This is a genomic window from Paenibacillus alba, from assembly GCF_013204855.1.
GTDB lineage: Bacteria > Bacillota > Bacilli > Paenibacillales > NBRC-103111 > Paenibacillus_E > Paenibacillus_E alba.
Map to the genome: position 1 here is coordinate 1 of NZ_JABMKZ010000015.1, position 115,343 is coordinate 115,343.

Here is a 115,343-nt window from a genome sequence, read left to right on the forward strand (position 1 = left end):
CCATCTTGGTTTCCAACTCCTGAAGGCGTTTAGAATCTTCTATACGCTCACTCACAGAAGGAAGGGATTCCTCACCAAATCTTTCTTTGTAGAACTTAACCCAGTTCGTGATCGTGCTAGGCGACACTGAATATTTACGTGCAAGGTAAGATAACTTCGTTCCACTGAGTGCCTCTTGAGCTACCTTGATCCGTTGCTCATCATAAAGGATATTGCTTTTCATACATCTCATTCCCCCTCACCAATATTGTACCTTATTGCATATTGATGACTCCAATCTAATTAGGGGGCTTCAGAGAAAAGCCTCAAAAACCTGCACAAACGCAGGAATTTAATCGTTGAGGCTATTCCAAGAGCAAAAAAGATGCACAATTGCAGGTTTAGAGAAAACAACTGGAGCTAGAGCTCACAAAAAGTAGAAGGCTCATCAAGAGATTATCAAAACCCGTAACAACTATAGTGAAATAGATCCGGACGCTATATTCATACGTTGGAAAGAAGACCACATACAGAACGGCCAGTTTATGTCAGGTTATAATGCACAAATCCGAGCTGCCGGTAATCGAAAAGTAAAAGTAAGTTTGGAATAGGCACGTTTGAGCCTCTCCGAATCCCAATCAAAAAAAGCTGTCCCTCAAGTAGGTTTATCTACTTATGGGACAGCCCCCTTTTTGGCATGCTCAGCTTGCTTTCCCGGCGAGGCTGCCTGCTTTGCGTGTTGAGCCTGCCTTTTCGGCAGGCTCAGCGGGCATTTGCAGCTTTTTCACCTCTGAGACGGCGTTTGGACTGGCTCAGCTCGACTTTGATCGGTTTTGAGCAGCAGTCAGGCGGATGATTAAACTGGAGCCTGTATTCGGTCACATCAAGAAAAACCGTGGATTCAAAAGTTACCTGCTTCGAGGCTTGCCTAAAGTAAGCCTGAACGTCGGGTGGCTTTCGCTTGCCCATAACCTGCCATAGAAAGCAGCAGTAGACGCAAAAAGCACAGGAGTTAAGCAGATGCAAGCCGCTTAACTCCTGTGCTCATTTTATAATTCATTTTCCTTGAATATCATCTGTGTCTCGCGTCTTTCATTTTTGCTTACTGGACAGCCCCTTCCCTTATTAAATTCGCTTAGTTAAAAGGAATGGTCACTATAGATTGCTGGCCATTCGCGCTGCTGGCATTCGTGCGCAGCGTTGTGGCTGTGCTGCCGATCGCATTCCATACGTTAATTCGCACTTTTCCATTCACCAGATTAGCAAAGCTGCCCGCAGATGACTTAAGTCCTTGCCCTTGCGTATAATTCTCCCAATCCACTACCGGATTCGTTGCAAAGTAATTGTACGTTTCGGTCCGGTCCCACGTGCCATCGCCGGTAAAATCATACTGCACCTGCACTTGCAGTCCATCTCCTACATTTGCTCCTGCATCCACAAATAAATTAAACCCTGTTGCCTTCGAAGCATCATACGTTCCGTTCAATCCTGCTATCAAATACGTTGTCGCATTGGTCGGCGTCCCGTCGTGGTTGGTTCCCCCCGCGCTTGCGATCGTATTGGTTGTCGCGCCGGTTCCAGCCGCTGCACTAAGCACTCCGCCTGTATTCACATACAGCTTAGATACCGCTACCCCGCCGCTGCTGGTTACCGAGAAAGCTTGGCTATTGCTAGCTGTTCCATTCACGGTTACTACCACATTATAGCTGCCTGCGGCTAATCCACTTGGCACCGTCGCTTGAATCGAGGTGCTGCTCCAACTTGTCACAGCAGCGGCTATTGCCCCGAATTTCACCGTCGATGCTCCTTGCGTGCTGCCAAAATTCGTTCCTGTAATCGTCACGCTCGACCCTGCTGCGCCTGATACTGGACTTAAGCTGGATACGGAGGGCGTTATCGACGCTGAGGTCACCGTAAATGCTTGTGAATTACTCGCTGCGCCATTCACGTTCGCTACAACCTGATAACTGCCTGCGGCAAGGCCTGACGGTACCACTGCAGTAATCGACGTATTCGACCAGCTGGTAATTGCCGCTGCTGCCGTACCGAACTTCAGGGTAGATGCGCCTTGCGTCGCCCCAAAGCCTGAGCCGCTAATCGTGACTGCACTCCCCACTGGGCCAGATGTTGGGTTTATACTGCCAATGCTTAAACTAGTGCCGGTCAAATATTCAGCTGTAAAAGGATTATACCGGGCTATGGCAATAATTAGCCAGCCTGTGCTCGATACACAGTTCTCCTGCTTCATTTGCCAATAGTTATTGTTCGAGCCCTTTAACGAATAAGGCATTCCACCAAGCAAGGTTCCACTCGTTCCTTGTTTCTTAATCATTTCATTCAGGATGGAATCCGCTTTGCTTGTATTTCCGTTCATGAAATGCGCCAAAGACATGAATGCAGAGCCTTCAAGCCAAATATCCGCACATCGATTGCCATTCGGCTGTCCTGTCTGTGTTTGTGCTGGCGCACAATCATATTGCCAGTCAAAATCATATGCCGTCATCATATGCCCTTGACCATCATAATCCAAGGTCTGCACATATTTGGGATCTGTTAAGGTTCCTGCTCCATTGGCATTGTCAATAAAAGCGAGGGATTGTTTATAATCTCTTACCCCTGACAACCCCAGAGAAAGCACGCCCCAAGGGTTGACATCCATCGGAATTGAAGGATCGAGCAGATTCGTATTATTTTTCCATCCGCCGCTCCAACGTTTAAGTGTATCGTTCTAAACAACGTTATCCAAAAAGCTTTTCACACCAGCAGCCGCATTATTGTAAGCCGTTGTACGATCCGAAAAGACGTTGGCATAATACTTTAGAAGGTTATACATGTCTTCATTATGTTCCGTAGAAGTCCATACTTCATCGGTCAAAGCGGGGGGCGCATCCCATGTTGTCTTACCGCCTGATATGCCGCCATTCCCCTTTTGAAAAGCAATGCACCAATCCAAGGCTTTCTTGACGGTTGGCCGGTACCTCGTATCGCCATATTTTTTCTCATAGGTCATATAAGCCATAGCCATCCATGCAATGACTCCGACATGCTGACGAATTTCTTCACCAGCCCCATTGATCCACCAATAGGAATTAATCCACGAACCATTCGGATCTTGGAAATCCGCCATTTTGCTCAGCAGCTTCTCAGCCCGTACACGATCACCCTTTAACATAAAGGCAATCGCCGCAACACCTTGATCGTAAGTATACGCAACCTGCACGCGATTCGAGGCATCCCACCAATCGTCGAAGCTGTCAACCATGCCATCGCCTGCGGCACCAATCGTTAAATCCTGCTGCGCCTTTAACCATGTATAGGCATCGTCAGAGGCTGCGGATAACGTTGTTGCTGCACTGGCGCCCATGACGGCCGGAAAAACCATGACCAAACACAACAATGCGGATAAAAGCACTTTGATCAATTTTCGCTGACGGTGTTTCATATGCTTTTCACTCACCTTCTATAGGAGATTTCCTCTAGTTAAAAGGAATGGTCACTACCGATTGCTGGCCGTTCGCGCTGCTGGCATTCGTGCGCAGCGTTGTCGCTGTGCTGCCAATTGCATTCCAAACGTTAATTCGAACTTTTCCATTCACCAGATTAGCAAAGCTGCCCGCAGCTGACTTAAGTCCTTGCCCTTGCGTATAATTCTCCCAATCCACTACCGGATTCGTTGCAAAGTAATTGTACGTTTCGGTCCGGTCCCACGTGCCATCGCCGGTAAAATCATACTGCACCTGCACTTGCAGTCCATCTCCTACATTCGCTCCTGCATCCACAAATAAATTAAACCCTGTTGCCTTCGTGGCATCATACGTTCCGTTCAATCCCGCAATCAAATACGTTGTCGCATTGGTTGGTGTCCCGTCGTGGTTCGTTCCCCCCGCGCTTGCGATCGTATTCGTTGTCGCGCCGGTTCCAGCCGCTCCGCTAAGTACTCCGCCAGTATTCACATACAGCTTCGAAGTTGCGCCACCGCCGCCACCGCTCGTGACCGTGAAGGTCTGGCTATTGCTTGCTGTGCCATTCACGGTTGCGACCACATTGTAGCTGCCGACAGCCAAGCCGCTTGGCACGGTCGCCGTGATCGATGTACTCGACCAACTCGTTACGGCCGCTGTTGTTGTACCGAATTTCAAAGTAGATGCGCCTTGCGCTGCACCGAAATTCACCCCGCTGAGCGTAACGCTTGTTCCCACGGTCCCAGAGGCTGGACTTAAGCTGGTAATTGTCGGATTCGTTCCCGTACCGTTGGACGACGCAATTTCTCCCGCAGGCACACTCATCGTTTTCCCATCCGAGAATGTTACCGTAACCGCAGAAGTTCCCGCATTATAAGCAACATAGGTACGTACCGTCCCTTTCTTGAACACCCCGTAGGTCGGAATGTTTGCCGTTACGGTTGTATCCACTTGCCCTAATGCTGCCATATTGTAAAGAAAACTATACGTATGCGCCTTGCTTTCCCCATCCTCCGGCGTGTAATTCGGGTTCGCGTTGTATAGACTTATCGCCCCGGGAGCGTCATACAGCGATTGATATTCCCATAAAATATCTGGCCAGCTGGTCCAATGATCGGAGCCAAATTCGGTTTTGAGCTGATTGATAAATGCGCTTGAATAGGTTGGATTATTGCCTAAATAAGCTGAAGCTGCGGTGACGGGAAGAATATTAATACCGCGAATTTTTTGAGGATCATCTGTAAACCATGTCGCGTAGACCGACTTGCCGCCCCAGATCATCGAAGCATAATTATGATTATAGCCCGCTTTGAAATTCGTATTATTGATATTAAACCAATACTCGTTCACTGCATTGGTTTCTGTCGTATACAGATAAATGCCTAGATCACGTATCGTTGTATTGCCTGTCGCTTGGCCCCAAAGAATCAAACCAGCCCAAGCGTTAATCCCTTCGGAAGAAGATTCATTATTGTTTCCGTCTGCGAATTTGGCATCGCCGGATGCCCAAGAGTGCCCTTCATACGGATCAAAATTCCGCAAATATGGAAAACGAGTATCCGTTCGATCCCAGTTCGCGATATCTTTAATCAATAAATTCACCATCCCACCGAAGTTCGCTTGGGATGCCCAGGTAGGATTGTTTCTCGCCACCTCCGCAGCAGCGCGAATCCAGTACCCGTAATGAAAATGATGATCATTCAGCGATGAGTCTGATCCGTAACTGGCCGGATAACCAATCAGAGTGCCCCAGTTAGCATCATAATAAAAAAGATTATTGCTCTTGCCCGAGGCTACGAAGTTCGCGCTTAGCGTATTTTCTAAATACGACTCAAAGTTACTCGATGCCGCCGTGTTTCCCACTTGCTGAGAAATAGGCAGCAAATTAGCGATACGCCCCAAATACTTGCCTAACCAGTAGGTATCCGTTGCGCCAACGGTATGATTAGGCTCATTTTTTACCGCGTCCACTAAACTTGTTAGCGTTGCTGCTTGATAACCGCCCACGGCTGGCAAAGCAGGCAAAATCCCATTGTACGTTAAGCTTGTCGTAAAGGACGAACCTGTAACCGTTTTCATTAAACCGCGTACACTATCGTACGTATAAGCCGCAAAAGGCTGTGATGTATTTTTCCATTGGGCTGGATACAGCGCCAAGATGGTGCCTGTTTGGCTGCCTTCCATGGCTTGCGTTGTTACTGTGTAGGTTGTGTTTACTTTACTGGCAGAAGCATCGTAAGCAAAGCTGGATTGCGTATTGGTCACGAATGAATAGCCATACGTTTTGTACGCAGCCAATGTTGCCGCTGTATTGTCTGGGAGCAGCGCAACTGAGAAATAATTTTTGCCTGCCAAGCTATTCGTTAAAGTCGTACTTCCAATACCTGTCCACGTCGAACCTGTTGGTCCAAACAACGCATAATGATGACCGTTTACTGTAACACCCAACACGGATGTAGAGGCGCTGCCCGACCAGATCGTCGGCACCGAGCTAAAAGTCAATTTAGGCGTTCCGCCTACATAGGTGCTGTAGATAAAAGGCAATCCATGACCTGAGGTCACACGCATAGTGCCTCCAGCCCCATTATTCCAAAGCATCGAGACCGTCCAGTCGGAAAACCCATCCACCCTCGTATCAGGAAAATTGCTTGTTGCCGTAGAGCCTAATGTAAAATCATTCGAATAAGCGCCAAACATCGCATCCGCCGATGCCGATTGAACCGGATAACTGACGCCTAAACCACTGGCACCGGCCACAATGCCAAAAGGATGCGGAAACATGACATCCGAATACTGATCCCACGCTGCCGAGCTCCACCAATCGTTGGTTGGCATTGCCCCAGTCACATTTGCCGTTTTATAAATGGTTCCTTGGGGAGCGATTGCTCCAGCGGGAAGTGTCGTAGTATAACTGCCTGCACCAACGTTTACTGTCGCGGCAGCTGCATGATCAGGCATGGAAGCAAATAAGGAAATCAGGAGCACGGTAGACAAACAAGCAGATACTAATTTCGTCTTTCGATTGGACATTATTCTACCTCCGATTTTTAATGTAAAACGAAGTTTAGATAAGAATTTGCCATCCTTTTATACAAGCCTTAATTTCACCTCCTCACTTCTATTTGAATGTGTAAGGCTAAAGCTGAAAGGAATTACGAAAGCGCTTTCGAATTCAACGATACTACATTTTTTTCCATAAATCAATGCTTAAAAGAAAACTTTCTCGATTTACGAAACCGCTTTCGAAATCACGGATTTTGTATTATGATAGGCTATAATATAATCATTGTAAAAGTAGATAATCGAGGGGTTATTTTCCTAATGACGACCATATACGAAATTGCCAAACACGCTGGTGTATCCATTTCAACCGTTTCCAAAGCTTTAAATGGCTATGCCGACATTAGTCCCAAAACACGAGCGAAAATACAAGAGATCATCAAAGAACTCAAGTATCAGCCCAATGCCACAGCAAGAGGCTTAGCCACCAAACGCTCCTATATGATCGGTGCTTTTTTTCAGGATGATCTCAATTATGGATTTTTCCATCCATTTCTACATACGCTTTTAGAAAATTTCAAAGATGCTGTTGGGAGAAACGGTTATGATATCGTTTTTTTCACGAACACGGTTGCCCATGGAGGTCCTGACGATTATGAAGCCCGCGCCAAGCACCGGAATGTCGACGGTATCCTGCTTCTAGGGATTCATAAAGATGATCCTAAATTAGTGTCCTTGCAAGCAAGCAGCATCCCGATTATGTCGATAGATATGGATTTATCCGGCCCCAAAGTTGGTTATGTAACCTCGGATAACAGAGGGGGAGCCATCCGTGCAGTTGAACATCTAATTGCTCTAGGGCATCAACGAATCGGGTTCATCGGTGACTGTTTCTCCACACAAGTGGGTCATGAGCGATTCTTGGGGTACCAGCACACGATGCAGAAGCACGGTTTAACTGTTCAAGCGGAATGGATTACGCAAGGAAATTTTAGCGAGGAAAGCGGTTATACCGCTGCCAGAGATATTCTCCAGTTGACTCCGTGTCCAACGGCTATTTTCTGTATCTCGGATTCGATGGCGATCGGGGCCATGAAGGCTGTCCGCGAGCACGGATGGCAAGTGGGTGTTGATATCTCGATTGTTGGTTTTGATGATATTGCCATGGCCAGCCATGTACATCCTCCTCTAACCACGATTCGTCAAAATAAAGAGGAAATGGGCACACGGGCTGCTTTGGTCTTGGTCGATTTAATAGAAAAAGATGAAACCCCCTCCTCCGCTTTCTCCATCCCCACAGAGCTCATCATTCGTGAAAGCACCGGAGCTGCTAGATCGTAGTTTCAGCTGCCGTTTTCGGCTGGCTCGGTTCGGTTTTGATTGGTCTTGGGCCTTCATCGAACCTGAGCCTGCCTTTTTGGCAGGCTCAGTGGGGGTTTGCAGCTTTTCTACCTCTGAGACGGCGTTTTTGGCTGGCTCGGTTCGGTTTTGATTGGTTTTGTGCATTCATCGAGCTTGAGCCTGCCTTTTAGGCAGGCTCAGCGGGGGTTTGCAGTTTTTCCACCTCCGAGACGGCGTTTTCGGCTGGCTCGGTTCGGTTTTGATCGGTTTTGTGCATTCATCGAGCTTGAGCCTGCCTTTTTAGCAGGCTCAGCAGTGGTTTGCAGCTTTTCCACCTCCGAGACGGCGTTTTCGGCTGGCTCGGTTCGGTTTTGATCGGTTTTGATCGGTTTTGGGCCTTCTTCGAGCTTGAGCCTGCCTTTTTGGCAGGCTCAGCGGGGGTTTGCAGTTTTTCACCTCTGAGACGCCGTTTTTGGCTGGCTCGGTTCGGTTTTGATCGGTTTTGGGCACTCATCGAGCTTGAGCCTGCCTTTTTGGCAGGCTCAGCGGGGGTTTGCAGTTTTTCCACCTCCGAGACGCCGTTTTTGGCTGGCTCGGTTCGGTTTTTATCGGTTTTGGGCACTCATCGAGCTTGAGCCTGCCTTTTTGGCAGGCTCAGCGGAGTTTTGCAGCTTTCCACCGCTGATGCCGTAGCGTCTCTGGCGACAAGCGTCCGTCTAGCCGAAATATCGGTTATTCGGCAGCTCCCACAGGTGAACGGCAGCATCCCGTGCCCATTCCCAATTGGTTGTAATGTTGTTTGATGTTCACAATCGTCTGACCTTGCGTGACCTGGGCAATCCGTTGATCGATTGCTTCTACATCGACGGCTCTGCCCTCCAGAAGAGCATCAAAGGTTGTCTTGATTTCTTTAGGAAACACATTTCCGACCATACTGGACAAGCCATTACATCCACCAGATACCATATTGGAGACTAGGTTTCCATCCCCTGCTGCGAACCGAACAAACGATTCAGGAAACACCGTGCCTCTATGGCGGTGAACGTCTCCTGCCTCCTTCAAGCCCAAGATATTTTTATGTCTTTTTATTAAATCGTGCAAAGCCTCCAGACTCAAATCAAAACCTGTTCGCGAAGGATTGTTGTAAAGAATCACCTTCTTGGTTGTGTGTCTGAGCAACTCATCCACATACGAGACAGCTTGCTGCTGGGTCGGTTTAATGTAAGGAGGGAATCCGATCATGACGATATCAAAAACCGATCCTTCAAGGGCTTGGATCAATCTCACTCCGTCTCGAGTTGTCGTAGAGGCAACGCCAAAAATCAATTCAACATCCAGAAAGCGCTTCTGATTAAAATAGTCTATGATATGCAGCCGTTCCTCGATGCTCATTGAATGCTGTTCCCCTGTTGAACCTGAAACAAACATAGAGTCGATCCCGTTTTCTTTCAAATAATTGACGATTGGCTCGAAACCATCCAAGTACAAGCTTTCATCTTCTCGAAACGGAGTAGGTAAGGCAATATGAAAATTGTTCATGTGGATCAATAACCTCCCAGCCGAAAGTTTATAGTTACGTTGCAAACTATTTTGATGCAAATCGCCTTGCGATCGCCACGCTCAGTACAACACCGATATTTACGATAAAGATAGGCCAACCAATTGGCTCGTGCAGAACGAGCGCCGAAAGCAGCAGGCCGAAGAAAGGCTGGAGGAGCTGCAACTGCCCGACCGCCGCTATACCTCCTTGGGCAAGACCCCGATACCAGAACACAAAGCCGATGAGCATGCTGAATAGAGATACATAAGCAAGGCTCCAAAGTGCGGAACCACGGATACCTGTCCACGAAACCGGCATGTAATAAAACGAGAGCAGTAACATCACGGGAAGCGATAGAACGAGCGCCCAAGAGATTACCTGCCAGCCGCCCAGCCTCCGTGAGAGTCGTGCCCCTTCCGCATAACCGTAACCGCACACGATGATAGAAGCCAGCATTAACGCATCGCCGACTGGCGAAGCTGCAGCCCCTTGTGTGAGGGCGAATCCTGCTACAAGAAAGCTGCCTAGTGCTGATAATATCCAAAAGATTGGTCGCGGGCGTTCCCCGCCCCGCAGTACGCCGAAGATCGCCGTCGAAAGCGGCAGAAGCCCAATGTAGATAATGGCATGCGCGGATGTGACATACTGAAGAGCCAAGGCTGTCAGTAATGGGAAACCTACGACCACGCAGAGTGCTACTAACATTAGCGGAACGATGTCGCTTCGGATAGGCCTTTGCTGCCGGAAGATGAGGAGAAGCACTCCCGCTAACACCCCAGCAATTGCAGCACGGCATACGGTGAGGAATAACGGATCAAAATCCATCACAGCCAGCCGTGTTGCGGGCAGCGAGCCGCTGAAGATGAGTACGCCCAAGAGACCATTGATCCAGCCGCTTGTTGTTTTGTTCACAATAATCACCTCAAATTACACTTCTGTATGATTATTGCATTATAATAGATACAAAATACGATGTATATTGGTGTTTTATTTATCTGTATGGGTACAGATATTCGATTAATTCATTTAAATTGGAGGCAAATTTATGACAAATAAAAAGGAATCCATCCAGCAAATCATCCGTTCGGACATCGTGAGTGGCCTCATCCAACCTGGTCAGAAGCTGCCTTCCATCCGTCTGCAAAGCCAAAGATTCGGTTGCAGTCTCAACACAATTATTAGTGTTTACCAGGAACTCGAAAATCAATATCTCATTTATTCACGTCCGAAAAGCGGTTATTTTGTCGTTGCCAAAGAAGCGCTTCTTCCCCTGCTGCAAACCAAACGAATCGATTTCTCATCAGCGGCTCCCGATCCCGCTTCGATCCCGCAAATCGACTTTCGTCAATGCTTGAACAAAGCGATGGAACTATTTGAAACGTCAATATTCACTTATCCTGATCCGCAGGGCTTGCTTTCTCTTCGCCAGGAGATCGTGAAGCTTTTTCAGCAGCAGCAGGTTTTCCCATCGGCACAGCAAGTTTTTATATTTTCAGGCGCTCAGCAAGCTCTTCATCTGCTAGCCGGGATGCCTTTCCCCAACGGAAAAACCAATATCCTGGTTGAGCAGCCAACCTACTGGGGCATGCTGGCTGCGCTTAAGACACAAAGACAAACGGTAATCGGCATCGAAAGAACGCCTGAAGGGATGGATTGGGCAGCTTTGGAGCGCCATTTTCAAAGTAATATGATTAAGTTTTTTTACACAATTCCGCGCTTCCATAATCCGTTAGGCACTTCTTACACAGCGGAAGAGAAACAGCGACTCGCAGAACTCGCCAAAGCCAATGACGTCTACATCGTTGAAGATGATTATCTTGCAGATTTGGAAATAAACAGTAAAGCAGATCCTATTCACGCTTATAACGGAGCCAGTCATGTCATTTATCTCAGAAGCTTTTCCAAAGTAATGATGCCCGGATTAAGGCTTGCCGCGGCCGCAGTGCCCGATTCGTTCATTCCTATACTCCAGTGGCATAAACATTCGGCGGATCTGAGCAGCTCCGTGCTTTCTCAAGGCGTGCTTGAGATTTATATGAAGTCGGGGATGTATGCTCACCACGCGAAGCAAATGAAATCCTTGTACGATGATCGGATTAAACATTTAAGAGAAACTGCACAGCGATTATTGCCCAAAGAGTGCTTATATACGATCCAATTTTGCGGGGGGCTTTTCGCTTCCATACAGCTTCCAGACTCCGTTCATACAGAAGATTTGGTCAAGCGGTTAGAGAGTCGAGGCGTTGATGTATTGGCAACCGATAAGCATTTCCTGTCATCTTTCCCCAAGCTTAATTTGCTGCGCCTTAGCATCATTCGGACCGATGAGCATGAGATTGAAGAGGGAATTCGCATCATTGCCGAAGAACTGGAGCTTGCAAAATATACAAGCAGCTCGCCGAAGCCATTCTTTCGGTTATGAATAAACACAAAATCCCGACTGTCGTAAAGACAGTCAGGACTTTATGTTCCCTATTCCACCTGAAAATAAATCGGATTGGTGAACGCAATCATCGTTCTGCAGTTCGCAATAACGCCGTACAGCTCCGCTCTCAACCAGCTCAGCCCTGCGGTTTGCATAGGAATTGAAACCGATAATTGCGGCGCAGCCACGATCTGTTCGGACATCACGCCCAAGTTGCCAATCAAAATTATCGTGAATTCCTGTTCATCCAACTGCCAGTAAGCTGCACGCTCGGTCATATCCAAAGTCACTTTGGCTTCCCATCCATGCTGACCATGCGTTGAAGGCACCTCGTCCCCCATCCCGTAGACGCTTTCCAAGGATACGGAGGCGAGCGAGATTAACAGCAGCGGTCCCATCGTCACGCTGACGGCGCCTTTACGGATAGCTTCGACTACAGATTTATCCTCATAGGAGGATTCAGCATCGCTAGATTCCAGCTGCAAATACGAAACAGCTACAGGCTCCTGTGTTTTCTTCGAAGAAATATGCCAATCCCTTCCGCAAACGCCTGTAATCCGATAACCCTGATTCAATAAATCCGTCCACATCCGGTAAGCTCTTTGGTTGCTTGTCAAAATCGAAGGCAGCGTATACGACCACACTTCAATATAGTCAATATCATGCCAGTTGGAAACCTCGTATTCCCAGTAGCATCCGGTACAAAGCGGGCTCCCTATTCGAAAAGGATGGGCGATTCCGACGACTCCGCCTTGCTGATGAACTCGTTCAATTCCCTTATGAATATCCTTGATGCCTAGGTCTCTCCAATCCACATAGCGGGTAATGCCGATCATCAGCATATGGCCGAAAAATGTCGTCCATTCCATACCGCGAACAATATGCAGCTGGTTTTCTTGCTGAACAGCTTCACGCTCCAAAAGTGGGGACATGGTATTGTGATCAGTCATTGCAATTCCATACAAGCCGATTTCTTTGGCACTCTGGGCTAATTCAGACAAGGAATGCTCGCCATCGCTGTGATAAGTATGCGTGTGCAGTTCATAAGGCAGCCATTTCTTACTCACAAGCTCCCCTCCTCTTCCCACACCACAAGTTTAAAATCGCATGTTTCCGTAACAATCGCATGGAAGCTAAGCGTAACCGACCACTTGCCAGCAACGAGCGGCCCCGGCATCAAGCCAGGAGAAGCTTCCTCCGCTGTAAGGAACAATTGCTGCGAAATATCCTTGCGATGGCACGCCCCGCGGAATTTGGCAGGATCATCCAGCGAAACGGTCAGCAAATTGCGCAGCGGCAAATATTTTTTCCAACCGTCCTCTACTTGATGTTCGCTGTTTTCCTGATATTTCATTTGACTTGCCTGAATAATCTGCTTCGCTGCTTCCTCGTCTTCAAGGCAAGCTGGCGAATAATCAAATATAAGATGAAGCGTCCTGCAGTTCTCGGATACGGGAAAAAAGTAGGTCTGGTGTGTTTGCGTATCCGTGGAAGCTAAGGTCCCTTCTGTCGCATAGATCAATTTCATGGCTTGTTTTCACCTTCAATTCAAATGGTATCCGATTATGTCTGAAAATAGCTGAGCGATTCCTTGAGCCCTCTGGACATATTCTTTAATTGCTCGGACAAACCCACCAAGCTGCTGCTAATCTGGATTTGACTTGCGGTTTCATCGGCTACTTCCATCGCGGAAGATGACGTCTGCTCGGAAATGCCGCTTACGCGATCCATCGCACTAACGAGCACGACCTGCGAGTGCTCCAATAAATCAATGGAAGCTGCTACACTTTCTAAATGGACACTGAAATCTTTCATCTGATCACTCACATGGCCAAATATAACATCCGTTTGGTTAACCCTTTGAAACTGCTTATGGAAAATGGGCTGCGCCTCAGAGATGACGTTCACTGTCTCTTGCATATCCTCGCGGATTTGCTCCGCAATTTGCCCTACCTGTTCGATAGAGCGATTCGCTTCAACGGAAAGATGACGAATTTCTGAGGCGATAACCATGAAGCCTTTGCCGTGAACCCCGGCCCGCGCTGCTTCAATGGAAGCATTGATGGATAAAATGTTCGTTTGCTTCGTCATGACCTGCAGCATTTGTACGATCTTCGTTACAGCCTGCGTACTTTCCGCCAGCCGTTTGACGCGATCCTGCATCGAAAGCGTCATGGCTTCCACCTGATGATTATTCGAAACCACTTCTTCCATGAAACGTTTTCCTTCTTCGCTGGCATTTCTCACAATTGTGGCAGACTCATCCATTTGACGATTCACCGATACGACTTGTTTCATTTGTTCTAATACGGTTTGCGTCATTCTACTCGCTTGATCCGCCTCTTGGGAAAGCACGTGTGTCGCACCTGCAATCTGGGACGTAGACAGGGCATTATTTTGAGCAGATTCCGTCGTCAGTTGAGCGCCGCCAAGCACTTCATCCGCTAGGTGCAGAACATCTTGAGCCGATTGATTCGCCTCTTCGACGAGCTTCTGAATGTGCTGCATCATGAGATTAAAGCTAGATCCCAGCACACCAATTTCGTCGGTTCTTTGAAAATCAACACGTGTGGACAAGTCTCCCTCGGAGCCTTTCTGCATGCCCGTCTTCAAAATATGCAAAGGCCGCCCAATAAACCTGACCACATATGCCCCCAAACCTCCCGCAGCAATGGCTGCAATAAGCCCAATGATCACAGTTACGTTGAAAATGCGGTTTGCCTCCGATAGCAGCTCGCTTAATGAAATCGTACTTACAACATACCAGCCGAGCCGGTCATCCGTCGCTTGGTCGAATACCATTAGCTGACCTTTGCCTTGACCTGTCCGCGAAATGATCGAGCCGGTTTTCATTTTTTTGTCGGTTGATGGATCACTCGGGATGGCAAGAAGTGAACTTTGATCATCGTTTGCTCCTGCAGCCAGCACCGTTTCCAGCTGAGAATTCACGATTCTGTTAATTCCTGTTTCTCCCAAATGAATCGACTTCAATTGCTGAAGGAGCACATCGGTCTTAATTTCGATCATCAAATAAGCAATCGTCTGTTTCGTCAACGGGTCTTGAAGGATGCGGGCCAAGCCAAAAGCGGAAGCTTCTTTGTTCGTATCTTTGGGCTGGACCCACGTCATGCTCATCTTTTTGTCCTTCAGCTCATGAAACCAGGATTGATCGGCCACCTGCGTATGACCTTGCTGCTGCGATCGGTTATTGGCGCCTACAATCGTTATTTCCTTACCGTCAGGCTCATAAAGACTAACCGCATTCAGCGTCGAATCACGAAAAAGAATATCTTCGAATTGCGTCTTCATTTTGTCCCATTGAAGCTGCCGTTCGGGACTGCCGGGAGCGCCATCTCGATAAGAGCGAATCGCACTTTGAAGATTATTGTCGACAGCAAATTGAAAAGAGAAAGTTTCATAACGTTCATACAGCATATCCAGCTTTTCGCGAGCCTGAATAATCATTTGATGGGAGGCTGCAGCCACCTGATTCTCGATCATTTGCCTGGCCACGCTGTACGTTGCATAGCCAGCTAATGAAACAAATAACGTGATGCATAGGAAGAACATGATAAATAATTTAACCCCAACCGATCTCAAAATCCAACGCTGAAGAACACGATTTGCAATTCGAGTCCACTGTTTTATCAGATTCATCACGAGCATCCTATCTCCCTTTTTTTCCGAAATGATCAGTGAGAATCTGACTCCAAGCTTTCAAACCAATACGCTCTATCCGCAGGAATGCTCACCGTGTAGCGCCCAGGACGATATTGTTCCTGCGCATCCACAAAGAAGATCTGACCTTGAACAGCCGCCATATGGCGATAAGTTGAACCAATAAACAAATGATCCTTCACTTCCGCCTGAAAGGTAAAAAATCCATCTTCATAGCTGACAACCGGATATGAGGAAGACGTTAACGCATCAGGTTGTTCGGGTCCCAAGCGGGCATTTTCGGAACGAAGTACAAGCTTCATCTTCTTGTTATCCCGCATCACCGCAAGGGTGTGGCTTTCACCCATAAATTGCGCCGCAAATAACGTATTCGGGTGATAGTAGACTTCTTGGGGCTTGCCAGCCTGTTCAATCCGCCCGTCTTTCATAATGACAACATAATCGGCCATGGATAAGGCCTCTTCTTGGTCATGTGTCACGTATAAAGCCGTAATGCCAAAGGATTGCTGAATGGCGCGTATCTCCACCCTCAAGCGTGACCTGACTTTTGCATCCAGATTGGACAGCGGTTCGTCCATTAACAGCAGATTGGGTTCAATGACAAGCGCTCGCGCCAAGGCGATGCGCTGCTGCTGTCCTCCCGAATAGTGCTGAGGCTTGCGGCTTTTGATATCGTGCAGTGGAATTTCTACTCGGGTAAGCACCTCATGAACCTTCTGTTCAATGACTTCACGGCTTTTTTTACGCAATTTAAGACCGTATGCTACATTATCGAATACAGACATATGCGGCCATAACGCATAGTTTTGAAAAACCATGGTTGCCCCACGTTCACGGGAAGGCGTTCTTGTGACATCTTTTTCCCCAAAATGCATAGATCCTGAGTCAATGTCGTGAAAGCCAGCCAGCGCTCGCAGCAAAGTCGTTTTGCCGCATCCGCTTGGGCCTACAATGGCCGTAAAACCTCCCTCAGGCAAGGAAAGCGAAATCTCTTCGATCCCCCGGCTACTTCCATATTGCTTTGATACACGATCCAATCGAATCTCCATCGTTATCCCCTCCCAAAAGCGGCCATATATTCTGATTTCATAAAGCGCTGCATCAACAGCAGCAGGACTATACCTGGAAGCATCAGCAGCAATCCCGTCACAGACGCCGTCTGCATTTCATAACCCATAGCTGAGTTGTACATAAACACCGGCATCGTCGTAATGAAAGGCGCGCCAATTAATAAGCTGCCTGTAAATTCATCCAAGGAGTAGAGAAAAACCAACAGGGATGAAGCAATAATCCCCGGAACCGCCATAGGCAGTGTTATCGTGAAGAAGGTACGCAGGCGAGAAGCTCCCAAATTAACTGCAGCCTCTTCCAAAGAAGCTGATATATGTTGAAACACGGAAACCATCGTCCACACAGAAAAGACAAGCGCACCCACCAGATGAATCAGTGTAACACCTGTCAGCGTGCCGACGAGATCCCACTTGTACATAAGCACCATTGCGTTCGTAAACACGGGAAGCTGCGGAAAGGCTTGCGGCAGCAGGAAAATAAGCAGTAGAACGGATTTTGCCGGTAAGCGGTAGCGAGCAATTAAATAAGATAACGGCAAGCACAGCAGGATACTGATCAGAGTGACCAAGAAAGCAATGCCGAAGCTGAGCGTGAGCGAATGCAGCATTTTGCCATCGAATACTTTCGCCCAGTACAAGAACCCCCACTGTTGGGGAAGGGTATGCGGCCAAAACCATTTTTCAGCGAATGACCAGATCACCAAGCTGGAAATCGGCCCCAAGATCAGAAATAACGAAAATGCATAGATGGCTAAGCGAACGGCCATGCGCCCGATGCTGCTTGATCTACCAGCCATGTGTACCTTTGCTTGCTTGCGTTCAATGACGGGATTCATGACTTAGCCACCTTTTTCACATAATAAATTGCTGCTCCCATCGAAGCGATGTAAGAAACAACACCGATGGCATTGGCCGCACCTGAATCATGGCGATAAACAAGCTCATAATACAAATCAATCATCAGCATTTGGCTGCCTCCAGCGTCTCCCAGCATAGCCGGGATGGAGAAGTTGCCAATCATCGACGTAAATGTCAAAACACCTGCAACGCTAATCGTTCCCCATGACATCGGAATCATCATGTCTTTGATCAAGCGAAACCCGCCTGCTCCTGTGTTGCGCGCTGCCTCCAAATAGCTGGAATTAATACCACGGAAGGCGCCCATCACAAGCAGCAGCGTCAAACCGATGTTCTTCCAAACCAGTGCAACGATGAGTCCGGTTGTTGAGAACGCGACACTTGGCATAACATCGGGATTGAACCATCCTGTAGAAGCCAACAGCGAGTTGAGCGTTCCATGCGGCGCCAAAAATACGCGCATCGCATGACCAACTACAACGAAAGGTACAAAAAGCGGAATTTTGAACAAAAACTCAACAAATGGATCGGCCTTAAGCCTCAGCCAGCCCGCCAATAAAGCTGCCAGGGCCAGCACAAGCACAAGGCTGACCAGGCAGATCACCAGCGTAAATAGAAAATCATTGTGGTAGGTCTCAATCACATAGAGGTAATTGTCCAGTGTCCATTGGCTCTTAGCATTCTGAAAGCTGCCTATCAACGAATCCATAAAGGGATAAACGAACAGACCCACAACAATCAGGGTGGCTGGAGCGATCATGCTCACTCCAGCCAGCCAACGGAGCAAGGAAGAGGACGCGCCAATGGTTTTAACGTTTGATTTGGGCACAGTCTTCATCCTCTCAGTGTTAGTTTTTCTCGTATGCGGCTTGCAGATTACCGAAATATTCATTGATCGGCAACGATTGTCCGCGTTTATTCAAATCTTCTGCTGTCACGTATTTGAACAGCTTTTGCTTGCCTTCTTCACTTACTTTAGGCAGCACAAGCTCAGCATTAATGCCTGGGTACCAACTGAATTTATCTACGATCACCTTAGCTTGAATCTCTGGGGAAGTCAGGAAATCTGCATATTTTAAGGCTGCTTCTTTATTTTTTGCATTTTTCGGAATCACGACATACAGCGGTTGTCCTGGCAGTCCCGGATCAGCTACTTTCAACTGAAAGTTCGGATTCAAACGGCCATCGGAAATCCATTGATAGAACATGTCCACCCATACCGGTCCCATATCAATTTCACCACGGTTAAGCATATCCAGCGTACCGTTATTGCCGTTCGTATAAACGACTGGCAGAGATTTCAGCTGCTTCATAATATCCGGCCATTTCTTCTCCAGATCCGCATTGTAAGGGCCTTCTGTCAGTGTTTTGTAATCTCCGCTTTTGGCATATGTATAAGCTGTTGCAAAAGCTACGCCGCTCATTCCGTTTTTGATGCCGTTATAACCAAAACGCTTCGGGTTCGCTTTAATCCATTTTTCAACATCATCAAAGTTTTTAGGAGCTTCCTTCACTTTATCCGGATTGTAGGCCAAAGCGACTTGGCTGTGATACAACGGGATAACATACCCCTCAACATTAGTCCCCAAGCTGTTTTTGCTGTCTCCTGATACGACCGCGCCTTTGTTGGCGGAATTCGGCACCCATTTTTCGACCAAATCATTCTCAATTAAAGACTTCATCATGCTTTGGTGCACGATTGCCACATCGATATCCCATTCTTGTTTTCCAGCGTCTTTTTGAGCTTTTAACTTTTCAAAAATTTTCTGCGAACCTGCATCTCCAGGTCCCGTTCCTACAACATTCACTTGCGCGTCTGCATAGGTTTTCTTCAATTCAGGAATCACGTATTTCTCTTGCAGCTCCGTCATGTTCGTGTCACCGGCTGTCGCGAGATTCAGAGTCATTTTCACTGCTTTAGCCGGCTTGTCTGACGGAGCCGAACTACTGGAAGCAGCTGGGGACGTACTGCTGCCTGGTTTTGCTTCATTTGTTCCACAGCCAGCCAAAAGCGTTGCAACCGAAGTACCTACCAACAATACGTTGAACCATTTTTTTCTCATGTTTTACTTCCTCCTAATTGGTTTAGAATGAGCCGGGAGCATTTCGCCAGAATCTCGCAAGATGTCTAGACTTCAACTATCTTTAGTTTGCATGAGAAGTGTTAGCTTAATATCATTTGTATGTAAATATTTCGTTAATGTTGTCTAGACATGTTAAAATAAAGTGAAAAAGTTTCACTTTAAGCCTCTTTAGCGGTTAAGCTTTCACCGTATATGCGAGAGGATGTCCTTCAGCAGCACGTTGGTCGGGTGCTTGGGCTTCAAGCGAGCTGGCGTTCCGTTTCGTGTCATGTGAAAACCTGCGATTATGCAGGCTTTCTCGGCGAAATCGGGTGAAAAATGAAAATACCTGCGATTATGCAGGCATTTTCGGCCTTTCCATCCAGCAATGCTGAAATAGCCTCAAAAGGATGCATAATCGCAGGTATTTACTGATTTCGGCGGTGCCAAGAGCAAAAAGGATGCACAATCGCAGGCATTTGGCGAAAAAGGCGGGTGACTTATACAGCCCCTTGCCATTATCGGAAACGTTCCATCCAAAAATGGAAAACATCGTTGCGAAAATAATCATTCGCATAGAAAATCGGGAAATTATTCTCATCATAATGCGTTTGCTTCATCAAGAGCACGGTCGTATTCGGATGAAGCATCAGACTCTGCACACGTGGGTCTGTTTGCAAAGGTACCATCAATTCCGTATGGCTTCTCTTGACGAATATGTTCAATTCCTGTTCCAGAAACTTGAATAACGATCCACCAAAAGCCGTCTCCTCAAATTTATTGCCTACGATCGACCGCGGCAAGATATAGAAAGATGACATGACCGGTTCTTCATTTGCCGTTCGAACTCTTTCAAGAATAACAACCGGATCGCCTTGCTGGATGTTTAGAAATGGTGCCCATTCTTCTGTACACGCCGCGTTATGCACCGATTGCTGCTGGTCCCCCTCCTGATGGCCGGCTATCTTCAGCATCTCGCTAGTTGACTGCAAGCGGGCTAAATTGCTGGGAATTTGCTCTAACTGGCGAATGACGAACGTGCCGACGCCATGCTGAACTCGCAGCTTCCCTTCCTCCTCTAGCTTCTTGATTGCGGCACGAAAGGTTTCTCGACTTACGCCAAATTTATTAGCCATCTCTGGCTCTGATGGAAACTTATAGCCAACATGCAACTCGCCTTGTTCGATTTGTTTGTCCAACTCGTCCTTAATTTTCATATATCTAGGATACATAGTCCTTACATCCTCCTTAGAATATCTATACAGGCAGCAACTGCTGAAATCAGCCATTTTAAATCCCATAAATTCTAGCATGTCTAGACTTCTCTTATAAATTATGTTAATCATTTATTAAGTGCGTATCAACTCTATTTTAATAAATTGTAAATAAGCCTCCGCTTTACTACAAATTCCCTAAAAACTGGAGATTCATTCGAGCAATACAAATAGGTGCTGCGATGAAGCAAGCACCTCTTTCTAAATCATTTTTGAGCCTACGATTACCATACAGGCCGGAACAGGAATGCTTGCGCATCCATGGACGAATGTACTAATTTTCGCATATCAGTCAGAAGCGCTTCAATTCTCTCTTCTCCTAGAACCTCATGCCAACGCTGCTGGATCGACGTGAAAATGGCTTCGGTTGCCTGAATGCAATCCCAGCCTCGCTGCGTTAAAACTACAAGCTTGCCTCGTTGATCGGATGGATGCGGCTGCCGAGTGACATAACCACGCTCTTCCAAATAGTCAATTGTAAGACTAGCAGCTTGCTTCGTAATCCCCATATGCTCAGCTAATTCTTTCCCGGTAGCACCGCCATGCGAAATTTTTTGAAAAATAAAGCCATGGGAAGGCCGAACATCATCAAACCCTACTTTCCCCAATTCCTTATGTAATTCATCAACTGCCATGCGAAAGGCAGATGCAAAAAGAATCGTTAGCTCATATCCTCCTGCGCCTTCTTCAGCCAATGAGTTCTCCCCCTGATAAATTCCCTAGTATGTACTTAGATCATTTTATCATGGTTGATCCAAAAAAATAAGGACACCCATTTTAATAGGTGCCTTATTGCTTAGTGTTTCTTAAGTTGGCATGCTGGCTGCTCATGCAGTTCCGCTCCAATTTGCCGGAATAACGTGGCCGTGTCGAAAAGCGCCCAGTGCTCGGAGATTTTGCCATCTGTAAGCCGAAATTCACGATATAGCTTAACATCAATCGGATTATGCGTCGCTTCCGTTCCCCTGAAGCTCCCTTGGTGTGTTCCACGCATTCTCAAGCGTACAACAACACGATCACCTTGGGCAACTGAGCTTTCCTCGAAAGAAACTTGATCAGGAAACGCAGAATGAAGAATACGCGCCATCTGAATAAGTCCATTGCGATCGTTCGGAACATACGCATGATCAACATAGTCTGCCGCAAGAAATTCATCCGTACACGCAAAATCTCCTTCGTTCCAAAAGTTTTTAATAAAATTACGCACAACCACCATATTATTGACATGAGACATGGGCAGCTCCCCCTTCAATTAGTCAATTTAATTGACTTGTTTGTATCATAATGCATTATTTAAATATAGTCAATTAAATTGACTATATTTTTAATAAGAACAACAACAGTCATCGCATCACTCCTTACTTTTTCGGATCTTACTCACGAGCATTTTTTTCATGCTCAGATCGTAACTCTTCGTCGGTTGAGTCTGCCGAAAAGGCAGGTCAGGGGTAGAAAGGCAGCGAATCGCTCCTGAACCGGCCAAAAAGGCAGGCTCGAGCGGTAAAAAGAGCAAAACTGCTCAAAAGCTCAGTTGAGCCTGCCGAAAAGGCTAGCTCAGGGGTAGAAAAGCAGTGAACCGCTCCCGAGCCTGCCAAAAAGGCGGGCTCGAGCGGTAAAAGGAGCAATACTGCTCAAAAGCTCAGCTGAGCCCGCCGAAAAAGGCGGGCTCAGGGGTAGAAAAGCAGCGAACCGCTCCTGAGCCTGCCAAAAAGGCAGGCTCGAGCACTAAAAGGAGCAATACTGCTCAAAAGCTCACCTGAGCCTGCCGAAAATTGGCAGGCTCAACAATTACCGCCTGACCCGCTTCCAATACATGCGCAAAAAGGCCGCAAGCTGCAAGCTCACGACCTTCAAATCGATAGATACTACACTTTCGCTCTGAGCTTCTTCTTAATCCTTGCAGCCATAATTTCGAGCAGGACCGCGAAGAAGAGGATGAAGTACGTAACAACCCCAACTTCTCTAACGTCATAATAAAAGCCGCTGGCCATAAACATGTCAAACCCGATGCCGCCTGCGCCCGCTGCGGCTCCCATCGCAACAGCAACGGCGAAGTTAATCTCGAAACGCATGAATGTCCACGAAATCAGATACGTGATCGATGACGGAATGACGGCCTGAAAGACGATTTGCCACCAATTGGCACCGCTCGCTTTCAGCGCTTCGATGACGCCCTCATCCAGCTCCTCGAACGATTCCGAGAACGCTTTAACCAAATAGCTGACTGAATGAAACGTCATGCCAATGACCGCAGCCACGCTCCCCAAACCAGCGGCAACCGCAAAAATCAGCACCCAAAGTACGGTAGGAACTGCTCTAATAAAAGCAACGCCGCCTTTAATGATCATCGAAACCAGATTGGAGGATAGATTCCGGGCTGCAAACAAAGCCAGAAACAAAGCAAGGATAGCGCCGAATAGCGTGGTCAGGAAGGCCAATCCCAACGTGATGATAACTTGCTTGAGCGCCTCCAGAAACGTAAAATGTTTCAGATGCGGCTCAAAGAACATCGTTTTGATCGTCACAGCTGTTGAACGTATTCCTTCAAAAAGGTTGATTTCCTTGTAGTCGAAAGTAGCAAACCCGTACACGGTCAACGCAGCGAGAAGTCCTAAAGTAAGCTGAATGATTAGTGTTCCTTTGCTAAAAGGCTTTGCCTTTATCCGAAGCTGAGGCTTCCTAAGCGGCTCCTCAGCCCCGTTCGCAGTTCCGGTGAACTCATGGCGTGCCATCTTACAGAATCACCCTCCTGACATAATTGGAAACCACTTCAATCAGCATAATGGCAACCACGATCACGATGACGACCAAGGAGGCGGAGCTGTAATTCAGGCTTTTGTAATACAAGCTGAACAGAAAACCGATTCCCGTTCCCGTCAAGATGCCGATCAATGTCGCTTGGCGGATGTTGGTTTCAACCATAAACAAGATCCAACTGAGCAGCTGCGGCATGCTCGCAGGAATCACAGATTGAAAGATGATCGAGAAATAAGGGGCACCTGTCGCTCTTAATGCCTCCACTGAACTGCCGCTTACCTCATCAATAGATTCAATGAAAGCGCGGGTCATGAATCCGAAGGAGCCGAAGAAGAGGGCGAAGTAGCCTGTCATCACATTTTGTCCAAAAGAAAACAGCAAAATCATCGACCACGCGGCTACGTCAATATTTCGAAACAAGGTTGCGATTGAACGGCTGATCCAACTTGCCACTCCGCCTACCCCCGTCGTATTCGAGCCGAGGATGGCGAATAATAAAGCAAATACAGAAGCTACTGTCGTCGCAGCAATGGAGACCAGCACCGTTTCTATCAGCGATTCGGCAATGGCAGGAAGTTTATTCAGCGCTTTGGCATTGGGATAAAAGTTCTGGAAAGCCCATTCAGCTGCTTTGGGAATAGAGGTAAACCCTTTGACCACGTTATATTCCGTTATCGTAATAGCAACCACGGTGATCAGAATGAGCAGGGCGTAATACATCAGCGAATTCCTTCTTTTTCTGACGAAAAAGTTAGCCTGCATGCCGACCTCCCTGATCTGCTACTAACTCGTGCAGCTCGGGGCCGTAGATTTTGCTGAGCTGAGCTGTGTTGATATGTGTCGGAGAGCCATCATACACAATGGTCCCCTTATTCACGCCAATAATTCGGTCCGAATATTTCAGCGCCACATCGACCTGATGCAAATTAATAATGACCGTAATCCCCATCTTGGAACAAATGCTGCGCAGGTGCTCCATAATGATTTTGGAAGCGTTGGGGTCCAAAGAGGCGATCGGCTCATCGCACAGCAGCATTTTGGGATTCTGAACCAATGCTCTGGCGATCCCAACCCGCTGCTTCTGCCCCCCGCTTAGCTCGTCGCAGCGTTTATAAATCTGCTCCTCCAAACCGAGCATTTGCAGGATGCTGTAAGCCTGCTCTTTCTCCTCCTCGGAGTAGAGTCCAAACATGCCTGCCAGCGTTGACTTATACCCAAGCCTGCCATGCAGGACGTTCTCTATTACACTAAGTCGATTAACCAAATTATAGTGCTGAAAGATCATTCCGATGCGTGTTCTCAGCTTCTTCAGCTCACTTTTCTTGGAACCTACGACATTAGCGCCATCAAAAATGATCTCTCCGCTGCTTGCGTCAATCATTCGGTTAATGCAGCGAAGAAGGGTTGACTTCCCCGCTCCGGAAGGCCCGATGATTGAAACAAATTCTCCTTCTTTCACAGCGAAGTTGACATTAGATAACGCTTTAGTATCCGCGCCATACTGCTTCGATACCTGCTTGAATTCCAATAACGTTGTCATGGTTAACTCCCTTGGCAGATTAGATAGATAGGGCTCATACGATTACTTGGACAACTCTCTGACTGGATTGAACCAGGCATCTTCGACGGTCAGGAATTTCTCCTTGCCTGACTTTTGCTTGAACATACCGGATTCCTTTGAATCCTTAGGCAGAATAATTTTAGGATTGTTGGTCACGGCATCTGATGTAAAAGCATCCTTCAATTTCTTCTGATCCTCTGCGCTTATTGTGCTTGTATTAACGGCAAAGGGCGAGTTGAGAACAGGAGTTACGGAAATGAGCGAAAACTCCTTGCCGATCAGCGTATTGAACGGCTCAGCTGCGCCTTGTTTAATTTTATAAACTGCTCCCGCCTTATTGGCTGTTCCGGATGACAGCTCGACATAATTGGATATGCACGTATCACAGAACGCAGCAATATCGGCTTTGCCAGTCAAAAGGTTGACTGCTGCGCCCTGATGCGAGCCGCCAAACAGCACTTCGCTGAAAAACTTGTCCTTCCCGCCTTGAATCAGGTCATCGGCAGTCAGTTTCTTATATTTATCCTGCTTGCTGAAATAACTTACAATGGCTGCGGATGGCACTTTGAAGCCAGATGTAGATGAGTTGGACACGAAGGAGAACTTCTTGCCGGCAATGTTGTCAATCGCGAAACCACTGCCGCTTTTATAGGCTTCTTCATCGCCTTTTCTCACATTCAGCCAGCTGTAATAGACCGCGTCATCCAGCGTTCCGGACTCGCCGCTTGGCACAACAAGGGGTTGAACCTTTTTATTTTTGGCGTTCGCTTCAATGTAGCCTTGAGGCCCCATGAAAGCTAAATCCGCATTGCCGTTGGCAATGGCTTCGATGGCAATGATATAATCCGTTGTTGTTTTATGCTCGACTTTCTTGCCTGTTGCCGTTTCAATGACCTTGCCAAGCTCTTCGCGGGCATCTTTCAGATCCGCTCCGGACTCATTGGGGTACCAAGCAATCGTGATGGTGTCCTTCGTTTTTACGGGTGCAGCAGCTTTCTCAGCGTCGCCAGCCTTGGATGCGCAGCCTGTAACTACAGCTGCAAGGGTTAATGAAATAGCAAGTACCAAAAGTTTTTTCAAGTTAACTCTCCTCCCGATTTGCAAAGCTTTGTAATGGACAACCTTCATACCCAAGCTATATATCAACGGACGGATTGGACACTTTTAATGTGGTGTAAGGTTGGTTTGTCGATCAGCCATTAAGAATTTGCCGTCCTTTATTTGATATTCCCGGTTGCATAGGTTCTCCATAAATTCAAGGTCGTGGAAAATACCCAGCATCGTCGTGCCTTCCTTCATGAGCTGTTCGATCAGTACTTTTACTTTCACTTTGGAGCTATGGTCCAGACTCGCCGTGGGCTCATCCAGCAGCAGCAGCCTTGGCCGCTTGACCATCGCTCTGGCGATGTTGAGACGCAGCTTTTCACCACCGGAGAAAGTTCCCGGGTAGCTGTCCCATAAGCTTCGATCCAGCTCGAAATGCTCGAGCATTTTTACAGTTTCATTTTCCGCATATTCCGTCTCGTGGCCCATCTCTACGATGGCATGGCGGATAAGCTCTCTGGCCGTCGTGCGCGGCATCACATTCAGAAATTGAGACACATACCCGATCTCGAATTTCCGCAATTCAATCATCATTCGCTCCGAAACAGTGACCAGATCAATCCGGCCAAAACGTTGAGAATGGTACCAGATGTGCCCTGCATGAGGCAGATAAGTGCGGTAAATGCATCTGAGCACGGTCGACTTACCGCTTCCGCTTCTCCCGGTAATGCCTACGAATTCTCCCTCTTTCAGGTAGAGATTTACGTCTTCAACTGCCTTAATATGTTTGTTCAAGTTGTGCAAAGTGAAAGATTTGGACAACTGTTCGATAGACAGAAGGCTATCCATGCCATCACCCCCATTAGATTCTGTAATTCGTTTTCTGAATCAGCTTGCCATCCACCATCACTGCCGTAATAACCGGGAATTCATCGGGCTCCAGCCGCTCAATAATAAGCAGATCGGCCTTTTTGCCTTCACGAATCGAACCTAAAATCTCGTCCATGTTGACGGCTCTTGCAGGATTCAAGGTCACGAGCTTGAACATTTCGACCAAGCTCTTCTCATACTGGCTGGCTAGCTGGAAGACCGCATGAAGCATCGCAGCCGGATAATAATCGCTGCACAGAATATCAATGGAGCCATCATTTACGGCTTCTGCCGCAGATAGGTTGCCGCTGTGCGAGCCTCCGAGAATGACGTTTGGCGCGCCGGCTATCGTGAATAAGCCCTTCTCCTTCGCTTTGCGAGCGATGTCCAGTGTAATCGGGAATTCGCTGATGGTCGTGCCGAAGCTTTGCACTAGGTCGAGCTTTTCCACTGAATCATCGTCGTGAGAAGCGATCGCGATGTTCCTTGCTTTGGCCATCTCCGCGATTTCACGGATGGCGTCGACGGTCATTTTCTGCTTGGACTGATGATTGGCAATGATGAGTTCCACATTTTCATCAGAAACGTTGTCATATCCCCGAATCGTCTTTTTATACAGCTCCAAATCTCTGTACTGTCCTTGCCCTGGAGTGTGATCCATAAAAGAAAGGAGATGGACTTTCTCCTCCATGATGTACGCTTTTAAGCTTTCGATTTCGTCCAGATTGTCAATCTCGAATCGGGCATGAAAGCGGTGACGAACCAAATGCTTGCTGTGGTGGGTTTGATCGATCAAATCGACCAACTTGCGTACATTCTCAGGCTCACGGATAGGCCTGTACTTGTAGTCAACGGATTTGAAGATAGACAAGGAGTGATACATCGTCGTAATGCCGTGAGCGATCAATTCCTTCTCCGTTTCGCGCAGGCTCAGGCGGAAATCAATTAAAGAAGTTGGTCTTGGAGCTGTCATATGCTCGATATAATCGGAGTGGATGTCAATCAATCCTGGGGCAATGTATCCGCCGCAAGCATCAATAATTTCGGTATTCGCATCAGGAGTAAACTCATCTCTGCGCACGATCTTAGCAATTCGGTCTTCGAAGACGAAGAGGTCATAACCTTCTAATAGCGCCTCTTCGGTAATAATAATTCCGTTCGTTATCAGATACATGGGATAAGCTCCTCCTATTTATTCGCTACAGCGCTACAGCATGGAGTGCACTAACTGCTGCGTATACGCGTGCTGGGGATCTTCGAGAATTTGGTCTGTTAAGCCTTGCTCAACCACCTGTCCATCGAGCATTACCATCGTTCGGTCAGCCAGCATACGGATGACGCCAAGATCGTGGGACACGAGCAGGATGCTGATATTCAGTTCCCTTTGCAGATGCTTGATCAAATCCAGCACATTGGCTTGCACAGATAAGTCCAGCCCGGTGGTTACTTCGTCGAGCAGCAGAATCGGCGGATTGTTGGACATCGCTTTGGCAATCTGCACGCGCTGCTGCATACCGCCAGAGAAGTTTTTTGGCGCTTCCTTCATGCGATACACCGGAATATGAACCCGCTCGAGCAGCTCGCTGCCCCGCGATTCCATAGCCGCTACGTTCCGGCTTCCGGCGGCAATCATCTTCTCCGCAATATTCCCGATGGAGGAAAAATCCATCCGCAGCCCCATCACCGGATTCTGATACACCTTGCCCATCAGATGGTTGCGAATAAATCGCTTCTGTTGGGACGATTCTTGAAACAGGTTGCTGCTGCCTTCCTTATAGGGAGTAAGGTACGCCTCCCCCTCGGTTACTTCCTGATCGAAATAGAGACATCTCATCAGCGTCGACTTGCCGCTTCCGCTTTCCCCTACGATGCCTAGGACTTCACCGGGGTATAGGTCAAATGAGATATCTTGGCAAGAATAAACCGTCGCGCAAACCGGGCAGTAATTTTTATCGAGTTGGCGGTGCTTGCCGCTGCAATGGCTGCAGCCTGCGCCAAATTGTTTGTTTAAATTGTTCACTCGCAGGATTGGGGCTGAAAATTCACCCATTTTTCTTCACCTCTTATAAGAAGACTGCTGATTCATTTGACTTAGACAGTAGCTTGTATCGTTGCACTGATAGTAGCTGGCAGCTTGCTCCGTATCGTATAGCTCATCCATAAACACATGCTGGGCGCCGCATTGTCTGCAGCTTTTACCAAGAAAGGACTCCGGTTCAAAGGGAACATCCTCGAAGGCCAAAGAGACAACTTTTGTATACGGAGGAACAGCGTATATTTTCTTCTCCCGGCCCGCGCCAAGTAAAATGAGTGCTTCTGAGCTGTTTAGCTTCGGATTATCGAACTTGGGGATTGGACTTGGCGCCATCACGTAACGATCATGCACCATAACAGGATGATCAGCCCCGGTAGAGACGCTTCGGTACTTCATAATCTGCTCGAACAACATCAGCCATGCCCCGCTGTATTCCTTCTCCCCATGAAGACGCTTGGTCTCCAGTTCACTGGATTCATACATTCGCAGCGGCTCTGGCATCGGAACTTGCAGGACCAGTATTTGACCCGCATGCAAAGGAATTTCCGGCACACGATGCCGGGATTGAATTAGCGTAGCTTTGTCCGTCTCGTCTACCGTGACTACACCGGTCGTTTTGTTAATCAGCTTCTTCATACTGACTGCGTTGACTGACTCATCCGAGCCTTGGTCAATCACTTTGAGCACATCCGACTTCCCGATTAAGGAAAGCGTAAGCTGCAGCCCCCCCGTTCCCCAGCCACGCCCGATGGGCATCTCTCTGGAGGCGAATGGAACTTGATAGCCCGGAATCGCAATCGCTTTGAGCGTTGCCCGCCGGATCTCCCTTTTGGACCCTTCATCAAGAAAAGCGAAGTTGTATTGAATTTGCATAGACTCTACTCCTCTTCCGATTCCACGGACTGGTTCTGCCTTGTTTTGCGCACATCGTTCAGCTTGGATTGGAAGGTAACATAGTGCGGCATTTTCAAGTGTGAAATAAATCCTGTGGATTCCACCGAATCAATATGATAAAGCACGAATTCCTCGTTCTGCGTTGGCACGCTCTTATTGCCGCCTTCCAGACTTTTGTCCAAAATGCTCATGGCAATGGCTTTCGTTTCATTCTGTCCGAAGCAAAGTCCGTAGCCGAAGTCCAGCTTAAGCTCCTTTGCGCCATTCTCCTTCTTAATCGTTGCCGGAACGAGCATTTCTACTTCCGACACTTTAATCTCGCCTATATAGTAAGCTTCATCATCCTCTTCATTGGGATGCAGCGGACTTTCCACATAAATCGGGAGTTGACCAACCCGCAGTTCACCAACCGTCGGATGAATCATGCCGTAACCGCGAATAACCGCGTAGGCCAAGGATGTGACGGCACCTGTCTGGCCTCTTGTCAAAATTTGCAGCTTCTCGCTCCGGCTCGCCGGAAAGGTCAGGCTGGTTCGGGTAACATCGTCCGGTTCCGTATTGTCGAGTGGGCAGTCCGTAATCAGCCCTTCTTTTCTAAGATAATCCAGCACCTTGGGCAGGCGGTCTTCAACGGCTTCAGCTGCTTGAGTATCCTCCGCGCCTATATATACCTGCAACCAACTGCTTACGCGATCTTCTGTTTCTTCCAGGAGGTCGAAGTCCAGCATGCGATGCGAGTAATCTGTCGATGCACCTAAGATTTGCCCGCCGGGAATATCCTTGAAGGAGGCGGAAATTCGCCTTTCTACACGCATTTCCTCTGGGTTTACCAGCTTGGAATAATGCTTTCGGGGCAGTGTTGACCGATAAGCACGCAGCAGGAACACAGCTTCTTCGGGACTGCCTTCCGCTTGCTTGATGGCCAAAGCTGCGAGCTGTTCGCTGTAAAAACTGCTCTCTGACATCACCTGATCGATTAAGCCTCTCATCCCCGCTTCGATCGTATCCACATCAAGGAACTTGCCGTTCTTCAATCTTTCGAATTGAATGCGTTGCAGCGATTCTTCAATCGCTTGTGTGCCGCCTTTGACTGCTACATATCCCATTTCACTTATCCTCCTCCGCCTGAACCTGAGTCGTTCTAGGCAAAGCAAGCAAACGATGGCTCGCATCCACCAAGATGCAATCCAGGCCCAGCGGGTATTCCGCATTCCGCTCTGCACGAGCATCCATCCAATTCCCGCCCAGCAGCATCTCGGCGCTTGAAAAGGATTGAATGCCCGGTCCTGACAATCGCAGCTTCGTTCCTCCGTATAGACTTTCTGTCTCGATAACTAGCGTAGCCGAAAAGTGCGGATCTCTCAGATCGCCGATTTTGGCTGCTTGAAGCGCTTGGAGCAGATCGTCCGGCTGTGCGTCGCGCAAAACAAAAATATAATCTGCCTCACCGACCTCAGCCTCTCTCGCATAGCTCATCTGTTTGAACCATTGCGTCACTTGCGTTTCCCGCTCCGAGAACACTTTGAAGGAGACTTCCGTATCCAGCAGCATCTCGGCCATGATCCATGTAGCTGGCAAGCAGCCATTGCCTGTTTCCAGCTTCCCTGCTTCTTCGGTGAGATCCGACACTATGCCGGGCCTTGACAGGGAGTCAACCAACTTTCTATAAGCTCTTTGTACATCGTGAACCAGATCTAGTTTCATGGTGAGTATCTCCTTTCAATCCGTGTCCATCGTTTCAAAATCAACTTTGGTCTGCAGCACCTTCGCCTGGAAGGCCGCACGTCCGACGGTGATCAAATCGCTTTCTGCTTGCAGAATGCTGGACCATTCCTTCGTTTCTTTCAGGCCAGCCGCATATGCGGCATCGATGACAGCCAGGGCATAGGCTTTTTCCGGATCATCGCCTTTGATAAGACCGACACCGATTGCGCCTTCAATCTGTACTTTGCATTCGGTCACCAGCACTTCTCCCAAGTAAAATAAGCTTTTTTGCGCAGTTTCTCTTACCTTGACCATGACAAGTCCATGATTCGGCTCTTCAATCACAACGATGTTGTAACGGTTCATGATGTCTCGGGATAACGAAATTGCGACTTCGGGAGATCCGTTAATCAAAATCTCTGTTCTTTGCTTTCGTTTCATGCTTGGACCTCCTTGATCTTAGAAGCCTTTCATCACTTCGAAATTCACTTTATCTTGTTGCCAGGCTAGCGGCTGTTAAGATTAAGTAAATTCAAATTTCATAGGAGAAACAGTCTCCACGGTACAAAATTTTGCTGCATTCCAACGTCGTCCCTGACTCCGTATCTATGCACCCGGATTCGAGCACCAGCAAAGGAATAAGGCTGGAGCATGCCAGCAAATTCCTCTCATATTTAGAGGGGAACGTCACACGAAGAATCGTTTGTTTGGATTGAAATTGGTGATAGCCCTTGCTTTGGTAATATTGGAACATGGAAGTTATTTGTTGTCCTTCTTTGCAAATGTGAGGAAACATAGATTCCAGGACGTAGGAAGTATGCAAGGCAATAGACTGCCCATTTACGATCCTCAGACGCCCCACTCTATACACGTTGTCGTCTTCATCAGCTTGAAGGGATTCATAGATTTTATTGTTAAACTCAATAGGCTCGCAAAAAATATTCTTAGATTGATAGTTGTAGCCCAAATCATTCATTTTCTGGCTAAAGCTGATACTGCCGGAAAGATCGAGCGGAATGCGAAGATTTCTGTCCTGCACGAAGCTGCCTTTGCCTTGCTTAGAGTAAATATAGCCCAGCTCCTGCAACCGTTCGTAGGCTTTGCGCGCTGTGATTCTTGGGACTTTGAAGCGGTCCGCAAGCTCATTTTCCGAAGGCAATTTATCATCAGACTCAAATTTGCCGGATTGGATTGCCGTAATGAGGTAATCCATAATATCCATCTCTTCAGACATCCCCGCTACCTCCCCAAATTAGCCGTATTTTTTGATAAAGCTGTTGACATCGTTCAATTCATGAAATCGTTCCTCTAACCAATCACGCGGCCAATCCCACCAAGCAATCTCCAGCAAACGGTCACTGATCTCCTTGGTAAATCGGGATTTGATCGGCTTTGCTGTCACCCCAACCACGATCGTGTACGGCTCAACATCCTTGGTCACGACAGCGCCTGAGCCAACAACGGCTCCGGTTCCGATATGAACGCCTTTCATAACAATAGCCCCGTGCCCAATCCATACATCATGGCCGATGGTCACACGGTTGCCTCTGCGCCAATCGAAAATCTCATCATCATCCGTCCCCGCAAAACCATAAGCAGCACGCCGATACGTCATATGGTGCTGTGTCACCCGATCCATGGGATGGTCGACTGGATTAATACAAACATGCGAAGCAATAGAGGTGAATTTGCCCACCTCTGCATAGTTGATCGTGACATCATCCATCGTATAGGAATAATCCCCGATGCGAGCTTCAATCATCTTGTTGCGCGGACCGATGGAGGTCCAATCTCCTGCAAAGCTGTTCAAGATATGGCTGCTTTCATGAAAGCGGGGCTCAACCGACAGCGGCGAATGGGCATCGACTTGATGAATTGGCTTCATAGGTAAACGACTCCTTTGGCGGATAATGAAATGTATGTTTCACAATTTCGATGTCGATGGTTTGCGTGCCCGAAGAAGCTGCACCGTGTCTATACCGGGACTTTTGCTGCCCAGCTCTACTTCTTTTTCTCCATAAAAGCCGTGAAAATCAGAACCGCCCGTCATCACCAAGTCGTATTCCTCGGCACAACCGCGTGCTCTCTCTTCATCTTCCGGTCCATGCAGCGGATGCCATACTTCAATGCCTTGAAGGCCTGCATCTACAAGCGCAGGCACCGCTTCGAAGCTCCGATACTGTCCAGGATGCGCCAGTACGGGGACTCCGCCAGCTGCTAAAATAGCCCGAATCGCATCTCCTGCATCGACATACTTGGTTGGGATGTAGGCGATACCCGGCTGCTCCCCGTTCAGACCGCGTGAGAACAACTTTTTATATAACTCGCCGTAGATTGAGGCCGTATAGCCCTGATCAATCAACGCATGCATGATGTGCTGTTTGTAAACCCCCGTACCGCCTTCTGCATAATGAAGCACTTGCTCCCATGTGATGGCATAACCAGCTTCAATTAGTCGATCGACAGCTGTCCGGCAGCCTTCATGACGCATTTCTAATAGCGGGCTGCAAAGCGTGTCCAACGCAGCATGTCCAGGCTCTACAAAATAACCAAGAATATGAATTCGGCGATTCCTTATAAAATCATAGGCTGAAATTTCAATGCCTGGAATGATTTCCACTCCTCGTTTCAGCCCTTTGTCGACCATTGAAGCGAGCTCTTGAGTCGTATCATGATTGGTAATAGCCAGATGAGAGACCTCACTTTGAATAGCTAAGTCCAGGATTTCATCAAATGTAAAAGAACCGTCAGACAATCTCGTATGGCAATGCAATTCTGCTTTCATAACAACCTCCGCAAAATGGGTATAAGATAGGCTGGAATTCAAAGGTAAGCCTTTGAATTTCGGATGAGCTTCATGTCTATGGACCTAGTCTAACTTGATGCCAAGTTACAAAGGTTAATGCCATGTAATGCGCACATTAATTTAGTGTAAAATTCATCATTTGGAGTGGGAAGGCGGCCTTCCCGCTGCTACAATCTTCCAGCTAACTTCTACGAAAGCTGATCTACGCAAAAAACCACCTCCTTCCCCACTTGATCAGTGGTTTTGGAGGTGGTAATACCTTAAGCCCCTCTGTTCCGCTTGCTGTTTCGGCATATTCCTGCGATTATGCATCTTTTTGGTGCTGATCTTAACCAAAATGGCTAATTCCTGCAATTATGCATGCTTTTGAAGCATATTCTCGATTCCAAGCTGAAAAAGCGGTAAAAACCTGCACAATGGCAGGCTTTCCCACTTTACACACCCTTTTGGTTGAAAATGCCTACACAATCGCAGGTTTTCACAATTGGCAGTCACTGTGAGCCCACACCTTGCTCGATAGAAACCCTTGTGTGCTGCGCAGTCATCCTATTGCCGCTTATTCTGAATTGCAGCACTAATCTTTATACATGTTAGCAATTTGTTCCCCTCTGTCCCTGATCGTATCCGCCACGAATGCCGGTTCCAACACGCGGACATCCGGCCCAAAGCTAAGAATCATATCATACATCCAGCGGTTATCGGCGTTGCTGGTTCTGACTAGCAGAGAGCCATCCGCTTGAACCTCCACCTTATCCAGACCAAAGGCCTCTTCCACCCTCACTCTTAGCTTAGGTCGGAAATGGAGGACAAGAGGAATAACAGGACCCGTCTCCTGATTTCCCCATCGTGCGTCAAGCTCTTCCATGCGAACGCCTCGATTGTGGAAATGCTCCAAATGAATTCGCAAATCGCTCATCCTGGAAAGACGAAATGTCCGATAGTCACTGCGCAGCCGGCAATACGCATATAAGTACCACGTATAACCTTTCCATGCGATCCCGAGAGGTTCAGCTTCACGCTTTCCTCCGTCACCTTCCGTATTGGTATAAACAAATGAAACGACGGTTCGCCGCTTAGCTGCTTGTCGCAGCGTAGCCAGCATCGACTTATCCTTGATCCCGCTCCCATGCCACAGGTTCGTATCAAAAATAAGCGTTTCCCCCGTCTCTTCCAATTGTTTCTGCTCTGATCTCGCCACTAAGGCTTTGATTTTAATCAATAAGTTGTTCATTTCCTGATCATCCAGTGAAGCTTGTACGCCTTTAAGAGCCACCAGAATCGACTGCAGATCTTCGAAAGTGACGATTTGCCGATCAATTCGGAACTGCTCCATGATCTCATAGCCTCCGTCCATTCCCGTATAAGAAACAATAGGAATGCCTGAGGTATTAATCGTCTCCACATCACGATAAATCGTCCGCAGAGATACCTCGAATTTATCTGCAAGCGTCTGAGCATTGACTCGGCGCTGACTCAATAAAACCATCGTAATCCCCAGCAACCGCTGTATTTTCAAGATATCCCCTCTTTCCTCAATCCTAATTTTACCTTTCTTTGAATAAGAAATCTAATCTTATTCCGCCTGGTCGCGGCGGGCCGATCGGAAAACAGAATAGATCATCAACGCTGGCAACTGCTTCAACGATAGATACTGTGCATCATTTTGATAGAAAAATGGACATTGATGGGCGATATGCTATTTATTATAATTGCTCTACAACAAGCACTAGAGATAATCGTTTATTGGACAACTAGCGATTCAGCTCCAAGACCTCATCGTGATCGTGAGGTTTTTCACATGTATTGTCCTCTTGCTAGTAACAAATAATAACAATCATTACCGACATTTTGGGAAAAGTGTCTAGAAAACAATTTGATCCGAAAGAGGTGAGCACCGTGGAGTTGACAGCAACCAAGCAACAGAATATAGGCAAAATCGGATCCATTCAAAACTTACCGGTGAATTTATTCGCCGCTGTTATGGGAATTTCAGGCCTTTCCTCATCATGGAGACTTTCCCATGAACTCTTCCATACGTCGGCTGTATTAACTGACATCACAAGTGCCATAGCCATTCTCGTATTCATACTACTATTCATAGGGTTCATGGTGAAAGGAATTCGTTTTCCTCAGAAGGTAGCAGCCGAGTTCACACATCCGATTGTCGGAAATTTTTTCGGTACCATTCCGATTGCGATTTTGCTGTTATCATCTATTTTGAGTCCATATCAGAAAGTGCTTAGTGAAGCTGTCTGGATCATAGGTATGATTCTCACATTAGCGTTAAGTTATATTATCATATCCCGCTTGCTTAAAGGGAAAATAGATCCCACCCACGCGGTTCCTGCTTGGTTAATTCCTTGCGTAGGTGTACTGGATATTGCCGTAACCGGAGGAACAATGCCCTTTGCATGGGCGCATGAAGTCAATTTATTGAGTCTTGCAATTGGTGGTTTTGCCGCACTTATATTTTTGCCGCTGATTATCAATCGATTAATCCATCATGAGACGCTAGGCATCGGCTTGACGCCTTCGATGATTATTTTGATCGCACCTTTTGAAGTAGGCTTCTTGGGCTATAGCAATTTCTTGCAGCGGATCGATAACTTTGCAGCCATATTATTTTATTTCGGCCTTTTCCTTTTTATCGTGCTTGCTTTTAAAGTATTTAAAAAAACCATTTATTTTGGAGCATCCTGGTGGGCTGTTAGCTTCCCTATGGCGGCACTTAGCAATGCCGCATTAAAATATGCGATACATGTGAATACTTGGCCTTTAAAAGTTATTGCAGCGTTGATCCTTTTGATTTTAACGATTGTCATCATCGTTTTATTGGTTCGAACGCTCATTAATTTGTTCAACGGAAAGCTGCTACAAGGATGAAACGACATCTTTTGTAGGCGATATAACTTCATTTTACTCAGGCTGTAGAGAAAGGGCTGTCTCGCAAGTCGATAATGACTGCGAGGCAGCCCCTTCTGCTTTAGAGGCTCTCAAACTGGTACCGCCTAACCCTAACGCAACCGCATCTGCAATTGCAACTGCCTAGTCAACTCCCCCCCAACCTTGTTGCCCAATTCCACTGGAATAACTCCAATGTTTCTCGAATTTGGGAAGTGGAATTGCTACTTTGACTGGAATTTATCCAGTGAAAGGCAAAATCCGCCCCCTAGAGACCACAAAAAACCCAATTCCACTGGATAAACTCCAGTGTTTCTCGGATTTGGGAAGTGAAATCTCTACTTTAACTGGAACTTATCCAGTGGAATACCATCCTGGACGTGACCATCAGCTTTCCTCAAATAATTCCAAAGTTGATCTAACAAAGTGCTTTTCTCCCCTCGAACGAAGGCATGCAGGAAAAGCCCCCCTCATATATTTTAAAAACGAGCAACGGGGTGAGCAATATGAGCAAAAAGCCAATTCCTCAGAAACCTAACATTCTTGTTATACTCGTCGATGAGGAACGATATCCGCCTCCATATGAAAGCCATGACACCGAAGTATGGCGCAAAAACAACTTTGTTGCACACGAGCGTTTAAGATCCAAGGGTCTTGAATTTCATCGTCACTACATCGGCAGCGCTGCTTGCTGTCCCAGCCGAGCGACCCTATTTACGGGGCAATATCCGTCCCTGCATGGCGTCAGCCAGACGAATGGCATCGCCAAAGATGCCTTCGACTCGGATATGTTTTGGTTAAACAAAAACACCGTGCCCACGATGGGCGATTATTTTCAGGAAGCAGGCTATCGTACCTTCTATAAAGGGAAATGGCATATTTCGCATGAGGACATCGTCACGCCAGGCACACACCAAAGCTTAACAAGTTATAACCCTGCAAACGGCGTCCCTGATGCGAGGAAATCAGATCTATATATTCAGGCTAATCCTTTGGGCGATTACGGGTTTTCGGATTGGGTCGGACCTGAGCCGCACGGGAAAAATCCTAGAAATTCCGCTTCTTCCGCTTCCAGCGGTGTAAGCGGCCGGGATGTCGTGTATGCAGAAGAAGTGGTTGAACTTATCGAGTCTCTTGATCATAGAAAACAGACCCACGGGGATGAGCAGCCCTGGCTTATCGTTTCATCCTTTTTGAACCCCCACGATATTGTGCTATATGGCGCTTTGACAGCCCACAATCCCCTGTTCAATTTCGCCGTAGAACCTATGCCGCAGGTAAGTCCCCCGCCTACCCAGTCTGAGGACCTGAGTTCAAAACCGCGCTGCCAAGCAAGCTATCGAGATACCTACCCGCGAGCGCTGCAGCCCATTTGGAATCACCCTCACTATCGTCAGTTATACTACCAGCTGCAAAAAAATGCCGATGAGCAGGCGAACAAGGTTCTGGACAGCTTGATGAATTCTTCCTTTTATGAGCAAACGATTGTCATCTTCACCTCAGATCATGGCGATTTGCTTGGTTCTCATGGAGATCTGCATCAAAAATGGTATTGTGCTTACGAAGAGATGCTGCATGTGCCGCTTATCATCCATAACCCCCACTTATTCACACAACATGAAAACATCGATAAATTGACGAGCCATGTTGATCTGCTGCCAACACTGTTGGGACTCGCTCATGCCGATGCGGGAGAGATCCAAAATCGCTTAAAACAACGGTTCAGTGAAGTCCGTCCTTTGGTCGGACGGGATCTTTCCGCATCTATTCTAGGTTTCCCTGATGCGTTTGAGCCTATGGATGAGCCGATCTACTTTATGACGGATGACGATGTGACGCGGGGCCAACATCAGGTTAATCCTTTAGGTATTCCTTATTCATCTGTTATCCAGCCGAATCACATCGAAACTATTCTTGTCTATTTAACTAGGCATCAGAATAAAGAGTTGTGGAAATACACGCGTTATTTTGACAACCCTCAATTCTGGAGCCAGCCGGGGAAGCGTGATGTGATACTTGAAACTGTTGAAGGAACAGACCCGGCTCACTGCAGCATGACAGTGAAAGCCGAGCCTGTTCCCGAGGAATATGAGCTTTACAATGTAACGAACGATCCGCTTGAAGTGAGAAACCTTGCCTATCCAGCTTTTGCAACGGAAGAATCGCGTTCCATCCAACAGTACATGGCAATGCTTCTGAACGAACAGCGGAAACGCAAGCGTTTGGTGCCTACTGGGGTCTAATTAACAATCACATAATCAAGATTGACACTTCCGCTATCACCTGAATCAAATTGATAAGCGATCGTGTTGGTGCCGGCATTGAGCAGCAATACTTCCGTCTTATTGCCCCATGTCTCCCAATTGCCTATATTCGGGAGACTGGTCTGCTTTATTTTAATCCCATTCACATAAATACTAAGCGTTCTTGCCGTTGGGTTGCTATTGGCAAATCGCAAGGTAACCTCATGATTGCCGGATTCATTCGCGTTGACAGTGAACGTGGTTCCCGCTCCTGCGGCACCGTAACCAGCAACAAATCCACTTCCGGAATATCCGGTATGATTGCTCTTCACAACAGCTCCTCCGGAAAGAACTGCGTTCTCTGCTTCATATTTCGTATTCGTTCCCGGTTGTACTGTTGGCCCTGTCTGCAAAGCCGTACTTACGACATTCGTTGTCGTATCCGTTGTACGGAAATAATAAGAATGCGTTCCAGCCGGCAGCTTTGTAGTGAACGTATAGGTCTTTCCATCCGTGTAAGTTGTATCGTTTACATTCAACTCCTGCATATCTTTAATCACACCGTCGATAATAAGCTGCATCCTGAAAGGCTTCTGATTCTCTGCATCAGCATATGTTGCTTGATAGGTAAACAAGGTGGCCTCATCGCCTGCGGCTGCATTCAAGCTAGCTGCGGTAATCGTAGGCGCTGTGCCGCTGACTTGATTGGAGGCATAGATTTCATCGATCAGCAATTCGCCGTAAACGCCGGTTGTCTGCTTGAGAAACAGCTCCAGATGAACCGCTTTTTTATCTAAGTTCGGATTTTTATCCAAATCATAAGGGATTGTTGTCCAGGTGTTCGGAACGGTTATCCAACCAGGACTGAGACCGGTTATATTGACTTGACTGTTCGGGTAGCCAGGGTTTTTCATCACAAAGTTGATATATTTATAGCCGGATAAGTCTACTGTATCTTTCCACGGTTCAAACTTGGCTTGCGATGTAGCTGATGCTGGCGTATGTGCAAATCGCCCAACCGTTCGCCCATCTACTACGATTTCCTTATATTCGGCTGTGCCTCCATTCTGATTGTACCAGTTGACCCAGTCCTGTTTGGATTTCCCCCAGGTTCCATTGCCGCCAAAGTCGTCATACAGGAGCGGATGCGCAGGATCCGGCAGTGGAGCAGCAACGGTGAAATGAGCAGCGCTGTAAGTGAAGTTTCCGAGTGCATCGGTGCCTCTTACATAAATTCGCTTATTGGTATAGGGGGCATCGCCACCTGCGTGATAAATATCCGAATAAATCCCATTCGTGACGGTCATAGGTGCATAGACACTGCCAGCTACATTGGATTCCACCGCGCTCAAAGCCGCAGATGGCTGGGTAAAAATAGTCACATCCCCCGTCACGAAATCTCCGGTTTGCGGGGAAGTAATCGGCAGCTTGATCGGCTCTGTCCCCCCAATTGAAGCTCCATGCGTATCCGAAAGGGCCATAATCGAATAAAATAGTCCAGCTACAATGCTAATGCTGAATTCATTATATCGCCATTGGCTTACATCGTCTGCGTATAGACCTCTGTCCATATACCACGGACTTACACTAGCTGGATTCTTCGTATCCTTCATGTTAGGCCCTGATGCCATCGCTCCCGGGATCACGACCCCTTTATTGTTCAGATCGTAGGATTCCTCATCTAGATGCGTATGCAGGAAATCCACGTAATCCGTTCCGATACCCGAAACCCAGCTCATGTTCCACGGATTATTGCCGAATATCCAGTACAGTCCCTTCAAAGCAGCGCGCATGACGGCCGGATCAGGGAAAAGCTCATTGTACCTGATCGCATCGCCAATATAAGATGCCAACGGTTCATTGACGCCGAAATTGCTGAATTCGTTCAGCACCCCATAGGGTGTATCGTCCATCGAAGATACGAAATATGCCATTTGTTTCTTAAGCAGACTCTGGATTTGCACCTGTGTTGCCGCATCGGCAACTGGATAAAACTCCGCCAAAGTCATCGGGCGCAAATCCCAGTAGTTTGTCGATTTGATATCGTTCTCGGTGAGAGGTGCAATTCGCGATTGCGCGCTATTTTTGTAGGCAGCATCATTCGTCAGCAAGTATAATTCTACTTCCGCCCATAACAACGTATTCGGAATACCGCCAATCGTTTCATAAGATCCCTGTGATTCATACTGATTGGCTACGGTATAATTGTAGAAAGTAACGGCAGCAGTGGCGCATGCAGTGGCAAATGACTGCATTTCCGCTATTTTGGCTGCAGCAATTTTGCCGCCTGCCAAAGCTAGGTTGATGGCACGCGCTGTTGCTGCCAGAGAGCCGGCTGCTTTCCCAGAACCCCCTACCTGGAGAATGGGTACAAAATAGGGATCATCTTGCGTACCGACGATATTATCCGTCACTTTCTCAGGATGCACAAAGCCTGCCGTGTGCTTAATACTATACATAGCTCCGCCGAATTGATTAGCAAATTTGATTAAATTCTCGCTACCATATTTGGCCTCGTCAATCAAATCAGGAATGCCATTGGCATCATTATCATAGTTAACCAAAGCTGAATTCGCATGTCGGGCATAGGACAACGCGATTTCACCTTGTACCCATTGGTTTCCACCGTACTTGCCATAGTCGCCAGCATCAAACCAGCCTCCTGACAGGTCATAATGGACACCTGTATTATAATTGTAGGCATCATCCAGGAATGAATCCGGATGGAATATCTTCGTGGATGGCGCTATATCACTGTAGCCAGCCGGATAAGCTTTGGTTGTATCGTTCGTACGCTGCAGCCTGTAGAAGGCCGTCATTTCATCCTTATAAGCGTTCCACATGTTTGCCTGAATTGGAAAAGCATAAGAGGAAACGCCATTCGTTCTGATCGTAAAATTCGTCCCCGTCTGAGCCAACGATGAAAAATCAATGGCATATACCCGTTTCCCCCACGTCTTTCCCTCATCCTTCATGATTCCGGAAGCAACTACGTTGGCACCGTTCAAGACCTGATAGGTGGTATCACTCAAGGAATCCGTAGCAGTAACCGTTGCATATTTGTAATCCCCTGAGCTGTATCCCCCTTGAGAAACATTGATACTGTCGATCAAGCTCCCAACATAGAGAGTTGCACGCACCCGGTCAACAGAGATGCGGGTTCCTGTCGAGCTTGCTTGCTTCTGTCCGGTGACTCTAACCTTTGCGGTATGAATCCCTTTAGACAGCTGCGGACTCGTATAAAGCAGTACATTGTCTTGTCTGGTCGAAGCATACGTGTCAACATTCAGCTCCGTTCCCCCGTCAATGGAGATCGCTGCAATGCCGCCAGATGGGTCTTTCGCACCGTAAACATTCACCAATGTTCCGATAAAAGGAAACGAGGCCGTATCGTTCGCATTGGAGGAATAATGGTTATCCAACTGATAGCTTCCCGCTGGAGCAGTATCGTATATCCAACCGTTTCCTACATATTGAAATTGGTTGTAAACGCTTCCAATTACATTATCATTTACATCGACGGTTTGCGTTACACTGCCGACTGCTATACTTTGACTAGTCGTTGTCACCTGATCTGATGTACCTTCACCTGTACGGAAATAATACGTATGATTGCCGGCTGCCAGCTTCGTCGAGAAGGAATAGGCTTTACCATCCGTATAGGTAAGATCCCCGCGATCTACTTCGTCCATCTCATAGATGTCCCTATCATCTACAATGACTTGCATCGCTAACGGCTTCTCATTATCCACATCGATATACGTTGCTTTAAAGGTAAACCGCGTATTCTCATCTCCGGAGCTTGTGTTCACACTGGTCCCCGTGATCGTTGGTGCTGTGCCACTTTGAACGGAAGTAGCTCTGATATTGTCGACTAACATTTCTCCATATTGTCCACTCGTTTGGTTCAGCCATATCGCGATATGAACACTTTTTTTGTTAAGTTTCGGGAATTTATTCATGTCAAAACTAAAAGTGGTCCAATCCGTCGGAACCGCTATGAACCCACTGGATAAATCGTAGGTCTTTCCTGTATCATCGGAAATTTCGAATCGTATTCGGCTGTTGGCATAGCCCGGATTTTTCATTTCCAGAGTGACATAGCGATAGCCGACAAAATTACCGTTGTCATGCTGGGGTTCAAACTTGGCCCATGACGAGCTCGAAGCTGGCGTCTGCGTGAATTTCCCGACAGTCCGACTGTCTATCGTCGTCTTCGCAAAGGTGCCCGCACCTCCGCTCTGGTTATACCAATTGGCCCAAACAGACTTGAAGCTGCCGCCTCCAGCAAAATCATCATAGTTCAATGGATTCGACGGTCCAGGAAGTGCGGGTACGGCAGCAAAGGCGGCCATAGGCGACATGCAAACCAGCAGAAGAACTAAATACAAACTAAGGATACGTTTATATAAATTCACGAATTTAAGCATTTTTGACATTATTAATCCCTCCTTATTTGTTTCACCACTACATTAACTTTCATTTCCATTCGTCTGGGACGTGTCCCTCATTTTTTGTCTATATTCGTTCGGCGTAATTCCCTGTATTTTTTTGAACACTCTGCCAAAATAGCTCATACTGGCAAAGCCCGTATCCTTGGATATTTCCGTAATTGTCTTATTCGAAGAGGCTAACAGTTCCATTGATTTCTCGATCCTGACTTCTATGATGTAGTCGTTAATGGTCTTGGATGTGTATTTCTTGATCAACCTGCCCAAATAAACGGAAGACATATTCAAAATATCAGCGATACTATCAATAGTTAAATCATCTTTCATATACTGCAATTCAATGATCCCGCGTATTCTCCGCAGCAGTTCATCATATCTGGTGTTTTTTCGCTCACCCAGCTTCTCTTCAATGCGTTGGAACGACTCCAGAAATTGATTCTGAATATCCGAAAGCCGCTCTAACTCAGATAACTGTGCAAACACTTCACCGAAATTGATAGAGAATCCGTATCCAGACGCTTTTTCGAGCGTATCTACGACCATATTAATGGCAAAAAATAAGCGGAATACCGTCAGTTGAAGATCTTTGTACGCATACCCGTCCGTCGACTCCAGTATTATAGAACAAAGCTTCTTCACCTCTTCCATCCGGCCTGACATCAAAGCATCCGTCAACTGTTCCTCCTGTTGGATCGGGTAGCGGAACGTTCGACAGTTTCTTTCAGCCGTGGACTCAGCATGAATAAGCGAGCCCCACCCGTAAAAGACACGAAACTGAGAAGCCTCAAGAGCATCCGCATAACATTGACGGCAATCCCAAATATCTAATCCAGGTCGACTCACAGCAGCCGTAACCGACATTTTAAGATGCTTATTGATCGCCTGTTGAATGTCCGGAATTAGATTGTCGAGATCTACGCCTCTACTTTCATTCATCATGAAGACCACGTGATCATCTCCGAGATCTACCGCTTCGCAAGACATATGACTGGATAGAATCTCCGAAGCAATATTCATAACTCCAAATCGGAACAAGCCTCTGTCCTTGAAGCTATACTGCATAGAAAATTCCTTGAAGTGATCGATCTTCAAAAGCAGTATCACAATGGGACGAGGGGTATCCAAACTAATCTCGAAATGTTCCAATTGCTTGATCACAATTGGCTTAGACACTTGACCATCCGATAACATCCATTGTCGCAAGAAATCCTGCTTCAGTTTGTATGAATTTTCTCTTAAGGCTTGATCTTGTATCCCTACCTTCTTCAACATAGCAGCCATGGGGCGGTTCAATCTCTTGGAAGATAAATAAGACAACGCAAAACCCACAATGATCAGCAACAGGCAAATTCCCAGCGTTCTTGTTCTCATCGTATTGACATCTTTAACGACAACCTCATAAGGCGTATACCGGACGAATTTCCAATCAAGTGAATCCGATGAGGCGAACGTGATTAAAGACTTGACGCCATCCACTTTCCCGATGAAATGTCCCGACTTTTCCTTGGAATGCAAAATATCCTGTACAAATTCCTGATCCGATAATGCACTAAGCATACTGTCCTTATAGATGCTGCTGAACATAACTCCCTGTGAATCCATCATGATGATGCTGCCATTGCGGTTCTTGTCCATGCCTTCAATGACCTTCTTCATCCAGGAATCAGAGACATTCAAGACGATAGCGCTTCCTTCTTCCGAGCTCGTTGCTTCATAATAAATAAAGGTATACACATTGTATTCGATTCCGACGAAGTTAGATTGTCTTTTGATCGTGCGTGTAATCGGTTTCAAATTCATCTCGGGTTTAAAGCCCTTGATAATATCCACAATTTCCTGATCATCGACATTGGATTTTTTTTGCAAGCCGTAGTTGCTGATATAATAAACATCCAGCTTGCCATTGTACAGATAGACCGAATGAAGGAACGGCATCGAGGCAATCAGATTGAGCCGATCCGTGATGTTTTTCATGTCGACAGGATCGGTGGCTGCTGGATAAAAAATTTTGGACATATCCTTATCGAGCAGAATTTGGGCTATGGCCATTTTGGCGTTCTCCAGCACCGAATCCGCCGCCGAGCTGATCTGCGACAACGACTCCTCGGAAAAAGCATATATTTTTCTTTGCTCGATCTTCACAAACTGGAGATACAAAATAAAAGACACAGCCAGCACAACGACTGCCATTAAAGTTGATAAATAAACGAACAGGCTGGAGAAGTAACGACTTTCCAGCATGCGAGACGGAACTTTCATTACTTCTCCTCCTGTCAACAACCTGTTTATTTTTTGCCTGAAGCCTTCCAGCTGTCATACTGCTTATTCATTTCCTGAAGCACTTTATCAATGCCTGCCGATTTCAGCTTTTCCTTGAATTTGGGCACATAAGCTTCCGGATCAACTGAACCGGTTTCCAAGATCGGCCTGAATTCGCTTTCCACGTTTTTGATGGCTGCGACCTCTGCTGTTAAAGCGGAACTGTCAAAGTTAAAGCCCAAATCCGGAACAATTTCTGATTCATCATTGAACTTTTTGAATTGCGCCCAAATATCGTCCGGTTCGCCAGGCATCAGATAGGTCTGGAATTGGTTCCCGTATGCCCATGTCGTATTGGGCTTGTATCCTGACTTTTTCCCATTATCTGTATCTGGTGCATAGTCGATCCGCTTATCGCCTTTTGTGATATAATGCTTGCCTTCGATTCCCCGCCCAACCAAATTGATCAGCTTCTCATTGGCATACATCATATTATAAAACATTAATACGCGGTCAGGATTTTTGGAATTCGTAGGAATTGCCATCATAGAGCCGACCAAATCGTTGGTTGTTGTAATCGGCTTACCGAAGTTCTGGTACACCATCGGTATTCCGATTGCATTCCCCACTTGAACATCGACATACGGCTTCAATTGAGAGAGTATAAAGCCAGATTTGGCTTTGTCATCATTGGTCACTTTCTTGACAGGCGCGTCTGCCGGAATGTATCCCGCCTTGTAATATTTGTTCATCGTTTTCAACGTACTCATGTAGCCGGGTTCATCCAGTTCCAGTGTATAGCCGCTTCCGTCCTTTTTCAACATAAGCGATTGAATGGGCGATACATTCCAGAAATCCCGGTTATTAAAATTAGGAGCTCGGGTTGTCATGGTAGCTAGAAATGGCGTAATACCCGGTTCATTCTCTTTGATGATTTTCAGAGCTGGTTCCATATCTTCTATGCTTTTCATCTGAGAAATATTGATTTTATACTTTTCCATCAAATTTTTACTAGCAATGATGCCGAGCCAAGAGCCTTTTTCCTTATAAGCCGCCAACGTGTAATTTCGCCCTTTGATTGCGCTGGCTTGCAAGAAACCTTCCGACAACAGCTTTTTCGCATCAGGCGCTAATTTATCGAGCTTATCCGTAAGATCAACGAATGCCCCTTTGCCTACCATCGTATTGTAATTCATATTTCCATTGGACGTAAACATGAGATCTACTTTCTCGCCGGTTGCGAGCGAAGCAGTCATCTTGTTGTCATAGTCCCCGAAAGGAATAACGTGCATTTTGACAGTAGCATTAATGAGTGGTTGCGTTATTTTATTGATTTCCGCTTCTACCAACTCATTATCCGCTTGAGGTCCTGTTCCAATGATATACCAGTCGATTTGATACGGTGCTAATTCACTTTGAGCCGGTTTGACACTTGAATTTGGATTTGGCGTTGTAGTGACACTTGCCTGCTTGCCGCTGCCGCTGCTGCTGCTGCAGCCTGCTAATACGATGGACAGTGACAACAACGCCACTGATAACGCTTGCACCTGCTTTTTCCCCTTTACCATCTTGATTACCTCCCAATTTGTGAGTATCTATGCTAACCAATATAATTGGATTTAGCCTTTAATCGCGCCTACAGTCAAGCCTTGGACAAAATACTTTTGGAAAAACGGATAAGCGAGCACAATCGGGCCTATTCCGACCACGGCAAGCGCCATTCGAACGGTCAGCGAGGGAGGCGTAATTTGCATAACGGTCCCATAATTCTGTCCACTCACGGAAGATAAAAAGTCGGCTGTACTTTGCGCTTTATATAACAAATATTGAATATTCAATATCTTGTCGTCTTGAATTAACATCAGGGGCAGCCACCAATCGTTCCAATACACAATGGCGCTGAACAGACCGATCGTCGCTAAACCTGGCAAGGACAGTCGCAGCACGATAGAAAAGAAGATTCGGTATTCACCGGCTCCATCGATTTTCGCCGATTCAACAATCCCATCAGGAATCGATGACATGAAATAAGTTCTCATAATCATTACATACCATCCATTAAATAGATACGGAACGATCAAAGCCCACACATTATTTTTGAGCTGCAAGATTTGAGTCGTCACCATATACCAAGAGACCATGCCACCTGAGAATAACAGAGTAAAGACCACCAGAAAGGTAAATAGCCTGCGATAGGCAAAATCCTTTCTCGATAATGGATAAGCAAATGATGCGATGACAAGCAGGCTTAATATCGTTCCAACAACGGTTACGAAGATTGTTACGCCGTAAGCCTGAATAATGGTTTTACCTTCCTGCAAAAGATACTTGTAAGCCTCCAATGAAAATTGCTGAGGCCAAAACCTGTATCCGTCGATGACAACAGATTGTTCGGAGGTCACGGAAACCGCTACAATCAGCAGCAGCGGAACCAAACAAGTCAAACCCATTAGGATAAACAACACGTGGATGGTCAAATTGGCCGTAGCCGATATGGAATTGATTTTTATGGCAGATTTCATCGATCTCCCTCCTTAGAGAATTGCTTTATCTTTATCTATTTTTCGAACCACATAGTTCGATAAAAGAACGAATATGAATCCTACGAACGCTTGGAACGTGCTTGCGGCTGAAGACATTCCGATATCCCCGCTGTTCATCAATGCCCGGAAAACGTAAGTATCGATGACATTGGTGACGTCAAACAGGGCACCGGAATTCATTGGAACCTGATAGAATAAACCAAAATCTGCAAAAAACATTCGGCCGATTCCTAACAGCACGAGTAATGTAATAACTGTAGAGATGGATGGAATCGTAATATGGCGAATTTGTTGCCATTTGGACGCGCCATCAAGTGCAGCAGCTTCGTAGTATTCGTGAGCTATCCCCGTAATCGAGGCCAAATAAACGATGCAGTTATAACCTGCATATTTCCATATGTTCGTAAAAATAAGGATATAAGGCCAGTATTTCGTGTCGCTGTACCACTGCACGGGATTCATACCAAGCGGCTGCAGAATCAGTTGGTTGATGATCCCTTTATCGACGCTAAGAAATCCGTAGAACAGGTAGCTGACTGCAATCCATGATAGAAAATAGGGCAGCAAGATCGTGGTCTGATATACCTTGGCTAACCGCCGATTTCTTAACTCGTTTAAAGCGATTGCAAGAAATAGGGCAATTAGAGAACCCAATGCAATAAATACCAAATTGTAGACGACGGTATTGCGTGTAATGAGGAATGCATCCGGCGCTTTCAAAAAAAACTCAAAGTTTTTGAAGCCGATCCATGGGCTATTTTGGAAGTTCGTGAAGAAGCTTCCCCCCGAATAACGGAAATTTTTGAACGCGATCAATATGCCTCCAATAGGCAAGTAATGGAACGCAATCAATAGAAGCAAACCAGGTAATGTCATAAGCAGTAAAGCGCTGTTTCTTGTGAAAGTTCTCATTCAAAATCCTCCCTCGCTCTCTCCCACCTAGATTATCACCTGATTTCAAAGATCGTAAATCGCAAATCGCGTAACATTTCCGCATTTTAGCGAACAAATGTCATTAAATCCGAATATGTTCCTTATAGATAAATCGAAAATGCAAAAGAAGCCCCGCAAAATGCAGGGCCCCTTCATTAATAGGGTTTTAACGATTCATGTCCTGAAAAGTCTTTACTGGCGTAGTTGTCCTTTTCCTCAGAACAAAAAAGCTGGAGATGCCAATCAAAAGTACGCAAAATGAGTAAGGAAATGCCGAATTGGCGGTATATAAAGCCGTGCCTACAATAGGTCCCAGGCATGATCCTCCCCCCTGCAAAGCGGCAATGAAAGCAGCAACGCTTCTTTGTTCATGATTTTGAACAGCTACAGAAGCCCCGGCACTATATCCAAGCAGCGTAAATCCGATTCCGATTCCGAGTACCGCAAAATCTAAGTAAGCATAACGGATAACTGTTAAAAGTCCCACCAATCCTAAAGCGACAAAAGTGAGTCCAATGATGATGATCCGCTTGTAGGGCCATTTGAGATATTTGCTTATAACAATTTGCGAAAGAACGACCATGACGCCGGAAATAGCAAGCCCAAGCCCAATCAACTGGGTAGCTTGCTTGGCACTGTACCCCAATCTATCTTGAACATAGAATCCAATCGTTACCTGAACGATATTTAAGGCAAACGATAGCAGCAGTCCAATCCATAAATAGAGGCGAATCCGGCCATCATTGGGTGAAAGTGAATTGACCTGACGCTTGATGGCTTGTTCCTGTTCTTTGGGAATCGTAGCTACAAATAGGATCGCAAGCAGAAAAAGCAGGAGAGCAGCCGCGTACATCGGAGCTGTCAGTCCCAACGCCGCCATGCCGCCGCTCATGGCAGGCCCCAGCACGAAACCCAATCCATTGGCGGCACCGAACAAAGCCATGCCTCGGGCCCGCGTCTCCTCTGTTGTCCAGCCCATAATATAGGCTTGGGCTAAGGCTGGAATGCCGCCAAAGAAAAACCCAGCGATCGCCCGCAGCAAAAAGAAACTCCAAAACAGACTGGCTGAGCTGTTGGCATGTGCCGAGTAATCAGCTAACCGCGCAAAAATAATTAGCGTCGCCACATAGATAATGACAATCGAAGCTAACAGCATTTTGCGATTCATGAACGTTTGCTTTTCCCAGAAGTATCCGCCAAGGAGCCAGCATAACCCCGCAATCGATACTAAACTTCCGGATTGAACATCACTAAGCCCCAAATTACGTGAAAGTGGACCAATGATAGGATTGAACGCAGCGATGGATATCATCCCGCCCAATACAAGTAGAAACATAATAACAAGTCTATATTTCAAGCATACCCTCTCCTTTCCAATCCATGTTACTATGTATCCAAAATGACCTTCTACCAGCAGCGGGACTATTAGGCAGGCTACAAGGATATCTGAGCAACAAAAAACTGCTCCGAAGAAGAGCAGTCTAGTGGAGTTCTATGCTATTGTCCGAATCACGCCTAGTGGCAGAATGACGAATAAATTCGCCCGGGTTCACGCCATATTTTTCACGGAACACCTCGGAGAAGTAGCTGCAATTGGAGTAGCCTACTTCGCAAGAAGTTTCAGTCACATTCAACATCCCCTGCTGCAGCAAGTGGTACGCCTTCTCTAACCGCTTATCCCGCAAGTAACCGAATACCGTAGTGCCGTACAGCTCTTTAAATCCTTTTTTTAATTTGCAATCATTTAGACCAATCATCCGGGACAATTCAATCAACGTCGGAGGATCCGTCATTCGTTCCAATATAATGTCTCTTGCTTCCCGGATTTTGTGCCAATCACGTTTGGGCAATTTAGCATTAGAAGGATCTCCATCGATCAGAAAAGATTGAAAAGCCATGGAAATTAGTTCCAATATCCGGCACTCCATCTCGACATTTTTGGTGCCATAGGATTGAGCGCTTTGCAAAACTCGCTGCAGGATAACAGAAGCTGCCGGATCAATCGTCTCCTGAAACATGTGAAATGACCGCTGACCCATAATTTCGAAGAAGTCGAAAGATCTTGTGCCCCCAACCTCCTCCATATAGTGATGAAAGGTTGTAACCGGAATGCCTATACCCAGCATCAGATACGGATGATTCCCGTTAAATTGAAATTCAACATCCACTTCATTCATGAACTGGAGCGAGCAGATTCCCGGAACAAATTCGTATTGGGCTCCTCCGACATGAATCTCTCTCTTCCCTTGCAAACAATAATTCAACTCCACCATCGCTGTTTGTGTGCCAAAAAGCAGCTTCCGATTGCGATGAAAAGTAAAGTCGGAAATCACAACCTCAATATCCTCTCTGGGCACAAAGCGGCGAATTTCCCCTTCACCCATCTGCGAATGAAGCTGCATCTGTTCGGAACGGCTCCTATGTTGTCGAGGCATCTCAAGCCCATCGAAAAAAAGATTAAAGTTTTGATGAAAGTCTGTCATCCTGATCCCGCACCTCGTTTAACGTCCGCTTTCTTTTGTTGATAATCATTCTCAGTATAGTATAACTTAGATCGGTTCGTTTGACTATCCTAAAAGCAGACTGCGGCTTCGCTTGCGTGAAGCTAATCAAAATTTCCCACTGACATTTATTTATGGGAAATTCCAGAAAACTTCTTACGAAAAGGAACTACGATCCGCTAATTGACTCGAAATCCAATATTTGCAGTTGAAAAGGAAGTACGTTCCCTTATATCGCCTCTTTAGGGTGAAATTCCAGCAATTTAGGCAAATTAGCGTATCATAGTTCCGTCTGACTAGTCAAATGACTGATTAAATCATGAATAAGGGAACGTAGTTCCCATTCGTGGGTTCAAGGGATATCGCGTCCTAATCGCACATTTGCGGACAACTCTGTAGCATCTATGCTTACTTTGATTAACTAACCTGCTGATGAAACAGGGCGCGCGAGTTCACCGTGGCAAAATTACTGCGAAAATGCAGGCTTTTCAACTAAATCGTGCGAAAAAATGGAAATTCCTGCGATTATGCAGGTATTTTATACATTTTCATCCTGAAATCCAAAAAAGGGCTCAAAAGCATGCAAAATTGCAGGAATTTAATGCTAAAGGCAATTCCAACAAGAAAAAAGATGCATAATCGCAGGCTTTCATAGATTAAGCATGCAGTCGCACACTTCGCTGGTTCCGCACATACATCAAAAAGAAACAACGCGGACGAAATCTCTATTTCCACACGATCTGCCCCTGTATTTTTTCCATTAGGAGCACTCGTTAAATAGCAAGCATTTGTCTAAGACTTTCTTTCAAGGAAGTGACAGGACCTCCAATCCATTTTTCCAAATCGGTTGAGGATGAGGCCGTATCAATCTTTCCTGGTAAGCGTCACCGTAACTAAGGCAGCCTCCAAACCGAGCCCCCCAACAAAATCCGTAATCCGGATTCTCGCAACATTCACACCGACAGATTGCCAATATCTTTCTGAAACATCATTTACATCTATGGAACTCGTCAACTTTGAATAACCAAGGTGATATATATCGTCATAAGCGCATTGAAGCTTAGCATACACCATATTGTATATGGAGAAGTGAATCGTTGTCATGGGAGGCTAGAAGAATGAACGAAAACAAAGGATATCCGAAAAGACCATCCGCTCCGCCATCGCAGGCTGCCTATCATTCGCAAACTGTCGGTGAACGAGGTCCTGTCGTGGAGCAGGACAACATTTTGCACGAAACGCTGGAAACTTTTGTACATACCAAAATTTTAGAAAGACCCGTACATGTCAAAGGCAATGGCGCTTTTGGATACTTTCAAACGGTGCATTCCATGGCGGCGCATACACAGCTTTGTTTTTTGCAAAATCCTGGCCAGCAGGTCCCTGTTACAGTAAGATTCTCCCTTGCTGTGAGCAACAAAGGCACCCCGGATACTTCCCGTAATGTACGTGGATTCTCCACGAAGTTTTATACGGAAAAAGGGGTTTTTGATCTAGTCTGCAACCACATTCCTGTGTTTTCCGTACGGGACGCCATCCGCTTTCCAGAGTCCATTAAAGCCTTTTTGCCTTCGCCGGTAAACAACCTCATCGATCCTGAGCGGTTCTGGAGCTTCATAGCCAGAGCGCCCGAATCCACGCATTTTCTGGTCATGCTGTACTCAGACGTTGGCACTGCAAAGAGCCTCCGCCACATCTCAGGTCACAGTGTGAATACGTATGTCTGGAGAAACGCACAGGGAATTCGCACTTATGTTAAATATCATTGGGTTCCTTTTGCCGGCGTACAGTATATAGACCGTCACGAAGCAGCCAAATGGATTGCCGAGAATCCAGATATTGCAGGCCAGGATTTATATGATACTTTAGCAGCGGGAAAAACTGTTGAATACGGGCTTTATGTGCAGCTTATGAATCCCGATGATGAGGCGATTCTTCCCTATGATCCGCTGGATGATACGAAGGTATGGGATGAACAGGTGTACCCTTGGCAGCCAGTTGGGCGACTTGTACTGAACCGCAACCCGGATAACTACATGGAGCAGGTGGAGAAAATAGCCTTTTCACCTTCCAATCTTTTGGAAGGCGCCGAATTGTCGGACGATAAGATGCTCCAGGGACGTGCCAACATTTACTGGGATTCACAACGCCGGCGATTGGGTCCAGATTTCCGCAAGATTCCTGTCAACCATCAAGAAAACTGGTCGCCCGATTCCCTTGTCACTAGCGGCAATGGTAGACACGTAGAGGGCCGTCTCATGCGCTCCGACCTATCCAAGCCAGATGATTTCTCGCAAGCTGGCCACTATTATCACGCGCTTGCACCTGTGCAGCAAGAACATTTGGTGGATAACCTCTCTGCCGATCTTGTCGGCATTTCCCACGAAACACAGAGCATTGTTTTGAGCTATCTATACAATGCCTCCGCTGAACTGGGGGAACGGGTTGCCCAGCAAATTCAGATGAAAGCAAAGGGATAATTTCTGTATATCTTTCTGTATCTCTCTATCCTTTTACGCTATACAACTGTTTGAATTCAGATGGAGTCATGCCTGTATGTTTTTTAAACAGTTCACTGAAATGCGGTCTGTCCTCGTAGCCAAGTGATTGGGCGATTTCTTGCACTTGTTTTCCTTCTATCAGCATAAGTTTGGCCTGTTCCATCCGTTCTGAGGTCACGAATTGAACGACAGTCAGGCCAGTGACTTTCTTGAACAAATTGGCAAAATAGCTGCCGCTCAAATAAACAAGCTTGGCATAATCGTTAACGGTCATGTTCGAGGCTGCATGCTGACGAATATGCTCTATCACTTGTTCCACGACTTGGTTCGCATCTTCCGCGTGTCGTTTCTGAATCAATTCGCAGCCGATCCTGCACAGCTTCTTAATGTTTTCTTGAAGTTCCTTCAGCTTAAAGGATGAAAGATTTTTGATGTACATCAGATGACGCTCGATCTGCTTCATCTCTTCAACTGTCAGCTTTTCCGAGAAAACGCGGTTGATCAGGTAGGCGAGCTCATCCCCATATCCCTTCACCGTCTCGGGAGCTGGCGGCACGGAAACCGAAACGGTTTCTTCAAATAATTCGTCCACGATCGCACATGCTTTCGGCAGATTTCCCGATCGCAGACAATAAAAAAGCTCCTTTTCCTTCTCCGGCGAGTAGCGCGGCGCTGTCTGCTGCACAGGGCTCATATCGCGATAACTGTATACGGTGTTGCCCCCTGTATAAAAGTTATACGAAAGCGCAGCGAGCGCCTGCGCATAAGAGTGCGAAATTTGATGTATGGCCGTCACTTCTTCCCCTAAGCCGAGTGAAATGGTATATCTGGAATACTTCTCTACATTTTCACGACACTGCTCCGAAATAGCTTCCACACTTAAAGCATCCGGTGGATTGAATATCGCTACAAACCGATTCGTATGATCGCGGAAAACAAATCCTTTGGTGAACCGCCTTAAGCTTTCTTCCAAAATATTTTGGACCGTAAATCGAATCAACTCGACCTCTTGTACAGGCAATGTTTCCGTTTGTTCTGCGAACTGATCAATTTCCATCAACGTAACAACGAAGCGTTCTCGCTCTAGTCCGATACTCAGAAAGTCCCAACGTTTTGCCGCTTGTTCGGGTGTCGTCCTAAATTGCAGCAGCAACTGGAAATATTCCTGTCTTAAATACGGCAAGCTTTCCCGCAGCTTTCTCTCCATCTCTTGATAGCGCTGCGTTTCTCCCATTTCTGCTTCAATCGACTCCCGCGCCTTCAAGACCACTTCAATAATTTTCTTTGGCGTATACGGTTTAACAATATAATCAAAAGCACCAAGTTGAACGGCCTGCTGCGCATACTGGAAATCGGTATATCCGCTTAGGAAAACAATTTTGGTGCGCGGAAACTTTTTCAGTACTTCTCTGGTCATATCCAAACCGTTAATTTTGGGCATTCGAATATCGGTCAGGACGATATGAGGTTCCGTTCTGTGAATGAGTTCTACGCCTTTCTCACCGTTGCTTGCTGTTCCGACGATGCGAATGCCATGAGCCTCCCAATCTATCTGACTGGCGATCCCTTCCACTACCGTCTTAATATCATCAATTACGCACATCCTAAGTTCAGTCGCCATCTTTATCTCCCTCGCTTGCTAGTGGTATGGTTACTGTGACCGAGGTAGCTACATAAGACTCGCTGCTCAATTCAATGTCGGCTTCACTGCCGTAATGCAGTCGTAATCGCCCATAAACGTTACGAAGGGCATAGCTTTTTTGAGATGTTTGCTCGATCCGCATATCCGCCAAAACAGGCTCTACATCCATGCCTGCGCCATTATCCTCAACCCGAAGCAGCATACTGGAAGACGTACGTACAACGGATATCTTGATGACTCCTTTGGCCTCCATTTCCTGAAAGCCATGTAAAATGGAATTTTCCACGAAAGGCTGCAAAATAATTTTCAAGATCGGTTCTTCCAGCAGCGAATCATCCTCTATGTCAATCGTATACTCAAACAAATCGTCGTAACATTTCTGCTGGAGCGTCAAATACTGCCTGACATGGTCAATTTCCTTCGCTATCGTCGTCATCTCGTGTCCGCCGTTAAGTCCTAGTTGGAACAACAGCGAGAGCGAAGAAATCATTTCGGAAACATCGTGATTCTGCGAGGTTTCTGATTTCCAAAGAATTGTATTTAAGGTGTTATACAGAAAATGAGGATCGATTTGCGCCTGAAGCGCCTTCATCTCCATCTTGCGCTTCTCAAACTCAGCATCCTTGACGTTCTCAATGAGTGAAGCAATCTCCTCCAGCATGCGGTTAAACTTAAGCCCTACTTGGGAAACTTCATCTTGGTAGTGACTGGAGAACCTTACGTCCAAATGATTGTTTTCAACTTGCCTCATCAAACCTTGCAGCTTATGCAGCGGCTTCAGCAGCACACTGGAGATAACATTAGACAGCACAAAGGCTAAGACTACACAGCCTAACATAATAATCAGTGTGGTCGTTTTGATCTTGTTCACTTGGCGAAGCAGATCCGATTGGGTTTGCAAGCTGACCATCGTCCAATCCTTATTCATCGTAAGCCGCGAATAATTGACTAGAAACGGCTTGCCGTCGAGGTTGTATTTGAAAAACCCGCGATCCTGCGCCTGCAGCTGCTCAAGAAAAGCTGGATCATCTTGAAACGCCGACTTTTGGCTGTTGATCGGCAGAACAATCCTACCATCTCGTGAGATCAGAAAATACGTGTTGGCATGGTCCAGCAAGTCGTCGGTGACAGCGTTGCGAATGGCATCTTCCTTCACATTCACGACGACATAAACGTTATCCACTTGGTGCTCCGTGACTGGCTTCATAATGATCGAGATCACCCTCTGTTTCCCGGAGAAAAGGAGATCCTCATGATCTTCCACCCAAACAACCCGATCCTTGCTGTCCAAATAACGAACTAAGGATGTATCCTTGAGACGAACCTGACCGTTCCGAAGATCATTCGTGGCAAACAGCTCGCCAACCGGCGTATCGATCAAGACGGATTGAATCGACGGCTCGATCAATTTCATTTGCCCAAGAGGCGTTTGCATAGCAGACAACCGTGTGTAATAGTTTGCCCCTACGTTCGCCTCCACGTCTTCCATCGCCAGCTTGAATGGATCGCTCAGCATCATCGAGGAGGCGGTCACAATGATATGCCGCAGTTTTTCGTCTAACACGCGCGCTGATTTATTAACCGTATTTTGACTGGAAATAAATGCCCCCCTTTCGGTTGATCTAAAAGCAATCCAATAAGACATAATGCCCGTAAGAGCAATAGAAAGTATTGTCAGCATCAAAACGGAAATGCGCAGCCGTTGGCGGAGAGAAAGCCGATAGTACCACCCGTTCATACTGTCCCCTCCCCTTCTAGTAACAAGAGACGCGCTGCTTATGGCTGCGCGCCCCTTGCTTTGCTATCATCAAACTTGCCTTGCTGCAGCTTACTTGGCCAAACTGCCCTGCAGCTTATGCGGATCGAAACTCGGATTCGCTTTGGTCTTCGTATCGCCCGCCGCGCGTGCTTTCTCCAAGCCTGCATTGTAGCGAGTTGTCAAATCTGTCAGGAGCTTGTCCACATCTCCGCCTTCAAGCATATATTTAATGATGGCGTTGCCGAACTTCATGCCTTCTACCTTCGTATCCGTCACGTTAAGTGGCGTTGGAGCGTACAGCGCATCGAATTTGGTAGGTAAAAAGCCTTCAATCCCAGGTGTTGTTGGTTTTTGGGCAACAGCATTGACGTCCGGCACAATGGAGATCCCGAATCCTTTTTCGTGATATTCCTTTTGGAAATCTAGATTATAAATGTATTGCAGGAATTTCCATGCTTTATCTTTATTTGCTGTACTTTTGCTAATGCCAATGTAATTCCCGGCAATCACGGAAACCGTTCCTTGTTGATTGCCATCTATCGTAGGCGGCAATGCAGCACTCCAGTTAATCTTGGTCGGGAATTGGCTTTGATAAACAGCCGGTTCGCCTGAATGGTTAAAATACATGCCGATTTTGCCTGCGGCAAACTGGGCGCGAAGCGGATCGATGTCGAGCGACTCAACGCCAGGCAGCATGCTGCCTTCCTGCTTCATCTGACGAAGCGCTTCCACAATCGGCTTGTACGCCATGAAATCGAACTGGCCTGATTTGTAGTTGTAGCCATCCACCACGGAAGTTCCGCTTAGTGAACCGATCGGATTCGCAATCCTGCCGAAGGCGGAGCCTGGATTTTTGAAATTTTCAGCGAAACCGTATGCCCCAATGTCTTTGCCTGCTTCTGTAATTTTCTTGGCATCCTCAACCAATTCTTTGATCGTTTTTGGCGGTTCGGCGATGCCTGCTTTTTTGAACAAATCCACGTTGTAGATCAATCTCCAGTATTGCCCTGTATGCGGCAGCGAATAAATGTTGCCATCCATCGTGTTGAGCTCTTCCACCATGAGATTGCCGTAGCGTTTCTTCATCTCATCCGTCATCAAATCATTGATCGGCTGCAAATAGCCTTTCTTCACAAACCCGGGGAAATCATTCGTTCTCAAAATATCCGGCGCTTGGTTGCTTGCAAAAGCAATATCGATCGATTGATTAAAGTTGTCAGCAAGAATCGTCATTTGAACTTCAATATTGTCTTTGTTCGTTTCGTTAAACTTCATGATGACATCCTTCATATAATCGGCATCATGACGGTCCACCGTCCAATAAGTCAGCTTCGTTTTAACGCCTCCGGCTGCTGCCGAAGCAGATTCCTTACTTTTCTGTTGATCCGTTTGTGCGCCACAAGCCGCTAGTGAAGCGACCATCGTTACGCCAAGCAGCGTGTTTAACACCATTTTTCTCTTCATCTTGTAAAACCCTCCTCATGTAGTTTACCTTAAGACTTGTTTGAAACCAAAAATGTAACTGCTTTCATCATAATTCCTCTGCTCTTGGAACCGTGAAGGACAAATCAACTTTTGATAGGGGGAGAAAACACTTTCCTGCAACGCCCGCTTTTTTGGGGGTTATCCCTTCACACTTCCCGCTGTCACCTGGATAAATGACTTGTTCGCCAGCACGTAGACAACAAGGATGGGCAGGAAGGAAAGACAAGCCCCCGCCATCATGAGGTGGGATTCGGCAGCCGCACCGATGCCATAACGTAGATTAGCCAGACCGACCGTCAACGTTTGCAGCTTCGGATTGGTCATTGTGAACACGAGCGGCAAGATGTATTCATTCCATGCGCCGCGGAACGTGAATAGCGCCGTAACGCCAAGAGCAGGCCCGAGCAGCGGAAGAATGATCCGCCAGTACACCGTATAGAAATTGCAGCCATCAATATACGCGGCCTCATCCAGATCTTTGGGAATCGCCTTGAAAAAGCCAATCAGCATAAAGTAAACCGTCGCATGCGCGCTGATCAAGATGAGGATAACGCCCCAAAGGGATTTGTTCAGGCCCAAGGTGACCATCAGATCGAACTGCGGTCTCAGGACAACCGCACCGATCGAAATGAACATCGTGCTTGCCTGCAGCACCACGTACAAGCGTTTGCCGGGGAATCTCGTGCGATCGACCGCATAAGCAGACATCGTAGCGACAAGCAGCGTGCCGACCGTCACAATCGTGCTAAGGAATAGGCTGTTCCACGTAAATCGGGCAAAATTCGCCTGCTTCCACGCCGTTGCGTAGTTAGAGAATTTCCAAACAGCCGGCAATAGCGTAGCTCCTGTCGTTAATTCTGCATTTGTTTTGAATGAACCCAATATGGCCATTACAATGGGGAATAGGGTAAAGAAAGCAATAATGATTAAAAATAGCCATTTTACCGCATGACCGGTGAAATATCCGCTTCGAAGAACACCCGACTTCGTATTTGTATGCATCCTGCAATCCTCCTTCTTAATCCCGATTCAAACGTTTGGACAGATAGAAATAAACGATCGTAATCAACCCGACAATCAGAGCAGTAACGAATCCCGCCGCGCTGCCGTAGCCGATTTGCTGCACAGTCGCTGTAGAAGCGGAAACCGGGAAAAATAATTTGTACACGTACAAGTACATGACGTCGGTTTTGCCGAAAGGTCCCCCTTCAGTTAGAACCATAATGCTTTCATAGCCCTTCAATGCCGTGATGATCGCCAGCATAATAATCATTTGCAGCACGGGTCCGAGCATGGGAATCGTAATGCTCCAAAACTTCTGTACCGCATTCGCGCCATCGATCGATGCGCTTTCATACAGATCATCGGGAATGCCTTGCAGACCGGCGATGAATAGCAGCATGTAGTTGCCAATGGCTCCCCAGATCGCGGTAAGAATGACAGTGACCATCGCGTAATTCGGTCCCAGCCAATCAATCGCTTGAGAGATCACCCCATACTTGATCAGAAATTGATTCAGCAATCCGTTATACGAATTGAAAATAGTGAAAAAGACGATCGACATGACCGATGTACTAATGATCGTCGGCATAAAATAGACCGCTCGCAGAAACACTTTGCCCTTCAGTCCGCGATTCAAAATAACGGCGAGAATCAGTGAAATCGGCAGCACAATAATAATTTTACCGGCCGCATAGATGAACGTGTTATATACAGAGTGCCAAAACTCCTGATCCCGAAACAATCTCGAGAAGTTATCGACGCCTATAACTTTCATTTCTCCATACCCCTGATAATCGTAAAACATATAACGAAGCGCCCAGATAATCGGATAGATCCCTAGCGCCAAAGTCAAAAATAGACTGGGAAAAATGAATACATAAGAATTGAAAAGAGATATCCTTTTTCGCATCGTGCATCTGCTCCTTTTGGTTTTGGTACTCCAAGCATAGTACAACCTCATTCAGGAACGGGAGCGGCGATTCAACTGTGTCCGTAGGACAATTCAACTGTTTTGACATGGCTGCGATAGGAAACCATCTGGTGCTAATTGGAATGCGGCTGTCCCCTAAGCCAAATTTAGTAGGTATGCGTCGATAGATGATGGGGTTCCAGTTCAGATCAGTTCATCCGAATGTAAAAACCTGCGAATATACAGGAATTCCGGGCGAATTTGGTTAAAAAGTGGAAATACCTGCAATTGTGCAGGCATTTTTATCTTTTTCAGCCGTTCATTCAGAAAAAGCCTCAAAAACCTGCACAAACGCAGGAATTTAATCGTTGAGGCTATTCCAAGAGCAAAAAAGATGCATAATTGCAGGTTTAGAGAAAGCAACTGGAGCTAGAGTCAGAGAAAGCAGGAGGCTCATCAAGAGATGATCAGAACCCGTACAGCTAATCCGGATGCTACATGTATACGCATGAAAGAAGATCGTACGCGGAGCGGCCAGTTTACGTCAGGTTAACCTGTACAAATCTGAACTGCTCCTAATCGCGAAAAAGCTGTCCCTCAAGTAAGTTTATCTACTTAAGAGACAGCCCCATTCGTACGAATCTGAAGTTGCTAGCAAGTCCAGTCAATTTCATCGCAATCGAGACGAATATCCAGATGTCCTGCCTCATCTTTATAGGAGATCGATACCTCTTGCCGGTTATGGTCAATCTCCAACCGCGTTATGATGGGCAGCATCCTATCTTCCTCTAGATCAACCGGCGTGCACACCGTCACAATCCCCATTTTACCGGTCATTGTGCCTTTACCGACAATTGTCGATGTTTCCGCTTTGACACCATAAATTTCAGATACCCAGCCCTGCTCGCTGACAACGGCAAAATCACCCATCTGATCACGGCTCGTCTTCCAATGCATCTGCATCTGAACAGCGGAGGAATAATCAACAATTGTCTTCAGCATATCTGTACTGCCTCCTTCAAGGATTCGAACATCCGCAGAGGGCGGAAGCTGAAATCTCTGTTCAATGGCATGCACGCCTGCGGATTCCAGCCAATCCACGATGACCATCACATTCCTCTTCTTACCTAGCAGCAGCCATCGGCGGTGAAGCACAGGATCTTCAAGCCTCATGTAACCATTATGGGAGGCATCGATAAAGTCATACTCCTCCCCTTTGATCCAACGGTTCGTGACACACTCCGCCAGCGGTTGCCCCCATTCCTGCGAGGCTACGTACGGTGTCTGGTCCAGTCCATCTACTGTAATCGTACTGTGCGCCCGCGTGCTTTTGAAGTATCGACGCCACTCCCCTTCTTCATAGGTATATCTTCCAGGATCTAGGAAGAGCAAGTTGCGCTTCCACATCCACTCCAAACTTAACGCATCCGCATGTCCATGGGCACCTCCCATGGATGCGGCATCGAAAAACACATAATGCTGTTCATCCTTCATGAAATAAAAACCCGTTTGAGGAAAGGACACCGAAGCAGGAAGCAGCGGTGTGTAGGACTGTTGTCTATTTTTGAACGCCTCATATCTGTCTCTACCGACAAGCCAGAGAATTTCCGCGCTAACCTCGCCCATTGAGATATAGGACTCATCTGCCAGAATCGCCCCGAGCAAGGCAAGACGCTCCTTGCTGGAACTTACCAAATCAGAATCACCAGCAGCCGTAGATCCATTATCGGGCCTGATCATCGCGTGCGTGAATGCTCCCATTCTGCGAAGGTTGTTGGCATACCCTTCCGGCATCGGATAGCCAGATACCTTCCCCAACAAATAAGGAGTGCCAAACATTTCAATACTTCCATTATGGTAATGCGTCGTTAACTCGCACTGAACGCCATCTTGATCAATTTGATGGACCATGCACAGCTCCAATCGCTCGATCGCAAATTGCCGCCAAAATGAAGCTCTCGGATGATCCTTATAAAAAACACTTATCATAAATAAACCCTGCATATGCATGATGGCATGATTGATTTCCGTATTTCCCAAATAACGAGTCAAGTAATTCGCATGCTCAACTAGTGCCGTGTGAAACTCTTCCCGGAAGATATCCGTAATAACAGGACTGCCTTCCATATATTTAAAAGCAGAGATCCACGATTGCACACGAAGTCCAACCTCCAATAAGCGCCAAGGTCCCGGTTGTTGAAAAAAAGTTGCTTGCTCGTAAGAAAGCTGCTCCGGGACAGGATTCTGCACCCACCAGCCTCGCAGGTGTTTGATAAAAGTATGGACGTACTCCTCTTTATGTGTCATCAAATAAGCTTTGCCCAAATCCAGCATGTACCAATGTCGATTAAGAACCCACGTAAATTCAAGATCGTTTGATGGATTATATAACCAATCTATGGGATCCCCCAGGTTAACCCAATGATCCATATCCATTGTATAGGGAACACGAAACATATTCTTAGCGGCTTGTTCTGCTTTCTCAATAGAAGCCCTTGCAAGCTCTGGGTATTCTTGAAGATAATGCTTCCCTGCATCCATCAATTCCTGATTCGTTAAGTAATAATTCATTTCTGTGTGCCTCCTCTTCGTATCTTCTCTTTCTGCATAGGAACATTATAATAGAGCGTCTTCATTGCCAGAGATAGGTGTTTCAACTTTCCTAGTAGGAGAATGACACTTTATTTGTAACTAAAAAGAACCTCCAGCTGCCACTTCAGTAATTGAAATGGAGACTGGAGGTTCCTTATGCAATTTAATGGACGATCAGATTAAAACCAGTCTGGATGTAATTCGTACTAGGATTAGCGATATTGCTGAGCGTCAACGTATTGAAAGTAGCGGAGCCATTTCCCGTATAGGTGTAAATAGCTGATCCTTTATGTGGTCCTGAGAACCGGGAGGTTGTTACTCCATCAAGACCTGTACCGTTAATCGTAATGTTGTTGAATACAATATTTTGGAATCCGCCACCGTAGCCAAACTGAATCGCATCACGTTGTGTATTAAGAATATCGATGTTGCTGAAAGTTACGTTCTTAATGCCGTCTCCGGAAGCTTCCAGATCGATGGCACCACGTTCGCCATTGTATAAATCCCGACTTGTGCCGCTGTTAATAATCGTAGTATCTGAGAAAACAATGCCGGTATTGTTATTAAAATGAGCTCCGGGGAATGTGGTGTTCATTCTGATGCCAGATCCCCCGACAGTGTCGATAATGACATTATGGTCAGCTTTATGTCCGCTTCCTCCAAAAAATGCAATACCACCTGCACGCCAGTTATTCTCTATCGTGTTATACGAGAACGTATTATTTACACCATCCGGTGCGCCAAACGTATTACTTGGCCAAACAGCAAGGCCATCATCACCATTGTTTCTTATGTTGCTATTACGTACAGTTGAATTGCTGGTTCCTTGCGAATAATTGATGCCATCAGCAAGGTTATTCCTGATTCGACTGTTCTCAACAAGCAGATTATTAGCAAAAATCGCTGGCGTATGCCCATAGTCCCCAACCCACATCCCGCACTCAAAATGCTCTACCCAGACATCGTGGATGACGGAATTCGTTCCGAAATTATCCATGAATCCTTTATAGATGGCATTTTCGTGATAACGCGATCGTAAGTTGGAATTGAGATACACATTGCTGAAATCAAGCTTGCCTGTGATACGGAGCGAGATCCCGCCGCCAGCCGCATCAGGATTAGTAAACTGTAGATTGGTATGCCAGAAGCCCGCACCCGTAACAGTAAAGTTATTGATCATGTTCGTAATTGAACCGATTTTCCACATGCTGCTAAGATTAAAGGTTCCAGCCGGAATGTACAAAGTCTTTCCGGACGAAACGGCTGCCGCTACAGCAGCGTTAAAGGCCGCAAGGTCATCCTGTCCATCATTCGGAACAGCACCAAAATCGGTTACAGAAACCGAGTTCGCAGGAGCGGAAATGGCCGTAGGTACAGGCTCGATTTCGATGAAATCAACACCGTATTCCAGACTATCCCCATTGTTCTTCTGGATACGAATCGTGTCACCTGGCTGCAGCGGGGTATCCAATTTCCAGTGAACTTCATCGAATCGGAAAAGCGGACGCCCTGCACTAGGCGTATCTCCAGGTTGATCGCTTGAGAAATACTGCCAGCTGTAATAGGAGGTCAAAGCTATTGTTTTGACCTTGACGCCATTCACATAAGCGTCAAGTGAGCCGTTCAGCCCCATGCCATCAGCTGCGTCAGGCATCGTAAATCTCATAGTTACGCCGGCCCCGCCTTGACCCTGTCTGACAGTCCATTGAAGATTGGCGCCATTTGCAGGAAGTGCTATATAGCTCTGCTTGGAAGCTTCAGAAGCAGTCAAAGCTTGATCGAATGTCGGCGCTGACCGGAGAACAGCACCACCGCCAAGGATAGCGTCTTCGGTATCATACCGGCTGTAAGGCACGCTTGCACCACGCAAAGCATAGACAACTAAGCTTGTTGTACTTACGTTGTTTGCTTGTTTCGTCGTTACTTCGTTAGCATCTACCGCAACAGTTGTAGTTACTGTATAGCTGCCGTTTATCGCTGTCCATGTCCCGGGAATAATGACATTGGCTGAAGCTCCCGCTGCTAAAGTTCCGCTATATGATCCACTAAATGTTTGAATCGTTGATCCTGCAGCATTTTTAAGAGCAACTGTGATTCCATGAGCACCGCTCGCAGAAGCAATTGTTCCTTGATTTTTCAGGTTCACTGTAAAGGCTACGGCACTGTTAGCCGTTGGATTGCTTGGCGTCCAGGATACAGTTCCTACCAAGTCGGAGCTTGCAACTGGGCTCACCGTCAACGGAGTGGCATTGGTGTAGTTATTATTGGTTTCATTTTGCTCAATAACTACGTTGGCTTCGTCGACTTTGGTGGTTACCGTGTATGTGCCTGCATTTTGGGCGCCTATGTTGGCAGATACCGTCGTGGCAGCGCCTGCTGCCAGTGCACCTACGGGTGAGGTTCCAACCAACGTGCTGCCAAGATAGAATTTAACATCCGTTGCTGCCGATGGAGCCAAACCGATGTTTTTCACCACAGCATTCAGCGTGATACCGTTCGTTTCAATCGGGGCAGATGGCAGCCAAGTCAAGCCTGTGACCGTCAGATCAGGATTCGGTGCAGGAACGCCCATGATTTCAAATTCGGCAACTTGACCTGCAGAAGCTCCGGTATTTGAAGTTATTTTGAGTTGGACTGCGCTTGCTGTAGCTGTTAATGGAATCGTTATCTTGTTGCTGGTAGACGGACTAAATGAATAGTCTGCTGCAGCTGCTAGATTGGTAAAAGTTGTACTGGATTGATCATGACCCAGAACTTGAATGTTTTGCGTCCGATTGCCCCATGCGGTATCTGGGTTCAGCTTCAGTACGATCGAGGAAATGCTTGCGTTCGCACCCAAATCAACGCTTAATGTATTCGGATATGAATCACCGGCACCTTCCCAATAAGTCGCTGTATTTCCATCATTCGCATTAGTCGCAATGAAGGAGAATACCGAAGAGTTAGCCACGATTGGCTTGCCCAAAGCAAGGTTCGAAGTACCGCCAGGGGGCGTTGGGGTTGGAGTAGGCGTCACCGTTGGCGTTGGCGTTACTGTTGGTGTCGGAGTGGGTGTGGGTGTTGGCGTTGATCCATATATCTCTAATTCAGAAAGTTGGGCAGCTACCCATCCTGAATTCGCAGTTACATTAATTTTCACATATCTTGCACTAGTGCCAGTAAAGTTTATTGTGACTGCATTCGAGTTAGCTGGATCAAACGTATAAGTGTTTGCTGCAACCAACACACTATAATTCACATCATCCGTGCTTCCCATAACGGACAAGGTCTGTGACCTCGTTCCCCATCCTGCTGGAAGCTTAAGCACCACCTGATTCACTGTGTTAGCGCTTCCAAGATCCACGCGAACCCATTGCGGAAAAGCATTGTTCGTGCTTTCCCAATAAGATGCTTGATTTCCGTCATTTACATTGGTTTCCACATAGACATCATTGTGTCCGCTTGCTGTAACCGATTTAGTTAAAGCCAAATTCGTTGCTGCCGAAGACCTCAAAGGCAATAAGGATACTTGCGTGAGAAGCAAAGCAAATACTAGAAAACCAATGAGAGATGATTTTCGTTTTGAATAATGGATCAATAATTCGAATAATTTCATATAAACCTCCTTGTTGGTAGCAAATACAAAGACCGTTCTTCAGTCATGTCCGACTTAGGCACGGTCCTTGTACGATTTCGCTCCCGTTAATTAAATGTAGAATGATTAAACACTCCTCTTCATTACTTCAGTTACCTCCTTCATTTATGTAATGAAATCACGTTCAATTAACATTATAAGGATATTTCCATGCTGGATGAATGTGCGTTGCTATGGAATTTATGGCGGATATTACGTATTTTCACAAATACCAATCCCCTCTTACTGGGGGTGGGATGCAACTATTACTTCGTAATAAAATTCGAAGCAACTAACTCTTGAATTTGCTGTTTATTTGAAGCATCTGCGCTAACCAATTTATCATACAAATCTTGATCGTTTTGTCCTTGTTTTTGCAAGGCTGATAAATACCATATGTCAATCATTTTGGTTACTAAACTGTCAAAATTGGTACCAACAAAAGGTTTCAACATAGTTACTGCATCTACATAATTACCTTTGATAAAGTAAATTTGACCGATACTGTATGCCATTTGAGGAGTTACGTCAAAATTACGTCCTTGATTTTGCCCTTTTGGTAAAGTCTTAAGAAATTCTTTTTTTCGAAGTACTTCGTTATATTCTTGCATAGAATGGTCCCAATAAAGAGCCATTTTTCCGAAATCATGATCTTGTCTAGCACGATCTCCAAGCTCAGTTCCCAATTCTATACTATTTTCATGCATTTCAATATACCACGGGAATTCAACCAATTCCTGATTGACTAGATCGTATGCCTCTAGAAGACGATTCTTTGACTTCAACATGGCTAATTCCTGAAAAGTGGCAATGAGATTATGATGTTCAGATTGTTTTAGCTTACTGAGCAAATCCCACGCTTCATTGTAATATTTCTCATCTTTTGTTTGTGAATATAATTGCATAAGAAGTTTTATCTTACTTAGTGGATTCTCCAATACATAGCCTGGATGATTAGGATGCTTTTTTATCGCTTGATCTAAAGGAGCTGCAATTTCGTTATAATTTCTACTTGTTTTCACTATCTCTTGAGCTTTTATAAATAATTTGCTTGCGCTTAAAGTTTGTGCTGAAAGAATGAATAAGATAAATGACAGTACAATAAGAAAAGTTGGATAAAGCGTTTTAACCACCTTATCGTTGACTTGAAATCTTAGTGGATATGAACCTGTTCCTGAAATCATTCCCCCGAGTGATATAAATAAAAGAACCCCTAAATAAACGTAACTAAGATCGAAATCTATCATGCTGTGTATCAGTATTGATATCGAAAAAATGAAATACAAGAAGTTTGCATCTTTTCTATCCGAGGAGTCAGAAAGATACCCGCGAATATAAAAGTAATAGACGCTGAGTAAAAAAAGCAGTAAAATCACGAGGCCTACTAAGCCAGTCTCGTTTAAATATTGAAGTAAGAAGCTATGATCTTGTCGGCTGCTATAAGGATTATTTTGATACTTTTCATATAAGGCGGCCCATGCCCCACCGCCAGCACCTATCCATGGATAGTCCTTCCACAGTTTAATAGCATCCTTGTAGAAAGTGCCGCGTTCAAGGACGCTATGTTGCTGTAAATTTATATTTTCAAGCCTCGTTTTCACATTCTCAGGCAATACGTTTTTAAAACCTGTATCGCCAATAAGCAGTATCGCACCGATTACAACAACTACTATAGCGCAAGCGGGCAATAGGATAGTGACATATTTACGACTGGAGAAACGAGAAAATGTCTTTTCTAGAATTGGTGAGAAGTACATCTGAAGGATAGTCGCGATTACGGTGTACACCAAAGAAGTTAAAAATAAAACCAACCAGCCACTTGCAGTTTGTGAATAAATGCTATGCTGATGTACATCAATACCGATATTAGTAATTTTTTGAAGAATTATCAAAGTAGCAACAAGGGCGAAACCTATTTGAATCAAAAACATCACTTGTCTATGTATAGATAAAAACAACATAACCACTAACACAGTAACGGGAAGAAGTACTAAAGCTCCCCGCGAAAGCGTCAGCCAAAAAGATACCAACATGGGAACCACCATCAAGGCATGTGGTAAAATTGTGTACCACTTGCGTGACTTCACTATATAGAATAGTGCTATTAAACATAATGCGATAAGATATGCTGCATAACTATTTGCATATTGGAACACAGAAGTGAGGCGAGATCCATTTGAATCGGTCATAACAACATTTAAATACGTTTTATTGTTATTCACTTCAGCCATGGTTGCAAACCATCCAACTAATCGATCCCCCAATGCGCCATTTCCAAGCCAATATAATAAACCAAAAAGAACCACCACATATCCTGAAGAAATGAAAATGGCCTTGATGATAGAATTGCCAATTTCATTTTGAGTCAAATAGACACTTAATAAAAAGAATACAGCATACAGAATATGGATATAAAGCGAATTGGTAGCCATATACTTGGAGGCAGCATGAATAAAGGAAAGTAGATAACTACATGGAATGAGGAGCACAAAAATATGAAATAAATCTTTTTGATCCTTCAAACGATATATAAAGTAGTAGCCAATGGCAAGGAAAAATAGAACAATAGAAGTCCATAACAAAGAAGAGTATATGGGTGTCTCAAAGTCAGAGGTTCCACTATTAAACAACGCTCGCTGAAATGGCGCCCAAAATAAAAACAAGACTAGGAAGATCAGTCCCCCCCAGAATAACACAGAAGATTTGTGAAAGTTGTTTTGTTGCAGTTCTTTTTCTTGGACATAAACGTTCTGCCTTTTATTCACGATAATAACTCCCTTTTCCACACTTTAACACCCATTAGTTTACATATAAACCATCATATCACATCACTCCATTTGAAATCTAGTAATTTTTTCCAATGCTTAGTGCGCTCTAAAGTTGCTCATACGATGCTGATTGTTTTTGAAACATGTTGGCGTACTCCCCATTCACCACTATTGGTAATACGCTTCTCCGCGCTGTCTGAACCGACAATGAAAAGACTGCGTGTCAAAGTCGACCCGTTCTTCGTGGTCAGGTCAGTTTCCTTTCTAGAATACCCTTGCGGCGCCAAAACTCCAGTTTCCCGTCCCAGAAATAATGATATCGCTCATGGACCCGGACAGCCCAGGAATAACAATGAGGGGTTGTTTGCGTGCACGATACGTTACCGTAGCTTCACCCACCCCCATCTTCTAGTAATCACTATGTTATTTATATGAGACTGTAGTGGGGGCCAGTTTCGTTACTTGTTCCCTGAACGATCTGCTCCGTATAGCTCAATCATATGCTCGCTATGGGTCTCTCCCCAATCGTTCAGTGCCTGCAACACAGTGCTTAAGCCTTTGCCATAGTCTGAAATGGAGTATTCCACTTTCGGTGGAACTTGGCTATACACCTTGCGATAAACGATGTCGTTATATTCAAGTTCTCTTAATTGTTGAGTGAGCATCTTTTTATTTATATCCGGTATTGCTCTTTGCAGCTCGCTGAATCTCATTATGCCGTTCGAAATAAGTTGCAGCAGAATGACAGGCTTCCATTTTCCCACCAAAATATCCAATGCCGATTCAAACTTACAATACGATTTCATTAAATCCTCCCATTTCTCTTTGCTTTGTTAAGGTAACTTTTTGTTAACTATGTTTAGTTAAAGTGCCTACTTCCTTAAATCAATGACTAGGTCTATTATACCTTTAGCAAGCAGCAAATAAGTAATCAGGAGGTGGCATCATTCATGAATATCGCATTATGGATCGTTCAAGGTCTGGTAGCACTAGGTTTTATTTACTCAGGATGGTTGAAAGCATTTCAGTATGAAAAAGCCAAAGCGTCTTGGGGATGGGTAAAGGACGTATCCAAAGAGTTCGTGGTCTTTATTGGACTAGTAGAATTGTTGGGGGCACTTGGAATCATTCTGCCTCAAGCGACAAACGTCTTGCCTGTGTTGACGCCAATTGCCGCAGTAGGACTTGCCGCTGTCGTTCTCTTCGGCGCCCTCTTTCATGTTAAGCGTAAGGAATATCGAGAAATCAGCGTGAACTTCGTCTTCTTCGCGTTCGCTGTGTTTGTGGCGATCAGTCGTTTTTAGGTATTTATTGCCGATGTAAACACTATTATGATAAGTAGGGGCAGGTGATTTCGTACCATTTACTCATTTGAAAAGGGGGTCAAACTTGGATACTAACGTTGGCTTTGCATTCAGCTCCGGTTTTATTTTATTATTTCTTTTCATATCCTTTGCGTTATTTGTGGTACACATCGTTTTATGTGTATGGGCATATCGAGATAGCATAAGGAGAGGCAAAAGCACGGAATTTGCAATCATTATCCTGTTAGCAATGTTGTTTTTCCCAATCATAGGGCTGATCGTTTATCTAATTATTCGCAATGATTAGTTCCAGAAACGGAAAAGTCATGATAAATAAAGTGAATTTCCATCAATCTCATTGGAATTTGTCCAATGAAATCAGCCCTCAACGGGCTTATTGCCAGCTTGCACTGGAAATTATCCAATGAAACCATCTTTTCACTTCATCCTTTCTCAAAGGCGCAGCCCCTGCTTTCCATTCATTTGCACAACACATTTAGAAAAGGGCAAACCCATCCTCTTCCAAAAAAATCATAAAAAAAGGGAGCTGCCAAGTGGCAGGCTCCTTCACTATTCTAGAAAGCGCCTATACGCTTCAAATCTTACTTAACCCCTTAGCTCAGATTCCTGATTTCACTCAAAATCTCATCAGGAAGCGGTTCATTCATCAACAGCTTTATGATTTGCTTGTTTGCGCCTGTTTCTCTCAAAAAAGAAAGCAATACATCTGCCTTCTCCATCCTATTCATAAGCGCATAAGCAACGTACCAAACCTCAGGACTACCGACTTGGATGCCGTCCCAACTGGAAACCGGGAGGGCTGGCATTTTGCAAAGACCATGACTCGTATGTATCGACAGTCCTCCAATGATTTCCACCTGAGGGGATACACGATGAATCAAGAGCTTATATTCCGTTCCGAAAGGATAATCCCCGCTCGTAATTTCTTCTATTTCGTAGTCCTGCAAAGCATGCAGTACGCTATCTTTCGGGGCTTCAGTCATGACGTCCCAGTCACGAACTGTGCTTGTTAAACCCAAGCTATATAATAAACCACTGCCGCCTAGTGAATAGCGAATACCCGATTGCTCGAGCTTTTCAGCTATTGCCGCTAAATTTCTTGTATCTGGCTCCAACGTTTAGCCCCTCCATCTGGTAAGTCTAGTATTTTATTCAGCAAATGGGCTTTCTAAGAGAATAATTTCTTTGGTATGAGGATTTAATTCTATTTTACACCCTAGGGGAAGAATGAATTTAGGATCGGTATGGCCAAAATCAACATCAACGACAATCGGTATCTGATCCGCGCCAAATTCGCCTTGAATGACATTCAGAACGATCTCATATAGCTTTTGATTCTCTTCTTCGGTATAATCCTTCGCTCTTCCGAAAATGACTCCTTTAACTTTCGAGAATATTCCCTGCATGCCATAATTTCGCAGCATATAGCCAACTTGCATCGGCAAAGGTTTCTCTTCTGAGGTTTCGAAAAACAAAACCTTATCGTTCCAAAACGATTCTTTCGCCCAATAGCTCGTGGATTTCATAAACTCTAACACTTCGATACATCCGCCCCACAAATGCCCTTGTTCCACGGTGCTTCCTTGTAGAAAAGTCCAACCATTTTCATTGCGATAAAATGCCTGGCACTCGCCTAACGTCTCGAGGTTGCTCCAATCTTGGTATCCATTTGACCATTTCTGAAAAGGCGTATAGGTGTACGGAAATGAATTGGCGAATAAAATAGCTTTCAAATGCTCGGTATACACAGCAGGAAGATGCTTCATTTGAGCTAACCCAGCCATAATGGAGGGACCATAAAATGTCACCATACCTAACTGATTTAAATAGGTTAAAAAGGTCGTGGCATCTGAGAAGCCCATGATAAATTTGGGATTGTTGATCATCCGTTCCGTATCTAGAAATGGTAAAATTCGAATCGATTCGTAACCGCCAATGGAAGTAATTATGCCATCTATCTCATCATTCTGAAAGCATTCGTTCATATCATTGGCCCGAAGCTGCGGATTTCGATATAAATCATCTGGAGACATTCTCGCGCATGGCATTTCTACGATTTCGAAACCCATAACTTCTTGAAGATTTTTTAATCCAAGCTCATAAATATCGGGGAACAAATAAGGCAATCCGCTTGAAGGCGATAGAATTGCAATTTTTGATCCTGGCCTCAATCTTTTAGGTTTTATCATTCTCGTTACCTCCCAGATCGCCTGCTTATTTCCTAATGTCGCCACACACCTCTGACTCACATGACTTCACAAATTGAACGAATAATTTAAAGTTGAAGTCATCTACCTGATAACTGAATTCAGGATGCCATTGTACCGCCAAGATAAACTTTTTTTCTGGCATGATGACCGCTTCTACTAGACCATCTTCGGCTTGGGCAACAGCCGCTAATTGCGCTGACAATGTCTTAATCCCCTGATGATGATAGCTATTTACGCTAACTGATTCTTTTCCGAGGATTTGATGCAGCGCGTTTCCTTTTTCGATGTAGACATGATGAATGGGCAGCGTATATGGCGGTTCTTGTTTATGCGCCACTTGATTATCTGACCCTCGCTGAGTTGGAATATCCTGATAGAGAGTGCCGCCTAACAAGGCATTGAATAATTGCAGGCCACGACAAATGCCAAATGCCGGTTTATTTAATTGTACGACTTGCTCAAAAAGCACGCTTTCCAAAATATCCCTTGCCTCACACAGCTCTCCACAGACCTCTTCTTCTTGTTCACCATAAATGCGGGGGTTAATATCATGGCCTCCTGTAAAAAGAAACCCGTCAAACGATTCTGCTAGTGTCCCAATAACGTCTCTATCTGCTGTCATCGGCAGTATGACGGGAATGCCGCCGGCTTCTTCAATGCCTTTCATGTAGCCTGGCAGCATCCAATAGCTGTCTTTTCCTTTATCATATAAAGGCAAAACGCCTATCATCGGTTTTCTCAAGTTCCCATTCCTCCCGAAGTTAACTTCTCTCTTTTTAGTTTCCCACCACATAGTCAGTCAAAAAGGCGTTGCGGAACTTTCCTTGAGGATCACACTTATGGAGCAGCTTTTGAAAATCAGGCAGCTTCTCGTAATGCGACTGCACCTGCGCGGGCGGCATCGTAAACAGCTTCCCCCAATGTGGACGAGCCTTGAATGGCGCAAGCTGCTGTTCGATCAAGGGCAGCACATGCCGGACGGCCTCCCAATCGGGCTTCCAAGTAAAATGAATAGCAACCGACTCCTGTTTGTAGCAGGGGCTCATCCACAAATGGTCTTCGGCAATGGTGCGAACCTCCGAAACATACAGGAGCGGTGATATATGCTCCCGAATGCGCTCAAGCGCACACAATGCAGAATAGGCTTCTGTTCGCGGCACGAAATACTCGCTTTGCAGCTCCTCTCCAGCACTCGGGGTGAACTCCATCCGAAAGTGCGGCAATCGTTCGTGCCATGGTCCCGGGATGCCCAACTGCTCGCTGCAATTCACGGCGGTATGGCCAGGCACCGGATGCCGTGGCGAGGCGGCAAGTTTCGCACCGAAAAATTCGGATTCTGCTTGATTAGCAGCCTGATGAACCATGTTCCGCTTCAGCCAGACTTGATTGAAATTGGCCTGCTTCCAATCAGTGAATAAGCTGACACTATAGCCGCTAGAGAAAATATCAGTGAAGTGTTCTTCAAGCTGCACGAGAGGCAGATTATCGTAAACATGCTGACTCATCTGAAAAGCGGGAATCACATCCAATGTCATTTTCGTGACTACACCCAAGCCTCCAAGTCCAACGGCTGCGCCTGCGATATCACTGTCTTGCTGCCCACGAGAGAATACAACCACGTTTCCATCCGCCTGAACGATCTCCATAGAAGCTACCACGGTAGCCAGATTGCCATTCCGATCCCCTGAGCCATGCGTTGCTGTCGCACAGGCGCCTGCGACGGTAATATGCGGCAGCGACGCCAAATTATGCAGCGCATAGCCATGGTTATGAAGATATTGACAGAGATCACCGTACCGAATTCCGCCTTCAACTGTTACTTGATGGTTCACACGGTCTAATCCGATCACTTGGTCAAGATTCTGAAGGGAGAGAAGACTTTCGGTGCAATCGGCGATGCTATTAAATGAGTGCCTCGTGCCAAGCACCTTGATTTGTTTGCTGCTAGCCACCAATTCTTGTACTTGTTCCACGTTCGCGGGAACATGAAGTTCAGAAGCGCTATACCTGTAATTGCCAGCCCAATTTCGATTATTCTCCATACCTGTCTTCGCATTCCTTCCAAATCTTTGATACGTTGATTTTATCATATTTTCTATAAGTTGCTCCATGTTCAACGAAATCGACTGAAAAACGAAAAAACCTGCGATCATGCAGGTCTAGTGAGCTTTTCCATTCTAGAATCCAGGAAAGGTCCAAAAACTTGCAGAAACGCAGGAATTCATCATTAACTCTAAGAACCGCTCTTAACCAGCATATCTGTGATTAAATCCGCTTGCCCGAGAATGGAGACTGGATCGTAATAAAGATAAGTATTATAGTCCAAGATGTGCACTTTATTATTCTTTACAGCGGGAAGCGTCTTCCAGATTGGACTATCCAGAATGGCTTTCACCTGCTCTTCCGTTGTGCCGGCATTCATACAGATAAAAATATGATCCGTATTCGCATAAGTCGGCAATGTCTCCATCGAGATTTCGACTAGCTGTTTGCCGCTGTCAATGGCTTGCTTTTGAACAAAATCAGGCACCTTCAGCTTCAGCATATTATAGATGACCTCACCGCCGCGTCCGTAGTTGTCACCGAGCAGCGAAATCTTTTTCTCCCGGACATTGATAATGACAGCCGATTCGCCTTCTTTGACAGAAGTTTTTATCTTCTCACGACTCTCTTTGGCTTTCTGTTCATATTTAGCCAACCAATCTGCGGCTTCCTTCTGTCGACCAAATGTATCGCCAAGCAGTTTCATTTCTTCTCTGACATTTTTATAAGCGGTATAAGGGATAAAGACAGTTGGGGCAATTTTCGAAAATTTATCGTAGTTCTCCTCCGAGAATCCGTTGATGACAATTAAATCAGGGTTCATGGAAGTCACCTTTTCCACAGAAGCCGGCGAACCAATATCCTCCATTTTGGCTTCTTGCTCCTTGAGGAACGGGCTGCCCATCCACCATTCCTTGCTGGCACCGATAGGCGTAATGCCTAATGCGGCCAATGTTCCGTGATAATAAGCAGCTGCAACCCGCTTAGGTGACGCCGGAATTGCCACCTCTCCCTTCGCTGTTTTTGCTGCATATGTCTTCGGCGCTGAGGCCGTCGCTTCTGCTTGAGCAGTTGCCGCCGCTGGGGTTGTTGTTGCTAGCGAAGCTGTTTTGTTTGAGCTAGTTGTATCTGTACCGCTGCCGCAAGCGCTCAAAACGAGCAGCAAGGCTGTCATCCCTGCGAATAACCATGTTTTCTTGACGATCATGCTGTATATCTCTCCCTTTGATAATGATAATAGTTCTCACTGGAATCATATCAATCAGCTCCTCCTGTCGTCCATACACATTCATGACGATTATTCCCTACAATTGTGATGAAAGCCGCTCAACAATTTCTTGCAATTGAAGTTTTAAGGAAAGTGGATCGAAGCCATAGAAGACATCACGATTGACTTCGTAAACCTGATTTTTGCGAACGGCCGCTAATTTTTTCCAGTTCGGATGCGCTTTGAACGATTCTCCGCTTTCCAGCCAATTGGATTCATAGTTAATCAGGAAAATATGATCTGCGGAGTACTCGCCTAGTTCAGACAGCGATACGCAGCGGTTCAGCAGCTTCGCATCCATGATCTGCTCCTTGACGATTGGCGGCGGCGACAACTGTAAACCTTGATAGAGCATGGGCCCGCCCATGCTTCTCAAATCACCGTAAATATAGATTTTGCCGGATACAATCTTCATGATGATGAAGGTATCCTGTGCAGGCAGATGACGCCCAAGCTGCTCTCTAGCCGCTGCAAGTTGCTGATCGAACGCTTGCAGCCATGCTTCCGCCTCCTGCTGTTTGCCCACAACATCCGCAATGAAGCGAAGCTGGGCCCGCCAGTCCATATTTTCCATATCGACCGACGCGACTGGGCCTAAACTGCGTATCCAATTCATATCCTGCTTATGGATATTACAGAAAATAAGATCTGGCTGCAGCTCCGTGACCGCTTCTGCGCTTTGCTCGTCCAAGCCCTCAATCGGCTCGAACTCCGCCTGACTGAGCAAGCTCTGATAATGCTCCGACATCCAGGGGCTCATGATGCCAACACGCGGAACGACGCCCAAGGTAAGCAAGCTTGAAGTCATGCAAGCATCCAGCGACACATATTTTTTGGGCTGAAGCAGGTAAGCGCTAGGGGAAACACCAACTAATTGTTTGAATTTCCGGCTGAAATAATATTGACTCTGAAAGCCTGTTTCCTCGGCAATTTCTTGCAGATTGAATTTGGAGAGCAGCAGCAGCTCCCGCGATTTCTCAATGCGAAGATGGAGCAAATAGTCGATAAAGCTCATGCCTTTCTCTCTTTTGAACAATCGGGAGAAATGCTCTGGACTAATGCCAAGCTGCTCGGCGATCTGATCGCGTGTCAAATCATCTCGGTAATGCTGATCGATGAGGGAAACTGCATGCGTGATGACATTGTGCGTTTCCAGCGGTCGCTCTTCACTTGTATCGCGAACAATCCGATCCATCATGGTATAAAATAATAGTTGCCGCTTGAACATCCCTTCCGGTTGTCCACTCACTTGTATCGCACTCAGTTCCTTCGATATCTGAAGCGCCCAAAATGGCGTTTGCAATTGAATCGGCTCTTGAAACAAACGCTGCATCCTATGCGGAAGATAGGCGCCCCGATCCGCAGCCTTGCCGCTTCGCTGCAACACATCAAAGGCAATCCGATCAAGCTGAAGCAGGCTGCTGCTCGTATTGACGACATGCATCCCGCTGCCGGAGGGCGCAAATACAACCATTCCGTACCTAAGTACGACCTTCTTCCCATCCATGAACAACTCGCCAGTCCCCTCACGAACGAGCAGCAGCATATCCACTTCTGTCACATTCCATTCTTTTTGAGCGAAAGGCTCGTAGGTCAACTGCTTCGTATCCAATAAGACAAATACGGGGATATCCTGCGGCACCTCGGCCAGATGACTGCTGACTTCACTTTCCACTGATCCAACCTTCTGTCCGGCTTGCCGCTGACTTTGCTCCTTCAATACTTGACGCACCTCGGCTGCCTCTTCGTCAGTTAGTTTGCCCAAATGCTTTACGACACGGTGTTTATTTTTTCCAGTTTCATCCTTATAGGTGCTGACGATTTTATAGTAGAGATAGGATTTCCCATTTCTTGTAAAACTACTTTTCTTTAAAAACATAAAGGTACTTCCTCCGTCATTTTGGTGACTATGTTGGGTACTACACTTATTATAAGAGGTCTTCCTACAATAAGAAAAGCGGCTTTGTCGCCCTAAGGGATGAGCGTCTTTATAGCGATTTTCAGCAATCTAGCGGATCCTGGTTCCTTTTGGGCTTTGCAATGACAGACAACGTCGTGTGAAAAGGAACTATGTTCCGCTAAATGGCGGGAACTGGGGTAAACGTAGCATGAAAGAGAACTGAGATCCTCTATTTAAGCGGAACCTGCTGATTCCGACGGGGAAATGGTGAAATAGCGGATCTCAGTTCCCTCTGACGTGGAATATAGCGTTTTTCAGAATTATAGCGCACTGTAGTTCCCCCAAACTCGCGATCATAACACATTTTACAATAATCACGGATTGACGTTCCCTTATCTCCGCGCGCCCAAAAACATGTCTCATAGACCTTCGGCGATGGTTGACTGGAAATACGTCCTCAGACAAGACCCGGCTCACTCTTCCGTTTCTCCGCATTTCGGATTCTCATCCAAAAAAATCGGTGTAGGATATCCTGTTTCATATTCGAAATGTACCAAAAATTCTAAAAAAAGACGCTCTCCCCCCGAAAGAGAAGATGCGTCTTCGTTTAACTTAATTCGGATCTCTATTTCCTTTAAAATAAGCCCAATCTGTCTGTATGCCCACGAGCAGTGCAGGTTGACTGGAGCTTCCAATCATGAAGCTCCCAGCTTGCGTGCCAATAGAGATCGGGGTGCCTTTCGCCAGAGTTCCCGTAAATCCGTTCAATTGGCTTTTCTTCATAATCCCCTCTGTCAGCACTCTTCCCGACTTCCCAGGTATGATCCGCTCCAGCGTGATGCCGACAAAGCTCTCGACAGAATCACCGGCACTCATGAGCCGCAGCGTATCAGTGTCCGTATCATAACGCACGGCTGCAAATCGGGGAATGCCCACCGCTGTATGATTTTGCAAGGTTAGCTGCTTATCTGGCACCTGTGGATAGTATTCCGTCCCTGTGACGTTATACTCCGCCGTTCTTCCTGAATCTCCCAGAACGTTATTCATTTGCGCTACAATATAGGCATTGGGCTGATTCGTATAATTCTCATTAAATACGATTGTTTTGGTTGTTCCATCTTCAAATGTCACTTGCAGTGTTTGGTTCAGGAACGTGCAATCCCCCAGCCTTCTGCCAAGCGTATTATTGACATCCATGTTGGTGTTAAGGCCTACTTTGATCCCGGAAATATCCCAATACCCGTATAAATAGCCGCTCAGCCCACCGCCTCCGTCCCGGGTTTCATACGACCCCAGAAGAGCCGGCAAAGCACTGCCGCTGACCCTTACACTGGAACTGCTGCCAGTCGATTTGCTGAATATGGCCAGCGCTCTTCCCCGGTGCTCATCCGAATAGCCAATAGGCGTGCTGTTGTTCAAAGTAACCCGATAATCCGCATGGTTGGCATATTGATTTTCCGGCTTTTGAGTAATCCATGGCAAATCGTCCTGAACCATATACGTGCCTATAATCTCGGTGTTATTGAAGATAACCTCATCTCGGGTCCCGCTGCCTAACGATTCGATCATAATTGGCTTCAAAGTTTCCGTAGAAACAATTGTACTGTTGTTGATGACATTCATCTGTGGCTTGGTGAAATCCTCCCGATTATGCACATACCAGCCATCAGCTTTGGACACAAAAGTGCTGCCATACACAATTTCCGTTACGCCGCTGGCGGAGCCATAACCCCAAGCGTGGGAACCCACTCCGCTAATTCCTCCCCATACTTTGGCTGGATCTAAGTCGTCAGGTGGCGTAATTCCCGGATGCGCAGCCACCCAGCTCTTTCGATAATCGACTGCTTCCAGATTGCCGTAATGCTCGATATGAGCATTTTTCACGATATGAATCGCATCCTTGTTATTGCCATTGTCTTCGCTGTGAATCGGATATCGCATGTTTTTGGCGGTAACTGTGAGATTCTCCAGATTGGCTGTTGCCTTCAACCATAGCGTCGATTGATTGGTAATTTCACTGTTCGTGGCCGAGGCCGCATTCTCTCCCTTCAGGATAACTTGATCCCTGTCGGTTCCTCGCAGCGTAGTATATGGCTTCACCACCCAATTTTTCTCCGTATAGACGCCTGGATAGATTTGAATGACATACGGATTCGCAGCGCTGCTATCCTGGATGCTGTCATTAGCCAATTTGGGAGAGAGGAAATCGCCTGTTCCATCAGGCTTAACGGTCAAAGTAACCGTTTCGTAAGCTCCTTCTCGGACGGTGACAGAGGAAGCAGCCGTTTTCCCGCCATCCACGGTTGTAACCGTGATTTGAGCGATTCCCTCTTTTTTCCCATAAACAGCCCCATTCACGTCTACGATGGCCACTTCTGGATTGCTCGAGCTCCAAACAACTGATCTTTCTACCGCGTTCAATGGCAGTATTGCCGCCTTTAGCCTTGTCGTCGTTCCAGGATTCATCTCTATAGTAGTTTTATTCAAACTGACTCCCGACACTTTAGCTGGAATTGGATCATTAGCATAAGTCACTGGACGGATCTCCACGTCATCCAAATAATAGCTGTCTGCAACTGCCGGAAAATCCGTATAAATATACATCGTCAAATTTGTTATATTGCCAGTTTCATTCAGCTTAAAATACCCTTCTGCTTTCCTCCAGGTGGCAGCATCCATGGCAGGCCCCGTCACCATGACCACTTGTTTGGTTTCTCCGTTCACTTTGTACTGCAAGCAAATTCGGAGCTTCTCCCCCGCTGTAGAGCCGTCAGCCAACTTGCCCCAAGCCGAGTAATAGTATTCTTTCCCATTCTCTACGCCGGGGAAAAGTATTTTCCCATAGGCATAATCCTTGGTGATTTTCACAGACTGATGGCCGGAATGAGACTCCGTGGTGCTTAGCTCCATAGCGACTCTTTCGCCGGAGTAGGCAAGCGTGCTCATTTCCATCCCCGGGTCTGTCAACAGATTATCTCCTGTTAGTTTGAAAGGTCCTGAAACATACAAAGTTTCCGCAAGCGCATCCCATGCTGTGTTGTATCCAAACAGTTCTTTGAGCGCATCAGATGAAACAAGCAGGTCATAGCTGGACGCTACAGGAATATGCTGCAAAGTTACAGCCGTATTTCCTTTATAAGCGGTAAGCTGATCTGGCACAACCCGAATAACGCTACCATTCTTGACCGCAAGAATTGCGCCTGTATCATCTCGTTCTGCCAGGATCCCATCCTTCGCCAGAACTTCGGCCAGCGGCAGCATGACGCTGCCGTCCCTCATTTCCAGCGGTGTTACGGTTTTCATCGGTTGCCCATTCAGATGCATCTTCACACCCGTTAGGGGAACGTTGATGATTCCGATCTGGTCAATGCTGAAATCACCTGTCGTTGTCAGGGGATCGAACCGGATGGCTTCAATGCTTCCCGTCCATTTCTTATTGCTCCACATGGGAACATAATAGTCTGTGTAACCGCTGTCATTTGGTTTTATAAATAAACCAATTCCTTTGGCTTCATTCCATGTTTTATCGGTTTCCGTAATGAAATATATCTGCCCGGCCGTATCACTGGAGCTATTTTTCATGCGGATATGAATATATGGATTGTCTTCTGCAGATAGGCCTAAGCCAGCCGGCGAATGGATGCCTGGATCGCTGCCCGTCGATGTACCCGAATAGTGGCCTCCACTAACGGTCACATGATACACTTGCTTCGCAACCGTCCAGCCCTGAGTGTCCCCATCCGTGTTAAAATCCCATAACCTGCTGTATGTTAGCGGGCTGGTTTCCGTAATCGACGGAACTTCCACCGTTTTGGGAGGCACAATCCGCCCCTCGGGATACAAGCCCTGGAGTCTTTCCTTCTGCTCCTCAGTAGGCATCGCATCCGAATGTTCGCCACCTTCCGTAAACACGTTGCGAACCGCATTCAAATAATTGAAACCGTGAAGTCCAGCAGGCATAATAAAGTGGCCTTCTCCATACTCATTCCAGTTGTCCAAGAGAACCATTTTCCGGCCCACACTATTTGCTGGCAAGGATGGCACAAAGTTATCTTTCACCCATTGCCCGGTTGACTGAAACTCGGCAGGCGACGCATAGTATCCGGCAGGACCGTCCCAAGCGCGATCGTCCCTCCCCATGCTGACGACGGGAACGACATCCATGGAGCCAGCATCTCTTTGCTGCTCGAGCTTTGTCTTCTGCAATTCTTCCTTGCCTGCATAAGCTCCCCATGAATAGGAAAACATCGCATCCAGTCCCGCTTCCGTCTTCATTTCTTCGATAACAGCAGGTTCAGCGCTTGAATTGGAGATCAAAATAATGACATCATCGAAGCCGGCATCCCTGCACGCCTGTCTCAAATAGTCTACTTCGGCTTTAACCCCCGCCGCCGTTCCGCCAAAATTCCGCTTCAAACCGGAATAACTGAAAATCCCAATGACAGGCTTATTGTCGATGACAACATATCTGGGATCTTTGAAGTAATATTCCATCCAATACGGCACGACATTGTTCCGGAAATCAGCGCTCCCGCTAACTTTGGACGAAGAAGCCTCCCACATGATCATGAAATCGGCTTTATTACTGTATTTGGCATTAAAATAACCATCATGAAGCGCCGCACCCAAGCGAGGCTCCTTTATTGGCTTCCCTTCCGTGCCTGTTGGTCTGTACCAGCAATACATCTGGAAGTTAATGCCATGCTCAGCCATCCATTTGATTTCCCAGTCGGCAACCTCCGGGTTGCCTTCATCATAAAATCCAAGATAAGGCACCCTTTCTGGATAGGGATTGATGCGATCCCAACCGAGGTGCTGCCCCTCTCTCCACAAGGAACAAGCCTGTGTCCCTACTAACTCGCCACTGGGTGGCACCGTGACAGGTGCAGGTACATAATCCTGAGGCTCTGCCGCCTCGTGATACAGGAGAATATCATCCAAGGACATGATCCCTCTATTGGCGCCTTCAATTGAAAAAACAACTTGGTTAACTGGGCTCATTGGGACATCGATTTGTTCCACTTTCAATTTGCCGTTCAAATAAAGATCTGCTTTGCCTGTCTCCGTATTCAGTTTAAGCTTCACATGATACCAGAGGTTAGGAATATAGTCGTAAAAACCCACCGTTTGACCGCTTGAGTTCTTATAAGCGAATTTGCCGTCTTTGGTAAGCCACTGGAAGACTATTGCGTCTTCCTTTTTTAGGGCTGCTGAGAAATCGTCCATCTTGACCGGAACAAATATTTTATACTCAAAAATCAGATTTCCTTCCTGAGCAGGAATGGATTTGTCCATACGCATAACTGAAGTAGCTTGAGCTGCGTTCATTTTCAGACTAAACACATCCGGTGGCTTGGCATTATCCATCTTCTCCACGGCAATCACACCGCCATTCGTCTGTGACTGCCAATCCTCAGGCAAGGGACCTTGAACTGTTGAAAGAAACCTTTCATTAATGGCATACCCTTTGTAAATCTTCACCGGAGCGAAAAACAGCTCTCCCGTTGTAACATCACCTGTTGTAACGAGAAAGTTATCTAGCAATGCCACATCATGAGTAAAGTTCTTCTCCGATGCCTTCAATAAACCGTTTACATAAATCTGAACTTTTTTCGTATCCAGATTAGCGATGACTTTAACCCCATACTCCGTATTCGCACTGATCGTCTGGAGATTGTAACTGACATCGCTGGATTCAAGAGCTAGATTGCCATTCTTCACCTCGAGGCTAACCCCTTCGGTGACTCCGCTTCGAAGCTGCCATTTTACGTCGTTTACGACAGCTGGCATCTTAAAGCGGTACTCCAGAGTAAGAGTCCCACTATGCTGGGAGCGGATTTTTTTATTCAAGGAAACGGGAAGCACATCACTAGTATCACTGATTTTGAACCAACTGTTGAAGCTGTAAGAAATGGCGCCCCCTGCTCTTTTCACATCCCAACCACTGGGTACAATATCCGTAGGCTCATAGGAAGTGGCGAGGTTAGAAAAATCTTCATCCAACACATATTCCGCTTTGTCCGGAGAAGCTGTCGGATCGGCATAAACCGTAGAAGCTTCCCATGGATTTACGATTAACGTGGACAACATGCATACCAACATAAAGATCGCTATGAACCTGCTCCTTGGCCTCATATCACTTGCCCCCCCTTCACGATTCAATATGCTCGTGCATCTCCTGGCATAACATCAGCAAGGCAATCCCTTGGCCCCATGGCATGATCAAGTCCCGAGGAATCGCATTGTATTCCTCTATACTTTGTTGAATGCCCGTTCCTGCCGAAACACTCGTCACCGTCCCTTCCTCCGTAATACGCCGAAGTACAGCCTTATAGCCTTTCTCCGCGCAGCGCAAGTATTTGCGGTCCAAATACCCCATCTGCACACTCTTCCATATGCCATATACAAAGCCCGCCGTGGCGGAGGTTTCCTCATAGGAGGAGGCATCATTTAGAATAGTTGGCCACAAGCCCGTGTCATTTTGAACAACTGCCAGTACTTCGACTTGCCGCTGAATTCTCCCGAAAAACCATGCCTTCTCCTGCTCATAACCTTCCAAGGTTGTGAATATTTCCGGAATGCTGATCGTGACCCAGCTGTTTCCCCTGGCCCAGAGACAACCGCTGAGATGATCGTTGCCTGACAAGCTGTAGCCATGATAAAGCAAGCCATTGTCCCCGGTTTGCAGGCATTCGATATGAAGCCTAGCCTGCAGCAGCCCTTCCTCGATATAAGCCGCATTATTCACCAACTGGCCCAGCTCGGTTAGGAATACCCCGGCCATAAATACGGTATCGACCCACATCTCTCCGGCAAACTTATCGTTAATGACGGTATGCTCAAGAGCCCCGTTGGACAGCCTTGGAGCTTCCTTCATCAGCCAACTGGCGAATTTTTCGGCAAAATCTAGATAATGGGGTTCTCCTGTTTCTCGATAAAGCAGCAAAACGGAGAGCAGCGGTGCAGTGGTATTGATGTTATACGCAATCTTCTGGCTTTGCGCCATGTTAGCGTCGATGAACGTCTTGATGAAGTTATAAATCTTCTGGCTTCCTGTCGTCTCATAAACTTTCCGCAATCCGTACAAAGCGACGCCTGCCCCCCAGTCCCAATCGCCCTTCCTGTCTACATTAAAATCCATCCTCATCGTTGTTTGCGCCACTTGCTCCAATATTCCTTTCAATTTACACACCTCCGGTTATTCATGTTTGATCGTTATTTGGTTAAAATCGTAAATGACCTTATTTCCATTCGATCTCACTTCAATCACTCCACTGTTAAAAGCGGAAACCATATAGGGTCCGTTATAGGTCGGATAAGGAAAGATCACCGTTTCTCCTTGTACCGTTCGCATGGTTTGGTTCATAGATAACTCCCCCACTTGAAAGGAGCAGTACGTTAACTGCATTCGGACAGAATCGAAATCTAGGCGGTTCAGCAACATCATCCTGCGAAACGACGCAAAATCCTCATAGGTCCGATCATCCCCCACTTCGCAAATAATCGCATTGCGCCTTCCATGGCTGATGACTTCCCTTCCGGCGAATTCACCTTCTGTTGTCCAGTTATAGCCATTGTGGATAAATAAGCAGATGTAAACCCCTGATTTTCGCAGGAAAAGGTAGTTGCCTTCTTCCTCCACCTCATCAAAGGCATCCCTCGGAACATGGACGTGAATCCAATGCATCGCTTGTGTCTCTGGAATCTGATACATGGCCATCACGACATTTTTTTCGCCGAAAAAGTGGCCGCAGCCGCAGCCCAAATCTCCCGTCCAGTAGCCATGCTCGCTTCCTTCTGTGCCGTGATTCCCTGGATGATGACTGAAAATTTTCAAGTCGGTTGCCTCTGGAAAACTTAAATCCCACTGGTGCTGCTGATGATGGGCATACCAGCCCGCTTCGCTGCCCGGAGCGTAGGCATCTTGATAATTCACGGCCCCCATAATAAAGCGGGGTGTGTAATAGGTATATTTATTGATGCTTCCATCCTCTTGCGGCAGCTGCTTGTGCGGCGTTTCACAGGTGATACAGTGTAAATGCTTGCTTTCTTGATGAACGTAAACCTTCGTTCGCCCCAGTGCAATCTCATAAATCTGCTGAGAGGGCCGATAACTCGAGCAAATGGCAGCAATCAGGCAGGGAGCCTGAATCATCGCTCTGTAGCTATGCCCGAAATACAGCTCATACATAGGGAATGTACCGCTGCGGGCATGATCTAAGGCGACAGGCGCATAGATGCGGCCATGTGCACCACCGTACAAACCGTCGAGGCTATCGCATACCATGTCCAGCAGCAATACATCCAGCATCATCCGGGCAAGCTTAACCAGTTCCGGGTCATTGGCATAATCATAAAGACACAGCAGACACTCCATGACTTCCGGCATGTAGCTGGAGGAATCAAACTCCGCCCATCCCCGCTTGGCGCGAAAAACAAGGTAATCCCGGAGGAAGTTCCCTTCCTCCTCCAGAAGCTCCCTGCCTTCTTTTCCATACGCCTTGAAGCACTCCAGCGGAAACTTCTGTGCGGCTAGATACCGCGACGTATGGAAAAGCAGCATATGATTCTCCGACTTGTATTTGCTTTCAAAATCATCATGCAGATAAAAATTTCGGATGGCGCTGCAAGTCTGTTCCTCCAAAAGCCCAACCGATTCAAACTGGTACAGGGCGCGTATAAGCTTTATCGCGGCAAAATCCGATTCTCCTTGCGGATCGCGTCCATACAGATGCGGGTGCTTAAACCACTCAGCCGAGCGCACCAAACTCTGATTGCTTGCCTCTACATACATGGCTTTACTTAGGTTCGCTATGGCGATGCCTCCGTATAGATCCTTGGACAAATCCTGCTGGATTTGCTTATCGAGCAAGTAGGCGCTTCTTTCTTCGAAGCTCAGGATGGCCTTGCCTGCCAGAAGCTTTGCATCGCCGGACAATTGAATGAAATCCATGTTATCTCACCTTATTATTTTTTGGCTAGAAATTGGTAAATATCTTTGGTCAGGAACGCATTCTTTTTATTTTGCTCATACCACTTCGCGTACCAATCCAGCGTTTGATTTTGTCCAATCTTCTGTTTCAAGCTTTTCAGGTCGTTCATCGCTTGATCAACCGTATAGCTGCCCCCGCTAACGACTGTCTTGGCGATCATGTCCTTGCTTTGCTGAGTCCAATCGTTGTTAATTTTGAGCAAATCAGCCGGAAGCGTTGGCATATGCTCAAGATGAGTTAGCGTATATAGCGGAATGGCCGGATTCTCGTACAGATCGCGGGTTTCATTTTTGATTTTGCTCCATTCCTCGGCATTCGGAATCTCCTTGTTAACAACTGGAATATTACAAATCTCTTTGGAATCAATCGTTGTCGCTGACATGTACAAATCCGTGTTATACCCGATTTCAATTTTGCGCAAATCCGGATTAATCGCTCTCGGACATCCAAGCTCATCATTTTTCCAATGGACGTTTTCCGTGCCGAACTTGAGTGTTTTCCAGGTCTTCTCAGCCAACATGAAGTCCATCTCTTTCATGGCAGCGGCCGGATCTTTGGAGCCCGCATACACGACTGTCGTCATCTGAAGCGGATTCAGCATTCTGATCGTGTATTGTCCGAATTCTGTCTTCGGCATGAGCATTGGGGCTATCGCTGCCTCTTTATTCGTGCTGCGAAGCGTCGTCAGAAAATCAACATTCGCGTTGTCAGCCACATAGATGCCAAGCTTGCCGGACAGAAAATCTTTTTTCGCCTTCTCTCCGTTTTTATCCGTCAAATAATCACGATCTACGACTCCTTCGTCAAACAATCGTTTCTTGAAGGAAACGGCCGCTTTCATTCTCGCCTCATCTTCGACCAGCTTGTCATCTTTAATAAACATCGAATTGCCATGCATGGCATCAATCGCCTCATCGCCTAAATAAGCGAGCGAATAGCCGTACGTATCCTTTTTCCCATTACCGTCGGGATCCTGCTCTGTGAACGCTTTCGCTACTTTAAGCAGTTCATCCGGTGTTTGGGGGATGGGCAGCGAAAGTTTTTTCAGCCAGTCGGTGCGGATGAAGACAGCTACTTGCACGGAACTGGGAATCACACGGCCCATTTCGTACATTTTACCGTCAGGCTTCGTGCCGATCTTGCGCAGAATCGGATACTTTTCCAGCATAGCGGTGTAGTTCGGCGCATATTGCTTGACCAGATCATCCAGAGGCAGCAGCTGCTTCTGACTGTAGAGCTGATCCCGGTAGCCCGTTTCAAACTCATTGATCACGTCTGGCGCTTCCCCGGAAGCAAATAGCGTATTGAATTTCTGCTTGGATTCAAACCTCGGTACGGCAACAAATTCCACATCTGCTGGCCCGTTTTCATTTATCCATTTCGTCCAGCGATTGTTCGTAATCGAGCCTTCCGCCGCTGGCGTATTGCCACGGTCATAGAGCGACATTTTGATTTTGCCCCGTTTCTCAGGTGCTGCTGATGCCCCCGCTTTGGTTGGGGAAACGGCAGTTCCACTGCTCTTTTCTTCCGGTTCACTGCAACCAGCAGCTACCGTCCCTGCCGCCAACAAAGTAACCACTGCCAATAACGTACTTTTCTTCCTATAGTCGCCCACTTTTTTCATCCCCTTTTGTATGTATCAACTTGATTCCTAATGCCATTATCCGATCACGATTTCTTGATTACCCTTTAATAGCGCCAAGCATCACACCCTTTACAAAATACTTTTGCAGAAGTGGATAGACAATCAGCATCGGCAAGGTCATGATCACAATGCCTCCCGCTTTCACAGCCTCAGGCGACATATTTTCCAGATCTTCCGGCTGCAAGGCAATCGTCTGAATCAGCATGCTCTGACTTTGCACCATTTGCTGAACGAATACGGTCAAATTCATCTTTTCTGCATCATTGATGAAGATAAGAACGTTTAGGAACGAATTCCAGTAGCCAACCGCCAGGAATAAGCAAATCGTGGCGATCACAGGCATGGACAAAGGCAGAAATATTTGTACAAGAAGCCGCCATTCCCCACAACCGTCGATGCGCGCTGACTCTTCGATTTCGGCCGGAATTCCTTCGAAATAGCTTCGCATGAGCAGCAAATTATAGGCGCCAACCAATCCTGGGAGCCATAGGGACCAATAGGTGTTGATGAGCCCGAAGCTTTTTATCAAAAGAAAGAAAGGAATCAGTCCGCCGCTGAACATCATCGTAAACACCATAGCCAGCGTCATAAATTTACGCCCATAGCAGTATTTACGGGACAATGCGTAAGCCGCAAGAGTCGTACAGAGCAAGCTTAATCCGGTTCCAACTACTGTGATGTACAAGCTGTTCATAAAGGAAGGGATAACTCTCGAACCGATAAAAAGGGTTTTATATGCTTCCAGATTGAAATGAATCGGCCACAGCCAGACGAACCCGGAATCAATGGCCGCTGAGTCGCTGAGCGAAACAGCGATAATATTGATCAGTGGTATCAGGCAGCTGACGGCTGCGAGCAGCAGAATGGCATGAACCGAAGCATGGAACCATTTCCCTGCGGTATTTTCTCTCATGTTCTCACTCCCTTTCAAGCCCGATTACCATAGACTCTGGTTGAATTTACGGGCAATTTGGTTGGCTGTTAGTACGAGTGTGAAGCCTACTAAGGATTCGAATAATCCCATCGCTGCGGGAACGCCGAACTCGCCCCCCTGAATGCCTATCTTGAACGTGTACGTGCTGATAACCTCCGAAATATCGGCGACAACGCGATTCTGCATCACATAGATGTGGTCGAAGCCGACCTCCATGACACGTCCTATGCCAAGAATCAGCATCAGAATGATAGTCGGGCGAATGCCCGGAAGAGAGACATGCCACATCTGGCGCCATTTGCCAGCACCATCCATGGCAGTCGACTCGTACAAGCTTGGATCAATCGTCGTAAGCGCCGCCAAATAAATAATCGCCGAAAAGCCAGCTTCTTTCCAAATACCTGAGCTAACAAATACGGCAATCCAAGAAAATGGTTGATACAAAAAGGCAAACCGTTCAAACCCAAACTTCTCCAGAACGTCGTTCACCATGCCGGTATCCTGCGAAAACAGCGTAATGAAGATGCCGCCAACAATGACCCAAGAAAGGAAATGGGGCAAATACAACAGCGTTTGCACGATTTTCTTAAACCACATTTTCCGAACTTCATTCAGCAGCAAAGCAACCAATATCGGAACTGGAAATCCAATAAAGCTAAGCAAGCTCAGCATGAAAGTGTTCCGAATAATCTTCCATCCTTGCGGATTCGTAAATAAATAATCAAAATGCTTGAATCCTACCCATGGGCTGCCCCAAATGCCATCCCAGAAGTTGTAGTCCTTGAAAGCAAGAATGATCCCACCCATCGGCGCATACTTGAATAGGATAAAACATACAAGGGCTGGAGTTAGCATGATATATAGCGGAATATTTTGCTTTATATACTTGCGGCTCCTCTTTTTCGTATGTTTGGCTTGATTCCAAGTTTCTGTTTCCCTCTCCATAGCTATGTGCTTCGAAGATACTTGCATGAGAATTTACCTCCTATGTCGCCCTACGGAGCGTGATATCGCATGGTTGTGACCGTTTCTATTCCGCTCACAACTCAACAGTACACGGAACTCTAACGATACGGCAATTCACACATTTAGACGTGATGCACAACTTCAATAATCCGCAGCAGATAAGGGTTTTATCAACAGAAAACGACCCCTTCAAGGACTTTGTGAAGCTATCCTTGAAGAGATCGTTTTCGTCTAATGAAACTCCTTGCGATAATCGCCAGGTGTCCGGCCCACGAGTTTCTTGAATACACGGATGAACGAAAAGGTATGTGTATATCCAACCTTCACGGCGATTTCCTGGATTGCCGTAGATGTCGTGACCAGCAAATGTTTGGCTTGTTCAATCCGCAATCCAGCCAAATAATCAATAAATTTCTCGCCGAATTCTTCTTTGAACAAACGGCTTAAATAATTCGGTGTCAACTTAAATCGCTCACTCAGCATAACCAGCGAGAAATCAGGATTGTTAAATTCATCTTCGATATAAGCTTTCACTTGATCGATCAGATCATGTTGGCTTCGCTGCGCGCGAAGGTGATCAAGCCGAAGGCAGGCATCCTGCAGAATAGCATGCAGTTCTTTTTCCAATTCATCTACAGTGTCAAAGCTAGCTACCCATTCATTAATTGGATTCAGCGCATATTCTCGCCAGCATTCCAGATATTCCGGGGACAACCCTGACATTTCCTTATAGAAGTGAAACAATAAATAATTCATCAGATTGACAACTTGTTCCCGGGAAAACAGCTGGTTCCGAATTTCGGCAAACAGGACATCATAGTGGCGTTCCCACTGCGCTTCACCGATCCTGAAGAAGTGGACCAGTTCCCTTATAGCAGGAAGCGAGCGGAAGATTTCTTCGCCCGATTTGGTGTTGATATCCTTGAAATCAATGACGCTGCTGACTCCGAACGTCGTCTTGTAGCTGAGTGCTTCCAAGGCTTCTTCATAGGAAATGGATACCTGTTGAAGGCCTGACGCTTTCGTTCCAAGTCCACAGGTAATCGTAATGGCTACATTGGTATGGACCCAATCCACCGTTTTGCGCATAATCCCATGAAGCGGATCACCGGATGCAAGCTCATTCGGCAGCTGACAGACGACACATAGCCGATGTTTTTCGATCCATTCCAGACAGATCAGGATGCCTGTATTCTGACTGATCTCTTGAACGACGTTATCAATGATGAATTTAATCAAATATTGATCCTTATTCGTATAAGCTGAGGTGAAATTCGAATACTTATCAATTTCAAGTATGGCTGCCTGATAGGGGGCGTTCGTCTCCTGAAAGCCGAAATGCGACAGTTCCTTGTCCCAGCCATCTTCAAGCTTAAGCTGCGTTCCGGTCAGCAATTGTTCGAACAAATATCGCCGGCGGTAGCTGAAATTCTCATCGTTCTCCAAACGATACTTGCCGAATTGCTCTAGCAGATGATCCAGCAAATTGTCAATAATTTTGAATTCATCGTGCTTCACTTGTCCTAGAATATGGGGCTTTTGCAACTGCAGCGGAACGGAAGAGAGCCGCTCCAGCAGCGACTCAATCGGCTTATAGTTTTGCCGGCTCACGTATACAATCCATAAAGCACCAGCAAGAACCGTGACAATGCCAATCACCAACCAGAATGCATTGAGGTTCGACAGAAAGCGAAAGACGACGCCATCGACAAATCCGCTGCGGATCGTCCAACCCGTGTATTCCGATTTCATTACGGTAACATCTTCCCTGTTCGCGCCTGCTGCTCCGCTTATCGTATCGTCACCAATCATGTATTCGCCATGGACATCCAGAAGGTGCAAATAACTAAATTTAGAACGGGACACATTATCAAGAAGCTTTGAGAGCGTATCCAATTTAATATTGGCAACCAGTACTCCCTCCGTTCCCAGCGGCAGCGGCATCCGCATGACTAGCGACACCACAGGCCTCGTTACACCGGAATTGTCGAGATACTCGCGACCAAGGCTCCAGCGATTGGCAGGGGGAGCGGTAATTAACGTATGCAAATAGGGGCTGTTGGGGAATTGTTCAAGCCCCATCATGGACGTGTCGCTTAAAACAATTTGGTCACGGGTGCGATATAAATAGACCGAATCTATCTCACTGAAGCTGTCTCGCAGCAAAATCAATTTCTTATATACGTCCCGGTCGTTCAGATAACGGTTCTGCGCGAACGGAGATGTACTGTAGAAGTCGATCACAGATTGGTCATCAAGAAAAGTCTGCACAATATATTGTTCAACGGTTCGCAGCTTGGAATCCACATATTGCATCGTATTTTCTGCGTAGATCTCATTGGCCTTTAGCGCTTGTTGCTTGGACAGCTCGCTCATCGTGACGAAAAAAATCCACAACAGCACCACAATAACGAGAATGAAGACGGGTAAATAAGCAAATACAAGGCGATTTCTCCACTTTTTCCTCATCTGCACAGCCCCTTTATTCGTACAAAGTACAACGATACCGTTCGACAAGTCAATACGCAATTCAAAGAATCATGCACAATTCTCATTTCTTTGACCTTCCTGGATGATTTTTCTTATATAATATAGGTACTACACATAAAGGAGATCCCGCCGATGTTAACTGCTGATTTCATGCGCCAAGAGCAGCCTAAACTATGGGAGCTTGCGCTTCGTTTAGCTCCCGCACTTTACATGGATACCCGTGAGCCTTTCGTTCCAATTCGTGTTGGGGTTACCGCATTTGAAGAGTCAGGTCCTTCCCAATCCTTTCCCCGAACGATCAAAGTTGATCATGCACGTGTTAAGGTAGTCGTGGAGTATGCTATTTATTGGGACTACGACATTCAGCATATTTACGATTTAGAGCATGTTTGGGTGTACATTGGACATAATGATGAGATCATTTCTTGCGAAGTCAGCTTCCACGGGAAATATATGATTGGTTTATTAAGCGATCGCAGCAATATACAGGAAGATGGCCGCGTTCAGGTATATGTGCAGCCTGGGAAGCATGCGATGGCAGCGCTTGATGAGCTGTTCCGCTTACTTCCGGATGTAGAAGCAGTCAACAACGAATTAGCCGGAAACGGCGGAGTATTGGAAAACGAGATGTTCCAGGGGCAGTTCAAATTCGGCACTAACATCGACAAGCTCGCCGAAGATCATCTCCGTACCTTCAGCTTCCAGCCCAGCTTCATCTATACACCTTATGAATGGACACCCGACATGTTTGTGACATGGGACGAGCTTAAAGCAGAAATACCTGTACGCATGCGGGCACTTCTAGAAAGCCTAAGCAACTAACAAAAGAGGGGCTGTCCCATAAGTAGATAAACCTACTTGAGGGACAGCTTTTTTGCTTTTTTGATTGGGATTCAGAGAGGCTCGACTTTCTCTAAACCTGCAATTATACATCTTTTTTGCTCTTGGAATAGCCGCAACGATTAAATTCCTGCGTTTGTGCAGGTTTTTGAGGCTTTTTCTGAATTTACGGCTGAAAAAGATAAAAATGCCTGCACAATTGCAGGCATTTTTATCTTTTTAACCGAATTCGCTTGGAAATTCCTGTATTTTTGCAGGCTTTTACACTTGGGTGAACGGATCTGGTCTGGAAACCCCTTCATCCCACATGAAAGTAATCAACCCCATCATCTATCGACGCTTTCCTACTTAATTCGGCTTATGGGACAGCCTCTTTTCGTGTAGCAATTACAGTTTTAAAACCATTAAATCTTCATCTGCATATTGCCCGTTGAACTTCAGCGCGTTTGGTTCCACGCCGTAAACTACAAATCCCAAGGACTTATACAACTGCTTTGCTGAGTCATTATTAGAAACAACCGTTAAGTTTATTTGCTCTAAACCAGCGAGATCCCGTGCCTGTTTTATCAGTTCCAGCATGAGCAGCTTGCCTACACCCTTCCCTCGCGTTTGCGGTGCTACATACATTCCATAAACATTGCCCTTATGGGCCGTTTTAAGACTATTTTCACGCACAAAAGTTACAATCCCAACTAGCGAATCACCGCCATCAAAAGCCCCTAAAACAAATTTGCCTGAGCTCGGCTTTAAACGTTCCGCTACCGTCTCTAGTGAAAATTCCACTTCTCTCTCATACGTTGACCCAAATGCCTCAGGATTAGCTTTTAGAGCACTCAACCGCAACTCTTGGTACAATTGGGCATCTGTTTCGTGCAAGATACGTATATGCATTGCTTCTCCTCCCTCTGTATACCAGAGCCTTATTGCTCCGCCGTAATTGCAAATCTTTTGTGATCTTCCCACGTCCCGTTAATTTTCAAATACGTTTTAGCTAAGCCCTCGTGTCTAAAGCCTGCTTTTTCCAACACTCGAATAGATGGCAAGTTTCTTGGCATAACCGAAGCTTCAACACGGTGCAATTTAAGCTCGCTAAACGCAATTTCCACACATAATGAAACTGCCGCGGTTGCATACCCTTTGCCATTATGCGTTTGGTCTATGTAATAACCCACAAATGCGTTTTGAAAAAAGCCGCGAGCAATGCCTGTTAATGCGATCCTTCCGATCAACTCATCATTCTCTTTAAGAAAGATTCCAAAAGAATAAGATTGATCGTTTTGCGCCCCTTGCATACCATTGGCAATCTCATTTTCCTGTCCCTCTAAGGTAAAGTGTGTTTCGTCCCTGATCGGTTCAAAGGGTTGAAAAAAGTCGCGATTTCTGCGCTTTATATCAAGAATAGCCTCGGCGTCCTTCATTTCGAGAAGTTTCAAATAGATGTTGCTGCTGCTCAGGTCCTTGACCATCCTCCAAACGACATATTTGCTCGTTTCTTCTTCCAGCACCCTCAAGCCGCATTTCTCATAAAATTTAACAGCGAATGGATTGGTCGGAGAAACTCTCAAATGATACGCCTTCACCTGGTGCCTGTTAAAAAAGCTTTCTGCATATGCCAACAAGTGCTGTCCAAGCCCTTTACCGCGATTCTCAGGTGTTAAGTAAAACAGATTTACATAACCAATATCATTCCCCTCATAGGGAATGATTTGAAGCTCAATTTGGCCAATCGGTTTGCCGTTATCTTCAACAAGAACTAGCCCATCCGGAAAAGATTGAACTCGTTCTTCAATGCGTTTTACATAGTCATCTTCGTCGCCAAAACCTTCATCGCTTCCAAAGCTCACTCTATATGAATCCTTGCGAAAAGATATAATCGTTTCTTTATCTTTCTTGACATCAATCGTTCTGAATTCCATAATCCCACTCCCTTCACTTCTACTCCCCACCAAAACGCTACAAATAAAAGTAAAAGCTGACGCCGCGCTCTGTGTTTGCCGCCCCATATCGACTTTCATGAAGATCCAGTATCTGCTTGACGATGGCAAGGCCTAGTCCCGTTCCGCCGGTTTTGCGGTTTCTGGACTTTTCAACCCGGTAGAAACGCTCCCATATGGTCTCCAATTGATCTTCAGGAATACCTTCTCCTTCATTATCAATCGCCATGCGGATGCACTCGCCTTCATTTTCGATGCGAACGGTAATCTCACTCCCCGCTGTGGCATGCCGAATTGCATTCATCAGCAAGTTGACCAGCATCTGTTCCGTTTTCACCTGATCTGCGTGAACTTCGTGTTCGCCAATGATAATGGTGACCACCTTCAGCTCCTTTTCACCCAGGTGATGCGATAATTTGTCAACGATATCCTCGACTTGATCACTGAGTAGGAACCAGCTCTTTTTCAGCTTGATTGTCTTCGATTCCAGCTTCGCAAGTTCCAGCATATCTTTGATGAGCGCTTCCATCTTGTCTGTCTCACCCAAAATCACTTCGAGATACCGTTCCCGCTTGCTTTCCCCGATCCCGTCACGGATGCCCTCCACATATCCCCTGACGATGCTGAGCGGCGTTTTTAATTCATGCGAAACATTGGAGATAAATTCTTTTTGCAGCTGCTCCATTCGCTGCTTTTGCTCCATATCCTCCCGCAGCTGTTCGTTAGCGTCATACAGCTCCTTCAATGTGTCGTCCAGTTTCTCGGACAAGCTGTTTAAACTGCGCGACAAGCTCCCAATCTCATCGTTATTTCGGATGGGCGATTTCACCGAGAAATCGAGCTGTGCCATTCGCAGGGCGACTTGATTCAGGGAAAGCAGCGGCTTCGATATGATTTTGGTGTAGACGCTCGAGAGCAGCAGGATGAGAATAATGCCGCCAATCCCAATATAGAGGTAGAACAAACGCAGCGCATCATAAGCTTCACTAATTTGCTGAAGGGAGGCCAGCACCATGATCAACTCGCTTACCTTTCCATCGCGCATAAGGGGTTGAATAAAAACTACGCTGCGTGTCCCACTAATCGTATCTGTCCATTCCTCTTCAATCATTTTCCCGTTATCTAACATGCTTTTCCGTTCTTCTGTCAGCGGGAACCATTCTTCAAGGGCAAGAAACAAAATGCCTTGCCGCGAATTCCATTGATTAGTGGAAGGCAGTACAACATCGGTGATAACACCAGAAATTTTATGCAATGGCTCGGTCGTTACCGTATCTAAATGACCGATATCCTTGGGGCCATCCTCTCGATGAATCATGACTGGGTAGAAGAGATCCTTCGTGCTCTCGTCCTCAAAGTATCCCTCCACCTCGATCTTATCTCCGCGCTGAAGGTTCGCATCCAGCAGCTTCCGCAAGTTGGAATTCAGTAGAAAGGAAAGGGAGATGCGAACAGGGTTTCCTTTATCATCCTTAATGACGATACGAAACAAGTTATCATACTTCACATTGCCTTCAGGGCCCAGAATGGCAAGCTGCGCTTTATTTTGGTTGATGAACAGCGCCATTTCGCGAGAAATACGGCGATCATCCCAGCGCTTTTTCTCGTAAGTGTCACTGAAAGTTTTAAGCTTTTTTTCTAATGTAGCAGTTTTCTGGTGCTGATAAAAGGTTTCAAATAAATTAAGCTGCCCCACCAAAATGATCGCGTAGAACAATAGAAAAAAGAAGGCTGTGAAAGCAAACAGCTTCATCGTAACCCCTATTCTTCTCATCGTTCCTCCTCGAATTTATACCCGGATCGAATGACTGTGCGAATATGGCGGGCTTCGTCTCCGAGCTTTCCGCGCAGCTTTTTGATATGCGTGTCTACGACGCGCAGGTCACCGAAATAATCAAACCCCCATACGTGATCGAGAATCGTTTCGCGGGAGAGCACAATGCCCTCATTTTTGGACAAGTATAGAAGGAGTTCGTATTCCTTGGGCGTCAGGTCGATTTCCTGTCTATCCACTTCGACCCGATGCGACCTTCGATTAATGGAAATCCGCCCAAAATTCAGAAGGTGCTCGTCTTTCCCTACCGTTCCTTCGACACGCTTCATCAGACTGACTGCTCGGGCTACCAGCACTTTGGGGCTGAAGGGTTTGGTTACATAATCGTCCGCACCCAACTCAAATCCAAGCATTTTATCGTCGTCCTCAGATTTGGCAGTCAGCATAATAATCGGTACGGCTGATTGGGCACGAATCCGCTTGCAAACAGCCCATCCGTCCAACTCCGGCATAAGAATATCCAAAATAACCAGATCGGCATCCAGCTTTTCCAGCATTTCCAGCGCTTGCAAGCCATTTTCCGCCTCATAGACGATCCATTGCTCCCGTTTGAAATAATCGCCCACGATTTCGCGGATCAAACTTTCATCTTCAATAAGCAAAACCTTGCGATCCATGCTGCAGCTGCCTCCTCTACACTCGTACGTTATAAGACAAGAATAGCGGATTCTTGTGTTTTCTATGTGTTCTCAGATAGAGCTATTATACAAAATTACTTCCCATAAAACACATGAAGGACACAACACACCGCTATAATCAGGATGGAGCAGATCGAAATTGAGGTCCCGAAAGGAAGTCGTCTATGAATATCATGGCTATTTTGCAAAAAAAAGAAGTGCAGCGCTTTGCCGTATTAGCCTTGTTTTGCCTTGTTCTCTATTTTATTCGCAGCATGCTGAATCTTGTTCTACTGACCTTCTTGCTGACATTTTTAATGAATCGGCTGCACCAATACAGTAAGCGATGGATCGAAAAAATTATCCCAGTCAACTCCAAATTTCTGCTTGCGCTCATTTATGGTGCCCTTCTAACGCTTGTGGTTGTTGCAGGCGCCAAATTTTTCCCTGCTCTGGTCCGCCAAATCGCCCAACTGTTCGAACTTGTCAGGCAGCTCTATGACAATCCTCAGAACGAAGTGGCGGGCTACATAACCACGTGGTTGGACAGTCTCGACCTTCCTAGCATGGTGAAGCCAGGCTTCGATTTCATGATCAAAATTGGCAACCTCGGATTTCAAGCCTTTTTGGCCTTGATGCTTAGCCTGTTCCTGCTTTTGGGCAAAGAAAACGTCATTCGCTTCACCGCGCAATTCCACACCAGCAAGCTGGGCTGGTTCTCCAAGGAAGTTGAGTTTTTCGGCAAAAAACTCGTTCAGACATTCGGCAAAGTTATCGAAGCCCAACTGCTGATCGCCTTGATCAACTCCTTGATGACGACCTTCGCGCTATGGCTGATGGGCTTTCCCAATCTGATCGGTTTGGCCTTGCTTATTTATGTCCTCGGGCTTGTACCGGTAGCTGGCGTCTTTCTATCGCTGATTCCGCTAAGTATGATTGCTTTTAGTTTGGGCGGATTCACTTATATTATTTACCTAGTTGTGGCTGTCACGATTATTCATGCTGTGGAAGCGTACGTGCTCAATCCCCGGCTGATGGCATCCAAAACGCATTTGCCCGTCTTCTACACCTTTCTTGTTTTGCTCTTTTCCGAGCATTTCTTCGGCATTTGGGGATTGATCATCGGCATCCCAACCTTTGTTTTTTTACTTGATATTCTGGATATTCAAAAATCGGAAAAAACCAAACTTTCCAACACCTAGAAAAGGAGTGATCCCATGTCAGTCCAAACCATTCCCACTTTGCTCAAAATGGCTGTTCTCAGTGGGGGCATGATGTCCATGTTTTTCTCGTTTCACGATAAACCATCCCAAGCGGTGCTTTGCATTGTCCTAGCGGCTGTATTGGCCGGATTTGACGAGTATATGGTCAGCAAACTGAGCCTTGCCACCGAATTCGGCAAAGAGTTCCGTTCGCTCGCAGAGCTGATTTCCTTTGGCGCGGCTCCAGCCTTAATCGTTTATCTGATCAGCTTGCACAAATTGCCCGTCTCAGGGCTGCTGCTTGCTTCTCTTTTCATCATTTGCGGTGCGCTTCGGCTGGCTCGGTTTAACATTGCAACCTGCGTTCATCGCCATCATACAGGTTTGCCTATTCATGTTGCAGGATGCCTGTTAGCCGTGCTTGCGCTATGGTCACCGATTCTGAATCATCTGGAATTAACGGTGATTCTGGTCATCGTTCTGTGCGGCTTGATGGTTAGTCGAATCAAAATACCAAAAATCAGCAAACCCAATCTTATCCACAAAAAAAGCTTCTGAGGTAACCACCGATAAATCAGCAGACTTTCAGTAGAAATGGAGCGTGGTCGCCATAGCTTTCCTACAAGACATCATTATACAATACGGATACATCGCCATTTTCTTCTGTTTGGCTCTTGGTATTATCGGCTTGCCCGTCCCTGATGAAATCCTAATGACCATTGTCGGCTACCTTTCCTCGATGGGGCTGCTTCTTCTCCCGCTATCCCTTGCGGTCAGCTTCTTCGGGGCCATGACCGGCATGCTGTGCAGTTACGCACTCGGGCGGAAATTCGGCAAGCCGCTGCTCTGGAAATACGGCAAATGGATCAAGCTTACGACAAAAAGGCTGGAGAAAACAGAGACTTGGTTCGAGCGCTACGGCCCCTGGGCCATATGCATCGGCTACTACATTCCAGGTCTCCGCCATCTTACCTGCTACCTGGCAGGGGTAAGCGCTATGAGCCCCCGCAAATATTTACTTTATTCGGGCATGGGGGCCATGGTTTGGTGTGCTATTTTTATTTCTATCGGTTACTTTCTGGGAGCATCCGTCGATTTTTCCAATTATCATGCTTCTTTGCTGCGCTTGTTCTTCTAGAGGGCTTTGAGAGGCTCTGTGACCATCCATGTGCGAAGGCACAGGATGGACAAGGCCTACTTAATATAGCAAATTGCTCACACTCCGGCGCGAAAAGGAACTATGATCCCCTATTTGCCTCAGAATCCTCGATTTGCTGCTGAAAGGGAAGTAGGATCCCTTATTTCACCTCTTTGCCGTGAAAATCCATCAAGTTAGACCAATTAACGTACCACAGTTCCCTTTAACAAGCCAAATGGTTGTTTTGAGGCTAAATAAGGGAACCTAGTTCCCTCTGGGGGGTCAATGATCAAATTAGTTAATTCTAAGTACTCCAGCTGAGCGTTCCACCTTACGGAACTTGATCTCAAGCACTAGGATGTTCCTCCTTTTGACCCTTGTATTTCCTTTATTTGTTATATATAGTGTTAAAGGTGAGTTGGAACTAATACAGATACGAGGAGAGATACGAATGAAAAAAACGATAGTTTCTATCGTCGGGTTGTCACTACTTTTCGGCGCAGCAGGTGGCGTTTATGCAGGAGCTAATTTACAAGAAATTAAGGCTTATCTGAACAACGATATAAAGGTAAAAGTAAACGGAGCTGCAGTTCAACTTTTGGATGCACAAGGGAATGTGGTAACTCCAATTACATATGATGGAAGCACCTACTTGCCAGCACGCGCCATAGCAAATTCGTTAAACGTAGCCGTAGACTATGATGCCGCTTCAAACAGCGTATTATTTGGCGAAAAGGTTGATGGCACTCCCGTTAATGCTGGTCAAACTTTCTATCAAGCTATTAAAGATCCTAATTTGACGAAATATAAAAGCAAGGATTATACGGAAGTCATTAAAGATACTAAAAGCTCAGGATCTAACTTCACTTTAGAGCCAAAGGGCAAGTATCAAAAGCTTTATTTGCAAGTTGCCGCTATCGGTTCAGATGTTGAATTGAAAATTCAAGACAAGAATAGCGTTTTGCTTAAACAAGATACCGTAAGTATCGCTGATGGATTAAAAACAATCGAAGTCAATATAGCGGGATTAAGCGATGTCACCGTTTTCTATTCGTATGAAAATGACGATAAATCAGGCATTTTCGTACCTTTAACAACTTCTTACTATAAATAATTAAAACTTGCGATTGAACTCTTCCCTCCCCAAATACGGAAAAAGTCCTTGAAATCAATGATTTCAAGGACTTTTTTATGCATGACGATGCTCACAATGCAACAACCCCTGAACCACCGCCGCGGCTGCTCACCTATCCATAGTTCCTTCATCGTCTAAGCTTTTGTCAACGTAAGGATTAGCTTGGAAAGCTTGGCTTGTTTATAGGCGCCAGTTAATCCAAGCAGTGAAACGTCGGCTGTCTCCACTTCACGATATGGAATTTCAAGTTGCAAATCGGTTTGAAAAGGGAATGCGGTAAGCCGCACAATCGCTTCTCCGTCCCAACTAGGGATCACCGGATTCCCCCCGAGAAAATCAAAGGTTTCCGTCAATCCATCACGGAACCAATTCTCCTTCGACTTCACAGTGCCCGGAGGATGGATACACATATATATACTCAAATCATCGCAGAAACGGAGCAAGGCTAGGTGAAAGGCAAGTCTTGCCTTGGCATCCTGGCTCTGCAGATGAAGCAGCTCCTCGAGCCTTTCCTGACGTTTCTTTTCCAATTTAAGAAAATCAACAGCGTGAGGGTCTTCCGGTATCATTTGCATGAGCTTGCAGAATTGCAGGCTGCAAAGAAGAGCGGCATAAGGATTTACGTCCTCTACTTCATTTACGCCCAAGTGGTAAAAATGCTTTTTGATAGCAAGCGGATAGTTCCAAAAACCATAGGGCAATCGTTGCCCAATTTCCCAAATCGGGCACTCATCCAGATCTATCCAACCTCGATCATGCTCCTTCACTGCATACATCACATCATCCCAGTACTCTGCTCCAATAAACCAATCCTTTTTCCATGCAGCCGCTATCTTCCCCGCCAATTGAGCATGCTGATGTTGCTCATAGAATCGCAAAGTGCCCTTGTGCTCATAAACGATCATCACTCCACCCCCAGCGTTTATAACGTAATACTAATTTTTAACTTGGAGGATGTCAAAGGAAATCATGATTATAGATAAGCTTGTTAAATAGAAAACAAGCAAGCACCTGAAATTATCAGAATGCTTGCTTGTGGTCTATCTATTTCATATATAGTTATCCTTTTACTTTGCTTGAATATACCCTTCAGCTTTCAGCAGCTCGGCAATCAGAACCGCGCCGCCTGCCGCGCCGCGCAGCGTATTGTGCGATAGCCCGACAAATTTAAAATCGTAGATGGAATCTTCGCGCAATCTCCCGACTGACACGCCCATACCGTTCTCAATGTCTCGATCGAGCTTCGTCTGCGGTCTGTTCTCTTCCTCAAAATAGGTGATGAATTGCTTTGGTGCGCTGGGCAGACCAAGCTCCTGCGGACGTCCTTTGAATTTCAACCAGCGATCGAGAATTTCGTCTTTCGAAGGTTTTTTCTCGAACGAAGCAAATACGGTTGCCAAATGTCCATCTGTAACAGGAACACGGATACATTGGGTCGTAATTAACGGTGAGCTGGCTTTAATAATTTGTCCATTGTCAACACTTCCCCAGATGCGCAGCGGCTCCTGCTCGCTTTTCTCTTCCTCGCCGCCAATATAAGGGATCACATTATCCAGCATATCCGGCCAATCCGTAAAGTTTTTGCCTGCTCCGGATATCGCTTGATAGGTCGATGCAACCACTTGTGTGGGTTTGTAATCCAACAGTGCGTGAAGTGCCGGCACATAGCTCTGGATCGAGCAGTTAGGCTTAACCGCAATAAATCCAGTCGCAGTTCCGAGCCGTTTTCTTTGAGCGGCAATGACATCCAGATGCCCTGGATTAATTTCCGGGATAACCATCGGAATATCCGGCGTCCAACGATGAGCCGAATTGTTAGAAATAACGGGCGTGCCCGTTTTGGCGTACGCGTCTTCCAGCGCTTGAATTTCAGCCTTTTTCATATCAACTGCGCAGAAGATAAAATCTACCTGATTGGCAACTTCCTCCACTTTCGATGCATCTAGGACAACGATGTGTTTCACGTCTTCCGGGATCGGACTAGCCAATTTCCATCTGCCCGCTACGGATTCTTCATACGTTTTACCAGCTGAACCGGCACTAGCCGCAATCGTCGTTACTTGAAACCATGGATGCTGATCCAGCAGCTGAACAAATCGCTGCCCCACCATACCCGTACCTCCAACAATACCAACCTTCAATTTTGCTGTCATTTTATGTTCAAATCCTTTCCATATTTATCTTCATTTACTAACTATTCAATTCATTTGATTTGATTTGGTGTACCCTCATCTGCCACTATGTTGTATTTCTTTAGCACAACAAAAAAAATCCCACCCCCAAGACTTGTTTCAGTCTTAGGGACGAGATTGTTGAACTCGTGGTACCACCCCAGATTCGCCGATATGTCGCCATATTAGCCTCTTCAAGTACGGCATTACATGTAATGCTTATACTTTAGCTCTGTAACAGGAGCTCCTGTCACACCATCCCCCTGTTTGATGGAGTTCCGATGTGCTGCTCTGAGTCTTTGTTCAATAACGGATTCTTGCTCCTTTTCAGCGAACGGAGCTCTCTGTGAAAGAATTCACCTATTTACTCTTCTCTTCATTGCATTTGAACGTTGCGATTATATTATCAAATAACGCGGAGAAGGTAAACAAATTTTTTCAAAATTCGAAAACATGACAAATTTGAGCCTAAAAATCACAACGTCCAGCAATGGTTCATTTGCTTTATTTTACTTGGACAAGTATCGTTTCATTCGCTGTGATTCGTGCCGCGACGCTCGTCGGCGGTGCATAATCGTCGGGAGCCATCATTTGAAACGCTCTAAATTTCGTCGGATCTTTCGCCCCGCCTATCCCGGAGCCCCACTCGATGTACCCTTCCCGGCTTCCGGCATCATTCTCATTGACTAACATAGAGAAACTGATAACATTGCCTGCTGTCGGTAGGATTGGCTCAAATTCTCTCCAAGGCATCATTAAGCGGTATTTCGTCACCTTATGCTCCTCATCGCGGGAAACCTTTAAATCCATATCGCCATTATCATGGATGCCAAGAGGAATGCCTTCGGGCCCGTTATAAAAGTAAATCTGCGGTCCTTGCGGCGTTTGCGAAATGCCGATCTCATAATTGTAGGTAACCATGCCGGGAATGCCGCCTGCCATGCCAAACTGAATGCTGTCATTTTTGTATATTTCCTGTCCGACAAACGGGTACTTAAACACATCATCTACAATATCTGCTTCTAAATAAAAATTCGTTTCATCCCAGGACAGATTAAAGCTTCCGCTTAAGTCATCAGGCCCAGTGTAAGAACCCGCTTGGATCCTGTTCGTTCCGGAACTCAAAAGAATAGGAACAGGTTCATCGGCTCCACCACGGTAAGCCACACGATTAAAATCAAGAGAACTGACAATTGGAATGGGATCATAGCCAGCTAAAACAATTGTGACATCCAGCGGATAGGACACCCCTTCCACAAATCCCGGTAACGGGATCGATTCCACAGCGCTCGAAGAAGGTGCAATCGTCCTTGTCGCGACCGTGCCGCTTAATTGACCGATCGACCAATCTATTTTCGCCAATTCCAGAGGTGTTGCGAGCGCATGGTTATCAATAATGACTTGCACAGTTGGATCAATCCCTGGTTCAGCTGCTAAGAATGGCTTGAGCTCAACGGTAAAGGGCTTTCGGAAGGGGATATCTGCATATACCAATCCGAGTGGATTGCCGTCCGCAGAAGTAAGCCTTCCACGGACAGACATGCTCCCCTCATGATCCTGACCAGGTACTTGGATCGAAAGGTTCGCAGTGGCATTTGCGGCAGCGGCAAAAGGATAGTTGCGCCCGTTTACTTCGATCATCCCCGATAAGGGAACGTTATCCGTATTGGTTACGCTCAGCTTCAGCTTGCCTTCCTCCCGAATGAGGGAGGTCTCACCGGCCAGAACGAACGTACGATCCTCTTGCATGCTCTCAATCGCCCCGTGAATATAGATCGGCTCACTGTTCAATGTCAAATGAACCTTTCCCCTAACAGGCGTATAGACGGTTTCGTTGCCCATATAATCAACAATCCGAATCGGTGTTTGTGTCCCTATCGCAACAGGTCTTGGTTGAACCGCCCACGCGGCCCGAACATCCTCACTGCCTTTCTTGAATAAATAATGATAATAGGAGCCTGCAGCAGACAGGTCTGTGTTAAAGCTGGCCCCTGACAACTGACGGATCATGACAGCATAGGCCGTGAAAGCGGGTTTTGGCGTATAAGCGCCCAGTTCGTCAGCTTTATTGCGGATGAGGCCGAAATTATCCTCATTGTTGCTTTTATTCACACCGTCGTTCATAAGATCATACCAGTAAATTTTCTCCACACCGTTCGCCAAGGAAAGGACGTACCCGCGCACCAAATCATCTGCCGATTTCTTTTCACTGACTCCCGAAAGGCTGTTGTGTGTCGGCCAGCCAATTTCTGAAAGCCAGAGAGGAATCGTGTTTCCTCCGTTATATTTGCGAACCAGATCATTCACATCCTTGATTGATTTCACCAACAATTCAGGATCCTTTGGATACACGTACGGATGAATCGTCAGCGCATCCATATAATTCAGGCCGCCCAGCTTCATGACGGACTCCAGCCAGGACATGGGGACGCCCGCCGTGGACATGCCGGAAACGATCGTGTCCGGATGTGCGGATTTAACGGTTTCATAGGTTTTCTTTAAGATTGGGAAATAATACTCCGGCTTGGAGTCGGCAGGTCCCGTTCCGCGATCCCCAAAGCCGATGTTAAACTCATTATAGACTTCCACCTGTTTCAAAAAGTGGGTATAGCTAGGCGCTGTTGCATCTGCTCCATTGTAAGCATCCAAAATTGCCTTCGCATGATTAGCAAAGCCCTCTCTGCCTTCATCGGTATAAGGCGTGCTGTTTGAATCATAGAGCGGATTGGTGAAAGCAAGCACCCACAGCTGATCCAGCGATTTTTCCCGGAAATCGTTCTGATACTCTGCGGCAACCGGAGATACAGGGACAGTATAGACACCCTTCTGCTTCTCCACGGAGCCCCATTCCGAGGCTTCCCGCACATTTTTGATCCCTGCCTTGGCAATAAGCCTTGTTAACGTTGGACTCCAGCCTTTACTGGTCCAGGTAAAATGCGTATTGACGCCGAAAGGGGAATCGCTGAGCTGGCTCACATCGAATGGCGTCAAGACGGTAAAGCTCGTTTCGAGGGAGAGCGGATTTCGATTTTCCGACTCGGCCAGAACTTTTAGCGTAAAATACCCGCGTAATGAAGTCGGAAATGGAATCTGAACTGCTCCATTTTGCGGCGCGGCAGTGCCGGAAGCCACTTGCGAACCCCATACGTCCGCAATTTTCCAAGACACAGCCGTTCTACCTGTCTGAAGCTGCATGCTCAGATCTTCATTGCTCCAATATACGTTGCCGAGCTGTGTCTGGATCAATTTAGTATCCAGCGTCCTAGCCGTTGCGAAAGGACCATCCGAACTCCAAACTCCGACTTGTCCCGCTTCAATTTTAATCGTATATGACTTTCCAACTGTCAGCCCGCTTAACGTATAGTTCGTTGTACTACCGCTTACTGTGCCAACCAGAACGCCGCTAGCATATATGCGGTAAGCATCGGCGCCAATTGCAGGCGTCCAGCTTACGCCAATTTCGTCTTCTCCCTCCTTGACCACCGAAAGCTGCGGAGAATCCCCCCAACTAGGAGCGTCCTGATTCGCTCTATTCTTGGAAATCCGAAGATACGGTTTGTTGGCAGCATTTTCTTTACTGTTCATGCTAACGTTCAGTCCGTACTGTACTTCCTGACGAATCAGAAAACTTGCAGCTTTGTCTGCAGCCGACTGCCTTTTTACGTAAGCCGTTACATCCAGCTTGAACCATTTTGGCGTGCGGTCTACGGTAAAAGATTGAAGATAATCCTGCACCCCCGGTTTGCTGTTCCAGGTTGTCTCCGCTTCGTTCCATTGCTCCGAATCCGTACTATACAGTTGATTCGTCACCGTCGTTCCGCCTCCATCGTTCGTTGAGGCATACACATACAGTTCAGCCGAACCGATATCCTGGATCACAGAGCCAAGATCAAACTTCAACAAGGCTTCCCGTGTCAAATCAGCTGAATTAGTCTTAACCAGCAGCGATGCATCATTCCCATAGTTAATATCTGCTTTTGTACCGCCGTTGACATAGGTATCGTTGGTCGGAACCAGCTTTTGCTCGATCATGGGCAAGGTTACACGGGCTTGCGGGCCGTTATGAGACCAATTTAACGCAGTGTCGGCGGCTTCAACCGAGAACTCATAGGTTTCACCTGGTATTAAAGAAACAGCGTCATAGCTGGATATCGCACCTCTCACGCTGCCCAGCAGATGACCATTCGCATAAATCCGATATCCCAAAATGCCTGAAGTATCTTGGGCATGCAGCCATTCAAGCCGCACCGAAGTCGAGCTTGTCACCACGCTAGCAAGCTGCGCGCCTGCCGGCCAGAGTGGGGGATCCGTATCCGCCGTGCTTGCAGGCATATAAGTGACAGTTAAATAGGGCTTATTGGCTGCTTCCATACTCTGTAAGCTGACAAAACAATTGGCAAGACTTGTGTCTATCAGAGCTAAACTTGCTGTTTGATCGGCAAGCTGCTCAGTGGCAATATACGAAGAGACATCCGTTGAATACCACTGGGCCGGCTTATTGTTTAACATCGTGATGGGAGACGCAACGGAGCTTCCTTTCACAGGGCTGGCATTCCAAGTAATTTCAGTTCCTAACCAAGTGTCACTAGACACCTCGTACACGCTCAAACTGACCGATTTTCCCGTAGGCTGCGCTCCATCTGCAACGGCTCCGTACAGATTAAGCGTTGCTCCCGTAATCACTCCGGGAATACCCTTTAAATCGAATTTAATGAAAGCTTCCCGCTTATCCACGGCATTGGTACCCGAATAGTTCTTTATTTGCAGCTGGCTTGGCGTTGTTGCTCCAAACTTCGTCTCCGCGTTGGTGCCTCCCCTAACAAAGGCATCATCCGAAGCGTACACCTGAACAGTAATCGGTGTTTGCGTCTGAACTGCCGTCCCTGTTGAAGCGGTAACCTCGCGTGGAACCATTCCGATACTGCTCGTGAATAGGATGACAAAACTAATAAAAGCTGCGATTCTCATTCTTCCATTTCTCAATTTGAAAGCTAGTAAATTCACTTTATTTACCTCCTTCGTAAAATTTCACAGTTCCTTACCACCAAGAAAGCGCTTACAATTACTGTGGAAGCATCTCTGCCGTTGGGCAGAAATACTTTTTATTAACTATGCAGCAAAACAGTCCGATTAGCTGGCTTTTTCCCGAGTGTCAACGAAATAAGCTGCTCAGGTGTTGCCAGCGACGCTTGAACGGCATGCTCCGAAGGGCTTACCGCTGCTCCACTTTCAAGCCGCTCGGCATGCTTCGAGAACGTCAATGAGAACAGGAGCAACGCCTCCTCCATTGTATGAAAATCGATTTCGGCTCTTTCTCCTTGATACAACACATAGTCCAGAAGTTTCGTTGACCCTTCTTCTGTGATTTCCCAGCGGAACGGGCCGAATCCATCCATGGCTCCATATAAGGAACGTACAGACATAATCGTAGTTCCCAGAACGGCTTCAACCGTATCCTCATTGATTGCTAAGCATTCAGGAGCCATCCCGGAATAGCCAATTTCTATCCGCACGCGAAGATCCGAAGCCATCATACGCCCGTGGATAGGATCGAGATTCACATGGGTATCCCCTCCGTCCAAGGCAAATTGGAAGCCAAACAACACGGAGGATTTCTTCTGCTCGCTTTTAAACACCGCAGAACAGAAATCATAGTCATCGTGCAGGAAACGCAGACGCATATAACTGCACTCGCCCTCCTCTGTCCGGGCATAAGCCAGCAGGTTGCGGCACTGGTTCCACATCACATTGTGATTGAACGATCCTAAGGCATAGTCTGGTGTCAGATACGTATAGGCTACTCTTGTCGCAAACTCAGGGTACTCAGGGAGCGCCTGCACGACTTCTCGAACGTTAATATCCGTAAACAGTTGACGCCAGCTCTCCGGGCATCGTACGCCATGACAATACCATTCAGAATTATAAATGAATTGATCTTCCTCGATTAACGGTATTTGTCCCCCGCAAGCCATGTACAAGAAGGATAAATGAGAAAGGGAAAGGAACGACTGATAAGAACGGGCATGTGGACCCGACCACTGTTTAAGATAAGGGTGAAAATGCTCCGCAACGGTCTTCCAAGTGACATCAAGCAGTTCATTTGTCAGCGTTAATGCTTCTTCCGTTTGCGTGAGGGCGGCTAATACCGATAGATCCAAAATCGCTAACGTCGTATAAGCAGGGCTATTGTATTCCAGAAAAGCTCCGGATTGTATCGTATAATCGTATAACCTTCTCAGCCGAGCAAGGCCATAGTCGACATACCGCTGTTCAAGCATCAGTTCCCCAGCGATTAGCGTCACGAATGCGCCCATAATTGCAATGTTCGTATAATCCGGCCCGACATTCCGTTTCATAATCGCTTCGCAGCTGCCAATGATCGCTTTCTTCATCAAGCTGATCAGATCATCAGGGATAATAGTGCTGTGTCTGATCAAAATAAGCAGCAGGCGCTTGCCGCAGAAATCTGCCCAGTTCCAATCAGGCGGCGACATCTGAGCAAGCGGTTCCTCCCAAAACCACGACCAGATCCCGAAGGTCGGAGAATCCGGTTGCTGATCTTGAAGAGAAAGGACAGTTCTCAAAGCGTCGAATGCTCTCTCTCGATATAATGCCTCTCCGCTGTCGAGGATAGCCAAAGCGTAATCAAGCGTTTCCCTAATCGGATGTATATATTCCGCTTCCTTGATCAACGTATGATAACCTGGACTTGTGAACGGTCTGCGAAGCATGTTAATGTCCGTATTGTAATCAGGATGCAGGAGCTCTACGGATTCCCTTATTTTGAAAAGCCAAATGGATTCTTCCTCTTTGATTCGTTCAGACGCGAAGCTGTGTCGCATTGCCATACCTCCATGATCACCAGACGGGAGCTTCTTCCAAGATGAGCTGGCTTCCGCCCCCGTGCCAGTTGCAGATTTATTATCCTTCGTATTATTTTAACATGCTTTTATTTTTCTCGTACCACTCTTGCGCCAGCTTCTCCACGTTGTCTCCGCCAAGACGCTTCCATTCTTTCCGCAGTTCACTGAGTCCATCCTGAGGCGACATGGATTTACCGCCGGTAACGACTTTGGCCTCGATTTGCTGGGCAATCGGATTGAATGTCGCAATCAATTGAGTCATTTCCGGAAGATCGGGATTAAACGGAATGTCTCTGCGGTATTTATTTTTTAACGCCAACTCCAGCGACTTCGCCTTTTGCTTGGCATAGTTCTGGGATGCTTCATCCTTGGCAGCCATCAGCGGAATTTGCTCCGGTTTCATGATGTAATCAATTAAAAGCGCATATTCACTCGCATAGCCAACTTCCTTCGTAAATTTCTCTTGGTCGATTCTCTGACGAACACCATCAACCGTTTTGTAGTGGATATTCTCTTCCCCGTTTTTGAGCGATATCCAACCGTCCTTCAGCATCCAGTCCAACGCTTGAATGGCGGATTTGATTTCATCTTCCTTCATTTTGCTGTTGAAGGCCGTAAATACGCTTGGCGGCGCTTCTTGGTACAGCCCGTTCTTCCCATACTTGGTGCTCACCGATTCAAGGGGCACCAACTTAGCGGTGGGCACATTTTTCAGGAGCTCGCTATTGGCCGCCTGAATATCCCAATTAGCCAAATAAATGCCCGCTTTCCCGGTCGTCAACAGCTGGCTGGACCGCTGGAAGTTCGTGTCTGTAATGTATTCTTTGTCAATTAGACCTTCATCAAAGAGCTGCTTCTGGAAAGCCAGAGAATCTGCATAACGGTCGAGCACTCTTCCGAATTGAAGCTTGCCGCCCTCCACATACCACTGGTTTTCTTGGGTGAAAAATAACGTGCGGAAAATACTCGTAGCACTCGTGCTTAACGCGAATGGTACGGTATCCGCTTTGCCGTTGCCATCTGGGTCGCCGTCTTTGAACTTGCGTGCGACATCCAGCAGTTCCTCTAACGTGGTCGGCGCTTTCAGACCAAGCTTATCCAACCAATCCTGACGAATCCATATCCCATGATTCGCAACGGTATCCCGTTCATATGAGACCGCATACATTTTCCCATTGATGGTCAGGTAAGGCTTAAGGTCTGGATGTTTCTCCAAATATGCCTTGAACGTCGTACTGTACTTGTTGATGTAATCGTCAATTGGCTGAATTGCTCCTTGATTGGCTAGCTGGCTAATATAATTCCGATCATATTCCCAGATCAGATTAGGCGCCTCGCCAGAAGCGATCAAGGCATTCAGTTTAGGCTGTGCCTGATTTCGCGTAACTGGAACCCATTTTATTTTCACAGGCGAATTTTCATTGATCCACTTCGTCCATCGATTGTTCTCGTAGTCCCCTTCCGCTGTTGCAACGGCACCACGATCAAACATGGAGGCGCTTATTTCCTTTTTGGGACCAGCCGCCGCAGGCGTTGAGCCGGCCGAAGCACTCGGCTGAGCCACGCCTGTCTGGGTGCTGCAAGCAGCAAGCATCGTCAATGACAAGGCTGTGGCGAGAACCATTTTTCCTGCATGTTTTAGCTTTTTCATTTCTACTTCATCCCCTTTTCATGATTCCTTACATGTAGCGTTCAAGAAGCGTTTCACTCCTGGCTATCAGCCTTTGACAGATCCAATCAAAACACCTTTGACAAAGTGTTTCTGAAGAAACGGATACACGCATAGAATCGGCATGATGGCAATCACGATAGCAGCCGCTTTGATCGATTCCGGCGTAAGAACGACCTGGCTCAGGTCATCATTTCCTCCAGCATTGTTTAGTAAATTGTTATCCACCTTATCGACCATCTGATACAGCTTCACCATGACGGTTAATTTGGCTGATTTCGTAATATACAACATGACGTTAAAATAACTGTTCCACCAACCCACGGCATAAAACAAGGACAAGGCGGCCATAATCGGCTTGCAAAGGGGCATGAAAATTTGCAGTAGAATTCGCCAATCGCCGGCTCCATCTATCGCCGCTGATTCTTCAATCTCCTCTGGCAAGCCCTCCATAAATGATTTCATGACAAACATGTTATAGGTACTGATGAGTGCAGGCAGCCAGACCGCCCAATAGGAATTCATGATGCCCAGCGTTTTCACGAGAATGAAATTAGGGATGAGCCCTGTGACGAACAGCATGGTAAATGTAATGAACATGAGCAGCGGCTTACGCCCTATCAGCCTGCGCCTTGAAAGTGGATATGCCGCAAGAATCGTCATCACGATGTTGAACACTGTTCCTACAATCGTTACAACAATCGTATTGCGAAGCGCTAAGATCAACTGTCCATCCTCGAACAAACGCTGATACGCCACAGTATTGAACTCAATTGGCCATAAGAAAACTTCGCCTGAATTAATCGCTCTGCTGCTGCTGAAGGAAGCAGCAATCTCATACCAGAAAGGGAATAAGGTCAAGACAGAGATGATGCCGAGAAAGAGGTAAGCCATGACCATGCCAAGTTGGGAGGCCCAACTTTTTTTCGTATTAAGCATCATTTACCACAGCCCCCGTTCGCCGGAAATCCGGATCAATCTGTTCACACCAACGACCAGAATTAAGCTGATAACGGATTGAAACAGCCCGATCGCCGTTGTGTAGCTGTAGTCCATATTTTGCAAACCTACCCTGTAAACATACGTACTGATGACATCCGCCACATCCAGAACGGAATTGTTTTGGAGAACGAGTGTCTGCTCCAAGCCTACATCCATCATTTGCCCTATCCTCAGAATTAAAAGAATCGCCATCGTTCCACGAATACCCGGCAGTGTAATGTGCCAAATTTGGCGTATTCTTCCGGCTCCGTCCATCTTGGACGCCTCATAGAGCTGAGGGTCAATCGTAGCCATTGCCGCCAGATACAGAATCGTCCCCCAACCCGCCTCCCTCCAAATGCCGGATAAGGTATAAACGAAGGGCCACCAGAACGAATCGGCCATGAAATAAACGGATTCACCACCGGATAATTTCTTTAGAATCAGATTGACGATTCCTGTGCTAGGCGAGAGCATCGCGATAACAATTCCACCCAAAACAGCCCATGAAATAAAATGGGGAACGTACAGTAAATTTTGCACAATCCGTTTGTACCATTCCCTGCGTACTTCATTCAGCAAGAGAGCAAGGATAATCGGCACCGGAAATCCGAAAACAAGACTATACAAATTAAGCACCAATGTATTTCTCAATATTCTCCAGAAATCCAAGCTCTCAAATAGCATTTGGAAATGCTTGAATCCAACCCACTGGCTTCCAAA

84 protein-coding genes, 2 pseudogenes and 1 other annotated feature (1 of these 87 running past the window's edge) are annotated in these 115,343 nt (G+C 46.4%); of the genes and pseudogenes, 14 read left to right on the forward strand and 72 right to left on the reverse strand.

The window, feature by feature from the left end:
- Positions 1-223 (reverse strand): helix-turn-helix domain-containing protein (locus HQN90_RS19085; protein ID WP_036635452.1); only part of this gene is annotated, 223 nt, incomplete at its 3' end.
- Positions 224-654: 431 nt separating this feature from the next.
- Here HQN90_RS19085 and HQN90_RS19090 point away from each other — a divergent pair.
- Positions 655-816 carry a hypothetical protein gene (locus HQN90_RS19090; protein WP_173221571.1) on the forward strand — a complete coding sequence of 54 codons (162 nt, stop codon included), beginning with the start codon at positions 655-657 and terminating at the stop codon, positions 814-816.
- A 3-nt stretch (positions 817-819) separates the two neighbouring features.
- Positions 820-960, forward strand: a pseudogene (locus HQN90_RS19095) (transposase); the annotation flags it as partial.
- Positions 961-1,114: 154 nt separating this feature from the next.
- On the opposite strand, the gene HQN90_RS19100 reads toward HQN90_RS19095, so the two are convergent.
- The 3 genes from HQN90_RS19100 to HQN90_RS19110 all read right to left on the reverse strand — a co-directional run bounded on the left by HQN90_RS19100 (position 1,115) and on the right by HQN90_RS19110 (position 6,470).
- Entirely contained in the window at positions 1,115-2,638 is a 1,524-nt protein-coding gene (locus HQN90_RS19100) for an IPT/TIG domain-containing protein (RefSeq protein ID WP_173221573.1), read from the reverse strand.
- A gap of 69 nt (positions 2,639-2,707) precedes the next feature.
- Positions 2,708-3,421: a prenyltransferase/squalene oxidase repeat-containing protein gene (locus HQN90_RS19105; protein ID WP_173221574.1), complete on the reverse strand. Its 714-nt coding sequence runs from the start codon at positions 3,419-3,421 to the stop codon at positions 2,708-2,710.
- Positions 3,422-3,455: 34 nt separating this feature from the next.
- Complete coding sequence (locus HQN90_RS19110) at positions 3,456-6,470, reverse strand: glycosyl hydrolase (protein WP_173221576.1); 3,015 nt, start codon at positions 6,468-6,470, stop codon at positions 3,456-3,458.
- Positions 6,471-6,761: 291 nt separating this feature from the next.
- On the opposite strand from HQN90_RS19110, the gene HQN90_RS19115 reads away from it, so the two are divergent.
- On the forward strand, positions 6,762-7,781 hold the full coding sequence (locus HQN90_RS19115; protein WP_173221578.1) for a LacI family DNA-binding transcriptional regulator: 1,020 nt from the start codon (positions 6,762-6,764) through the stop codon (positions 7,779-7,781).
- 732 nt (positions 7,782-8,513) lie between these two features.
- Here HQN90_RS19115 and HQN90_RS19120 read toward each other — a convergent pair.
- Positions 8,514-9,320 carry a dihydrodipicolinate synthase family protein gene (locus tag HQN90_RS19120; RefSeq protein WP_173221580.1) on the reverse strand — a complete coding sequence of 269 codons (807 nt, stop codon included), beginning with the start codon at positions 9,318-9,320 and terminating at the stop codon, positions 8,514-8,516.
- 46 nt (positions 9,321-9,366) lie between these two features.
- Positions 9,367-10,233, reverse strand: coding sequence for an EamA family transporter (locus HQN90_RS19125; protein WP_173221582.1), 867 nt, complete (start codon positions 10,231-10,233; stop codon positions 9,367-9,369).
- Between the two features lie 133 nt (positions 10,234-10,366).
- On the opposite strand from HQN90_RS19125, the gene HQN90_RS19130 reads away from it, so the two are divergent.
- Positions 10,367-11,743: an aminotransferase-like domain-containing protein gene (locus HQN90_RS19130; protein WP_173221584.1), complete on the forward strand. Its 1,377-nt coding sequence runs from the start codon at positions 10,367-10,369 to the stop codon at positions 11,741-11,743.
- Between the two features lie 50 nt (positions 11,744-11,793).
- Here the strand turns inward: HQN90_RS19130 and HQN90_RS19135 are convergent, their stop codons facing one another.
- From HQN90_RS19135 to HQN90_RS19255, 25 genes are all read right to left on the reverse strand, one after another.
- Positions 11,794-12,813 (reverse strand): CehA/McbA family metallohydrolase, encoded by a 1,020-nt coding sequence (locus HQN90_RS19135; RefSeq protein ID WP_173221586.1) that lies wholly within the window; start codon positions 12,811-12,813, stop codon positions 11,794-11,796.
- Positions 12,810-13,274, reverse strand: coding sequence for a hypothetical protein (locus HQN90_RS19140; protein WP_173221588.1), 465 nt, complete (start codon positions 13,272-13,274; stop codon positions 12,810-12,812). The genes HQN90_RS19135 and HQN90_RS19140 overlap by 4 nt, the downstream gene beginning before the upstream one ends.
- Before the next feature lie 35 nt (positions 13,275-13,309).
- Positions 13,310-15,403 carry a methyl-accepting chemotaxis protein gene (locus tag HQN90_RS19145; RefSeq protein WP_173221590.1) on the reverse strand — a complete coding sequence of 698 codons (2,094 nt, stop codon included), beginning with the start codon at positions 15,401-15,403 and terminating at the stop codon, positions 13,310-13,312.
- A gap of 35 nt (positions 15,404-15,438) precedes the next feature.
- The gene (locus tag HQN90_RS19150; protein WP_173221592.1) at positions 15,439-16,473 is read right to left on the reverse strand and encodes an ABC transporter ATP-binding protein; all 1,035 of its coding nucleotides are present in this window, start codon (positions 16,471-16,473) and stop codon (positions 15,439-15,441) included.
- Positions 16,474-16,475: 2 nt separating this feature from the next.
- A complete protein-coding gene (locus tag HQN90_RS19155) occupies positions 16,476-17,330 on the reverse strand; it encodes an ABC transporter permease (RefSeq protein WP_173221594.1) in 855 nt (284 codons plus the stop codon).
- Positions 17,327-18,181: an ABC transporter permease subunit gene (locus HQN90_RS19160; RefSeq protein WP_173221596.1), complete on the reverse strand. Its 855-nt coding sequence runs from the start codon at positions 18,179-18,181 to the stop codon at positions 17,327-17,329. Before HQN90_RS19160 ends, HQN90_RS19155 begins: the two co-directional genes overlap by 4 nt.
- Before the next feature lie 19 nt (positions 18,182-18,200).
- Positions 18,201-19,415: an extracellular solute-binding protein gene (locus HQN90_RS19165; RefSeq protein WP_173221598.1), complete on the reverse strand. Its 1,215-nt coding sequence runs from the start codon at positions 19,413-19,415 to the stop codon at positions 18,201-18,203.
- A 518-nt stretch (positions 19,416-19,933) separates the two neighbouring features.
- A complete protein-coding gene (locus HQN90_RS19170) occupies positions 19,934-20,647 on the reverse strand; it encodes a GntR family transcriptional regulator (protein ID WP_246362626.1) in 714 nt (237 codons plus the stop codon).
- A gap of 266 nt (positions 20,648-20,913) precedes the next feature.
- A complete protein-coding gene (locus tag HQN90_RS19175) occupies positions 20,914-21,324 on the reverse strand; it encodes a MarR family winged helix-turn-helix transcriptional regulator (protein WP_173221779.1) in 411 nt (136 codons plus the stop codon).
- Positions 21,325-21,485: 161 nt separating this feature from the next.
- On the reverse strand, positions 21,486-21,923 hold the full coding sequence (locus tag HQN90_RS19180) for an ester cyclase (RefSeq protein WP_173221601.1): 438 nt from the start codon (positions 21,921-21,923) through the stop codon (positions 21,486-21,488).
- Between the two features lie 631 nt (positions 21,924-22,554).
- Complete coding sequence (locus HQN90_RS19185; protein WP_173221603.1) at positions 22,555-23,421, reverse strand: PhnE/PtxC family ABC transporter permease; 867 nt, start codon at positions 23,419-23,421, stop codon at positions 22,555-22,557.
- A 1-nt stretch (position 23,422) separates the two neighbouring features.
- A complete protein-coding gene (locus HQN90_RS19190) occupies positions 23,423-24,208 on the reverse strand; it encodes a PhnE/PtxC family ABC transporter permease (protein ID WP_173221605.1) in 786 nt (261 codons plus the stop codon).
- The gene (phnC, locus tag HQN90_RS19195; protein WP_173221607.1) at positions 24,198-24,986 is read right to left on the reverse strand and encodes a phosphonate ABC transporter ATP-binding protein; all 789 of its coding nucleotides are present in this window, start codon (positions 24,984-24,986) and stop codon (positions 24,198-24,200) included. The genes HQN90_RS19190 and phnC overlap by 11 nt, the downstream gene beginning before the upstream one ends.
- 42 nt (positions 24,987-25,028) lie before the next feature.
- Entirely contained in the window at positions 25,029-26,087 is a 1,059-nt protein-coding gene (locus HQN90_RS19200) for a PhnD/SsuA/transferrin family substrate-binding protein (RefSeq protein WP_173221609.1), read from the reverse strand.
- 84 nt (positions 26,088-26,171) lie between these two features.
- Positions 26,172-26,900, reverse strand: a complete 729-nt coding sequence (locus HQN90_RS19205) for a phosphonate C-P lyase system protein PhnL (protein WP_173221611.1) — start codon at positions 26,898-26,900, stop codon at positions 26,172-26,174.
- A gap of 13 nt (positions 26,901-26,913) precedes the next feature.
- A complete protein-coding gene (phnM, locus tag HQN90_RS19210) occupies positions 26,914-28,095 on the reverse strand; it encodes a phosphonate metabolism protein PhnM (protein WP_173221613.1) in 1,182 nt (393 codons plus the stop codon).
- Positions 28,096-28,128: 33 nt separating this feature from the next.
- Positions 28,129-28,971, reverse strand: coding sequence for an ATP-binding cassette domain-containing protein (locus HQN90_RS19215; RefSeq protein WP_173221615.1), 843 nt, complete (start codon positions 28,969-28,971; stop codon positions 28,129-28,131).
- A gap of 6 nt (positions 28,972-28,977) precedes the next feature.
- The gene (locus HQN90_RS19220) at positions 28,978-29,829 is read right to left on the reverse strand and encodes an alpha-D-ribose 1-methylphosphonate 5-phosphate C-P-lyase PhnJ (RefSeq protein WP_173221618.1); all 852 of its coding nucleotides are present in this window, start codon (positions 29,827-29,829) and stop codon (positions 28,978-28,980) included.
- A 5-nt stretch (positions 29,830-29,834) separates the two neighbouring features.
- Positions 29,835-30,956 (reverse strand): carbon-phosphorus lyase complex subunit PhnI, encoded by a 1,122-nt coding sequence (locus HQN90_RS19225; RefSeq protein WP_173221620.1) that lies wholly within the window; start codon positions 30,954-30,956, stop codon positions 29,835-29,837.
- 1 nt (position 30,957) lies between these two features.
- The gene (gene phnH, locus HQN90_RS19230; protein ID WP_173221622.1) at positions 30,958-31,554 is read right to left on the reverse strand and encodes a phosphonate C-P lyase system protein PhnH; all 597 of its coding nucleotides are present in this window, start codon (positions 31,552-31,554) and stop codon (positions 30,958-30,960) included.
- Positions 31,555-31,569: 15 nt separating this feature from the next.
- Positions 31,570-31,995: a phosphonate C-P lyase system protein PhnG gene (phnG, locus tag HQN90_RS19235; protein ID WP_173221624.1), complete on the reverse strand. Its 426-nt coding sequence runs from the start codon at positions 31,993-31,995 to the stop codon at positions 31,570-31,572.
- Positions 31,996-32,086: 91 nt separating this feature from the next.
- Positions 32,087-32,788 (reverse strand): GntR family transcriptional regulator, encoded by a 702-nt coding sequence (locus HQN90_RS19240; protein WP_173221625.1) that lies wholly within the window; start codon positions 32,786-32,788, stop codon positions 32,087-32,089.
- A gap of 18 nt (positions 32,789-32,806) precedes the next feature.
- On the reverse strand, positions 32,807-33,439 hold the full coding sequence (locus tag HQN90_RS19245; RefSeq protein ID WP_173221627.1) for a DapH/DapD/GlmU-related protein: 633 nt from the start codon (positions 33,437-33,439) through the stop codon (positions 32,807-32,809).
- 39 nt (positions 33,440-33,478) lie between these two features.
- Entirely contained in the window at positions 33,479-34,339 is an 861-nt protein-coding gene (locus tag HQN90_RS19250) for a PHP domain-containing protein (protein WP_173221629.1), read from the reverse strand.
- Between the two features lie 595 nt (positions 34,340-34,934).
- Complete coding sequence (locus HQN90_RS19255; protein ID WP_173221631.1) at positions 34,935-35,876, reverse strand: helix-turn-helix transcriptional regulator; 942 nt, start codon at positions 35,874-35,876, stop codon at positions 34,935-34,937.
- Positions 35,877-36,256: 380 nt separating this feature from the next.
- Here HQN90_RS19255 and HQN90_RS19260 point away from each other — a divergent pair, with 380 nt between their 5' ends.
- Both HQN90_RS19260 and HQN90_RS19265 read left to right on the forward strand, forming a co-directional pair.
- Positions 36,257-37,243 carry an SLAC1 anion channel family protein gene (locus HQN90_RS19260; RefSeq protein ID WP_338042353.1) on the forward strand — a complete coding sequence of 329 codons (987 nt, stop codon included), beginning with the start codon at positions 36,257-36,259 and terminating at the stop codon, positions 37,241-37,243.
- A gap of 524 nt (positions 37,244-37,767) precedes the next feature.
- Entirely contained in the window at positions 37,768-39,504 is a 1,737-nt protein-coding gene (locus tag HQN90_RS19265) for a sulfatase family protein (protein WP_173221633.1), read from the forward strand.
- On the opposite strand, the gene HQN90_RS19270 is transcribed toward HQN90_RS19265, so the two are convergent.
- The 7 genes from HQN90_RS19270 to HQN90_RS19300 all read right to left on the reverse strand — a co-directional run bounded on the left by HQN90_RS19270 (position 39,501) and on the right by HQN90_RS19300 (position 52,173).
- Positions 39,501-43,943 (reverse strand): glycoside hydrolase family 9 protein, encoded by a 4,443-nt coding sequence (locus tag HQN90_RS19270; protein WP_173221635.1) that lies wholly within the window; start codon positions 43,941-43,943, stop codon positions 39,501-39,503. The genes HQN90_RS19265 and HQN90_RS19270 overlap by 4 nt on opposite strands.
- Before the next feature lie 33 nt (positions 43,944-43,976).
- Entirely contained in the window at positions 43,977-46,214 is a 2,238-nt protein-coding gene (locus tag HQN90_RS19275) for a helix-turn-helix domain-containing protein (RefSeq protein ID WP_173221637.1), read from the reverse strand.
- Positions 46,215-46,240: 26 nt separating this feature from the next.
- On the reverse strand, positions 46,241-47,782 hold the full coding sequence (locus tag HQN90_RS19280) for an ABC transporter substrate-binding protein (RefSeq protein ID WP_173221639.1): 1,542 nt from the start codon (positions 47,780-47,782) through the stop codon (positions 46,241-46,243).
- Positions 47,783-47,833: 51 nt separating this feature from the next.
- Positions 47,834-48,736 (reverse strand): carbohydrate ABC transporter permease, encoded by a 903-nt coding sequence (locus HQN90_RS19285; protein WP_173221641.1) that lies wholly within the window; start codon positions 48,734-48,736, stop codon positions 47,834-47,836.
- A gap of 12 nt (positions 48,737-48,748) precedes the next feature.
- On the reverse strand, positions 48,749-49,669 hold the full coding sequence (locus tag HQN90_RS19290) for an ABC transporter permease (protein ID WP_173221643.1): 921 nt from the start codon (positions 49,667-49,669) through the stop codon (positions 48,749-48,751).
- A gap of 187 nt (positions 49,670-49,856) precedes the next feature.
- A complete protein-coding gene (locus HQN90_RS19295; protein ID WP_246362628.1) occupies positions 49,857-51,047 on the reverse strand; it encodes an MFS transporter in 1,191 nt (396 codons plus the stop codon).
- Positions 51,048-51,171: 124 nt separating this feature from the next.
- A complete protein-coding gene (locus HQN90_RS19300; RefSeq protein ID WP_173221645.1) occupies positions 51,172-52,173 on the reverse strand; it encodes a helix-turn-helix transcriptional regulator in 1,002 nt (333 codons plus the stop codon).
- 1,136 nt (positions 52,174-53,309) lie between these two features.
- On the opposite strand from HQN90_RS19300, the gene HQN90_RS19305 reads away from it, so the two are divergent.
- Positions 53,310-54,671: a catalase gene (locus HQN90_RS19305; RefSeq protein WP_173221647.1), complete on the forward strand. Its 1,362-nt coding sequence runs from the start codon at positions 53,310-53,312 to the stop codon at positions 54,669-54,671.
- 25 nt (positions 54,672-54,696) lie between these two features.
- Here HQN90_RS19305 and HQN90_RS19310 read toward each other — a convergent pair whose 3' ends face one another.
- The 10 genes and pseudogenes from HQN90_RS19310 to HQN90_RS19350 form a co-directional block, all read right to left on the reverse strand.
- Positions 54,697-56,313, reverse strand: a complete 1,617-nt coding sequence (locus HQN90_RS19310) for a response regulator (protein WP_173221649.1) — start codon at positions 56,311-56,313, stop codon at positions 54,697-54,699.
- Entirely contained in the window at positions 56,303-58,072 is a 1,770-nt protein-coding gene (locus HQN90_RS19315) for a sensor histidine kinase (RefSeq protein ID WP_173221651.1), read from the reverse strand. Before HQN90_RS19315 ends, HQN90_RS19310 begins: the two co-directional genes overlap by 11 nt.
- A gap of 90 nt (positions 58,073-58,162) precedes the next feature.
- Complete coding sequence (locus tag HQN90_RS19320; protein ID WP_173221653.1) at positions 58,163-59,557, reverse strand: ABC transporter substrate-binding protein; 1,395 nt, start codon at positions 59,555-59,557, stop codon at positions 58,163-58,165.
- A 159-nt stretch (positions 59,558-59,716) separates the two neighbouring features.
- On the reverse strand, positions 59,717-60,580 hold the full coding sequence (locus HQN90_RS19325) for a carbohydrate ABC transporter permease (RefSeq protein ID WP_173221655.1): 864 nt from the start codon (positions 60,578-60,580) through the stop codon (positions 59,717-59,719).
- 16 nt (positions 60,581-60,596) lie between these two features.
- On the reverse strand, positions 60,597-61,490 hold the full coding sequence (locus tag HQN90_RS19330) for a carbohydrate ABC transporter permease (RefSeq protein WP_173221658.1): 894 nt from the start codon (positions 61,488-61,490) through the stop codon (positions 60,597-60,599).
- A gap of 651 nt (positions 61,491-62,141) precedes the next feature.
- A complete protein-coding gene (locus HQN90_RS39365; protein ID WP_275942600.1) occupies positions 62,142-63,116 on the reverse strand; it encodes a heparinase II/III family protein in 975 nt (324 codons plus the stop codon).
- 72 nt (positions 63,117-63,188) lie between these two features.
- Positions 63,189-64,076: pseudogene (locus tag HQN90_RS39370) on the reverse strand (heparinase II/III family protein); the annotation flags it as partial.
- Between the two features lie 169 nt (positions 64,077-64,245).
- Positions 64,246-67,677, reverse strand: coding sequence for a galactose-binding domain-containing protein (locus HQN90_RS19340; RefSeq protein WP_173221662.1), 3,432 nt, complete (start codon positions 67,675-67,677; stop codon positions 64,246-64,248).
- 284 nt (positions 67,678-67,961) lie between these two features.
- The gene (locus tag HQN90_RS19345; RefSeq protein ID WP_173221664.1) at positions 67,962-70,460 is read right to left on the reverse strand and encodes an O-antigen ligase family protein; all 2,499 of its coding nucleotides are present in this window, start codon (positions 70,458-70,460) and stop codon (positions 67,962-67,964) included.
- A gap of 461 nt (positions 70,461-70,921) precedes the next feature.
- Positions 70,922-71,269: a winged helix-turn-helix transcriptional regulator gene (locus tag HQN90_RS19350; protein ID WP_173221666.1), complete on the reverse strand. Its 348-nt coding sequence runs from the start codon at positions 71,267-71,269 to the stop codon at positions 70,922-70,924.
- A 144-nt stretch (positions 71,270-71,413) separates the two neighbouring features.
- Between HQN90_RS19350 and HQN90_RS19355 the strand changes: the two genes are divergently transcribed.
- A complete protein-coding gene (locus HQN90_RS19355; protein WP_173221668.1) occupies positions 71,414-71,767 on the forward strand; it encodes a DoxX family protein in 354 nt (117 codons plus the stop codon).
- Positions 71,768-71,927: 160 nt separating this feature from the next.
- Positions 71,928-72,074, forward strand: a complete 147-nt coding sequence (locus HQN90_RS19360) for a PLDc N-terminal domain-containing protein (protein ID WP_326073648.1) — start codon at positions 71,928-71,930, stop codon at positions 72,072-72,074.
- 307 nt (positions 72,075-72,381) lie between these two features.
- On the opposite strand, the gene HQN90_RS19365 is transcribed toward HQN90_RS19360, so the two are convergent.
- The 13 genes from HQN90_RS19365 to HQN90_RS19425 form a co-directional block, all read right to left on the reverse strand.
- Positions 72,382-72,903 carry a hypothetical protein gene (locus tag HQN90_RS19365; protein WP_173221672.1) on the reverse strand — a complete coding sequence of 174 codons (522 nt, stop codon included), beginning with the start codon at positions 72,901-72,903 and terminating at the stop codon, positions 72,382-72,384.
- Positions 72,904-72,936: 33 nt separating this feature from the next.
- Entirely contained in the window at positions 72,937-73,977 is a 1,041-nt protein-coding gene (locus tag HQN90_RS19370) for a S66 family peptidase (protein WP_173221674.1), read from the reverse strand.
- A 25-nt stretch (positions 73,978-74,002) separates the two neighbouring features.
- Positions 74,003-74,740 (reverse strand): gamma-glutamyl-gamma-aminobutyrate hydrolase family protein, encoded by a 738-nt coding sequence (locus HQN90_RS19375; RefSeq protein ID WP_173221676.1) that lies wholly within the window; start codon positions 74,738-74,740, stop codon positions 74,003-74,005.
- A 34-nt stretch (positions 74,741-74,774) separates the two neighbouring features.
- Entirely contained in the window at positions 74,775-76,040 is a 1,266-nt protein-coding gene (locus HQN90_RS19380) for an FAD-binding protein (protein ID WP_173221678.1), read from the reverse strand.
- Positions 76,041-76,231: 191 nt separating this feature from the next.
- Positions 76,232-77,248 (reverse strand): ABC transporter substrate-binding protein, encoded by a 1,017-nt coding sequence (locus HQN90_RS19385; protein ID WP_173221680.1) that lies wholly within the window; start codon positions 77,246-77,248, stop codon positions 76,232-76,234.
- Positions 77,249-77,345: 97 nt separating this feature from the next.
- Entirely contained in the window at positions 77,346-79,187 is a 1,842-nt protein-coding gene (locus HQN90_RS19390; RefSeq protein ID WP_173221682.1) for a helix-turn-helix domain-containing protein, read from the reverse strand.
- 633 nt (positions 79,188-79,820) lie between these two features.
- Positions 79,821-85,343 carry a glycoside hydrolase family 99-like domain-containing protein gene (locus HQN90_RS19395; RefSeq protein WP_173221684.1) on the reverse strand — a complete coding sequence of 1,841 codons (5,523 nt, stop codon included), beginning with the start codon at positions 85,341-85,343 and terminating at the stop codon, positions 79,821-79,823.
- Positions 85,344-85,359: 16 nt separating this feature from the next.
- Positions 85,360-86,391 (reverse strand): glycoside hydrolase family 88/105 protein, encoded by a 1,032-nt coding sequence (locus tag HQN90_RS19400; RefSeq protein ID WP_173221686.1) that lies wholly within the window; start codon positions 86,389-86,391, stop codon positions 85,360-85,362.
- A gap of 15 nt (positions 86,392-86,406) precedes the next feature.
- Positions 86,407-88,161, reverse strand: coding sequence for a hypothetical protein (locus HQN90_RS19405; RefSeq protein ID WP_173221688.1), 1,755 nt, complete (start codon positions 88,159-88,161; stop codon positions 86,407-86,409).
- A gap of 14 nt (positions 88,162-88,175) precedes the next feature.
- Positions 88,176-89,816 (reverse strand): extracellular solute-binding protein, encoded by a 1,641-nt coding sequence (locus tag HQN90_RS19410; protein ID WP_173221690.1) that lies wholly within the window; start codon positions 89,814-89,816, stop codon positions 88,176-88,178.
- Positions 89,817-89,883: 67 nt separating this feature from the next.
- Positions 89,884-90,759, reverse strand: a complete 876-nt coding sequence (locus HQN90_RS19415; RefSeq protein ID WP_173221693.1) for a carbohydrate ABC transporter permease — start codon at positions 90,757-90,759, stop codon at positions 89,884-89,886.
- Between the two features lie 24 nt (positions 90,760-90,783).
- A complete protein-coding gene (locus HQN90_RS19420) occupies positions 90,784-91,752 on the reverse strand; it encodes an ABC transporter permease (RefSeq protein WP_420851064.1) in 969 nt (322 codons plus the stop codon).
- A 225-nt stretch (positions 91,753-91,977) separates the two neighbouring features.
- A complete protein-coding gene (locus tag HQN90_RS19425) occupies positions 91,978-94,215 on the reverse strand; it encodes an AraC family transcriptional regulator (RefSeq protein WP_173221695.1) in 2,238 nt (745 codons plus the stop codon).
- Between the two features lie 153 nt (positions 94,216-94,368).
- Between HQN90_RS19425 and HQN90_RS19430 the strand changes: the two genes are divergently transcribed.
- On the forward strand, positions 94,369-95,058 hold the full coding sequence (locus HQN90_RS19430; RefSeq protein ID WP_246362630.1) for a hypothetical protein: 690 nt from the start codon (positions 94,369-94,371) through the stop codon (positions 95,056-95,058).
- Positions 95,059-95,463: 405 nt separating this feature from the next.
- Here HQN90_RS19430 and HQN90_RS19435 read toward each other — a convergent pair whose 3' ends face one another.
- From HQN90_RS19435 to HQN90_RS19455, 4 genes are read right to left on the reverse strand one after another with little or no spacing between them, the layout of a single operon-like run.
- The gene (locus tag HQN90_RS19435; protein ID WP_173221697.1) at positions 95,464-95,967 is read right to left on the reverse strand and encodes a GNAT family N-acetyltransferase; all 504 of its coding nucleotides are present in this window, start codon (positions 95,965-95,967) and stop codon (positions 95,464-95,466) included.
- Positions 95,968-95,996: 29 nt separating this feature from the next.
- Positions 95,997-96,992, reverse strand: coding sequence for a GNAT family N-acetyltransferase (locus HQN90_RS39665; protein WP_216855380.1), 996 nt, complete (start codon positions 96,990-96,992; stop codon positions 95,997-95,999).
- Between the two features lie 37 nt (positions 96,993-97,029).
- Positions 97,030-98,784, reverse strand: coding sequence for a sensor histidine kinase (locus HQN90_RS19450; protein WP_173221699.1), 1,755 nt, complete (start codon positions 98,782-98,784; stop codon positions 97,030-97,032).
- Entirely contained in the window at positions 98,781-99,461 is a 681-nt protein-coding gene (locus HQN90_RS19455; RefSeq protein ID WP_173221701.1) for a response regulator transcription factor, read from the reverse strand. The genes HQN90_RS19450 and HQN90_RS19455 overlap by 4 nt, the downstream gene beginning before the upstream one ends.
- Positions 99,462-99,646: 185 nt before the next feature.
- Here HQN90_RS19455 and HQN90_RS19460 point away from each other — a divergent pair, with 185 nt between their 5' ends.
- The 4 genes from HQN90_RS19460 (at position 99,647) to HQN90_RS19475 (ending at position 102,915) form a co-directional block, all read left to right on the forward strand.
- Positions 99,647-100,663, forward strand: coding sequence for an AI-2E family transporter (locus HQN90_RS19460; protein ID WP_173221703.1), 1,017 nt, complete (start codon positions 99,647-99,649; stop codon positions 100,661-100,663).
- A gap of 15 nt (positions 100,664-100,678) precedes the next feature.
- Positions 100,679-101,221: a CDP-alcohol phosphatidyltransferase family protein gene (locus tag HQN90_RS19465; protein ID WP_173221705.1), complete on the forward strand. Its 543-nt coding sequence runs from the start codon at positions 100,679-100,681 to the stop codon at positions 101,219-101,221.
- Positions 101,222-101,273: 52 nt separating this feature from the next.
- Positions 101,274-101,801 (forward strand): DedA family protein, encoded by a 528-nt coding sequence (locus HQN90_RS19470; RefSeq protein ID WP_173221791.1) that lies wholly within the window; start codon positions 101,274-101,276, stop codon positions 101,799-101,801.
- A gap of 451 nt (positions 101,802-102,252) precedes the next feature.
- Entirely contained in the window at positions 102,253-102,915 is a 663-nt protein-coding gene (locus tag HQN90_RS19475; RefSeq protein ID WP_173221707.1) for a stalk domain-containing protein, read from the forward strand.
- A 155-nt stretch (positions 102,916-103,070) separates the two neighbouring features.
- On the opposite strand, the gene HQN90_RS19480 is transcribed toward HQN90_RS19475, so the two are convergent.
- The 7 genes from HQN90_RS19480 to HQN90_RS19510 all read right to left on the reverse strand — a co-directional run.
- Complete coding sequence (locus HQN90_RS19480; protein WP_173221709.1) at positions 103,071-103,841, reverse strand: DUF3891 family protein; 771 nt, start codon at positions 103,839-103,841, stop codon at positions 103,071-103,073.
- Between the two features lie 162 nt (positions 103,842-104,003).
- A complete protein-coding gene (gene asd, locus HQN90_RS19485; RefSeq protein WP_173221711.1) occupies positions 104,004-105,089 on the reverse strand; it encodes an aspartate-semialdehyde dehydrogenase in 1,086 nt (361 codons plus the stop codon).
- A gap of 143 nt (positions 105,090-105,232) precedes the next feature.
- Positions 105,233-105,496, reverse strand: a binding site (T-box leader).
- A 115-nt stretch (positions 105,497-105,611) separates the two neighbouring features.
- Positions 105,612-110,111 (reverse strand): CBM96 family carbohydrate-binding protein, encoded by a 4,500-nt coding sequence (locus HQN90_RS19490; protein WP_173221713.1) that lies wholly within the window; start codon positions 110,109-110,111, stop codon positions 105,612-105,614.
- A 101-nt stretch (positions 110,112-110,212) separates the two neighbouring features.
- Complete coding sequence (locus tag HQN90_RS19495; RefSeq protein WP_173221715.1) at positions 110,213-111,949, reverse strand: hypothetical protein; 1,737 nt, start codon at positions 111,947-111,949, stop codon at positions 110,213-110,215.
- Positions 111,950-112,040: 91 nt separating this feature from the next.
- Complete coding sequence (locus tag HQN90_RS19500) at positions 112,041-113,621, reverse strand: extracellular solute-binding protein (RefSeq protein WP_173221717.1); 1,581 nt, start codon at positions 113,619-113,621, stop codon at positions 112,041-112,043.
- A gap of 66 nt (positions 113,622-113,687) precedes the next feature.
- A complete protein-coding gene (locus tag HQN90_RS19505) occupies positions 113,688-114,581 on the reverse strand; it encodes a carbohydrate ABC transporter permease (protein ID WP_173221719.1) in 894 nt (297 codons plus the stop codon).
- Positions 114,582-115,343 carry the 3' portion of an ABC transporter permease gene (locus HQN90_RS19510; RefSeq protein ID WP_173221721.1) on the reverse strand. Its footprint extends 213 nt past the window's final position, so 762 of the gene's 975 nt are visible here — the last part of the coding sequence; its start codon lies off the right edge, out of view — the gene reads right to left on this strand; it ends in the stop codon at positions 114,582-114,584.

Bases quoted from the DNA above. Each gene is read 5' to 3' on its own strand.
- HQN90_RS19090 (WP_173221571.1), top strand. From the start codon at position 655: ATGGGACAGCCCCCTTTTTGGCATGCTCAGCTTGCTTTCCCGGCGAGG.
- HQN90_RS19100 (WP_173221573.1), bottom strand. From the start codon at position 2,638: ATGGATGTCAACCCTTGGGGCGTGCTTTCTCTGGGGTTGTCAGGGGTA.
- HQN90_RS19105 (WP_173221574.1), bottom strand. From the start codon at position 3,421: ATGAAACACCGTCAGCGAAAATTGATCAAAGTGCTTTTATCCGCATTG.
- HQN90_RS19110 (WP_173221576.1), bottom strand. From the start codon at position 6,470: ATGTCCAATCGAAAGACGAAATTAGTATCTGCTTGTTTGTCTACCGTG.
- HQN90_RS19115 (WP_173221578.1), top strand. From the start codon at position 6,762: ATGACGACCATATACGAAATTGCCAAACACGCTGGTGTATCCATTTCA.
- HQN90_RS19120 (WP_173221580.1), bottom strand. From the start codon at position 9,320: ATGAACAATTTTCATATTGCCTTACCTACTCCGTTTCGAGAAGATGAA.
- HQN90_RS19130 (WP_173221584.1), top strand. From the start codon at position 10,367: ATGACAAATAAAAAGGAATCCATCCAGCAAATCATCCGTTCGGACATC.
- HQN90_RS19140 (WP_173221588.1), bottom strand. From the start codon at position 13,274: ATGAAATTGATCTATGCGACAGAAGGGACCTTAGCTTCCACGGATACG.
- HQN90_RS19145 (WP_173221590.1), bottom strand. From the start codon at position 15,403: ATGAATCTGATAAAACAGTGGACTCGAATTGCAAATCGTGTTCTTCAG.
- HQN90_RS19150 (WP_173221592.1), bottom strand. From the start codon at position 16,473: ATGGAGATTCGATTGGATCGTGTATCAAAGCAATATGGAAGTAGCCGG.
- HQN90_RS19155 (WP_173221594.1), bottom strand. From the start codon at position 17,330: ATGAATCCCGTCATTGAACGCAAGCAAGCAAAGGTACACATGGCTGGT.
- HQN90_RS19165 (WP_173221598.1), bottom strand. From the start codon at position 19,415: ATGAGAAAAAAATGGTTCAACGTATTGTTGGTAGGTACTTCGGTTGCA.
- HQN90_RS19170 (WP_246362626.1), bottom strand. From the start codon at position 20,647: ATGTATCCTAGATATATGAAAATTAAGGACGAGTTGGACAAACAAATC.
- HQN90_RS19175 (WP_173221779.1), bottom strand. From the start codon at position 21,324: ATGGCAGTTGATGAATTACATAAGGAATTGGGGAAAGTAGGGTTTGAT.
- HQN90_RS19180 (WP_173221601.1), bottom strand. From the start codon at position 21,923: ATGTCTCATGTCAATAATATGGTGGTTGTGCGTAATTTTATTAAAAAC.
- HQN90_RS19185 (WP_173221603.1), bottom strand. From the start codon at position 23,421: ATGGCACGCCATGAGTTCACCGGAACTGCGAACGGGGCTGAGGAGCCG.
- HQN90_RS19190 (WP_173221605.1), bottom strand. From the start codon at position 24,208: ATGCAGGCTAACTTTTTCGTCAGAAAAAGAAGGAATTCGCTGATGTAT.
- phnC (WP_173221607.1), bottom strand. From the start codon at position 24,986: ATGACAACGTTATTGGAATTCAAGCAGGTATCGAAGCAGTATGGCGCG.
- HQN90_RS19205 (WP_173221611.1), bottom strand. From the start codon at position 26,900: ATGGATAGCCTTCTGTCTATCGAACAGTTGTCCAAATCTTTCACTTTG.
- phnM (WP_173221613.1), bottom strand. From the start codon at position 28,095: ATGTATCTGATAACGAACGGAATTATTATTACCGAAGAGGCGCTATTA.
- HQN90_RS19215 (WP_173221615.1), bottom strand. From the start codon at position 28,971: ATGGGTGAATTTTCAGCCCCAATCCTGCGAGTGAACAATTTAAACAAA.
- HQN90_RS19220 (WP_173221618.1), bottom strand. From the start codon at position 29,829: ATGCAAATTCAATACAACTTCGCTTTTCTTGATGAAGGGTCCAAAAGG.
- HQN90_RS19225 (WP_173221620.1), bottom strand. From the start codon at position 30,956: ATGGGATATGTAGCAGTCAAAGGCGGCACACAAGCGATTGAAGAATCG.
- phnH (WP_173221622.1), bottom strand. From the start codon at position 31,554: ATGAAACTAGATCTGGTTCACGATGTACAAAGAGCTTATAGAAAGTTG.
- phnG (WP_173221624.1), bottom strand. From the start codon at position 31,995: ATGAAACGAAAGCAAAGAACAGAGATTTTGATTAACGGATCTCCCGAA.
- HQN90_RS19240 (WP_173221625.1), bottom strand. From the start codon at position 32,788: ATGTCTGAAGAGATGGATATTATGGATTACCTCATTACGGCAATCCAA.
- HQN90_RS19245 (WP_173221627.1), bottom strand. From the start codon at position 33,439: ATGAAGCCAATTCATCAAGTCGATGCCCATTCGCCGCTGTCGGTTGAG.
- HQN90_RS19250 (WP_173221629.1), bottom strand. From the start codon at position 34,339: ATGAAAGCAGAATTGCATTGCCATACGAGATTGTCTGACGGTTCTTTT.
- HQN90_RS19265 (WP_173221633.1), top strand. From the start codon at position 37,768: ATGAGCAAAAAGCCAATTCCTCAGAAACCTAACATTCTTGTTATACTC.
- HQN90_RS19270 (WP_173221635.1), bottom strand. From the start codon at position 43,943: ATGTCAAAAATGCTTAAATTCGTGAATTTATATAAACGTATCCTTAGT.
- HQN90_RS19275 (WP_173221637.1), bottom strand. From the start codon at position 46,214: ATGAAAGTTCCGTCTCGCATGCTGGAAAGTCGTTACTTCTCCAGCCTG.
- HQN90_RS19280 (WP_173221639.1), bottom strand. From the start codon at position 47,782: ATGGTAAAGGGGAAAAAGCAGGTGCAAGCGTTATCAGTGGCGTTGTTG.
- HQN90_RS19285 (WP_173221641.1), bottom strand. From the start codon at position 48,736: ATGAAATCTGCCATAAAAATCAATTCCATATCGGCTACGGCCAATTTG.
- HQN90_RS19290 (WP_173221643.1), bottom strand. From the start codon at position 49,669: ATGAGAACTTTCACAAGAAACAGCGCTTTACTGCTTATGACATTACCT.
- HQN90_RS19300 (WP_173221645.1), bottom strand. From the start codon at position 52,173: ATGACAGACTTTCATCAAAACTTTAATCTTTTTTTCGATGGGCTTGAG.
- HQN90_RS19305 (WP_173221647.1), top strand. From the start codon at position 53,310: ATGAACGAAAACAAAGGATATCCGAAAAGACCATCCGCTCCGCCATCG.
- HQN90_RS19310 (WP_173221649.1), bottom strand. From the start codon at position 56,313: ATGGCGACTGAACTTAGGATGTGCGTAATTGATGATATTAAGACGGTA.
- HQN90_RS19315 (WP_173221651.1), bottom strand. From the start codon at position 58,072: ATGAACGGGTGGTACTATCGGCTTTCTCTCCGCCAACGGCTGCGCATT.
- HQN90_RS19320 (WP_173221653.1), bottom strand. From the start codon at position 59,557: ATGAAGAGAAAAATGGTGTTAAACACGCTGCTTGGCGTAACGATGGTC.
- HQN90_RS19325 (WP_173221655.1), bottom strand. From the start codon at position 60,580: ATGCATACAAATACGAAGTCGGGTGTTCTTCGAAGCGGATATTTCACC.
- HQN90_RS19330 (WP_173221658.1), bottom strand. From the start codon at position 61,490: ATGCGAAAAAGGATATCTCTTTTCAATTCTTATGTATTCATTTTTCCC.
- HQN90_RS39365 (WP_275942600.1), bottom strand. From the start codon at position 63,116: ATGGGCGAGGTTAGCGCGGAAATTCTCTGGCTTGTCGGTAGAGACAGA.
- HQN90_RS19340 (WP_173221662.1), bottom strand. From the start codon at position 67,677: ATGAAATTATTCGAATTATTGATCCATTATTCAAAACGAAAATCATCT.
- HQN90_RS19350 (WP_173221666.1), bottom strand. From the start codon at position 71,269: ATGAAATCGTATTGTAAGTTTGAATCGGCATTGGATATTTTGGTGGGA.
- HQN90_RS19355 (WP_173221668.1), top strand. From the start codon at position 71,414: ATGAATATCGCATTATGGATCGTTCAAGGTCTGGTAGCACTAGGTTTT.
- HQN90_RS19370 (WP_173221674.1), bottom strand. From the start codon at position 73,977: ATGATAAAACCTAAAAGATTGAGGCCAGGATCAAAAATTGCAATTCTA.
- HQN90_RS19380 (WP_173221678.1), bottom strand. From the start codon at position 76,040: ATGGAGAATAATCGAAATTGGGCTGGCAATTACAGGTATAGCGCTTCT.
- HQN90_RS19385 (WP_173221680.1), bottom strand. From the start codon at position 77,248: ATGATCGTCAAGAAAACATGGTTATTCGCAGGGATGACAGCCTTGCTG.
- HQN90_RS19390 (WP_173221682.1), bottom strand. From the start codon at position 79,187: ATGTTTTTAAAGAAAAGTAGTTTTACAAGAAATGGGAAATCCTATCTC.
- HQN90_RS19395 (WP_173221684.1), bottom strand. From the start codon at position 85,343: ATGAGGCCAAGGAGCAGGTTCATAGCGATCTTTATGTTGGTATGCATG.
- HQN90_RS19405 (WP_173221688.1), bottom strand. From the start codon at position 88,161: ATGGATTTCATTCAATTGTCCGGCGATGCAAAGCTTCTGGCAGGCAAG.
- HQN90_RS19415 (WP_173221693.1), bottom strand. From the start codon at position 90,759: ATGAGAGAAAATACCGCAGGGAAATGGTTCCATGCTTCGGTTCATGCC.
- HQN90_RS19420 (WP_420851064.1), bottom strand. From the start codon at position 91,752: ATGCAAGTATCTTCGAAGCACATAGCTATGGAGAGGGAAACAGAAACT.
- HQN90_RS19425 (WP_173221695.1), bottom strand. From the start codon at position 94,215: ATGAGGAAAAAGTGGAGAAATCGCCTTGTATTTGCTTATTTACCCGTC.
- HQN90_RS19430 (WP_246362630.1), top strand. From the start codon at position 94,369: ATGTTAACTGCTGATTTCATGCGCCAAGAGCAGCCTAAACTATGGGAG.
- HQN90_RS19435 (WP_173221697.1), bottom strand. From the start codon at position 95,967: ATGCATATACGTATCTTGCACGAAACAGATGCCCAATTGTACCAAGAG.
- HQN90_RS39665 (WP_216855380.1), bottom strand. From the start codon at position 96,992: ATGGAATTCAGAACGATTGATGTCAAGAAAGATAAAGAAACGATTATA.
- HQN90_RS19450 (WP_173221699.1), bottom strand. From the start codon at position 98,784: ATGAGAAGAATAGGGGTTACGATGAAGCTGTTTGCTTTCACAGCCTTC.
- HQN90_RS19455 (WP_173221701.1), bottom strand. From the start codon at position 99,461: ATGGATCGCAAGGTTTTGCTTATTGAAGATGAAAGTTTGATCCGCGAA.
- HQN90_RS19460 (WP_173221703.1), top strand. From the start codon at position 99,647: ATGAATATCATGGCTATTTTGCAAAAAAAAGAAGTGCAGCGCTTTGCC.
- HQN90_RS19465 (WP_173221705.1), top strand. From the start codon at position 100,679: ATGTCAGTCCAAACCATTCCCACTTTGCTCAAAATGGCTGTTCTCAGT.
- HQN90_RS19475 (WP_173221707.1), top strand. From the start codon at position 102,253: ATGAAAAAAACGATAGTTTCTATCGTCGGGTTGTCACTACTTTTCGGC.
- HQN90_RS19480 (WP_173221709.1), bottom strand. From the start codon at position 103,841: ATGATCGTTTATGAGCACAAGGGCACTTTGCGATTCTATGAGCAACAT.
- asd (WP_173221711.1), bottom strand. From the start codon at position 105,089: ATGACAGCAAAATTGAAGGTTGGTATTGTTGGAGGTACGGGTATGGTG.
- HQN90_RS19495 (WP_173221715.1), bottom strand. From the start codon at position 111,949: ATGCGACACAGCTTCGCGTCTGAACGAATCAAAGAGGAAGAATCCATT.
- HQN90_RS19500 (WP_173221717.1), bottom strand. From the start codon at position 113,621: ATGAAAAAGCTAAAACATGCAGGAAAAATGGTTCTCGCCACAGCCTTG.
- HQN90_RS19505 (WP_173221719.1), bottom strand. From the start codon at position 114,581: ATGATGCTTAATACGAAAAAAAGTTGGGCCTCCCAACTTGGCATGGTC.